This window comes from uncultured Flavobacterium sp., from assembly GCF_951805225.1.
In the GTDB taxonomy this organism is placed as follows: Bacteria; Bacteroidota; Bacteroidia; order Flavobacteriales; family Flavobacteriaceae; genus Flavobacterium.
On record NZ_OX638201.1, the window covers coordinates 57,672 to 173,014 of the forward strand.

General features: G+C 32.6%; 96 protein-coding genes (2 of these 96 cut by a window edge). 35 read left to right on the forward strand and 61 right to left on the reverse strand.

Going from position 1 to position 115,343, the window contains the following annotated elements:
- The 3 genes from WN975_RS00290 to WN975_RS00300 all read right to left on the reverse strand — a co-directional run.
- Positions 1-618, reverse strand: the 5' portion of a protein-coding gene (locus tag WN975_RS00290) for an alpha/beta hydrolase (RefSeq protein ID WP_337964677.1). Its footprint begins 207 nt before the window's first position; 618 of the gene's 825 nt are visible here — the first part of the coding sequence; the start codon lies at positions 616-618; its stop codon lies beyond the left edge, outside the window.
- Positions 619-768: 150 nt separating this feature from the next.
- Positions 769-1,137, reverse strand: a complete 369-nt coding sequence (locus tag WN975_RS00295; protein WP_055098480.1) for a PUR family DNA/RNA-binding protein — start codon at positions 1,135-1,137, stop codon at positions 769-771.
- Between the two features lie 69 nt (positions 1,138-1,206).
- Positions 1,207-2,985, reverse strand: coding sequence for an ABC transporter ATP-binding protein (locus tag WN975_RS00300; protein ID WP_337964678.1), 1,779 nt, complete (start codon positions 2,983-2,985; stop codon positions 1,207-1,209).
- Positions 2,986-3,188: 203 nt separating this feature from the next.
- Between WN975_RS00300 and WN975_RS00305 the strand changes: the two genes are divergently transcribed.
- The 3 genes from WN975_RS00305 (at position 3,189) to yajC (ending at position 5,820) form a co-directional block, all read left to right on the forward strand.
- Positions 3,189-4,298: an amino acid dehydrogenase gene (locus WN975_RS00305; protein ID WP_337964679.1), complete on the forward strand. Its 1,110-nt coding sequence runs from the start codon at positions 3,189-3,191 to the stop codon at positions 4,296-4,298.
- 228 nt (positions 4,299-4,526) lie between these two features.
- Positions 4,527-5,438 carry a transcription antitermination factor NusB gene (nusB, locus tag WN975_RS00310; protein WP_099712811.1) on the forward strand — a complete coding sequence of 304 codons (912 nt, stop codon included), beginning with the start codon at positions 4,527-4,529 and terminating at the stop codon, positions 5,436-5,438.
- A gap of 106 nt (positions 5,439-5,544) precedes the next feature.
- The gene (gene yajC, locus WN975_RS00315; protein WP_099711306.1) at positions 5,545-5,820 is read left to right on the forward strand and encodes a preprotein translocase subunit YajC; all 276 of its coding nucleotides are present in this window, start codon (positions 5,545-5,547) and stop codon (positions 5,818-5,820) included.
- 271 nt (positions 5,821-6,091) lie between these two features.
- Here yajC and WN975_RS00320 read toward each other — a convergent pair whose 3' ends face one another.
- The 8 genes from WN975_RS00320 to WN975_RS00355 all read right to left on the reverse strand — a co-directional run bounded on the left by WN975_RS00320 (position 6,092) and on the right by WN975_RS00355 (position 14,978).
- Positions 6,092-6,682 carry a YdeI/OmpD-associated family protein gene (locus tag WN975_RS00320; RefSeq protein ID WP_337964680.1) on the reverse strand — a complete coding sequence of 197 codons (591 nt, stop codon included), beginning with the start codon at positions 6,680-6,682 and terminating at the stop codon, positions 6,092-6,094.
- A gap of 1 nt (position 6,683) precedes the next feature.
- Complete coding sequence (pepT, locus tag WN975_RS00325; RefSeq protein ID WP_337964681.1) at positions 6,684-7,961, reverse strand: peptidase T; 1,278 nt, start codon at positions 7,959-7,961, stop codon at positions 6,684-6,686.
- A 226-nt stretch (positions 7,962-8,187) separates the two neighbouring features.
- Complete coding sequence (locus WN975_RS00330) at positions 8,188-9,318, reverse strand: formylglycine-generating enzyme family protein (RefSeq protein ID WP_337964682.1); 1,131 nt, start codon at positions 9,316-9,318, stop codon at positions 8,188-8,190.
- A 120-nt stretch (positions 9,319-9,438) separates the two neighbouring features.
- Positions 9,439-10,440 (reverse strand): DUF6515 family protein, encoded by a 1,002-nt coding sequence (locus WN975_RS00335; protein WP_337964683.1) that lies wholly within the window; start codon positions 10,438-10,440, stop codon positions 9,439-9,441.
- Positions 10,441-10,560: 120 nt separating this feature from the next.
- Complete coding sequence (locus WN975_RS00340) at positions 10,561-11,766, reverse strand: porin (RefSeq protein ID WP_337964684.1); 1,206 nt, start codon at positions 11,764-11,766, stop codon at positions 10,561-10,563.
- A gap of 53 nt (positions 11,767-11,819) precedes the next feature.
- On the reverse strand, positions 11,820-12,188 hold the full coding sequence (locus tag WN975_RS00345; protein ID WP_337964685.1) for a hypothetical protein: 369 nt from the start codon (positions 12,186-12,188) through the stop codon (positions 11,820-11,822).
- A complete protein-coding gene (locus WN975_RS00350; RefSeq protein ID WP_337964686.1) occupies positions 12,175-12,408 on the reverse strand; it encodes a hypothetical protein in 234 nt (77 codons plus the stop codon). Before WN975_RS00350 ends, WN975_RS00345 begins: the two co-directional genes overlap by 14 nt.
- Positions 12,409-12,536: 128 nt before the next feature.
- Positions 12,537-14,978: an arylsulfatase gene (locus WN975_RS00355; protein ID WP_337964687.1), complete on the reverse strand. Its 2,442-nt coding sequence runs from the start codon at positions 14,976-14,978 to the stop codon at positions 12,537-12,539.
- Between the two features lie 438 nt (positions 14,979-15,416).
- Between WN975_RS00355 and WN975_RS00360 the strand changes: the two genes are divergently transcribed.
- From WN975_RS00360 to guaB, 6 genes are all read left to right on the forward strand, one after another.
- Entirely contained in the window at positions 15,417-16,451 is a 1,035-nt protein-coding gene (locus WN975_RS00360; protein WP_337964688.1) for a quinone-dependent dihydroorotate dehydrogenase, read from the forward strand.
- Positions 16,452-16,564: 113 nt separating this feature from the next.
- On the forward strand, positions 16,565-17,431 hold the full coding sequence (locus WN975_RS00365; protein WP_099711314.1) for a hydroxymethylglutaryl-CoA lyase: 867 nt from the start codon (positions 16,565-16,567) through the stop codon (positions 17,429-17,431).
- 30 nt (positions 17,432-17,461) lie between these two features.
- Positions 17,462-17,791, forward strand: a complete 330-nt coding sequence (locus tag WN975_RS00370; RefSeq protein ID WP_337964689.1) for a hypothetical protein — start codon at positions 17,462-17,464, stop codon at positions 17,789-17,791.
- A gap of 111 nt (positions 17,792-17,902) precedes the next feature.
- Positions 17,903-18,454 carry a hypothetical protein gene (locus tag WN975_RS00375; RefSeq protein WP_337964690.1) on the forward strand — a complete coding sequence of 184 codons (552 nt, stop codon included), beginning with the start codon at positions 17,903-17,905 and terminating at the stop codon, positions 18,452-18,454.
- Positions 18,451-19,851, forward strand: coding sequence for a DUF5723 family protein (locus tag WN975_RS00380; RefSeq protein WP_337964691.1), 1,401 nt, complete (start codon positions 18,451-18,453; stop codon positions 19,849-19,851). Before WN975_RS00375 ends, WN975_RS00380 begins: the two co-directional genes overlap by 4 nt.
- Before the next feature lie 266 nt (positions 19,852-20,117).
- Complete coding sequence (gene guaB, locus WN975_RS00385; RefSeq protein ID WP_099711317.1) at positions 20,118-21,590, forward strand: IMP dehydrogenase; 1,473 nt, start codon at positions 20,118-20,120, stop codon at positions 21,588-21,590.
- 349 nt (positions 21,591-21,939) lie between these two features.
- Here guaB and WN975_RS00390 read toward each other — a convergent pair whose 3' ends face one another.
- The 27 genes from WN975_RS00390 to WN975_RS00520 all read right to left on the reverse strand — a co-directional run bounded on the left by WN975_RS00390 (position 21,940) and on the right by WN975_RS00520 (position 48,522).
- Positions 21,940-23,082, reverse strand: coding sequence for an NAD(P)/FAD-dependent oxidoreductase (locus WN975_RS00390; RefSeq protein ID WP_337964692.1), 1,143 nt, complete (start codon positions 23,080-23,082; stop codon positions 21,940-21,942).
- 58 nt (positions 23,083-23,140) lie between these two features.
- The gene (locus WN975_RS00395) at positions 23,141-23,731 is read right to left on the reverse strand and encodes a TetR/AcrR family transcriptional regulator (protein ID WP_337964693.1); all 591 of its coding nucleotides are present in this window, start codon (positions 23,729-23,731) and stop codon (positions 23,141-23,143) included.
- Positions 23,732-24,119: 388 nt separating this feature from the next.
- On the reverse strand, positions 24,120-25,001 hold the full coding sequence (locus WN975_RS00400; RefSeq protein ID WP_337964694.1) for a L,D-transpeptidase: 882 nt from the start codon (positions 24,999-25,001) through the stop codon (positions 24,120-24,122).
- Positions 25,002-25,088: 87 nt separating this feature from the next.
- Positions 25,089-25,664, reverse strand: a complete 576-nt coding sequence (locus WN975_RS00405; RefSeq protein ID WP_337964695.1) for a hypothetical protein — start codon at positions 25,662-25,664, stop codon at positions 25,089-25,091.
- A 24-nt stretch (positions 25,665-25,688) separates the two neighbouring features.
- Positions 25,689-26,081, reverse strand: coding sequence for a hypothetical protein (locus WN975_RS00410; protein ID WP_337964696.1), 393 nt, complete (start codon positions 26,079-26,081; stop codon positions 25,689-25,691).
- A gap of 10 nt (positions 26,082-26,091) precedes the next feature.
- Positions 26,092-27,045 carry an alpha/beta hydrolase gene (locus WN975_RS00415; RefSeq protein WP_337964697.1) on the reverse strand — a complete coding sequence of 318 codons (954 nt, stop codon included), beginning with the start codon at positions 27,043-27,045 and terminating at the stop codon, positions 26,092-26,094.
- A 159-nt stretch (positions 27,046-27,204) separates the two neighbouring features.
- Positions 27,205-27,447: a hexameric tyrosine-coordinated heme protein gene (locus tag WN975_RS00420; RefSeq protein ID WP_099711322.1), complete on the reverse strand. Its 243-nt coding sequence runs from the start codon at positions 27,445-27,447 to the stop codon at positions 27,205-27,207.
- 111 nt (positions 27,448-27,558) lie between these two features.
- Positions 27,559-28,140, reverse strand: a complete 582-nt coding sequence (locus tag WN975_RS00425) for an NUDIX domain-containing protein (RefSeq protein ID WP_121326099.1) — start codon at positions 28,138-28,140, stop codon at positions 27,559-27,561.
- 56 nt (positions 28,141-28,196) lie between these two features.
- On the reverse strand, positions 28,197-29,468 hold the full coding sequence (locus tag WN975_RS00430) for an adenylosuccinate synthase (RefSeq protein WP_099711324.1): 1,272 nt from the start codon (positions 29,466-29,468) through the stop codon (positions 28,197-28,199).
- Between the two features lie 94 nt (positions 29,469-29,562).
- Complete coding sequence (locus WN975_RS00435) at positions 29,563-30,021, reverse strand: transcriptional repressor (protein ID WP_029268726.1); 459 nt, start codon at positions 30,019-30,021, stop codon at positions 29,563-29,565.
- 183 nt (positions 30,022-30,204) lie between these two features.
- Positions 30,205-30,753, reverse strand: coding sequence for a hypothetical protein (locus WN975_RS00440; protein ID WP_337964698.1), 549 nt, complete (start codon positions 30,751-30,753; stop codon positions 30,205-30,207).
- 87 nt (positions 30,754-30,840) lie between these two features.
- The gene (locus WN975_RS00445; RefSeq protein WP_337964699.1) at positions 30,841-33,063 is read right to left on the reverse strand and encodes a RelA/SpoT family protein; all 2,223 of its coding nucleotides are present in this window, start codon (positions 33,061-33,063) and stop codon (positions 30,841-30,843) included.
- 163 nt (positions 33,064-33,226) lie between these two features.
- Positions 33,227-34,771: a serine hydrolase gene (locus tag WN975_RS00450; protein WP_337964700.1), complete on the reverse strand. Its 1,545-nt coding sequence runs from the start codon at positions 34,769-34,771 to the stop codon at positions 33,227-33,229.
- Positions 34,772-34,810: 39 nt separating this feature from the next.
- Entirely contained in the window at positions 34,811-36,151 is a 1,341-nt protein-coding gene (locus tag WN975_RS00455; RefSeq protein WP_337964701.1) for a S41 family peptidase, read from the reverse strand.
- 312 nt (positions 36,152-36,463) lie between these two features.
- Complete coding sequence (locus tag WN975_RS00460) at positions 36,464-37,255, reverse strand: RNA methyltransferase (protein WP_337964702.1); 792 nt, start codon at positions 37,253-37,255, stop codon at positions 36,464-36,466.
- A gap of 91 nt (positions 37,256-37,346) precedes the next feature.
- Positions 37,347-37,847, reverse strand: coding sequence for a hypothetical protein (locus tag WN975_RS00465; protein WP_337964703.1), 501 nt, complete (start codon positions 37,845-37,847; stop codon positions 37,347-37,349).
- A 123-nt stretch (positions 37,848-37,970) separates the two neighbouring features.
- A complete protein-coding gene (locus tag WN975_RS00470; RefSeq protein WP_337964704.1) occupies positions 37,971-38,894 on the reverse strand; it encodes a DUF2167 domain-containing protein in 924 nt (307 codons plus the stop codon).
- 165 nt (positions 38,895-39,059) lie between these two features.
- Positions 39,060-40,145: a phosphoglyceromutase gene (locus WN975_RS00475; protein ID WP_337964705.1), complete on the reverse strand. Its 1,086-nt coding sequence runs from the start codon at positions 40,143-40,145 to the stop codon at positions 39,060-39,062.
- Positions 40,146-40,208: 63 nt separating this feature from the next.
- On the reverse strand, positions 40,209-41,150 hold the full coding sequence (locus WN975_RS00480) for a hypothetical protein (protein ID WP_337964706.1): 942 nt from the start codon (positions 41,148-41,150) through the stop codon (positions 40,209-40,211).
- The gene (locus WN975_RS00485) at positions 41,151-41,453 is read right to left on the reverse strand and encodes a hypothetical protein (RefSeq protein WP_337964707.1); all 303 of its coding nucleotides are present in this window, start codon (positions 41,451-41,453) and stop codon (positions 41,151-41,153) included.
- 90 nt (positions 41,454-41,543) lie between these two features.
- Positions 41,544-42,875, reverse strand: a complete 1,332-nt coding sequence (locus WN975_RS00490) for a DUF58 domain-containing protein (protein WP_337964708.1) — start codon at positions 42,873-42,875, stop codon at positions 41,544-41,546.
- A gap of 81 nt (positions 42,876-42,956) precedes the next feature.
- Positions 42,957-43,520: a hypothetical protein gene (locus tag WN975_RS00495; RefSeq protein WP_337964709.1), complete on the reverse strand. Its 564-nt coding sequence runs from the start codon at positions 43,518-43,520 to the stop codon at positions 42,957-42,959.
- A gap of 55 nt (positions 43,521-43,575) precedes the next feature.
- The gene (locus WN975_RS00500; protein ID WP_337964710.1) at positions 43,576-44,589 is read right to left on the reverse strand and encodes a MoxR family ATPase; all 1,014 of its coding nucleotides are present in this window, start codon (positions 44,587-44,589) and stop codon (positions 43,576-43,578) included.
- 53 nt (positions 44,590-44,642) lie between these two features.
- Positions 44,643-45,851: a DUF4350 domain-containing protein gene (locus tag WN975_RS00505; RefSeq protein ID WP_337964711.1), complete on the reverse strand. Its 1,209-nt coding sequence runs from the start codon at positions 45,849-45,851 to the stop codon at positions 44,643-44,645.
- Positions 45,844-46,617 (reverse strand): DUF4129 domain-containing protein, encoded by a 774-nt coding sequence (locus WN975_RS00510; RefSeq protein WP_337964712.1) that lies wholly within the window; start codon positions 46,615-46,617, stop codon positions 45,844-45,846. Before WN975_RS00510 ends, WN975_RS00505 begins: the two co-directional genes overlap by 8 nt.
- Complete coding sequence (locus WN975_RS00515) at positions 46,610-47,557, reverse strand: hypothetical protein (RefSeq protein ID WP_337964713.1); 948 nt, start codon at positions 47,555-47,557, stop codon at positions 46,610-46,612. The genes WN975_RS00510 and WN975_RS00515 overlap by 8 nt, the downstream gene beginning before the upstream one ends.
- Positions 47,557-48,522 carry a stage II sporulation protein M gene (locus WN975_RS00520; RefSeq protein WP_337964714.1) on the reverse strand — a complete coding sequence of 322 codons (966 nt, stop codon included), beginning with the start codon at positions 48,520-48,522 and terminating at the stop codon, positions 47,557-47,559. Before WN975_RS00520 ends, WN975_RS00515 begins: the two co-directional genes overlap by 1 nt.
- Positions 48,523-48,542: 20 nt before the next feature.
- Between WN975_RS00520 and WN975_RS00525 the strand changes: the two genes are divergently transcribed.
- The 6 genes from WN975_RS00525 (at position 48,543) to WN975_RS00550 (ending at position 54,621) form a co-directional block, all read left to right on the forward strand.
- The gene (locus WN975_RS00525; RefSeq protein WP_337964715.1) at positions 48,543-49,286 is read left to right on the forward strand and encodes an RDD family protein; all 744 of its coding nucleotides are present in this window, start codon (positions 48,543-48,545) and stop codon (positions 49,284-49,286) included.
- Positions 49,287-49,402: 116 nt separating this feature from the next.
- Positions 49,403-50,251 (forward strand): hypothetical protein, encoded by an 849-nt coding sequence (locus WN975_RS00530; RefSeq protein ID WP_337964716.1) that lies wholly within the window; start codon positions 49,403-49,405, stop codon positions 50,249-50,251.
- A gap of 57 nt (positions 50,252-50,308) precedes the next feature.
- Positions 50,309-50,911, forward strand: coding sequence for a trimeric intracellular cation channel family protein (locus WN975_RS00535; RefSeq protein WP_337964717.1), 603 nt, complete (start codon positions 50,309-50,311; stop codon positions 50,909-50,911).
- A gap of 285 nt (positions 50,912-51,196) precedes the next feature.
- Positions 51,197-52,174, forward strand: coding sequence for a GNAT family N-acetyltransferase (locus tag WN975_RS00540; RefSeq protein WP_337964718.1), 978 nt, complete (start codon positions 51,197-51,199; stop codon positions 52,172-52,174).
- Positions 52,175-52,190: 16 nt separating this feature from the next.
- Positions 52,191-53,345 carry a DegT/DnrJ/EryC1/StrS family aminotransferase gene (locus tag WN975_RS00545; protein WP_337964719.1) on the forward strand — a complete coding sequence of 385 codons (1,155 nt, stop codon included), beginning with the start codon at positions 52,191-52,193 and terminating at the stop codon, positions 53,343-53,345.
- Between the two features lie 61 nt (positions 53,346-53,406).
- Positions 53,407-54,621 (forward strand): O-antigen translocase, encoded by a 1,215-nt coding sequence (locus tag WN975_RS00550; RefSeq protein WP_337964720.1) that lies wholly within the window; start codon positions 53,407-53,409, stop codon positions 54,619-54,621.
- A gap of 21 nt (positions 54,622-54,642) precedes the next feature.
- Here the strand turns inward: WN975_RS00550 and WN975_RS00555 are convergent, their stop codons facing one another.
- Complete coding sequence (locus tag WN975_RS00555) at positions 54,643-55,779, reverse strand: glycosyltransferase (RefSeq protein WP_337964721.1); 1,137 nt, start codon at positions 55,777-55,779, stop codon at positions 54,643-54,645.
- 39 nt (positions 55,780-55,818) lie between these two features.
- On the opposite strand from WN975_RS00555, the gene WN975_RS00560 reads away from it, so the two are divergent.
- Together WN975_RS00560 and WN975_RS00565 are read left to right on the forward strand one after the other, a co-directional pair.
- Positions 55,819-56,910, forward strand: a complete 1,092-nt coding sequence (locus tag WN975_RS00560) for a glycosyltransferase (protein ID WP_337964722.1) — start codon at positions 55,819-55,821, stop codon at positions 56,908-56,910.
- Between the two features lies 1 nt (position 56,911).
- A complete protein-coding gene (locus tag WN975_RS00565; RefSeq protein ID WP_337964723.1) occupies positions 56,912-57,319 on the forward strand; it encodes an FdtA/QdtA family cupin domain-containing protein in 408 nt (135 codons plus the stop codon).
- Here the strand turns inward: WN975_RS00565 and WN975_RS00570 are convergent.
- From WN975_RS00570 to WN975_RS00580, 3 genes are read right to left on the reverse strand one after another with little or no spacing between them, the layout of a single operon-like run.
- Positions 57,302-58,228: a glycosyltransferase family A protein gene (locus WN975_RS00570; protein WP_337964724.1), complete on the reverse strand. Its 927-nt coding sequence runs from the start codon at positions 58,226-58,228 to the stop codon at positions 57,302-57,304. The two genes, WN975_RS00565 and WN975_RS00570, sit on opposite strands and share 18 nt — an antisense overlap.
- The gene (locus WN975_RS00575) at positions 58,229-59,116 is read right to left on the reverse strand and encodes a glycosyltransferase (protein ID WP_337964725.1); all 888 of its coding nucleotides are present in this window, start codon (positions 59,114-59,116) and stop codon (positions 58,229-58,231) included. It abuts the gene before it with no gap.
- Positions 59,116-59,799 (reverse strand): ATP-binding cassette domain-containing protein, encoded by a 684-nt coding sequence (locus WN975_RS00580; RefSeq protein WP_337964726.1) that lies wholly within the window; start codon positions 59,797-59,799, stop codon positions 59,116-59,118. Before WN975_RS00580 ends, WN975_RS00575 begins: the two co-directional genes overlap by 1 nt.
- A gap of 355 nt (positions 59,800-60,154) precedes the next feature.
- Between WN975_RS00580 and WN975_RS00585 the strand changes: the two genes are divergently transcribed.
- The 11 genes from WN975_RS00585 to WN975_RS00635 all read left to right on the forward strand — a co-directional run bounded on the left by WN975_RS00585 (position 60,155) and on the right by WN975_RS00635 (position 81,318).
- Positions 60,155-63,169 (forward strand): tetratricopeptide repeat protein, encoded by a 3,015-nt coding sequence (locus tag WN975_RS00585; protein ID WP_337964727.1) that lies wholly within the window; start codon positions 60,155-60,157, stop codon positions 63,167-63,169.
- Between the two features lie 214 nt (positions 63,170-63,383).
- Entirely contained in the window at positions 63,384-64,247 is an 864-nt protein-coding gene (locus tag WN975_RS00590; protein WP_337964728.1) for a PhzF family phenazine biosynthesis protein, read from the forward strand.
- Positions 64,248-64,416: 169 nt separating this feature from the next.
- On the forward strand, positions 64,417-66,168 hold the full coding sequence (locus tag WN975_RS00595; RefSeq protein WP_337964729.1) for a TonB-dependent receptor: 1,752 nt from the start codon (positions 64,417-64,419) through the stop codon (positions 66,166-66,168).
- A 240-nt stretch (positions 66,169-66,408) separates the two neighbouring features.
- Positions 66,409-66,858 carry a hypothetical protein gene (locus WN975_RS00600; protein ID WP_337964730.1) on the forward strand — a complete coding sequence of 150 codons (450 nt, stop codon included), beginning with the start codon at positions 66,409-66,411 and terminating at the stop codon, positions 66,856-66,858.
- A 701-nt stretch (positions 66,859-67,559) separates the two neighbouring features.
- The gene (gene asnB / locus WN975_RS00605; protein ID WP_337964731.1) at positions 67,560-69,236 is read left to right on the forward strand and encodes an asparagine synthase B; all 1,677 of its coding nucleotides are present in this window, start codon (positions 67,560-67,562) and stop codon (positions 69,234-69,236) included.
- Between the two features lie 305 nt (positions 69,237-69,541).
- Positions 69,542-71,158, forward strand: coding sequence for an asparagine synthase B (asnB, locus tag WN975_RS00610; protein ID WP_337964732.1), 1,617 nt, complete (start codon positions 69,542-69,544; stop codon positions 71,156-71,158).
- 211 nt (positions 71,159-71,369) lie between these two features.
- Positions 71,370-74,105: a pitrilysin family protein gene (locus WN975_RS00615; protein WP_337964733.1), complete on the forward strand. Its 2,736-nt coding sequence runs from the start codon at positions 71,370-71,372 to the stop codon at positions 74,103-74,105.
- 313 nt (positions 74,106-74,418) lie between these two features.
- Complete coding sequence (gene gyrB, locus WN975_RS00620) at positions 74,419-76,359, forward strand: DNA topoisomerase (ATP-hydrolyzing) subunit B (RefSeq protein ID WP_099711362.1); 1,941 nt, start codon at positions 74,419-74,421, stop codon at positions 76,357-76,359.
- Positions 76,360-76,466: 107 nt separating this feature from the next.
- Positions 76,467-77,402, forward strand: coding sequence for a malate dehydrogenase (mdh, locus tag WN975_RS00625; protein WP_337964734.1), 936 nt, complete (start codon positions 76,467-76,469; stop codon positions 77,400-77,402).
- A 228-nt stretch (positions 77,403-77,630) separates the two neighbouring features.
- Entirely contained in the window at positions 77,631-80,603 is a 2,973-nt protein-coding gene (gene secDF / locus WN975_RS00630) for a protein translocase subunit SecDF (protein ID WP_337964735.1), read from the forward strand.
- Between the two features lie 85 nt (positions 80,604-80,688).
- Positions 80,689-81,318: an acyloxyacyl hydrolase gene (locus WN975_RS00635; RefSeq protein WP_337964736.1), complete on the forward strand. Its 630-nt coding sequence runs from the start codon at positions 80,689-80,691 to the stop codon at positions 81,316-81,318.
- A 39-nt stretch (positions 81,319-81,357) separates the two neighbouring features.
- Here WN975_RS00635 and lgt read toward each other — a convergent pair whose 3' ends face one another.
- From lgt to WN975_RS00665, 6 genes are all read right to left on the reverse strand, one after another.
- Complete coding sequence (gene lgt, locus WN975_RS00640; RefSeq protein WP_337964737.1) at positions 81,358-82,290, reverse strand: prolipoprotein diacylglyceryl transferase; 933 nt, start codon at positions 82,288-82,290, stop codon at positions 81,358-81,360.
- A gap of 65 nt (positions 82,291-82,355) precedes the next feature.
- Positions 82,356-82,595, reverse strand: coding sequence for a membrane protein insertion efficiency factor YidD (gene yidD / locus WN975_RS00645; protein ID WP_074656595.1), 240 nt, complete (start codon positions 82,593-82,595; stop codon positions 82,356-82,358).
- 22 nt (positions 82,596-82,617) lie between these two features.
- On the reverse strand, positions 82,618-84,096 hold the full coding sequence (cysS, locus tag WN975_RS00650; RefSeq protein ID WP_337964738.1) for a cysteine--tRNA ligase: 1,479 nt from the start codon (positions 84,094-84,096) through the stop codon (positions 82,618-82,620).
- An 85-nt stretch (positions 84,097-84,181) separates the two neighbouring features.
- The gene (locus WN975_RS00655; RefSeq protein ID WP_337964739.1) at positions 84,182-84,547 is read right to left on the reverse strand and encodes a four helix bundle protein; all 366 of its coding nucleotides are present in this window, start codon (positions 84,545-84,547) and stop codon (positions 84,182-84,184) included.
- Between the two features lie 87 nt (positions 84,548-84,634).
- Positions 84,635-85,306: a GTP cyclohydrolase I FolE gene (gene folE, locus WN975_RS00660; protein WP_099711369.1), complete on the reverse strand. Its 672-nt coding sequence runs from the start codon at positions 85,304-85,306 to the stop codon at positions 84,635-84,637.
- 202 nt (positions 85,307-85,508) lie between these two features.
- Positions 85,509-86,705 (reverse strand): pyridoxal phosphate-dependent aminotransferase, encoded by a 1,197-nt coding sequence (locus tag WN975_RS00665; RefSeq protein WP_337964740.1) that lies wholly within the window; start codon positions 86,703-86,705, stop codon positions 85,509-85,511.
- A 122-nt stretch (positions 86,706-86,827) separates the two neighbouring features.
- Here WN975_RS00665 and WN975_RS00670 point away from each other — a divergent pair, with 122 nt between their 5' ends.
- From WN975_RS00670 to WN975_RS00690, 5 genes are all read left to right on the forward strand, one after another.
- Positions 86,828-88,153, forward strand: a complete 1,326-nt coding sequence (locus WN975_RS00670; RefSeq protein ID WP_337964741.1) for a PDZ domain-containing protein — start codon at positions 86,828-86,830, stop codon at positions 88,151-88,153.
- Positions 88,154-88,313: 160 nt separating this feature from the next.
- Entirely contained in the window at positions 88,314-90,941 is a 2,628-nt protein-coding gene (locus WN975_RS00675) for a gliding motility-associated C-terminal domain-containing protein (RefSeq protein ID WP_337964742.1), read from the forward strand.
- Positions 90,942-90,962: 21 nt separating this feature from the next.
- Positions 90,963-91,892: a type IX secretion system membrane protein PorP/SprF gene (locus tag WN975_RS00680; protein WP_337964743.1), complete on the forward strand. Its 930-nt coding sequence runs from the start codon at positions 90,963-90,965 to the stop codon at positions 91,890-91,892.
- Between the two features lie 10 nt (positions 91,893-91,902).
- The gene (locus WN975_RS00685) at positions 91,903-94,002 is read left to right on the forward strand and encodes an OmpA family protein (RefSeq protein ID WP_337964744.1); all 2,100 of its coding nucleotides are present in this window, start codon (positions 91,903-91,905) and stop codon (positions 94,000-94,002) included.
- 114 nt (positions 94,003-94,116) lie between these two features.
- The gene (locus tag WN975_RS00690) at positions 94,117-94,608 is read left to right on the forward strand and encodes a hypothetical protein (RefSeq protein WP_337964745.1); all 492 of its coding nucleotides are present in this window, start codon (positions 94,117-94,119) and stop codon (positions 94,606-94,608) included.
- A gap of 270 nt (positions 94,609-94,878) precedes the next feature.
- On the opposite strand, the gene WN975_RS00695 is transcribed toward WN975_RS00690, so the two are convergent.
- Positions 94,879-95,259 (reverse strand): DUF1573 domain-containing protein, encoded by a 381-nt coding sequence (locus tag WN975_RS00695; protein WP_337964746.1) that lies wholly within the window; start codon positions 95,257-95,259, stop codon positions 94,879-94,881.
- A 284-nt stretch (positions 95,260-95,543) separates the two neighbouring features.
- On the opposite strand from WN975_RS00695, the gene WN975_RS00700 reads away from it, so the two are divergent.
- The gene (locus WN975_RS00700) at positions 95,544-98,174 is read left to right on the forward strand and encodes a valine--tRNA ligase (protein ID WP_337964747.1); all 2,631 of its coding nucleotides are present in this window, start codon (positions 95,544-95,546) and stop codon (positions 98,172-98,174) included.
- Positions 98,175-98,262: 88 nt separating this feature from the next.
- Here the strand turns inward: WN975_RS00700 and WN975_RS00705 are convergent, their stop codons facing one another.
- From WN975_RS00705 to WN975_RS00730, 6 genes are all read right to left on the reverse strand, one after another.
- The gene (locus WN975_RS00705) at positions 98,263-99,141 is read right to left on the reverse strand and encodes a hypothetical protein (RefSeq protein WP_337964748.1); all 879 of its coding nucleotides are present in this window, start codon (positions 99,139-99,141) and stop codon (positions 98,263-98,265) included.
- Between the two features lie 141 nt (positions 99,142-99,282).
- On the reverse strand, positions 99,283-100,596 hold the full coding sequence (locus tag WN975_RS00710; RefSeq protein ID WP_337964749.1) for an amino acid permease: 1,314 nt from the start codon (positions 100,594-100,596) through the stop codon (positions 99,283-99,285).
- A gap of 186 nt (positions 100,597-100,782) precedes the next feature.
- Positions 100,783-103,056 (reverse strand): TonB-dependent siderophore receptor, encoded by a 2,274-nt coding sequence (locus WN975_RS00715; protein ID WP_337964750.1) that lies wholly within the window; start codon positions 103,054-103,056, stop codon positions 100,783-100,785.
- Between the two features lie 267 nt (positions 103,057-103,323).
- Entirely contained in the window at positions 103,324-104,049 is a 726-nt protein-coding gene (locus WN975_RS00720) for a hypothetical protein (protein ID WP_337964751.1), read from the reverse strand.
- Between the two features lie 125 nt (positions 104,050-104,174).
- Positions 104,175-105,323 carry a PepSY-associated TM helix domain-containing protein gene (locus WN975_RS00725; protein WP_337964752.1) on the reverse strand — a complete coding sequence of 383 codons (1,149 nt, stop codon included), beginning with the start codon at positions 105,321-105,323 and terminating at the stop codon, positions 104,175-104,177.
- An 81-nt stretch (positions 105,324-105,404) separates the two neighbouring features.
- Positions 105,405-107,726 carry a TonB-dependent receptor gene (locus WN975_RS00730; protein WP_337964753.1) on the reverse strand — a complete coding sequence of 774 codons (2,322 nt, stop codon included), beginning with the start codon at positions 107,724-107,726 and terminating at the stop codon, positions 105,405-105,407.
- A gap of 258 nt (positions 107,727-107,984) precedes the next feature.
- On the opposite strand from WN975_RS00730, the gene WN975_RS00735 reads away from it, so the two are divergent.
- Positions 107,985-109,145 (forward strand): MFS transporter, encoded by a 1,161-nt coding sequence (locus WN975_RS00735; RefSeq protein ID WP_337964754.1) that lies wholly within the window; start codon positions 107,985-107,987, stop codon positions 109,143-109,145.
- Between the two features lie 182 nt (positions 109,146-109,327).
- Here the strand turns inward: WN975_RS00735 and WN975_RS00740 are convergent, their stop codons facing one another.
- The 6 genes from WN975_RS00740 to WN975_RS00765 all read right to left on the reverse strand — a co-directional run.
- Positions 109,328-109,789 carry a hypothetical protein gene (locus tag WN975_RS00740; RefSeq protein ID WP_337964755.1) on the reverse strand — a complete coding sequence of 154 codons (462 nt, stop codon included), beginning with the start codon at positions 109,787-109,789 and terminating at the stop codon, positions 109,328-109,330.
- The gene (locus tag WN975_RS00745) at positions 109,790-110,293 is read right to left on the reverse strand and encodes a hypothetical protein (RefSeq protein WP_337964756.1); all 504 of its coding nucleotides are present in this window, start codon (positions 110,291-110,293) and stop codon (positions 109,790-109,792) included.
- 4 nt (positions 110,294-110,297) lie between these two features.
- On the reverse strand, positions 110,298-110,774 hold the full coding sequence (locus WN975_RS00750) for a DUF6265 family protein (protein ID WP_337964757.1): 477 nt from the start codon (positions 110,772-110,774) through the stop codon (positions 110,298-110,300).
- A 265-nt stretch (positions 110,775-111,039) separates the two neighbouring features.
- On the reverse strand, positions 111,040-113,355 hold the full coding sequence (locus WN975_RS00755; RefSeq protein WP_337964758.1) for a DNA topoisomerase 3: 2,316 nt from the start codon (positions 113,353-113,355) through the stop codon (positions 111,040-111,042).
- Positions 113,356-113,600: 245 nt separating this feature from the next.
- Positions 113,601-114,680 (reverse strand): acyltransferase, encoded by a 1,080-nt coding sequence (locus WN975_RS00760; protein ID WP_337964759.1) that lies wholly within the window; start codon positions 114,678-114,680, stop codon positions 113,601-113,603.
- A gap of 131 nt (positions 114,681-114,811) precedes the next feature.
- Positions 114,812-115,343: the 3' portion of a hypothetical protein gene (locus WN975_RS00765; protein WP_337964760.1), read on the reverse strand. The gene runs 695 nt beyond the window's last position; 532 of the gene's 1,227 nt are visible here — the last part of the coding sequence; its start codon lies beyond the right edge, outside the window; the stop codon is at positions 114,812-114,814.

Genomic DNA, 115,343 nt, shown 5'->3' on the forward strand with positions numbered 1-115,343 from the left:
CGGAGCATCAGCGCGAACATAAAACAAAGGAGCAAAAGCATCAACAGTTGGTGTAGTATCAGGAATTCCGTTTTCTTTTCTAATTTGAAAATGCGTAATACATTGTCCGCTAAACGGAATTAATCCAGCGATTTTATTCGCATCGATTCCTTCTTTTTGAAGCCATTTTTTATCAAGACCAATCATCAAGCCCAGATATCCTCCAGCAGAATGTCCTGACACGAAAATTAAAGAAGTATCTCCGCCATAAGACGCGATATTGTTAAATGCCCAAGAAACGGCAGCAGCGGCATCTTCAATAGCTTTTGCGGCTTTTACTTTTGGCGCTAGTCTATAATTCACACCAATAATCGCAAAACCTTTATTTTTTAAAGCTTCAGGAATTTCTTTGCTTCCACCGGTTAATCCACCGCCATGAAACCAAACGATTGTAGCAAAGTTTTTGGTGTTTTTTGGATAATAAATATCAAGAACACAACGTTCATTTATATAACTATCAGACTTATTGGTTGGTGCGTTATAATATTGAATATTTGATTTTGTTTCGTATTCTAAGTTTTGAGAAAATGAAGCAATCCCAATAAAGAATAAAACAAGTAAGAGGATTGTTTTTTTCATTTTAAAAATGGAATTATTATTAACTAGTTTTAGGCAGTTTGTATAATCTAAAATCTAAACTCTGCAATCTAAAAATAATAAATTTATATATAAAAAAAGTCCAAAATGCGGGACATATTGGACTTGTACTTTTAAAAAAGTTATATTCGACTAAATATCGTCAAAATCAATATCAGTAAAACTAGTTCTTTGCGTTTCCGGCTTATCAGAACCGTATTCTTTTTTGAAATCTTTTTGGTGTCTTTCAGAAATTACTTCTTCGCCTTTGTGGTTCAAGACATATGAAGTCATTTCTTCTAGTATTTCGGCAAAAGCACTAAAATCTTCTTTGTACAAGTAAATTTTGTGTTTTTTAAAATGAAAAGAACCATCTTCTTCAGTAAATTTTTTACTTTCGGTAATCGTGATATAATAATCGTCAGCTTTAGTAGCTCTCACATCAAAGAAATAAGTTCTTCTTCCTGCTCGTAATACTTTAGAAAAAATCTCTTCTTTTTCTAACATGTCATTTTCTCTCATAATACGTTCTATCATTTTTTGGAATTAATAGTACTCAAAAATCATAAAAAATTATCTATTACGCAACATTTAAAGTAATTCTTTTTCCGAAAGTTGTTTTAAATATAACGATGAATAATAGCCTTCCTGATTTATTAATTGATTATGAGAGCCTTGTTGTATGATTCTTCCGTCTTCTAAAATGATTATTTTGTCGGCATTCTTAGCCGATGAAACTCGATGACTGACTATTATTGTAGTTTTATCTTTACAAATTCCGAACAAATTGCTTAAAATCGTTTCTTCGGTTTCAGTATCTACCGCAGACAAACAATCGTCGAAAAGTAAAATAGCCGGGTTTTTAATAATCGCACGCGCAATAGATACACGTTGCTTTTGTCCGCCCGAAAGTGTGATTCCTCTTTCTCCTAAAATAGTGTCATATTGTTTGTTAAAAGCAATGATATTATCGTGAACCACAGCGCTTTTGGCTGCTTCTTCAACTTCTTCGTTAGTGGCGTTTTGATTGCCAAATTTGATATTATTTTTAATCGTATCCGAGAATAAAAAAGCATCCTGAGGCACAATTCCAATGTTGTTTCTTAAATCATTTAAATTTAAAGTACTTATTTCGTTTTGGTCAATTATGATTCTTCCTTCCGTAACATCATATAAACGGGAAATCAATGATAATATTGTAGACTTTCCAGAACCTGTTTTGCCCAGAATTGCCAATGTTTCTCCTTTTTTTACTGTAAAAGTGACATTTTTCAGCGCTTCAATATTAGTATCTTCATAAGTATAACTCACATTTTCGAACGCAATAGAACCTTGAATATCAGAGTGATTTTCGTTATTGTTTGTGATTTCCGGTTCAATTTTCAAAAATTCATTCAAACGTTTTTGAGAAGCTTCTGCTTCCTGAACCATTGACGAAACCCATCCTAACGAAGCTACAGGCCAGGTTAGCATATTTACATATAAAATAAACTCAGCAATTGTACCAATATTTGCAATCGTTCCGTTGATGTACATTACACCTCCAAAATAAATTACCACAAGATTACTGATTCCGATTAAGGCGATCATCAAAGGCCCAAATAACGATTGAACTTTGGCTAAATCTAAGCTCTTCTTTTTGCTTTCATCGGCAAGAGCCACCATATTATTCTGATGTTGATTTTCTAAAGAATACGCTTTTATAACACGAATTCCTGAGAATATTTCTTGTGAAAAACTCGAAACTTTTGACAGGTATTGCTGAAAAGTAGTGCTTCGTTTGTTGATTTCTGAACTCAGTTTAAAAATGCAATACGAAAGAATTGGCAACGGCAGAATAGTGTATAAAGTCAGCAATGGCGAAACATTATACATATATATAATAACGATGGCAAAACGGATAAAGGTGTTTATCGTGTACATAACCGCCGGACCAACATACATACGAACTTTAGAAACATCTTCGCTGATACGATTCATTAAATCTCCTGTTCGGTTTTGCTTGTAGAAGTTTTGCGAAAGATTCTCGTATTGTTTGAAAACCTCATTTTTTAAATCAAACTCGATATGACGCGACATTACGATTAAAGTCTGGCGCATTAAAAAAGTTAGAAAACCCGCAACAATTGTAGTTGCTATGATTAGCAGTACGTTATGAATTAATCCTTCGCGATAAGTATCAATAATTGCTTGCGAAGTTTGATCTGCTTTTGGCAGTTTATCAAACTTCTCGATCGCGTTTAAGGACTTGCTAATTAGTTTTGGAGTAAATAAAGAGAATATTTGTGCGATTATGGTGATTAAAATTCCTAAAGAGAAACTATATTTATATTTAATGAAATATTTGTTTAAATAGCTTAATTCTTTCATTTTTTTAAGAGATTCAATGTTGAAATGTTTGGATTTTATAAATTATTATGAATTAAAGTTAGCGTAATTTATAATTTTATCAGAACAAATCGATTGTTTAATTGTTATTTTAAAGATAAAAAATTAGCACATATGCATTTTTTAATTATGTTTGAGATGTCTTTTTGACAAATTCATAATTTTAACTAATAAATACTATCGCTATGGATGCAACTTTCGCAACTGGAAAGGAACTTCAAAAAATGGATCCGGTTTTTGGTCAATTATCTTTTGACGATCACGAACAAATTGTTTTTTGCAATGACAAAGATACAGGTTTAAAAGCAATTATTGGTATTCATAATTCAGTTATGGGGCCAGCTTTGGGAGGTACTAGAATGTGGAATTATAATACTGAATGGGAAGCGTTAAACGATGTTTTGCGTCTTTCAAGAGGTATGACATATAAATCTGCGATTACCGGACTTAATATTGGTGGTGGTAAAGCAGTAATTATTGGTGACGCTAAAACGCAAAAAACTCCTGAGTTAATGCGTAAGTTTGGTGAGTTTGTTCACTCTCTTGGTGGAAGATATATCACTGCAGAAGATGTTGGAATGGAAACTAAAGACATGGACACTGTTAGAGATGTAACGCCTTATGTTACAGGAATCTCTGAAGAAAGAGGTGGCTCTGGAAATCCTTCTCCTGTAACGGCTTATGGTGTTTATTTAGGAATGAAAGCTGCTGCTAAAAGTCAGTTTGGTACTGATGTTTTAGACGGTAAAAAAGTTTTGGTTCAGGGAATTGGTCACGTTGGTGAAGCTTTGGTTGAGTATTTGACTAAAGAAGGAGCGATCGTTACAATTACAGATATTAACGAAGAAAAATTATATCAGGTAGCTCAAAAATACAACGCTACAATTTATACTGGTGAAGATTTATATACTGCAGATGTTGATATTTATGCGCCATGTGCAATGGGAGCAATTATCAATGATAATACTGTAGATAAAATTAAAGCTAAAGTAATTGCCGGAGCTGCGAATAATCAATTGGCTGACGAGAATGTTCACGGAGCGAGATTACAAGAAAGAGGTATTTTATATGCGCCGGATTTCTTGATCAACGCTGGTGGAATCATCAATGTTTATGCTGAATTAGAGCACTACGGTAAAGCTGAAATCATGTCTAAAACAGAAAATATCTATAATACTACTTTAGAAATTATCGATTATGCTGTAAAAAACGGAATGACAACGCATAAAGCTGCTTTAACAATTGCTCAAAATCGTATCGATTTGAGAAAAATTGAAAACGCTGCTAAAAAGTAATTAATTTCAATTTATAATATTAAGTCTCAGTTTACAGTTTGGTCTGTAAACTGAGACTTTTTTTATGTGCAAACTACAGTTGACCACTAAATTCTGAAAACTGACCACTAAAACGACGACTTTTTTACGAATTAATTTTAATATAAGGATTGAAATTCCTAATTTTGCAGACTAATTTTTAAATGTTCTTACAAGGTGGTAAATAGAAGACACATACGCGTTAAAGTAATGCAATCCATTTATGCAATGCATCAAAGCGGTTCTGATAATATGGAAAAAGAAGAGAAATTTCTTTTTTACAGCATAGACAATATTCAGGACTTATATCTTATAATGCTTTCTTCATTAATTGAAATCTGCAAAAAAGAATCTGTTTTTTTACATCTTTCAAGCAAAAAACATCTTGCAACTGCTGCAGAACGTAATCCAAACGAAAAATTCGTTAAAAACAAAATTTTTCAACTTCTTGCCGAAAGCAATTCTCTTAGCATCGCTCTAGAAAATCGTAAAATCAACAACTGGTCATTAAATGACGATTATATCATTTTACTTTTAAATGATATTAAAGCAAGCGATTTGTATGCGAAATACATGAGTACAACTACAAATACTTTTGAAGAAGACAGACAATTTGTAATTGATTTGTTTGCTGATGTAATTGTTCCTAACGAAAAATTATACGAGTATTTAGAAGATGATAAATTGACTTGGGTTGATGATATTCCTGTTGTAAACACACATATCATCAAACAATTGAAAGCAATCAAAACAGAAGATCCTGACGATTTTAGAGTGCCAAAATTGTATAAAGATGTTGAAGATAAGGATTTTGCTAAAGACTTGTTCAGAAGAACAGTTTTGAACGAATCTATTTTGGCAAAAGAATACGATGATAAAACACCAAACTGGGACAGTGAAAGAATTGCTGAAATTGATACTATTATCTTGAAAATGGCAATTTGTGAGTTCTTGAAATTCCCTTCGATTCCAGTGAAAGTAACTCTTAACGAATATTTAGAAATTGCTAAAGAGTATTCTACACCAAAAAGTAGTATTTTTATCAACGGAATTTTAGATAATCTTGTTAAAGAGCTTACCGCTAATAAAAAGATGATTAAAGTTGGACGCGGATTAATGTAAGATCTGAGAATACTCAATTTTATTAATGTCACTCTGAGCGTCCCGAAGCTTCGGGAGAAGAGCTAAAAAACATAAATATTAATAACAAAAATAAAAACTGAATACTATGCAAGATTTAATGAAATTTGCGCCTTATTTACTAATGTTTGTCGTGTTGTATTTCTTTATGATCAGACCACAACAAAAAAGAGCAAAAAACGAAAAAGAATTTGAAAGCAGCCTAAAAGTAGGTGATAAGATAATTACAAAAAGTGGTTTTCACGGTAAAGTAGTAGAGCTTGCAGAAACAAGTGCAATTATCGAAACTATGTCTGGAAAATTAAAAATCGAGCGTTCTGCTATTTCTATGGAAATGAGCGCTGCTTTGAATAAAAAAGCGTAATTTTTTAAATTAAAATATTTGAAATCCCAAATTCCAAATCGGAGTTTGGGATTTTTTTTGTTTGCAAATAAACGAATTGTATGTCTTTGCGAGGAACGAAGCAATCTCACTAAGTATGTGTTTTTGCTAGAGCGGTTGCTTCGTTCCTCGCAATGACTCAACTTTGAGTATAAAAAAAACCTTTGTCAAAGTTTTAAACTTTGACAAAGGTCTCTATCAATTAGGATTTTGCACTTCGACTTCGCTCAGTGTGACATCAATAATTTAAATTCTACCTGTATTTATCATTCAATCCCAAGTTATTTAAAATCATCGGAATCACTTTCTCGATTCTTGATAACTTCGTTTTCTCTTGTTTGGCGGTTTCAATATATTCCAGAAACTCATATTGTTTATATGGACTGAATTTTTGAAAAGCTTCTGCTAAAGCTGGATTTTGATCCATTTCTTTTTGGAGAAGTTCAGAGATTATAGCTTCTTTTTTAGAAGGTTTTATAACCTTTCCTTGCTTTTCGTTTTCAATCGCTTCAAGGATGTATTCTAAAACTTCTTTTTCGTTTACTTCTTCTTTCGATGTAAAACGCCATTGTCGCATGGATTTTGTTTTGTCTTCCTGAGCATTGATTAGTCTCTTTTTTTCGTCTTTTAGAAAAACGCCGTTCAGAAACCAGATTGCAAAATAATTTTTAAAACCGCCAATTCCAATAACATTTCTTTTGTTGTAAACATAAATTGGACCGCCCCATTTTATGGTTTCAACGAGTTCGGTTTTGTCAATAATTGATTTCAGGAAAAGAAGTTCTTCTTCCCAGTTATTGACTTTGTCCCAAATGTGTTTTTTATCAGAATTAGCTTCTTCCAAATTATCTTTTTCTTTTAGGTTTTTCAGGTGCGTCAAAAATGCCTGGAATTGCTGTTAATTCGGCAATTTTTACAATAACATCGGTTGCTTTTTGAATACTTTCTGCGGGAACATATTCGTATTTTCCGTGAAAGTTGTGACCACCAGCAAAGATATTCGGACAAGGTAATCCCATAAAGGATAATTGAGATCCATCAGTTCCGCCACGAATAGGTTTTATGATTGGTTTAATGTCCAATTCTCTCATTGCTTTTTCGGCGATATCAACAATATGTTTTACCGGAAGTACTTTTTCCTTCATATTATAATACTGATCTTTTACAACAGCAGTTACAATATCTTCACCAAATTGTTTAGCAAATTTTTTATTGATTTTCTTGGCAATTTTACCAATTAGATCTTTTCTTTTTTCGAATTTGATTTTGTTGTGATCACGAATAATCAATTCTAAGACTGTTTCTTCAATACTTCCTGTTAAGTGATGAACGTGGAAAAAACCTTCGTAACCTTTAGTTTCCTGTGGTGTTTCTCCTTTTGGTAATTCGTTGATGAAATCATTTGCAATCAACATTGAATTGATCATTTTTCCTTTGGCATAACCAGGATGAACACTTTTTCCTTTGATTGTGATTTTGGCTCCAGCCGCATTAAAATTTTCATATTCTAATTCTCCAATCTGACTTCCGTCCATGGTGTAAGCCCATTGTGCGCCAAATTTTTCTACGTCAAAATGATGCGCTCCACGACCAATTTCTTCGTCAGGCGTAAAACCAATTCTGATTTTTCCGTGTTTAATTTCAGGATGCTGAATTAGATATTCCATTGCCGAAACAATTTCTGTAATTCCTGCTTTATCATCAGCGCCTAACAAAGTTGTTCCGTCAGTTGTGATGATTGTTTGTCCTTTATATTGTAATAAATCTTTGAAGTAATTTGGAGATAAAACGATATTTTTTTCTGCGTTTAAAACAATGTCTTTTCCGTCGTAATTCTCTACTATTTGAGGTTTTACATTTGCTCCGCTAAAATCAGGTGAAGTATCAAAATGAGAAACAAAACCAATTGTTGGCACTTCATGATCTACATTACTTGGCAAAGTCGCCATGATATAAGCTTTGTCGTCTATAGTAACATCAGAAAGACCAATTGTTTTTAGTTCTTCGACTAATTTATTGGCTAGATTCCATTGTTTTTCTGTACTCGGTGTAGTTTGTGAATTTGGGTCTGATTCGGTATCAATTGTTACATAACTGATGAAACGATCTATAATATGTTGCATTTGTTTATTTTTTAGCAAATATAAGTAAATAGTTAGGCGTTGTAAAGCTGTAAATTATGAAAACTGTAAAATGAGATAAAAAAAATGCCACGTATTTCACGAATTAGCACTAATTCTTAAAACCTATAAATCCAATTTCATGAATTTAAATTCGTGAAATTGGATTTATAGGTTATCTGAAATATATTTTAATTCGTGCTAATTTGTGCAATTAGTGGTTAAAAAATTACTGAACACATCTGAAACCAATATGATTTGCAGGTGATTTATAATCTCCTTTTCCTCTTGTTCCTACCATATAACGTGTACAATATTGATCTGTACATAAAAATGATCCTCCGCGTTGTACTTTTTTCGGTAAGTTTGGTTCTCCCGGATCATAAGAAGATTCAGGACCTTGCGGATTTTTGGCAACTTGTCCGTTTTCGCTTAGAACAGAATAATAATCGGCAGTATACCAATCGTTTGTCCATTCCCAAACATTTCCTCCAATATCATAAAGTCCATAAGGATTTGGTTCAAATTGAGCGGTAGGAGCGATGCCAATATAGCCATCTTCGCCGGTATCTCCTTTTTCAATAGGAAAGTTTCCTTGATAGATATTCGCCTGAAATTTTCCTTTAGGTTTTAAAGTATTTCCCCAAGCATACAATTGCCCTGATTTTCCGCCTCGAGCAGCAAATTCCCATTCTGCTTCTGTTGGTAATCTTTTGCCTGCCCATTTCGCGTAAGCGGCTGCATCGTCGTATGAAACCTGAACTACGGGATATTTTTCTCTTCCTTTTATAGAACTTCCTGCTCCTTCCGGATGTCTCCAGTCAGCTCCTTGAACATAAGACCACCATTGCATATAATTGCCCAGATTTACTTTTGCTTGAGTAGGAGTAAAAACGGCTGATCCTGCGACTAAATTTTCTAATGGAGCATCAGGATATTCTTCGTGTGTTGGTTTTATTTCCGCCAATGTTACATAACCTGTAGCTTTTACAAAAGCTTCAAATTGTTCGTTTGTCACTTCTGTTTGATCCATATAAAAACCATCTACATAAACTCTATGAATTGGTGCGGCATCTTTGGTAACACCTTTTATACTGCATAAACTTTCATCTTCGACATTGCTTCCCATAGAATATTCTCCGCCAGGAATCCAAACCATTCCTTTTGGCGCTTTGCCAGTTGGTTTGTTTTTGTTTTCTATGGTTGGTTTAAACAAAGAAGTTTCTGAAGCATTTGGAGTTTCGGCACAATCCATTGCTGTCAATTTTTCTTTTGGAACAATAAGCTTGGTATAACCATAAGCTATTGAAATTATAGAAATTGTAAGTATGGCTAAAATCCAATAGGTTTTATTTTTCATTACAGTCATTTTATTTGTACGTAAATTATTATAAATATAGTAAAATAGGATTGTTAATAGGTTCTAAAGTTAAAAAAATAACTTAATAAACTCTATTTATTCGATATGGTTACTATGGATTTATTTATCTTCTTGAACTTCAACAACTTCGTATTTGTCTTTACCGTCTACTTGAACAGGTTGGTAGTAAGTTTCTCCAAATTTTACATATTTAGCGTCTCCTATCGTAACTTCTTCACCGCCTTCTGGTAAGTTATCTACAAGAGTTCCAGCGGTTGGCGCTACAACTTTGTACGAACTGCCATCTTTTTCATAATAGGTTCCTCCGTAATAATAATTATTGACGGTTCCGGTATTGACTGTTTCGGCTCCGCTTGGAATATTGTTTACGGTTCCTCCAACTGGTGCCGGTACTGCTGTATAACCTCCACTTGATGGTGCGTACCAAACTCCCTGATCATAATGATATTGAGTGCTTTCTACGCTTACTACAATTGCTGTTACTGCTAATGTTGCTACAAAAAATCCCCACGGATGCCAAACTGGTCCCCAATAAAATGGATGATAAGGACGTGGATAATAAGGATGATAACAATTGTATCTATAACCGCCATAACGATAAGGAGGACGAGCATATGGTCGCACGCCCGGTCTTACTATTGTGTTACGGTTGTTGCGAACATGGACACTATTGTTTACATTGATGTTTACATTGTTTCTATTTCTGTTAACAGTATTACCGCTAATATTGTTGTTTCTATTGCCGGTTCTGTTTCTGTTTACAGTGTTATTTGAGTTTCTGTTATTATTGATTGATTTATCTCCAATTTTTGAATTTGTAGAAGGTCTGTTAATTTTATTAGTTCCGGAACCATTAGCTCCAGGTCTGTTGGCTGTCGATGGTCTTTTTACTCCTGAACCAGATGAAGGTCTGTTTACTGCAGGTCTTGCTTGATTTGCCGGTCTGCTTACAGCTGGTCTTGCCTTACCTCCGCCGCCGCCTCTGTGTCCTCCGCCACCGCCACCATGACGTTGGGCAATACTATCAATTGAAATCAAAAAAAATGATCCCATTAAGCACATTAGTGCTAATTTTCTAAGAGTCTTTTTTATACTTTTCATTTTCAGTGTTTTATGTCCATTAAAATTATTAAAAATAAATAAGAATATTAGTGAAAATTAGAAAAATCATCTTACGTTTTATCTTTTCAGAAGATGATAATTCGAATCTAACTCATTTAATTAGAGAGAAATATCCCATTGTACTCTAAATCGCCATCCTGCTTCTAATGGCAATGTTTTGTCTTGAAAACTAAAATAACTAACTTCAGAAGTTAATTTGTTTTTATGTCCTTTAAAAAACCAATTGAAGGTTATTGTTGTTTCGTCTTGCAAGTTTTGCCTAAAATCATTGTTTGGGCGATATCCGGCATGTCTCGCGGCCATTTCTAAGTGTTCCGGCCACCAATGAAATGCATTATGAAAAAAATAACCAGCCTGAACATAATATCCTTTTAAAGTAGTTGTATCATTATTATTCAGTTTATCGATGATTTGTTTGTTGTGCCATTCGCTTTGCCACGAAAAACCACGATACATAAAAGCACTTTCAAAATTCCATTGATTTACGCGATATTGTCCCGGCAATCCATTTTCATAACCTTCTAAAGATCCTCCGCCTGCTTGCGAAAATCGGGTATAAGGGCTTCTGTTTGTTAATGCCGAAAAAGCAATAATAGGAGTTGGTTTTTCATGAAACTCGATATCACTTCCTTCAAAATCAAGAAATCTTCCTAAAAAGTTCCATTGTGTTCTTCCAAAATACATCAGATTATTATCATCATTAGATGTATTACCTCTTCCGGTTCCGGTTAAAGCTGCGACCCAATAATTAAAATCTGCAATTCCTTTTCCTTTAAGATGACCGTATATTTCAACACCCATTTGTCTGTCTGCTGTAAACGGACGATTTATCAGGGAGCGATCTACGGTTTGTTGTTCGCCGCTGCTGATAAAACGTTCGCGCGTATATTCGACTTTCCATTGACCGACTTTAAAACTTAACCATTCCCATTTTTCAATCATAAGTCTAAAATCAAGCAAATTAGATTGACTAAGTTCATATTCCCAATAATACTTTAGCCAAGGTTCGAATGCGTGACCGCCTACTTTTAATCTGGCGCGATTAATTTTGAAAGTGGTTTCTTTGTCCTTGCTGTAATCATCATATGTTACAGGATCCTGATCATTTGGAGTAGAAAATCGAAACTGAAATCGGCTTTGTAGTTGAAAAAGAAATTTATTATCTCTAGTTCGAAGTTCAATTCCTTTACTGCCATAACTAACATTGATTAATTTTGTGGTGTCTTTTTCCAGTTGCGCATTTGCCGAAATAATACTTAAAAACAATAACAATACAGGTAGGTTTCTTTTGATTTGGCTGTGCATATATTTGATTTTAATATATAGTTCTGTGTTTTCTTTTCTGAATATTTTAGATTTTAACCGCCAAAGTTTTTTGCAATTCCAAGTCCAATTCCCCAACTATCGTAAGCGTTCCATTTAAAATCATAACTAAAAGTTCCAAAAACTTCCCATCCTTTTGGCATTTCATAACCATATTCGGCTCCGGCACGAGTTAGAAGATAATCCTCTTCTTTAGCAAATTCTCCGCCCATTCCTATTAAAAAACTCCAGTGATCGTTGAGTTTGTAAATTCCCACAAGGGCAGGAGCAATTGGGTAACTTCTTTCGACAGTTTCCTTATCGTCGCCACTTTCGAGATTTTTTTCGACCTTAAATTTTTCGATAATAAAATCAGTATGTAAACCAATCGCCCATTTTTTACTTAAATGATTAAGTGTAATCAACTCCCCACGCAGGTAAACTCAAAACTTCTCGGTTTCCTTCATCATCTCTGCCTTCAAAAACATGAACATGATTGATAGAAATTCCAATTTGATGATGCGGTTTAAAAACTTCATTTTCTTCTTTTTCCTGAGCTGTAATTTTGTTTGGAAAGAAAAACGATAAACTAAAAATGATAGCTAAAAAGGAAGTTTTCTTTAAATAACTATTTGTATCACACATTTTGATAATTTATTAATGAAACGTTTATTTCGAAGTAAAAAAGAATAATTGCTTTTAAAGAAAAGAGGTATTTGCTGCCCATTTTACTGTACATGACAAATACCTCTTTTTAGATTATAGATTTAAAATTAATCTCTGTTTAAAGCTCTTTTTGCTTCACTGTTTAGATCAGAATATTCGATTTTCCCGACATTGATACCAACGCCATAAATTTCTCCGCCTTTGAATTCACCAGGTGTTTTGTATTCTTTACTAACTGCATCTCCGCTGTCAAATCCAACACAAAGTCCGTCTCCGGAAAGTGTGAATTTACCGGTTTGAGTTCTCATTGGTCCTGAAGCAACTTCTTTTCCATCAATATAAAGTTTCATTTTTCCAATTGATTCACCATTTGGACCTGCTTTTTCGCGGGTAAATTCCATACCAAAAACATGTTTTCCAGGTGTAATTTCAACATTCGAAGTAAATCTATGTTCAGGAGCGATTCCTAAGAAATTGTAGACATAATTCAGTTTTTTGTCTTTTAGAAATAAAGCGTGTCCGCCAAAACGAGATCCATGTGCAAAAAGAACTCCAGAAGCATTCGCATCTTTTAGATCGACATCGGCAACAATTTTATAAGAACGGCCACGAACATTTACGGCAACACCTTCCGGCACCGGAGCAGTTCCCGGATAATAAACATATTGATCGCGAGGCGCTTCAGATGAAGGTCTTTCTGTTCCTAAAACTTCAATAGCCGAACGGTCATCAAGTGGTAATACAAGATTTTTGGCAGCTTCTGAATTCCAGTCAGCAATTAATTCTTTTAATTTGTCCGGATATTTTTTTGCCAAATTGTTAGATTCAGCTCTGTCAATATCAGTATTATAAAGTTCCCATTCGTCTTTATCGAAGTTTCCTTTTCCAACAAGTGGCGCATGCAATGCTACTGCTTTCCAGCCATCTTTCCATAAAGCACGGCTTCCTAACATGGCAAAATACTGAATGTGTTTTTGAGTTTTTGTATCTGGCGTAGCATCAAAAGTATATTTCATAGATACTCCGGATAAAGGATATTGTGGAATTCCACGATATACTTTAGGCATTTCGACACCACAAACTTCTAATAATGTAGGAACAATATCTGTAGAATGGTGAAATTGATTGCGGACTTCTCCTTTTGCTTTTATTCCTTTTGGCCATGAAATAACTAACGGATCGCAAGTTCCACCGGCATATTCGCTATATCTTTTAAACATTTTAAAAGGAGTTGAAAATGCAGCTGCCCAACCTGTTGGATAATGCTCATAAGTATCTGGTCCGCCTAATTTGTCCAGATATTTTAGGTTTTCTTTTAGTTCATCAGGATATCCGTTGAAGAATTTATTTTCGTTAACAGAACCAGATGGAGATCCTTCTCCAGAAGCACCATTATCAGCAGCGTACAAAACAATTGTATTTTCTAATTGTCCTGTTTTTTCTAAATAATCAATGATACGCCCCACTTGAGCATCCGTATATTCAGAGAAACCTGCATAAACTTCAGCCAATCTTGAAAATAATTTCTTTTCGTCTGCACTTAGTTTATTCCAATCTAAAACTTCATCGCCCGGATTCGAAACTCCCGGAGGAAGCGGATTAAATTTGTCAAAGTTAGTTCCCTTTGGAATAATTCCTTTAGCGATCATTCTAGGCAAAACCCATTTGCGGTAAGCATCATAACCATCATCAAATTTACCTTTATATTTCGCTATATATTCTTCCGGCGCATGATGCGGCGCGTGATTTGCGCCCGGACAATACCACATAAACCAAGGTTTAGAAGGATTTGTAGCTTGCTGATCACGAATATATTCTAAAGCATGATCTGCTAAATCTTTAGATAAATGATAACCATCTTCCGGTCCGTATTTTGCTTCTGTAAAGTGATTGTCTTCAACTAAATCAGGATACCATTGATTGGTTTCTCCTCCAAGAAAACCATAGTAACGATCAAATCCCATTTGCAAAGGCCATGTACTTCTATCTCCTCCAGAAGCAACATCTTGTTCAGGAACGTTATGATCTTTTCCTATCCAGAAAGTGCTCCATCCGTTATCCTGCAAAACTTGTCCAATTGTCGCAACCTGTTTTGGCAATCTCCCACTTGCTCCCGGATAACCTGCTGCAGCTTCTGTAATTGCAGCCATACCGTTTAAATGATGATTTCGACCAGTTAATAAAGTAGAACGAGTAGGAGAACATAATGCCGTAGTGTGCCATTGTGTATAAATCAGTCCATTATCTGCCAGTTTTTGCAAAGTTGGCATGTTGATTCCTCCTCCAAATGGTGACCACGCTGCAAGACCAGTATCATCATATAAAATGAATAATATGTTTGGAGCGCCTTTTGGAGCTACTTTAGGAGTATAAGGAGTCCAGTCTTCTTTTGAGTCACGAATGTCCAGGCTAACTTTACCTTTAAAAGTTTCCTTTGTAATTTGTTGAGGATCTGCTTGAGCAGATGCTTTTGGTGTTATGCCGGGCAAAAGGCATAGTAGAAATAAAGCGATACTTTTTTTAAGCATCCTATTAGTACTGGTTTTCATGATTTAGTGGTATTAGTTATTATTGATTTGATTCTTGTCTTGATTATTAATGCAATTCTTGAATTTTCGATAAAATTTAACCGGTAAAAAATAATGTAACCTGATTTATGCGCTTATTAAATTTATTTTGTGAGGTTTATAACGTTTTTTGGATGATAAAGCTTCGAATAAAAATTTTCTTAAAAAACTCAAAATTAGAAAAGAAAAATCCTAACAGGCTTATTATTAGATTTCAAGTTGTTTCATTTTATAACTTGCAACAATAAAAAACTAGATTTTACCTTATTTGTGTTTAATTTTCTAAAATGGTAAAATTTTTTAAAGTCAGATTATCTGAAAAGTGATCTGGAAAATTCCAATGATTTGTTTCTGTAAAAAAGAGTCATTTTCAAGTATTATAATTAAATTTGCATCCAAAAAAACAACAACACAACTCTTATGTATAAATTGATAATTCGCCCGATACTTTTTTGGTTTGATCCGGAAGAAGTACATTATTTTACTTTTTCATTTGTTAAATTCATTTCAAAAATACCAGGAGTTTCATCAATAATCAGAGCGATTTACGAAGTAAAAGACAGTCGTTTAGAGCGTGAAGTTTTCGGCATTAAATTCAAAAATCCAGTTGGACTTGCCGCAGGATTTGATAAAGATGCTAAGTTGTACAAAGAGCTTTCTGATTTTGGTTTTGGATTCATCGAAATCGGAACCGTAACGCCGGTTGGTCAGGAAGGAAATCCTAAGAAACGTTTATTTCGTTTAAAAGAAGATCAGGCAATTATTAACCGAATGGGTTTTAATAATGGCGGAGTTCTTGAAGCCGTAGAACGTTTAAAAAAGAATTCAGGAGTTTTAATTGGAGGAAACATTGGGAAAAACAAAGTAACGCCAAACGAAAATGCTGTTGATGATTATATCATTTGCTTCGATGCTTTGTTTGATCATGTAGATTATTTTGTTGTGAATGTAAGTTCGCCAAATACTCCAAATCTAAGAGCGCTACAAGACAAAGAACCTTTGACAGCTTTATTGCAAACACTACAAAACAGAAATGTAGAAAAGCAAAAAACAAGTACTCAAAAAATAAAACCAATACTTTTAAAAATTGCTCCGGATCTTACAGACGAGCAATTATTGGATATTATTGATATTGTAAAAACCACTCAAATTGCTGGAGTAATTGCTACAAATACAACAATTTCAAGAGACGGATTACAGTCTGAAAATAAATCTGAAATGGGCGGATTATCAGGAAAACCATTAACAAAACGTTCGACTGAAGTAATTCGTTTTCTTTCGGAAAAAAGCAACAAAGCGTTTCCAATTATTGGAGTAGGAGGAATTCATTCTGCAGATGATGCCATCGAAAAGCTAAATGCCGGAGCAAGTTTAGTACAATTGTATACCGGATTTATCTACGAAGGTCCAGCTTTGATAAAAGCAATTAATAAAAAGGTTTTAAAGAATTTGTAATAAAAACGGTTAATTTAGAATAATACGTTTTTTTTATACAAATAATTAAAGAAAATTATAACTTTTATTTCTTTAAAAAAGAAACTAACTTAGCCTTTAGAAAAGAATAAGCTTTGAATAAAGAAATCAAAATTATCGAATGTCCACGTGATGCCATGCAAGGCATCAAAACCTTTATTCCCACAAAAAATAAAGTTACCTACATACAAGCTTTGCTTCGTGTGGGGTTTGATACCATTGATTTTGGGAGTTTTGTATCTCCCAAAGCTATTCCGCAAATGCAAGATACCGCTGAGGTTTTGGCGCAGCTTGATCTTTCGCAAACCACCAGTAAATTATTGGCTATAATTGCAAATACGCAAGGAGCGCAATTAGCGGCAGAACACGAACCTATTCAATATTTGGGATTTCCGTTTTCTATATCTGAGAATTTTCAGATGAGAAATACCCATAAAACCATCGCAGAATCATTGGTTACACTTGAAGAAATTCTTGAAATCGCCGATAAAAAAAATAAAGAAGTTGTAACCTATCTTTCAATGGGTTTCGGGAATCCTTACGGAGATCCGTGGAATGTTGAAATTGTAGGCGAATGGACTGAAAAACTTGCAGGAATGGGCGTAAAAATATTATCGCTTTCAGATACTGTTGGAAGTTCTACGCCGGAAGTGATTACCTATCTTTTTTCGAATTTAATTCCAAAATATCCCCAAATTGAGTTTGGCGCACATTTGCATACAACGCCAAATAGTTGGTTCGAAAAAATTGAAGCAGCTTCAAATGCTGGTTGCACACGTTTTGATGGAGCAATTCAGGGATTTGGCGGCTGTCCAATGGCAACGGACAAACTAACCGGAAATATGCCTACAGAAAAATTGATTTCTTATTTTACCGCCAATAAAAAAGTAACTGGATTAAATTCCTTAAGTTTTGAAAGTGCTTATAATGAAGCATCAAAATTGTTTGGGAAATTTCATTAAAAGAAAAATACAGAACAAATAATTAAACTAATGAAAGATTTTGAACTTTGGTTAGAATTTGAGGCAGTAGATCCTGGAAATTGGAGTATAGAAAATGAGTTTTGTAATATCCTTGTTAAGATGAAAGATGGAAGAGAGTACGGAATAAATGTCTGGACTTATGATTTTCTTAAAACGGCTATTGATTATGATAAAACCTATGGAGATAATCTTAACGGTTTGTATCAAATTCCAGCTGATTTATTTGTTAAAGAATTGACCAGAGATTGCATAGAAAAAACAATTCAGAATTTATTAGATATTGATAATAATCTTGAAAAAGTATTGAATCCCAGTATAATTTCAAAAACAGAGATTTAACATTAAAAGTACTGGATTATCTTACGATAAAAAGCTTATATTTACTTATATAACAGACAATAAGTAATCATAAATAATGTTATACATTATTTAATCAAATAAAAGCAAGCCATGAAATCAAATTTCATCAGCAGAATTTCTAAGATTTTACTTTTAGTTTTCGTGTTTTCTTCATGTTCAAGCAATTTGGATTTTGATCAGGTGAACGATTTCAAATTAACGCCAGTTTTTGTAGCAAATCTCGCTTATTTTAATGTTCCTGCGACTCAGCTTATAAATGATGGAGATGCACAAATAATTTATGATGAAAGTGAATTTAATGCTTTCAAAGACAAATTCTTTAGAGATAATCTAATGAAAGCCGAACTTGATTTTGAAGTTGAAAACACTATTGTCAGATCATTTACATTAGATATCGTTCTTCTGGATGCTAATGATCAGGTACTTGAAACAGATTCTTATAAAGTTCCGGCTTATTCAGGAACTTCAAATGTTATAAAATTCCCAACCGAAGTATTCGAAAATCAGAGATTAGATATTCTAAAAAAAACAGCAAAATTAGGTTTTATAGTCAGAATGGATGGAGGACCGCCATTAGACGCAAATAGTAAAGGAAGTTTAAAATTACGTTCCGGCGCAACTGTTTATATGGAAATAAAATGAGAAAGGCATATCTGATTTTAATGGTCGCTTTTCAGCTTGTTTGTTTCGCTCAAAACAAACAAGTGTTGTATAACTTTACGTCAATTCCCCAATCATTATTAGTAAATCCCGGTGCTGACGTTTCGTATAAATTTTATTTCGGAATCCCAATATTATCCGGAGTTTCAGCAAATTTAGGATCAAGTAGCTTTTCGGCTTATGATTTATTTGCCAATAACGGAGTAGATTTTAATGACAAAGTTCGAAGTATTATTAGTAATTCCTCCAATAAAGACAAAACTCAGGTCAATCAACAACTCGAAATTTTTTCCGGAGGTTTTAGAGTTGGCGGAAGAGAAAGTCAATCCTATATTTCGTTTGGAGCCTATCAGGAATTTGATTTCTTAATGTATTTTCCAAAAGATATTGCCATTTTAGCCGTCGACGGAAATCAAAAATACATTGGAAAAACATTCGATTTATCCGATCTGAATCTTCGAGCCGAAGTTCTTTCGGTATTTCATGTTGGATATCACAGAAAACTAAGTGAAAAACTGGTTTTAGGTGGTCGAGCCAAAATTTATTCCAGTGGAGCAAATGCTACGTCGACCCATAATTCGGGTTTCATTTTTACGGGAGAAAGCGCCAATACGCCCAATCTTTATAATCAGGTAATATCGTCAAATCTCGAATTAAAAACTTCAGGTCTTAGTAAGTTTACAAAAGACGAATACGAAGGAAGTATTCCCAGTGATATTGCTCATAATACTTTCTTCAACGGAAGTTTAGGTTTAGGAATTGATGCCGGAATTACCTATTATATTAAAGAAAACCTTCAGTTTACAGCAAGTATAATCGACCTTGGATTTATAAGACAATCAAAAGATATAGAAACGCTCAACTATAAAGGAACTTATAATTATAAAGGCGCAAACCCTAATTTTCTAGGTTCAAACAAGCCCGAAGATGTTTTTGATGAATTTGACAAAGCCATTCCGCGAGACACTTTATATAATAAATATACAACTTGGCGGCCAACAAAATTATACTCGTCAATTCAATATTCATTTGGAGAATCACGATCAGATGAAGAATGTAATTGCAAAGGCAGCGTTACCAGAAAATATGTTAACGGAATAGGAGGGCAGCTATTTGCGATGACTATGCCAAACGAACCATATGTTGCTTTGACTGCTTTTTACAGACGAAGTATTTTCGAAAAATTAGATTTCAAAGCCACATATACAATCGATCCATATTCGAATAAAAATATAGGATTAGGACTTTCAGGAACCCTCGGAAAACTAAATATGTATCTTCTCGTCGATAATGTTCTCGAGTATAGAGATGTCTCAAAAGCCAATAGTCTGGCATTTCAATTCGGATTCAACTTTGTTTTTCAGGATTCTGAAGATTGATTTTTACCATATAAGTTATATAAGTTCATTTAATTGTTGTTTGCTGCAGTTTTTTGTATTGTCAATTCGAGCGTGGTCGAGAACTATGTGCAAAGTAATATCAAATAAGCTAAGAATTAAATGAACTTACATAACTTATATGGTTTAAAATAATATAGAGCTTTTTTGTAAGCACTTTCCTGTAAAGTTAAATTTATGAATAAGTTAGTATTCAAGTTTCCAATTTATTCACTATATTTGCACGCAATTCAACTAGAAATTGCAACATGATAGCACACAACTCCAAGATTATCGGCGAAGGTTTAACTTACGACGATGTATTATTAGTACCTAACTACTCGAATGTGCTTCCTCGCGAAGTGAGTATCAAATCAAAATTTTCACGAAATATAACGCTAAACGTTCCAATAGTATCAGCTGCTATGGATACCGTTACCGAAAGTGCAATGGCAATCGCTATGGCGCAAGAAGGCGGAATTGGTGTTTTACATAAAAACATGACCATCGAGCAACAAGCTGCGAAGGTAAGAAGAGTAAAACGTGCTGAGTCAGGAATGATTATCGATCCGGTAACATTGCCAATGAACTCGACAATTGCAGATGCAAAAAATGCAATGAAAGAATTCGGAATTGGCGGAATCCCAATCGTTGACGAAAACAAAATCTTAAAAGGAATCGTTACAAATCGTGACTTACGTTTTGAGAAAAATGGTGCAAGACCAATCGCTGAGGTAATGACAAGTACAAACTTAGTAACTGTTGCCGAAGGAACTTCATTAGAACAAGCCGAAGTAGTTTTACAAGGTCACAAAATCGAAAAATTACCGGTAGTAAACGCTAATTATGAATTAGTTGGTTTAATAACCTTTAGAGATATCACAAAACTGACGCAAAAACCAATCGCTAACAAAGATATTTTTGGTCGTTTAAGAGTAGCTGCCGCAATTGGAGTTACAGGTGACGCAGTCTTAAGAGCAGAAGCATTAGTTGCTGCTGGAGTAGATGCAATCATCATCGATACCGCTCACGGACATACAGAAGGTGTTGTAAATACCTTAAAAGAAGTAAAATCAAAATTCCCTCAAATAGATGTAATTGTTGGAAACATTGCAACTCCGGAAGCAGCTAAATATTTAGTAGAAAACGGAGCAGATGGAGTAAAAGTAGGGATTGGACCAGGTTCTATCTGTACAACTCGTATCGTTGCAGGTGTTGGTTTTCCTCAATTCTCAGCAGTTCTTGAAGTAGCAGCAGCTATTAAAGGAACAGGAGTTCCGGTTATTGCAGATGGTGGAATTCGTTACACAGGAGATATTCCTAAAGCAATTGCAGCAGGAGCTGATTGTGTAATGTTAGGTTCATTATTAGCAGGAACAAAAGAATCTCCGGGAGAAACAATTATTTTCGAAGGAAGAAAATTCAAATCATACCGCGGAATGGGTTCTGTTGAAGCTATGCAAACAGGTTCAAAAGATCGTTATTTCCAAGATGTTGAAGACGACGTTAAAAAATTAGTTCCGGAAGGAATTGTTGGTCGTGTTCCTTACAAAGGAGAATTAAACGAAAGTATGCTTCAATTTATCGGAGGTCTTCGCGCCGGAATGGGATACTGTGGTTCAAAAGATATTCCAACATTACAAGAAACAGGACGTTTTGTTAGAATCACGTCAAGCGGAATCACTGAAAGTCACCCACATAATGTTACAATTACAAAAGAAGCTCCAAATTATTCAAGATAATTTTTAGTTTTCTATTATAAAACAAAAGGCGTAAGAGTTTAATTCTTACGCCTTTTTTATTTTTAATTAGTTATTCCGATTTCTATACTATTTTTTAGGAGCTAATCCCGCACCCGAGGATACCTTTGTCAAAGTTTTAAACTTTGACAAAGGTTTACGTTATCTAATATTCATAATCTTGTCATTTCGACCGGAGGGAGAAATCACACTAGAAGCTCCGTCATCAAAATCGCCAATTTTTGTCGAGTTTCGCGTGTGATTTCTCCTCCGTCAAAATGACAAAACAATAAACACAATTCATATTAACGTCATATTAAATGAACTTACATCACTTATATGGTGAAAAAAATCAAGCATCACGACTATTCAAAATATCTTCAGAAGTAACATCAGAATGTAATAATTCTTCCATTTTTTTGGTCATACGTTGCGCTTCTAAAGCGTAGCCAAACATTTTTTGTTCGTAATCATCAATTGCCGATTGTAGATCTGAAAATTCTCCATTAGTCAAATTCTCTGTCAATTGATAAGCGTCCATTAAACCCATATTAACGCCTTCGCCTGCAAATGGAGGCATTACATGCGCTGCATCGCCAACAAGTGTAATATTTGAATGCGTTTTCCAAGGTTCTTCTAATGAAAATAATCTTAATGGTAATCCTGAAAAATCTGTTGAAGCATTAAAAAATGTTTTATAATCATCGCTCCAATTTGCGAAAGTTTCATTTAAAAATACTCGTATTTCTGCGTCATTTTCAAAATCAAGACCGTTATTTAAAACCCAATTTTCATCAGCTTTAAACGAAACTCCAAAGTGAACCGAGCCATCTCGCAAAGTATGCGTGTAAAACATTTTTTGTTCTCCCATTGCCATCACATTTCCGTTGCCATATTTTGGTTTGAAAGCTGGATAATCGATATCCGGATTTACAATTTCTCCCTGAATAATATAAGTACCGGAAAGTTGAGGTTCAGTATCGGTGACAAATTTTCTAGCGTTTGATCTTCCGCCGTTAGCGACAATAACAAAATCGGTAATTGTTTTAAAACCATTTTTGAATTCTAAATGATATTCGTCTTCAACTTTTTTAATATCAGTCAAATGGCTGTCCCAGACAACAGTATTTTCTTGGAGATTTTCGAGCATAATTTTTCTTAAATCATTTCTATCAATTTCAGGACGTGAATACGCATTAGTTTCATCAGGCATTTCATCCGAAGTAATATTTCCATGCATATCTGCCATTTTCTCGCCAGTTGGTCGTGCATATTTATAGAAAACGTCCATTAAATTAGCTTTTTGTATCGCTTTTTGCCCTGAATCTGAATGAATATCAAGCGTTCCTCCAGAAGTTCTGGCTTTTGCATTGATATCTCTTTCATAAACCGTAACATCTGCGCCGTTGATTTGTAAAATGCGAGCAGTTGTTAATCCAACAGGACCTCCGCCAATAATGGCTATTTTTTTATTTTTTATAAGTGATGTATTCATTTTATAGATATTGTATTTTTAATTGAATTTGCTTTTTGATATTGAGATTGATTTTTGTTTAAGGAGTTAAAGCCTTTATAACCAAATTAAAAGCTTCATCTCTAATTTCTTCAGTAAAAACAAAAGGTTTACCTGACATCGATTTTCCTTCTCTGTGAAGTTCTAAAAGAGAATAAAGTGATCCATAAGCAATACTCCAGAAAACTTCGAAAGTAACAGGAAGAAGTTCCTTTTTTTCGATTGCTTTGGTAATAAATTTTGACATTTGATCTTTAAAATCCGAAGTGATTTCAGTTAAAATAGCATCGCCGTAACTGGAATGTTTTAAAAGTTCAAGACAAGTAGTTTGCAAGGAAAAATTGATTGCAAATTTTGAACGGTTTTCCCATTGTTGGCGTAAACCATCTACAAACGACATTTCAGAAGAAAAATCAACCAACATTTCATTGAAGAAATTTTTGCCAATATCAATTCCTATTTTGCGAATAAGATCTTCTTTGTCCGAATAATAGATATACAATGTCGCTACAGAAACGCCGCATTCTTTTGCCAAACGATTCATTCCAAATCCTTCTACGCCTTGCGCAACAAGCATTTCAATAGCTTTTTGTTTTACAATTTCTTCTTTATTTGTGTCTCTTGTTCTCATAATTTGAATTAATTATGGTACAAAGATATTAATAATAAATGAACGTTCGCTTATTTATTTAAAAAAGGTTCAAAGTTGCACAGGTTCAAAGGTACAAAGGGTCGTGCTTTGATTGTTTATTGAGAAAAAGGTTCTGAGGTTTTTTTTACCGTAGAGGCGCACAGCAGTGCGTCTTACTCAATGTAGATGGCTTGTGTTTAAATAAAAAAATGAAATGTAATTATTGAATAGGCTCAAGCTTTAGTTGGAGATAATAAAAGGGAATAGGAAAAGGCTTTAGCCAAATTTTTAAAGAATTGCAATTTGCATCATCATGTAAACATAAAAAAAGCCGCTAATACAATTCCCCAAAATTATAATAGCAGCTTTTTTTTTGATAAAAATATTTTTAAGGAGTAGCGGTTTGCTCCGCTTCTCTAACTTTTTGATTGTCTAAAATTTTCTGTATAAAAGGTTTTGCTTGAGTTTCAATTTCAGATTCGGAAATATCAAGCGCTTTTGCATCTTTAGCTAATTGTAACCAAGGTTTTGGCCCATCAAAATTATAACTTCCAAAAACGATTACCGGAGTTCCTTTTACTTTTACATTTTCTTTGTCTTTCAAGATCCATTCATCAGCCCATTTATAAAGATATTTAGCGTCTTTTTCTTGTAATCTTAAACAAGAATGCGATGCTGGATAACCTGGTAAAGCATATTCGTGGAAACCAACTCCAAGTTTATTCTCGATGTTAAAATTCCATTTTAAATCCCACTCGTCGTTAAAAGTACTGGTTGTTTTTTCGGCTTTCCAATTGGTGAAAAATAATCCGGTTGGAGTAGGATCTTTTTTTCTTCCCATATTTGTTGGTCCAGTATAAACTAATTCTCCATTTTCGTAAGCGGCAAATGTCTGAGTAGGATAGGAGAAAATTATAACTTTTGAAACTTCTGCTAAAGCTGCAACATGCAACGGAAACGGAAGATAATAAACAATATCACCACTAAAATCAGACGGAATTACCACTGAATCTAATTTTGCGAAATTGGCTTTATCTGTTCGATTTATAGCGTAAGCAATCTGAAGTTTACTGCTGTCAGATTCATTTACTTTTAGCCATTCTTTGGTCTTTTCTAAATGAAATTCAACAGATTGTGGCTTTTTATATTCAATTGCTTTTTTTGGCTTAGCTTTCTCTTTCGTTTCAGTAGATTCGCTTTTTTTGCATGAACCCAAAAGAGCTAAAACAAGTACAAGGAGGATATTTGATGTATAATATAACTTTTTCATAAACTGCTTTTTTATTTAATGTAAAGTTATTTTATTCACCTCTTAAAAGGATTACACAATTTCTTGATTTGGTTATTGGATTTTCATTTAAGTAATGGCGTTAATCTCATATAAACCATCCAGAATCAGTTTGAAAAGTTCAATCAAAGATTTTAAGATTTCAATATCCTGAATTTTTCCATCCATAAAATAAGACAATTCAAATTCGTTTTTGGGTAATTCTTTTTCCCAAATTCCCTGATGATTTGAAATTTGAATATTGACATCTGTCTGAGAACTAATGAGGTTTCTAATCTCTTTATTACGTAATAATGTTTTTATTTTAAGTTCATTATTGCTTTTAATGGTAAATGCTTTATCAAAATCCGCATAACCGATTTCGATGTCTTGGGCTCCAAAAAGTTTTTCGACTTTTCGAACAAATCCTTCGCGATAGATTTCAAATTTAAAATTATCTGTCAAAGTAATTCGAGCGATAACTCGGGTCATTTGTGTGCTATATTTCCCAGACCATAGTCTATAGTTATCAGAAATAATTGTCCATTTTTTGTAATTAATGGTATTAGAATCTGAACGCCAGGAATATCCTTCCTTAAAAGTTCCGTTAGTTTCGTTTGCGAGTTCTTGCCAGATGTTTATTTTGTTTTTTGAAGTATCAAGCATTGAATTTTGATGTTTTAAAAGATTTTACTTTATGATTTTATATTTCATAGGAAAGGTTTGATCGCGAATAGTTGCAGTTCCGTAAATAATATCATTTTTTATTTTTTCAAACTTCACATTCATGATTTCTCCTACTTTAAATGGAAAATTTGGTAAATTGATTTCTGTTATTTTAGCATTATACTCACAATCACTTAACCATTCCAGATCAGATTTAATGTAATATTTTCCACCTTCTGAATTCTCAACATGTTTATTATCTTTAATAGTAATATAATCAGTATTGTCTAGCTTGTGTGCATATTTTAATTTGACATCCTTAAGAATCTTGCAGTCAAAGTTTTGATTATTCTGAGCCATTGAAATTGTTGTTGTAAGAAATAAAATTAAAAGAGAAAGTGAATTTAATAATTTCATTTTGTAAAGATTAGATTGTTTTTTTATTTAATAGAAAATCAGAAATATTTTTAGTCCATTCGGTTTTATTTTTTATCAAATAATTTTCATGTCCAGTTTCTTTATAAATCTTCAAGTTTTTAGGGCCATTTAAATTTGTATAAATTTCATCGATTTCTTTTCTGCTTACATTTTTATCTTTTTCTCCATAAAGCAATAAAGTTGGACAAGTTATAGATTTTGCATATTCTGTTGGATTATGACTAAATCCCCAAAATCCATTTTGAATTCCGCCCCAAAATAATAAAATGCCAGCCATTGGAAAAGTAGGCGCATTCATTTTTTTGAATCTGGCGCAAACGGTTTTATACATCGAACCAAAAGGACATTCAATTATTATTCCTTTAGGTTCTATTTTATTATCACTAATGCATTTCATTATTGCAACTGCGCCCATTGAAGTACCAAATAAGTATATATTTTTTTCACCTGTTTGAGATACATAATCAAAAGCAGTTTTTACTTCTTCAGCTTCTTTATAGCCAATTGTAGTTTGATTTCCTTCTGAGTTTCCACTTCCCATAAAATCTACAAGCATAGTATTGAAACCAAGTTTTATAAATTCATCTGATTTATCAAGCATTGAAGATTTTTCACCACCATAACCGTGAAATATAATTATTGTTCCTTTTGATTTTTCGGTTTTGATTAACCAACATTCAATTTCTTTATTGCTTTTTAGTTTTATGGTTTGATATTTTTGAACAGGAAATTGTGTGTTTTTTGGCTTAGGATAATTGACTCCAAAAGCTAAAGTTTTTATTTTTTCAAAAGATGATAATTTTTCCGGGCTTTTAGTTTTTATTGATTCATTTTCTGCAAAATGCGTGAATTTATAGGCATGAACAAATGCTATGATATTAATTATTAGAAAAATAATCAGGAATACTCTAATGTATTTTCTTCGACTTTTAAATAATTTCATTAGAAGTAATTTTGTATTTGGAAGGTTATCTTTTGAACTTAAAAATAGTCAAAAAAATGCAAATCAAACTTAAAACTAATCGGATGAAATAATTCTTTTAAAGAAAGAAATCACACAACTTTCAATAAACAGAAAAGTTATGTGATTTTTTGAGAAGTCTTATTTTCTCCAGTAATTATTTGCAGCCGCAATAGTTGCAAATTCTGTAGCAACAGTTTGTCCAACCGCAATTAGCATAGCTGCATCTTCTGCATAAATTGGACGTAATTTTTCTCTAACTGCAGCGTCTGGCTGTGTAATTTTAATAATTAAACGAGCCATTTTTACGGCTAATTGACGACCTTCTTCCGGAGTATTTGTTATAAGAGAATTATTCGGGATTAATTGAACTTGATCAGACATGATTACTTTGTTTTTGATTAACTTTTTTTGAATTAAAATTAAAGAAAATTTCAATTGTAAATGAGTTAATGTGTTTGATAATCAGTGTTTAATTCGAAACAAATATTAATTCTAAATTAGTCCTTTTATCTTTGCGTGCTGTAATAATAAAATGGTTTTGGCATCTGTAATCTCTCCGGATTCTATCATTGCATACGCTTCGTCAAAAGTATATTCCAGAACTTCGATATTTTCCTGTTCAGCATCTAATCCACCGCCTTCATTCACTTTCATGGTTTCGTCATATTCTCCAACAAAAAGGTATAAAATTTCGGTTACAGATCCCGGAGACATATAAGTTTCGATAACTTTCTGAACCTTTTTTAAACGATAACCTGTTTCTTCTTCTGTCTCACGAATAACAGCTTGTTCAGCATTATCCTGATCAAGAAGTCCAGCGCAAACCTCAATCATCATTCCGGTTTTATTTCCGTTAAGGAAAGTTGGCAAACGAAATTGTCTCGTTAGAATTACCGTTTTCTTTAAAGTATTGTATAGTAAAATTGCAGCTCCATTTCCTCTGTCGTAAACTTCGCGGATGTGAGATTCTATTTTACCATCTTTCATTTCATAATCAAAAGTTACTTTGTTCAGGATATACCAATTGTCTGATAATAACTTCGTTTCGGTAACTTTAATTTTTGGATTTTTCATAACTAGAAATGTTTTGTATAAAAAAACGCTCTGGTTATCAGAGCGTTTAGTAATTATTATTTTGTTATTGTTTGCTTTCTGTCTGGTCCAACAGATACAATCTTAATTGGCACTCCAACTTCAGCTTCAATAAACTCAATATATTCTTTTAGCTCGATAGGTAATTGATCGTAAGTTGTCAATCCTGTTAAATCAGCTTGCCATCCTTTAAACTCTTTATAAACAGGAGTTACGTTTTCTGGCTCGATGTTATAAGGAAAGTGAGAAATGTTTTGTCCTTTGTAGTTGTACTCTGTACAAACTTTTAAAGTTTCGAATCCTGAAAGAACGTCACCTTTCATCATCATTAATTGAGTAACACCGTTTACCTGAACAGCATATTTTAAAGCTACAAGGTCTAACCATCCACAACGTCTTTGTCTTCCTGTTACAGATCCAAATTCGTTTCCAACTCTTGCCATTGTTGCACCAACTTCGTCAAAAAGTTCAGTTGGGAAAGGTCCGCTACCAACACGAGTAACATAAGCTTTAAAAATTCCGTAAACCTCTTTGATTTTGTTAGGAGCAATTCCTAAACCAGTACAAGCTCCGGCAGCAGTAGTATTTGATGAAGTTACGAAAGGGTAAGTTCCAAAATCAACATCTAATAATGAACCTTGAGCTCCTTCGCATAAAATAGATTTACCTGCTTTTTGAGCTTGGTAGATATATTCTTCACTGTCAATAAAGTCTAATTTTTTTAATTCTTCAATAGCTTCAAAGAACTCTTTTTCAAGTTCATCTAAGTTATATTGAATCGCTACATCATAAAAAGCAATCATTGCTTCATGTTTGTCAGCCAAAGCTCTGTAACGATCTTTAAAGTCTTCTAATTCGATATCTCCAACACGTAAACCGTTTCTACCAGTTTTGTCCATATAAGTTGGACCAATTCCTTTAAGTGTAGAACCAATTTTTGCTTTTCCTTTTGATGCCTCAGAAGCTGCATCTAACAAACGGTGTGTTGGTAAAATTAAATGTGCTTTTCTTGAAATGATCAATTTACTTTTGATGTCAAGGTTAAATTTCTCTAAACCTTCAATTTCTTTTTGAAAAACTACCGGATCTATTACAACACCGTTTCCGATGATGTTTATTGATTTTTTATGAAAAATTCCAGAAGGAATGGTTCTTAGTACATGTTTGATTCCGTCAAATTCTAATGTATGTCCTGCGTTTGGTCCTCCTTGAAAACGTGCAATAATATCATAATTAGAGGTAAGAACGTCAACAATTTTCCCTTTACCTTCATCTCCCCATTGTAATCCTAATAATAAATCTACGGTCATTCTGTTTTAATTTGCGTTGAGGCAATCTCAATTGCCCTACTGATTAATGTAGTTAATTTTCTTTTTTTTATTTTTTAAATAATTCCTTTCCGGATTATTGTTTTTGCTTTTTGTTTCCGTAGAAATACAAGGAATGATTCGTAATTTCGATATCAAATATTTCTTCGATTGTTTTTTTGATGGTCTGAATCCTTGGATCGCAAAATTCAATTACTTCGCCAGAATCAGTCATGATAATGTGATCGTGCTGTTTGTCGAAATACGATTTTTCGTAATAAGCCTGATTTTGCCCAAATTGATGTTTTCTAACCAAAGCGCAGTCTAACAATAACTCGATCGTGTTGTATAAAGTAGCCCTACTCACACGATAGTTCTTGTTTTTCATTTTGATATATAAGTTTTCTATGTCAAAATGCTCTTCGCTATCGTAAATTTCCTGAAGTATAGCATAACGCTCAGGAGTTTTGCGATGCCCTTTTTGTTCAAGATACATTGTAAAAACGTTTTTTACAATTTCTTGATTTCTAGTGTTGTCAGTTGAAATGAGTGTCATATCCGGCAAAGATAAATTTTTATTTTTAATGAATAAAAGTTTCGGGTTTAAAGTTTAACGTTCCTCTTTTAATTTGAGTAGCGATAATGCACTAATTTAAGGCTTTTACGCTAATAATGTTTAAAGAATCCAGATAAGCTTAATTAACATAATTATTTTTATTTATGATAAAACTAACAATCTTTATTTAGTTTTAGACATGTACATATACCAATTCCATTCCCAGGTTTCTCCGTTATCATCAGACATTGCCTGACTCCAAACCGGATTTTTTTCGTCTCTGGCATCCCAACGAAATACTTGCAAAACATTTTTATCTTCAAATATATCTTTCGAAAAAAAATGTCCAATCTTGTTTTCAAACGAACCAACTACTGGTTTGTCCAAAGTTCCGGTAGTAGAATCCGCCCAATAAATACTCCATAATTTTGTTTTTGGATTAAAAAGGCGAACTGTCATTCCTTCAAATGGTTCATTGTCAAAAGTGGCGAGAAAATTATCAATATTTCCAATTCCGTTCAGGATTTTGTACATTTCCTGAGTCGAAGAAAATTCAATCCATTCTGTACAATTTGCAAATCTCTTCTTTAGTTTTTTATTCCGAATAATTGATTTCCCCTGAAAAAAATCAAAGTCATCTTTTGAAGAAGATTCAGAAGCAACAATTAAAAGCGCTCCGTTTTCGTCAAAATTTACTTTTGGAATTTCTATTTCTAAGGAATTATTTATCATGAAAAAAAATATAAGAATAATTGAAGTAAAATAGTCACGATATAGGATTCTTCTTTTGACTTTAAGACTTTAAACTTTCGACTAATTTTAGGTTCTGTATTCTCTCGTTACTTTATCAACGCCATCAATCTTTTTAATCGCATTAATCATTTTCTTCAAAATGGTATTATTTTTTACAATAACAGCAATTTGTCCGTGAAAAATTCCAGCATCAGTACTTAACGAAATACTTTGGATATTCACGCTCATATTGTTCGAAATTACTCTTGTTAATTGATTTGTAAGTCCCAAAACATCCATTCCGGTAATGTTGATAATGGCTTTGAATTCTTCTTGCGAAGAGTCGATCCATTTGGCGCTCATGATACGATATGCATAATTGGATTGCATTCCAATTGCGTTCGGGCAATCTTTTTTGTGTACTTTGATTCCTTCGTTTATAGTTACAAAACCAAAAACATCGTCTCCGGGAATTGGGTTACAACATTGCGAAAGTTTGTAATCGAGTTTGTCGTGCTCCGTTCCAAAAACCAACATATCATAATTACTGCTGATAACAGGTTTATGAATGTCATCTGCAGCCGTAGTATCTTTATTTCGTTTAATTTTATTTTTAAAGAAATTGATAAAAGTGTTGCTTTTTTGGGCAGCATAATCTTTTAATTGCTGATTTTCGATTGCACCAATACCAACTCTGTAAAACAAATCTAAACTTGTTTTAAGTTTAAAAAAGTTAACCAATTCATTGATTACTTGTTCGTTGATGGTTATTTTAAGATGCTTAAGTTTTCTGGTAAGTAATTCTTTTCCTTCTTCGGCAATTTTTTTAGTGTTCTCGTTAAGAACGTTTTTAATCTTGTTTTTGGCTCTTGAAGTTGTTACGTATTCTAACCAGTTTACGGTTGGTTTTTGATTAACCGAAGTAATAACTTCAACCTGATCACCGCTTTTTAGTTCGTGATTTAATGGAACCAAGCGCCCATTAACACGAGTTCCTCTGGTTTTAATTCCAATTTCAGAGTGAATACTAAACGCAAAATCAAGAGAAGTAGCACCTTTTGGCAATGATTTAATTTCACCTTTTGGCGTAAAGACGAAGATTTCTTTCGAATATAAATTCATTTTAAAATCTTCAACAAAATCTACCGCATTGGTTTCCTGATTTTCTAATGCTTCGCGAAGTAAATTCAACCAAACGTCAAGACCACTTTCTTCTGTGGCACCGTTTTTATATTTGTAATGCGCTGCATAACCTTTTTCGGCAATTTCATCCATACGTTCGCTTCGAACCTGCACTTCGACCCAACGACCTTTTGGTCCCATAACGGTAATGTGCAAAGCTTCGTAACCGGTAGATTTTGGAGACGAAATCCAGTCACGCAAACGACTTGGGCTCGGTCTGTAATGATCTGTTACGATGGAATATATTTTCCATGCCACAAATTTTTCGTCGTGCTGATCCGATTTATAGACAATTCTTAAAGCAAATTTGTCATAAACTTCGTCAAAACTCACATTCTGAGCACGCATTTTTCGACGAATCGAATAAATAGATTTCGGACGCCCTTTTATGATATAATCAATATTTTCTAAGTCTAAGGATTTTTTCAAAACATCCGAAATGTCTTTGATATAAGCATCCTGTTCCTCTTTTGTTTCTCTGATTTTACTAACAATGTCGTTGTAAACAGCAGGTTCTGTATATTTTAAACCTAAATCTTCCAGTTTAGTTTTAATATTATAAAGTCCTAAACGGTGGGCGAGTGGCGCATAAATATAAAGCGTTTCAGAGGCGATTTTGGTTTGTTTGTATTCCGCCATCGAATCCATAGTTTGCATATTGTGCAAACGATCTGCCAGTTTTATCAAAATTACACGAACGTCATCGTTCAGCGTAAGGATCATTTTTCTAAAATTCTCTGCTTGCATTGAAGCATTCAGGTCTTTTTGAACCAATGAGATTTTGGTTAAACCTTCAACTAACTGCGCTACTTTTGGGTTGAATAATCGTTCAATATCTTCAACAGTTATTGGAGTATCTTCAACAACATCGTGCAATAAAGCCGCAGCAATAGAGGTCGCTCCCAAACCAATTTCTGAGGCAACAATTTTTGCAACTGCAATAGGATGAAAGATATACGCTTCGCCAGATTTGCGTCTTTGTTCTTTGTGTGCGTCAACGGCAACATCAAATGCTTTACGAATAAGTTTTTTGTCGGTTGGGCTTAAAGTCTGATAACTGATTCGAAGTAATTCTTTGTACTCTTGGGCAATTGCTTTATTTTCTTTTTCAATATCTATTTCTATCATAACGGCATAGTTCAAGTACTAAAAATAGCAATAAGTTTGAACATACGCAAGGGAATGGAAGGTTGATTTTAGAATGAGTTTATTTTGTTTAAAGTTTCAGGTTTCAAGTTTTTGAACAGTGTTTTTACGTTCAGTTTTAAACCTGAAACCTGAAACTTTGAAATTATTCCTTCGAAAAATCCAAATCCTGAAAATCATAACTAAAGTCAGTTAATTCAGAGATTGGAAGCATTTTTAGGTTAATTACTTTTCCGGTTTCATCATATTTGAAAAGCAAATGAGCATCAGCATGGAAAAAAGCGTTATTCCATTTTACGACATAATTTCCATCTTTATAGAAAAAGACTTCGCCAACGAGTTGAGAAGAACGTTTTGAAGCAAAATATACTTTTCCTTTTTTCTCTGTTATAGTCACTTCTCCAAACCAATTGTCTTTGTAAGTTCCAGTAATTTTCGAAAAATCAGTTTTTAGTTTATCTTTTTTGTTTTTGGCAACAGTTGCCCAAACTTCATCTGTTACTTTATCAGCAGATTCTTCGCTGGCTTTCACGCGATTGCTATAAGTTGTTACGTAATCATCTGGTTTAATGCCTAAATAGCTGTCTTTTATGGTGTTTGTAATAGCGCTAAAAGCTGCTCCGGATTGCTGATTGGTCAAAACAATAATTCCTAAACCTATTTCAGGAATTAAAGTCGTCTGTGTAACATTTCCTTCTAAACCGCCTGTGTGAGAAACTTGTTTATATCCTTTTACATCACTTAAAAACCAACCTAAACCATAACCTGAAAAATGAGTATTGTACGGAGGTCTTGTTTTCGCCGGAATAATGGTTTGCAATTGCCACATTTCGTCGTGTTCTTTTTCAGAAAACAATTGTTTATTATCGCCGTATTTTCCGTTATTTATTTGAAGAATAGCCCATTTGCTCAAATCATTTACATTTGAATAAATTCCGGCTGCACCATCAAAAAGTGGATTTTCATAGCGTTTTATCGTTTTCAGTTTTCCGTCAATCGGAACGTGTGGCGTAATTACGTTACTAGTATCTTTTAGGCGTTTGGTAGAAGCAACGCTATTATTCATTTCTAAAGGTTTCATGATACGATCTTCGACAAAATCTGCCCAGGTTTGACCCGTTACAACATGCACGATTTCGCCTGCGATAATATACATCAAATTGTCATAATCATACTTCGTTCTAAAACTTGAAACAGGTTTTAAATACCTTAGATTATGAATAATATCCTGCGCTTTAAAGTCACTTCCGTCAGGCCAAATCATTAAATCTCCAGCGCCAAGTCCAAGTCCGCTTCTGTGTGTTAATAGATCACGAATCGTAAATTCACGAGTTACATAATCATCATACATTTTAAAATCAGGAAGATATTTTGTCACCTTATCATCCCATTTTATTTTTCCTTCATCAACCAACATTGCAAGTGCAGCACTTGTAAAAGCTTTACTATTTGAGGCAATTCCAAAAAGCGTATTTGCATCGACTTTTTGCTGCGTAATTATAGATTTTACGCCATAACCTTTTGCCAGAACTACTTTTCCATCTTTTACAATTGCAACAGCAATTCCGGGAACGTCAAATGCTTTTATGGTACAATTTACCAATTCATCGACTTCCTGATTGGTTATCTGTGCAAAAGATTGAATGCTAAATGCAAGGAAAAATAAAATGCAAGTGTTGATTTTTTTCATGTATTCCGATTAATTTGTTTCTATTTTATTAGATATAGATTAACTTTTGTTCTTCTCAAAATTTTCTGTACTTCCGTTTACATTAACTATTGAAATACCCGAAATTTTATTGTTTACTTTTTTAAACTCTACTCGTAACATTCGGTCTTCTAAGTCAAAAATATCTTTGCTTAAAGGTAACATTTTTACTTTTCGAACCGCATTTACCTGACAAAATAAATTTCCGTTTTCATAAGTGATAATTCTTGGGCCAAATGCACCAGTATAACTTTCAGATTCCTTTTTTTCTAATGTCAAAGGATGTTGTTTTGCTTTTAGAGAAGTCAATAACCATGAATATTTTTTAATTGGATTCTGAGATTCGTTTGCAGCCAATTTTTCCAAAGCTTTTATTTGTGCGGTATAAAGAGCATTTTCTGCAGGAACTTCTATATCAGGCTGAACTCCAGTTCCTTCCCAATTTGTTTTAGTTATCGGGCTAATTGCTCTTCCGGTTGGTATCCAAACAGTAAAGCGATCCGTTGCGATATTATCGCCACCCGGATTTGCGCCGCCACCGGTAACTTCGCCAATAATAGTGGCACGATGTAAGTTTTTTAGATTATACGTAAATTCTTCAGCGGCAGAAAATGTGCCTTTGCTGGTTAATACATAAAGATCTATTTTCGGCATACGTTTCCCATTTACATAAGGCAGCGTCCATGTTTGAGTATTGGAATCATTTGGTCTGAAATAGAAATTATTCAAATGAACAGGTTCTGCATCGTAAAAGTAACTGGTAATTAGCTGAATCATTTGTGGTGAACCGCCTCCGTTTTTTCTTAAATCAATAATTAATGCATTCGCATTAGCGAAAAAATTCATTGCAGCAACCGCAGTTTCTCCTCCAACCGAAGGATCCATAAAGTTACGCAAATCAAGATATCCAATATTTCCATCTAATATTCTAGCTTCTTTAAATCCGTAATTGCTTGTTTTCCATTGTTCAAGCATAGATTGCGGAATTTGTTCCTGTTCCGGATTTTTATCTGTTTCTCTTAATTCTTTTATAAAAGCAGGATTAAAGCCAACACGTATATGTTTGTCCTTGCTTATCGATAAAAGATCTGAAGTTAGTCTTTCAGAGAACAAAACTGGATCTGTGATTGAAGCGTATGATCCGTTTTTTAAATTTGACGAAATGAGATCGCTCATTTTTTTTGCTACATCCGGAAAGACATAATTTTTGTTTAATAATACATTAATTGAATCAATAACTTGTTGCTGTTCTGTTTTTGTTACAGGATCAGGATTGGTTTGATTCACGATAGATTGCGCGATTGATTTTGCCGGAATAAAGAGCAAAAAGCAAAAAATAAGTAAAGCAGTTTTTGTTTTCATTTTCTTGAGATTTAATTGATTGATTGTGATTTAATTGATGTTTGATACTATATAAATAAAGATTTATGATTGATTTGTTTAAATAGTTGAAACAAATATAATTGATATATCAATTAAAATCAAATAAAGGAATATTTTTTTTATATAATTGTTTGAATCTCAATACAGGGTAGGGTTTATTGCTCCTAATCCAACTTTGTCGATTTAGATTTTAGGGCGCTATTTTACTGAAGTTGTATTAAAATAGCTTGAATTTATTAAAGGATTTTGTTTCCGTTTTATGGAATAGAAACTATTTAAAGGAATAATGATTTATTTAAAACCTCTTTGTCTTTTGGCTTCAAAAATTAAAATAGCCGCAGCAACAGATACGTTCATGCTGTCGATTTCGCCTTGCATTGGAATAATAATATTTTGTGTTGCCGCATCACGCCAGTCTTGCGTTAAACCTGTGGCTTCTGTACCAACAACCAAAGCAGTTGGAGTAGTAAAATCCTGTGTATGATATGAAGTTGAATTTTGTAAAGTAGCGCAATAAAAATCAATCTTTTTTTCTTTCAAAAAAGCAATGATTTCGGCAGTAGTTCCAGTTGCAATTTGATTCGTAAATAAACAACCAACACTAGAACGCACAATATTTGGATTGTATAAATCGCTTTTAGGATTTGCGATCAAAACTGCGTCAAGATTTGCAGCATCGGCAGTACGTAAAAGCGCTCCGATATTTCCTGGTTTTTCAGGAGCTTCGGCCACAATAATTAACGGATTATCAGATAATTTTAAATCAGATAAAAGCATCGATTTTGTTTTGGCTATAGCCAAAATACCTTCGGTGGTATCGCGATATGCTAGTTTTTGGTAAACTTCCTTGTTGATTTCAATTAATTGAATCGGAGTATTAACCAATTTATTAATCTCATTTTCAGTAACCAATTCAGGTAAAAATAAAACAGTTTCGATTTCGTAACCGCCTTTTATAGCAAGAGAAATTTCACGTAAGCCTTCAATTAAAAATGTTCCCGTTTGTTTGCGGTTTTTTGCCTTTTCCTGTAATAAAACAAGAGATTTTATAAACGGATTTTGTATCGAAGTAATTTGTTTCATTCTTAAAGGTACTTAGGTTCTGAGGCGCTAAGGTACTGAGATTTTTTTAAAATAGGAGCAAAGGTTCAGAGTTGCAAAGGAGCAAAGTTTTTTATTGACATAATCTGACAGCTTCCTTTTTTGTTAGTGCATTCATTATTTTTTTAGAGAAATCTACATTTATTAGCGGAAACTCAATTTGATTTTCACCAGTCAAGATCAATGGTTTATTTAAAATTTGGCTAACTTCAGACATGAAACCCAGTAACTTTTTATAATTATCAAAAGAATATATTTCCTTTGGATCTACATCAAACTCAATTTCATCTATTGAGAAAAAATGAAGATTTATTACTATATCATCAATTATGATAGATACAATTTTCACTTCCAATTCTCCTGTTTCATCATTCAAATAGTGAATTAAATATTCCAGATCAATTTTATTTATCTCTTTGTTTTCTCCTAATGTACCGTATCTAACGATGTAATTTATATTGAGATAATTAATTAGAATTTTCCAATCTTCAGTTTTAACGTTTCGAACGTAAATATCTCTCAACGCGCCATCTGGTTCAAAAATCCACTTTATTTCATCCCAATTATTTGTCATTTTATTAGTTTATGATTTTAGATAAAAAAGTTTGCCACGAATTGCTAGAATTTGCACTAATTTTTATTCGCGATTAAGCGAAATCTGATTCGTGGAAATTAGTGCAATTCGTGGCAAAAAATATTATTCTGGTGTAGAATTATTTTCTTCTAAAAGTACAGTTTCTTCTTCCTCTGGTCTTGTAGTAACCTGATCTTTTTTACCGAATAAAAATTTCTTGAAAGCAGCAAAACCTGCTGCAATTGCTAAAAATATGATTTTACCAAACTTCGCAATAATAGCAAAGAAACCAACTTTTGCAAGAACTTTTCCGGCAACTAATCCACCAATAGTCCACGCAGCAACAGTATCTGTATCTGCATCAAAGTCTAAATATTTGTGTCCGTCATTGAATTCAACACTTTTCAAGATTCCCGGAATACTAGCTTTTACTTCTGCAAGTTCACTCATTCCCGCAACTGCCGAAATATTATACATTCCTTTTCGTCCCAAAACTCTTAAATCATAGTTTAAAGTATTAGCTTGATCCTGACCAAATTTTAATTCTTTTGCCCAATGCAATACTTTCAAATTATTATCATAATAAGGTTTTGATGCCCAGCCAACTAATTGCACTTCAGGATAACCACCTTTTTTACGTTCTTCATTTGCTGTCTGAACATCTTCTTTCATGGTTTTTAGCAAATCGTCATAGTCAATATCTCCGGCATCATCGTCTTTTACAAAACCATCTCCTTGATAACTAATCACAAACATCCAACTATTGCTATGTGTAACCCCTTTTCCGTCAGGTACAAGAGATCCTAAAACGCTTTTGTCTTCTGGATTTCCCCATAAATTTGTCAAAACTCCCTGCGTTTGTTCCGCATTAAGGAATTTAAATCCTGCAGGAACATTTAATGTTCCGTCTCCTTCTGGTAAAGTAATTTTTCCTGATTGGTAATTTAAAGTTTTTTCAAAGAGCTCATCATTGTTTTTAGGTTCCTGAGCGGCAATTTTTGGAATAAAAAAGGCAATTAAAAAAAGAAATGGTAGAAATTTTTTCATTGAAATAAATTGGTTTTGGTTGATTATTTTAAAGGTTCTAAGGTTTTTTTAAGTTGTAAAGGTTCATAGAAAAGTTTGCTACTAATTACACGAATTTGCACTAATTTTTATTCACGCTTAAGCGAAATCTTATTCGTGAAAATTCGTGTAATTTGTGGCAAAAAACTATTTTTTAGTCACTTCAGTAATCTCATCAGCAACGGGATGTGATGTTGTAAAAGTATATCCCATGATTTTGGCAATCGTTTGTGCAATTTGCTTTTGATACAATTGAGAATCTGTTTTTACTTCGCCTTTTGGAGTGATTTCAGGTCCCATTGCGGCAAACCAAATTTGTGATGCGCCCGGAACATCAGCACCATGATCTGTCCATTGTTCTTTTTTTTCGTCACCGCGACCGTGATCTACCGTGATTATCAAAGTTGTTTTGTTTTTATATTGCGGATCATTTTGAACAAAATCCCAGATTTCTTTAATCCATTTGTCTACTTGATTTGCAGCGTCAAGATACGATCTGTAATGTCCAGCGTGCGCCCATTCGTCAGTTTCTCCATAAGCGATATAAAGCACTTTTGGCTTTTTGGTTTTCAACTCATTTAAAGCTTGATAATGTGTAAAAACATCCAGACATTCATCTTCATGAAAAGGCTTAAACGAATTATTGCGCATTTCATTTAGTAGTTTTTCTGTTTCTGTAGGGTTTTTTCCTCCAACATTATCAAAGGCAGAAATTACAGGAAAACCACTTCTTTCCTCGTTTAAAATTCGGTCAAAAGCATCCCACGCACCAAAAGCGGCAACTTTTCCTTTTAGTTTTGATTGTTGGTTTAAAAACTCCAAAACATTCACATTCGGATTCGCTTTATAATGATTTGAATTTACGGCAGTATCAACATTTCCGGTCATAATCTCGCTATATCCGGGATAACTAAACCAATACGGATTCGAAACATCGACTTTATTTCCTAAATCGCGATTGCCATAAATTTGTCCTTTTGTAGCAATTTCTGACCATAAAAAAGGCATGATTTTTTTGCGTGATTCTTCAGGGTTTGAGCTGGAATATTTTTTCTTGATATAAGAACTATCGTCCTGATTAAATTTTTTATCATTGGCAATAGCCGAATCCATTCCTTTAAAAATTTCCTGCCATCTAAAACCGTCAGTGGTAATAATGATGATGTTTTCTGTTTTTTGTGCATGAGACAAAAAGCTTGTAAAAGCGAATAGTAGTAAAATCAGTTTTTTCATTTTATTAGTTTCAAAAGTTGAGACAAAAGAGCTTAAGTTTTATTAATAAATATTGAGATTTTTTTATTCTACGTCATTAACCGAATTTACTTTAAAAAGTAATCGAATTTTAATAGGATCTTTTTTTGAATTTGGATAAATCTCACTGTTAACTCTTTGTTCAAAGACTTTCATAATGTCTAAATCCAAATCATCTTTAACAGCATAATTTATTTCGTTTTTCTTCTTTTTCAGCTCAAATTCAACCATTATTTTTCCTGATTTCTTTGAGTCTTTAAATAATTCTTCAAATATTTGAGTTGTTTTTTTTAGGATTAATTCGATATCTTCAAACGAAGTGTTTGCTTTTAATTCTTCGTCAGAACTTAAAAAGGCGATTCTTTCCAAAGCGGTATCTTTTTCTCCTTTAGAAACAGAGTCAGTTTCTGTTCCGTTTTGATTTTGTTTATAAGCAACTTGATTTGTCTTATTTTGTTTTGGAGCTTCATCTAGCCACAATAATTTTAAATCTTTTTTTAGCAGATTTAAAATATAATTATGCTCGTTAGTTTCGATAATCAATAAAGGCTCTTCAATGTCAAATGATATTACAGACCAATAATATTCTAACTCTTTTTCGTTGGCTTTTCTAATAATGTAGTCCTTTGAAACTTCATTTTTAAATTCATCCCATATTATTTTAGAATCAGCCATATCCTGACTCATTTTGCCATCTAATATTGCATTATCTACATGAAATTCAACTTTTCTTCCGTCTAAATTTTGTATTTTGGTATTGTCTTTAAATCTTTTCCAGAGTTCAGGACCAATGATAAGATTGTTTTGTACTATTTTGTAATCGTTGTTAGAAGATAAATTGTCACTTATTAGTTTTTTAGCCTTTTCAATTACCTTAGCATCAGCATATTTATAAACTACTCCTTTAGGAATTGTTATAGTCTCACTTTTTTGAGAATGAGATAAAAAGCTTGTAAAAACGAATAGAAGTAGCGCTAGTTTTTTCATTTAATGATTTGATGTCTTAATAATATTAATACTGAATTGGCCAGATTTAGTTCTTAAACTTAAAAACCAAATATTTTTTAATCCTTTTAATGGGATAGGAGAATTATCATTAATATTAATTTGTTGCTTTAAATCTTCAAGTGTTTTTAAACCTAAATATTTAATTTCTTCTTTTTCATTATTTATTCTTTCAAACCATTTTAGAATTGAAGTTTCAATATTAATAGCACTAACTTGTGTACAGTAAGTTCCTCCTCTGAATTCTGCGATATATGTAAAAATATAAGTTTCCGACAAATTCATAAGTTTGAATTTTGTTTCAAAACTACTTAATTTAATCAATCAATCTTTACGTGATAACGTAATGTAACTATAAGTTAATAGAAGATAAAATTACAAAATCCCTCTGGCCTTAATCTCCAGATATTTATTAATAGTATCCAAAGTCAGGTTTTCAGGTTGAGTAAGAACCGAGTAAATTCCGTATTTCTTGAGTTCGTTGGCAATAAGTTTTTTCTCAAACATGAATTTTTCAGCAATTACCTTATCGTATATTTCCTGAATCGTATTTGTTTTTTTGTTAATCAGTTCATTCAATTCCGTATTACTAAAGAAAACAACAACTAATAAATGGTTTTTTGCAATTCCTTTTAAATAAGGTAATTGTCTGTTTAAACCGTCCATTGTTTCAAAATTAGTATATAAAATAATCAAACTTCGCTGATTGATGTTTTTCTTAATATCAACATATAATCGACTATAATCACTTTCGAAAAAGTCAGTTTTGATGTTGTATAAAGTTTCCAGAATTTTCTGCATTTGCGAAGATCTTTTCTCTGCAAAAACTCTGTTTTCTACTTTTTTAGAGAAAGCAAAAATTCCCGCTTTGTCTTGTTTTTTCAGAATAACATTTGACAAAACCAAAGTTGAATTTATAGCATAATCCAATAAACTCAATCCGTCAAAAGGCATTTGCATCACGCGGCCTTTGTCAATTGCCATGTAAACCGATTGAGATTTTTCGTCCTGAAATTGGTTTACCATCAACGAATTTTTCTTCGCCGTAGCTTTCCAGTTTAGCGTTCTAAGATCGTCGCCCTGAACATATTCTTTAATTTGTTCAAATTCCATGGTATGACCAATTCGGCGTATTTTTTTGATTCCGTATTGATGCAAATTATTCGAAAAAGCCAATAAATCATATTTCCTTAATTGAATAAAAGAAGGATATGTTGGCACCATTTGATCTTTATCGAAAATAAATCTTCTAGAAATCAGTTTTAAAGGCGAAGAAACGTAAAGGTTCAAATTTCCAAAATAATATTCGCCACGTTCTGTTGGACGCAAATCATAACCGATTTCTTTTTCGGCAGAAGCTTTAATTTTCTTTATAATTTTAAAATCACGAACTTGAAACTGAAATGGGATTTCGTCAATAATCTTTACTGAAATAGTAAACGTATAATGGTTTTTGATACTAACACTTATCGGATTCAAATCGCCATTTGAAAGTTTTTCGGGCGTATTTCGAGTTGCCTCAATTCCTGTTTTTGCAAAATATAAAAGCAAAATATCAAGTCCCAGAAATGTGATTAAAATTAGAACCACAAACCAAACGGCATTATATAAATTCGGAAAAATAAAAGCACAAACAAACATTCCAATAATGCTCAAAAGCACATAGAAAAAGAAGTTGTTTAGGTATAGACTTTTTATAAATTTCAATTTAGAGTATATTTTAAAGTTTTATAATACTTATATTTTAGTCAGACTATTGTAATCAAAGCCTTCTAAATAAGCTATTTTCTAGATTCCATTTTCTTTAACTGCTTTTACTTTATAAACAGGACTTTCTTTCCATGCAGTCCATATCCAGTTGAAGCTTGCTTTATTATTGGTGATTTTTAAGTTGTTTAGCTTCATTGTTTTCCAATATTCTTCCGGATTATCCTGACAATTACACCACATGTCTGCGTCATTTCCGTAAGGTGGTAGATCACCAACAAGCCATTCCATCTTTTTAGTTTTAAGATTATCACCAATCTTTAGCCCAATTTTATTATAATTATCGATAAATTCCGGAGTAAAAAAGTTTGACTTTTTAAGTTCCTCCAGTTTTTTATTATGTGCTTTTAAATTTAAGCCGATATATTTATCTCCTTTTTTATTTTCTACAACATCAAAGTCATTTTTAACAGTTTTAGTTTCAATCCATTCATACGTTTTTCTTATTAATGTTTCAAGCTGTTGTTTATCACTTAAAAAATAAATTGACGTATTTCTGTTATGCGATGGTTTGACATCTTCTGATTTAAAACTTACCAGAGAGACGAACACAAGAAAAAGAAAAATTAATTTAGAAAATTTCATTTATAAAAGGTTTAATAAAGCTTTAAAACTAAAAACTGAGATTAAAAACAGTAAACTATCTAGGAATCTCTACTGTTTCAATAATTTGTTTAATGATTTCCGGGCTTGTAATTCCTTCCATTTCACGTTCAGGAGTTACAATAACACGGTGTTGTAAAACCGGAATTGCAGCTTCTTTAATATCTTCCGGCGTAACAAAATCACGTCCGCGAATGGCAGCGAAACCTTTTGCCGCATTCAAAATTGCAATCGAAGCACGAGGCGAAGCACCTAAATACAAAAAGGCATTTTCGCGCGTGTTTACTACAATTCTTGCAATGTATTCTAGTAAGTTTTGTTCAACTCTAATTTGTTTTACTAAAGCTTGATATTCTTTTATTTCTGTTGCAGAAAGTACAGCTTTTATAGCTTCTAATTTTCCGTGATCTTGCAATAAATGCTCTCTTTGGATAATCAGAATCTCCTCGTTTAATTTTGGATAATCAATCGTGATTTTGAATAAAAAACGGTCTAATTGTGCTTCCGGCAAACGATACGTTCCTTCTTGCTCAATTGGATTTTGAGTTGCAATAACCAAAAAAGGAGTTTCAAGCTGATAAGCCGAACCGTCAATTGTAATCTGACGTTCTTCCATAACTTCAAAAAGTGCCGCTTGAGTTTTGGCAGGAGCACGGTTGATCTCGTCAATCAAAATTAAATTCGAAAAAATTGGTCCTTGTTTAAACTGAAATTCAGAAGTTTTAAGATTAAAAATAGAAGTTCCTAAAATATCTGACGGCATCAAATCCGGCGTAAACTGAATTCGGCTAAAGCCAATATTCAACGTTTTAGACAATAGTTTAGCCGTAATCGTTTTGGCAACTCCAGGAACACCTTCAAGTAAAACGTGTCCGTTTGAAAGTATCGCAACCAAAAGCTGATCGATCATTTTATGTTGTCCAACAATTACAGTTTCAAGCTCTTTTTTGATGCTGTTAACGTGATCTAAAAGCGGGCTTAAATTTATTCTGGTTTCAAAATTCACATTTTCATTCGTGATTTCGGTTTCTGGTGTATTGATATCGTCCATATTGGTATGTTTTCTTTAGTTGCTTATTTTAATCTGTGGAAAATGTTTTTATATTAATTTAAAACCTTTTCTATTGCGTTATTAATTCTGATTAAATCTTCTTCGAGACTTCCGTGATAACTCTTTCTGTGTTCGTTGATTAAGAATACAAGTTCCCGAATATCAGCTTCATCTTTGCCTGTTTTTAAATGCAATTTTTTGATAAAATCGTCATCTAGTTTTGTTGTGTCCAGTAAATATTCATTTCGGATTCGTTCCAGAAAATAAATGATTTTTTTATCAATAATATTCTCGTGATCGCCTTCCTGATAATATAAATTACCGATGGTTTTTGTAAAATCAATCGTTAAATTCGGCAAAGGTTTCAGAATTGGAACGATGCGTTGTTTTCGTTTTGCATTAAAAATTATAAAAATCAATATTCCGATTAAGGATAAATACCAAGCCCATTTTAAAGCTGGCTGACTAAAAATATAACGCAAAGGCGATTGCGAAATTTTCTCATCGTTTATTCCTTTTGTATACCAGAAAACGTCACCTTTTGGTAAATAAGAAAGTACATTTTCTGCATATTGATAATGATCTTTTTTCAATAAATGAAAATTACTAAATGCCGCTGGCTGCGTATGTAAATAAAAATAGCCGCTTTTGTACGCTACTTTTATAAAATTAATATGCTTCTGCTTTGGTATATAACTTTGATAACCTAAAACAGTAGTATTTAAAGTATCAATTTTTGAAAAATAATCATCACCAACTCCTTCTTTTAAATGATAGGTTTTGGAACTTACTTTTTTATTGGCAAGCCAAGTCGAGTTACTATCCGGAAGTCCGAAATTTACATTGGTTCTTAGTTTTAAACTGTCTAAAATTGCACTTGGAAACTCTCTCATACTCAAAAAAGCATTGTTTCCGTGAGATACAAAATAGAAAATTTCGGTCATAGACTGATTATCAATATTGTTTGCTTCTGATATGTTTAAAAATGTACCTTTTATAGAATAATTTTCGACCAAAGTATCTTCAACATATTTAGAATCCAAAAACTCATATGGAGTTTGGGTTACTATTTTTTCTAATTTCTGAGGCTTTAAAAAGCCATGGATTTCTTTGTCAAAAACATATAATCCAAGCGGAATTTTGTCATTGACAGAATAGGTTGGACTCCAATTGATAGGTTTTGGCTGATCGCGATCTGCTACTAAAATTAATGCTAAAACAAAAACCAGAATAGCGATGTAAATTTTGATATTTTTATCCATTGCTAAAGGTTTTTAAAGCTTTCTTAAATCTGTTTTCTGCTTTATCGAATGAAATTTCGTCAATTTGAAATTCTCCGTACCAAATATAATTATACAAGTAAGACAAATAAGTAAATTCTTCTTTGTGCACAGGCCTTTGAAGCTCGTATAAATAATCGGAATTTGTTTTTTCGATATCCCATTCTATATAATGATTCTGCGCCATAACTTTTAAAAGCCATAGATAATAATACCGAATTGCGATTCTTTTTTCGCCGGAATTAATGCTTTCTTTTATCAATTTTTCAAAATCTAAAAGATGTATGTTTTTTTCGATATCAGTATAATAGATCGTCTTTTTTTGTGCGTTTTTACCAAAAATCCATTGTCCTTCTTTATTAATCAAAGCTTTTGCAATAAGATAAATCACAGTTATAATTACTAAAACTGCAATGATTCTCAATAGAATTGAAACAAATTTGATAGAACTTGCTGTGTTTTCAAAACTAAATATTCTTCTAAAAACGCTTGCAAGCCAATCTTTAAAACGATCCCAGGCATTTTTTTCGGGCGTTTTATATTCATAGACAAAATCTGAATCTTTGTATTTCTTTTTGAAGTTTTTATTAAAAGTTTTGGCTTCAATTGTACTCGAATCAACTTGAATGTCTTTTTCTGTATATTTTATTGAAGCAATTTTTGGAGGTTCGGCTGTAGCCAAAGAATCCTGAGCATGCGAGATACCAGAGAAAAAAAGAAAAGATAAAAGGATTAAAAGTCTATTCATTATCGGTTCCAATTAATTCAATTTCCTGAGTAAACGTTTTATCTTTTGCTCCTAAACTATAATAGATAATTCCCTGATTTATCATAATCACGTTGTTAAAAATATTACCCAATGTAAGTAATAAAACAAAGATTAATGAAATGAAAACAAACAGAATTGGAGAACCTTCAAATGGTTGTACATCGAAGTTCGAATTTCCAATTGCTGTTGCAAAAAAGAAAAATATTCCAATAAAATAGAAGAACATTGTGATAGATCCTTGTATCATTTGAATCATTATCAATACTAAAAATGTTGCACCGATTGTTGACCAAAAATCTTCTTTCATTAAAAAATAAGCATGATTTAGAGACTGAAAAAAGCTTTTTTCTTCTGATAAATAAGTATAAAAACTAATATTCAACCACGTAAATAATGTAGGTATTGCAATTAACAAAAGCGGAAAACCAATTAAAACAAAACAAAGTAGGAATAGTAAAATTATAACCACAATCAAAACAGGAACAACAAGTAAAATGAGTCCAATTGAGAATTTTATTATTTTCCAAAGACTTTTTCTGAAGGTTTTTAAAACATCATCAGTTGTGAAATCGTTAGTGTTTTTTTGCGCGATTAATTTTAGATACAAAATTGGATAAGAAGAATTGAATAGCGATAAAAGTAATATTACAACAAAAAAGAGCACTATAAAACCAATAAAAACGGTATAATTATCATTGAAATAATGCAGAAAATTTGATTCAAATTGTCCTGAATTATTTTCTAATACAACTGAAAAATTAATTTTCAAAAACCAATAAACCAATGCTGCTACTATAATTAAGAAAGCTCCATTCATGATGAAGAAAATCTTAAAAAAGTGTTTTCCAAAGTTTTTAAAAAATGTAAAAGTGTCTATTATATAGTCGCCTAATTGTCTTTTTTTGAAAAGTTCAAACATTATAATGAAGTTGTTTTTTTGTGAACAATAAAGGGATAAACCAGATAATAAAATGAAATGATTCCCAGCGTAAATAAAATGATAAATGAGCTTAACCAGTTTGGCATATCAATCGAATAACGCGTGATAAAACCTTCGAGAAAACCTGCGCTAATCGTAAAAGGAAAAGTACTCAGGAATATTTTGAAACTGTTTTTGAAACCAATTTTAAAAGAATTCATTCTCGAAAAAGTTTTAGGAAACAATATCGAAGCGCCAAGAATAAATCCTGCCGTAGTTTCGATTACAATCGCAAAAATTTCCATAGAACCGTGAATCCAGATTCCGCGAACGCTTTTCCAGAAAACTCCTTGTTCATAAAAAAAGTACTGAAAAGATCCCAGCATAATTGAGTTTTGCAGAAATATCCAAAAAGTTCCTATTCCGCCCATAATGCCATAAAAATAACATTGAGCACCAACTTTTAGATTATTGAAAGTGATACCAATAAAACTTCCCCAATTGGTTCCGGAACCGTAAACAGCCATTGGATTACCTTTTTTGATGTTTTCCAAAGTCATATTTACATATGAATCTCCCAAAATCAAGCGAACAAAATTAGGATCGTATTTTGCCGAAACAACACCGATTGCTACAGTCGCAAAAAACAATATAAAAGCATACATCAAATATCTTTTGTATTCGTAAACGAGCAAAGGAACTTCTGTTTTAAAGAATTCCAGGAATCTGTTTTTTTCTGTTCGTTTCGTTTTGTATATCTTCTGATAAATCTGCGATGCCAAGTGATTTAAGTAAATAACCGTTTTACTTTTGGGATAATAAGTTTGGGCATACGACAAATCATTCATCAATTGAATGTACAAATTAGCTAACTCATCAGGATTTTTTTTAGCTTTACCAAAAATAGCTAGTTCAAATTCCAGCCATTTTTCTTTATTTTGTTTTATGAAGGCGACTTCTCTCATTGTAGGCTAAAATATAAAATATGTCAGAATTATCTATTAACACGACACAAAATGTTAAAATAAATTTTATAGCGGCATCGGTTGGTGAACGCTTAGGTTCCTATTTCATTGACTTGCTTATCAAAATCTCCTATGGAATAGTTGTTTTTTTAGTGTTTTTTTACGGTTTACATTTCGATAAAATGTTCGATAAACTAGATTCATGGTCTGTTATGTCGATACTTTTGTTCTTTTATTTGCCAATTATGCTTTATTCCATCATTCAGGAAAGTGTTTTTGAAGGACAAACGATTGGAAAAAAGTTAGTAAAAATAAAAGTGGTCAAAATCGACGGTTATCAGGCGGGTTTTGGCGATTATTTAATTCGATGGTTTTTTAGACTAATTGATTTTACATTGCTTTATGGACTTGTTGGATTAATTGCTGTTGTTACAAGCAAAAAAGCACAGCGATTAGGAGACATGGCGGCAGGAACGGCAGTGATTACTTTGAAAAATAAAATTGATATAAGCCACACGATTTTAGAAGAAATTGGAAACGCTTATGTGCCAACATATCCTTTGGTAATTAAATTATCTGATAATGATATGCGAATTATTAAAGAAACGTTTCAAAAAGCAGATGCCAAAAACGACCACGAAATGCTCTATAAACTAGTTGCTAAGATTGAAAGTGTAACCGGAATTAAAAATCAATCAGGGAACAATAGTGACTTTCTTAGAGTTATTCTTAAGGATTATAATTTTTACACACAAAATATGTAATTAATTTTGTTTTTTAGGGGTGTTGGTTTAGGATTTCGTAACTTTGTATATGCTTTCAATATTTATAAAAGGCGTAACCGAAAAGCCTAAGAGTAGGGAAATTTAATCTAAATACCATGAAAATTAATAAAGTAATTGCCGTATTAGTATTATTGCTTGTTTCAGTTTTTTCTTTTGCACAAGGAGGAAAAAAATTAGATAAAATAATAAAAAGAGATTACCAGATAATTGAATGTACGATTGCAAAAATGTCTGATAAAACCGTTGAATATTCTTTGCCGGGAGAAACATTGCAAATTTCGCTTGACGTTTCTCAAATTGCCAGAATAGATTTTGCCAGCGGACGTTCACAAACTTTTGATGTGTCTACAAGCAATACTTCTTCAAATAATTCAGTTCAGAATGTTGCTTCTGCCGATATGAAACCTAATACAATTGCTGTATTGCCAATTCCTTACGTAAATGCTGATACTCAGGAAAGTTCTGAGGATATGGCGAAGTTTGCTCAAAATGATATTTATAATAAACTGATCGATAAATCGGCAAATATTTTTCCTTTAACTGTTCAGGATTTAAGAACAACAAATAGTTTATTGCACAAAGCCGGAATTGATCACACTAATATAGATGAAACTCCTATTGAAGATCTCGAAAAAATTCTTGGAGTTGATAATGTTGTAGCCGCCAAAGTTTCGTATACAATTGGATCGGGAACAACTGCAACAACTTACAACAGCGGAAATGCAAAAGTAAGCGACAATAACAAGAAAGTTAAAACCAATGATATTTCGACTACAACAGCAAATACACAAGTTTATTATTACTACACCGTGTACTTTGATATGTACAAAAATGCCACAAAAATATACTCTCAAACACGCAAACCGTTCCTTGCTGTAAAAGACAGTTGGATGGATTCGATTACTTATTTATTGAAAAGAAGCCCGATTTACGTAAAAAAATAAACCAAAGCTAAAACCTTAGCAACTTAGAATCTCAGAACCTTAGAACCTCAAAAAGAAATGTTTCATTTATTAGATCTTATCGGTACAATGGCTTTTGCCATGTCCGGCGCTTTGACGGCAATGCACAAAAAACTCGATCCTTTTGGGGTTTTTATCATTGCATTTGTAACCGCCGTTGGAGGAGGAACATTGCGAGATGTTTTAATTGGCAGAACTCCTGTGGGTTGGATGCGTGATTTACAATATGTTTACGTAATTATTTTAGGTTTTGGATTGGCAATTCTCTTCAGAAAAAAGTTTGATAAATTAAGAACATCTTTGTTTTTGTTTGATACAATTGGGTTGGGAGTTTTTACATTAATAGGTCTTGAAAAAGGTATTATGATTGGTTTGCATCCCGTAATTTGTATTGCTTTAGGAACCATGACAGCTTGTTTTGGAGGTGTAACGCGTGATATTTTATGTACCGAAATTCCAACCATTTTCAGAAGAGAAATTTATGCTACGATCTGTATTTTGGGCGGAATCGTGTTTTTTGCTCTAAGAAAATTGAATCTAAATGACGATGTTTTATATTTAGTAACATCACTTGTAATTATCACAGTTCGATTAATGGCCGTAAAATACAAATGGTATTTACGTGCATTTGACCACAAATAAAAATTTTAAACGATATTAGCCATAGATTCAAGAAAGTGTTTTAGGATTTTGACACCCGAGCGATAGCGAACGGATGAAGTAAAGAGTTGCTAACTCAAAAAGGATCTAGTTTAAAAAGAGATAAATAAAATTATTAAGATTAAAATGATTTTGTTTCACGTAGATTTTGCAGATTAATGCAAATTTAATTTTAGATTTTTATTGAATTAATCTGCGCTTATCAGCTTAAATATTTTTAAATCTGCGTGAAAAATAATTCATGCAATTTGTGGCAAAAGAAAAAAAATGACAAAGTTTACCGTAAAACAATACGACAGAAACGATTATCAAATCTGGAATGACTTTATAAGTCAGGCTAAAAATGCTACGTTTTTATTTTGTCGAGATTTTATGGAATATCATAAAGATCGTTTTGAAGATTTTTCGCTTTTAGTTTTCGAAGACGAGAAATTAATAAGCGTTTTGCCTGCTAATAAAGTTGGAAATTCAATTTACTCACATCAAGGACTTACTTACGGCGGATTAGTTTACAAAGAGCAAACAAAATTAGCGACAGTTATTGAAGTTTTTCGATCAGTTTTGTTTTTTTTGAATGAAAACAACTTTCAAAAATTACATTTAAAAACACTTCCTTCAATTTATCATCAAAAACCTGCTGAAGAAGTTTTGTATGCTTTGTTTTTATCCGAAGCAAAATTAGTACGACGAGATTCACTTTCGGTAATAGACTTATCCCAAGAAAACAAGACTTCTAAAATCAGAAAAAGAGGTTTTCAAAAAGGCGTTTCAAACCAATTAATTATAAAAGAAGAAACTGATTTTGAATCGTTTTGGAATAATGTTTTGATTCCGAATTTAAATGAAAAACATAGCGCAAATCCTGTTCATTCTGTAGAAGAAATGAATTATTTAAAAGGGCATTTTCCTAAAAATATTCATCAGTTTAATGTTTATTTAGAAGATAAAATTGTGGCGGGAACAACAGTTTTCGAAACAGAAACAGTAGCACATTGTCAATATATTTCGAAAAATGAAAATCAGGAAAATCTGGGAAGTTTGGATTATTTATTTCATTATTTGATTCAGGAAAGATTTGCTAAAAAGAGATTTTTTGATTTTGGAATTTCAAACGAAAATCAAGGAAGAAATCTAAACGAAGGATTAACATATTGGAAAGAAAGTTTTGGCGCAAGTACAATAGTTCATGATTTTTACGAATTAGAAACCGCAAATTATAATAAGTTAAATGGTATTTTTGTTTAAAAATTAAAGAAATAAAATGATATCATTTCTGGATCTAAAAAAAATTAACGAGCCTTATGAAACTGCTTTTCAGGAAAAACTGAAATTGGTTTTGGAAAATGGCTGGTATATTTTAGGGAAAGAAGTTGAAACATTTGAAAAAGCTTTCGCCGAATATTGCCAAATCCAATATTGCATTGGAGTAGGGAATGGTTTAGATGCTTTGGTTTTGATTTTTAAAGGATATATAGCTTTAGGAAAACTCCAAAAAGGCGACGAAGTTATTGTTCCGGCCAATACTTATATTGCCAGTATTCTGGCGATTTTAGAAGCCGATTTAATTCCGATTTTGGTCGAGCCAAAATTAGAAACCTACAATATAAATCCAGATTTAATTCAGGAGAAAATTACCTCTATAACAAAAGCAATTTTAGCCGTTCATCTTTACGGACAATTGGCTGAAATGGATAAAATCAACGAAATTGCAAGAAATAATGATCTAATAGTTGTAGAGGATGCAGCGCAATCTCACGGTGCAAAAGTAAATTCCAATGATTTAAAATTCCAAATTCCAAATGCTGAGAACGGCTCGCAAAGTAATCAACAATTAACAATTAACAATCAACAATCAGCGCAAGCGTATAGTTTTTATCCAGCAAAAAATCTAGGATGTTTGGGTGATGGCGGCGCGATAACTACAAATGATTCAGAATTAGCAAAAGTGATTTTTTCGCTTCGAAATTATGGCTCCGATAAAAAATATTATAACGATTATATTGGTGTAAATTCTAGATTAGACGAAATTCAGGCTTCGTTTTTAAATCTGAAATTGCCGAATTTAGATGCTGATAATGCTAAACGCAGAGTTATTGCAAAACGTTATTTATCAGAAATTAAAAATGACAAAATAATACTTCCGGTTTGGGATTTTTCTAATAATCATGTTTTTCATTTGTTTGTCATTCGCACGAAAAACAGAGAAGAATTTCAGGATTATTTGGTTCAGAATAACATTCAAACTGTTATTCATTATCCCGTTCCGCCACATAAACAAAAAGCATTTCCGCAATGGAATACGTTATCATTCTCAATAACGGAACAAATCCATAATGAGGTTTTAAGTTTGCCTATAAGTCCTGTTTTGACAGAAGAAGAGGTTAGTTTTATTATCGAAATTATTAATAAATACTAACTTGAATTTCCTTAAAAAATATACTCAAAATAACCTGTTTAGAATCTCTTCTTTAAACAGTTTGAGTGTAATCTTAAAAATTGGAATTGGATTAATTACATCAAAATTATTGGCGATTTTTGTTGGTCCAAGCGGAATGGCTTTGGTTGGGAATCTTCGTAATTTTTTGACTTCGCTTGAAAGTGTTTCGACACTAGGTTTTCAAAGTGGAATTGTAAAATATGTTGCCGAAAACGAAAAGAATAAAACCGAACTTCAAAAGATAATTGCCACAGTTTTTATAACATTATTATTACTCGTAATAGTCTTAAGCGGACTTTTATTTTTTCTGGCTTCTTTCTGGAATAACAGAATCTTTGGTGCTAATTTTGAGTTTTCTTTAGTATTTAAAATATTGGCTTTGGCTTTGCCTTGGTATGCAATTTCAATTTTTTTGCTTGCCGTAATTAATGGTTTAGGGAAGTTCAAAAAAGTAATCTGGATTAACTGTATTGGTAATACGATCGGATTATTGGTTTCAGTTTTATTAATCTTAAAATTTAAAACTTTAGGAGCATTATTGGCGGTTGTTATTTCGCCTGCATTATTGTTTTTCGTAACGTTTTATTTCATCAATAAAGAAATTGCTTTTTTTGATACAATCAAATTTCGATTTTTCGATTTTAGAATCATCAAAGATTTATCGTCTTATTCTTTAATGGCGTTGGTTTCGGCTGTTTTTGGACCTTTGGTTTTTCTGGCAATCAGGAATAATGTCATACAAACTTTAGGAATAGATCAGGCAGGATATTGGGAAACAATGACAAGGATTTCGTCTTATTATTTACTATTTGTTTCGACTCTTTTAAGCGTTTATTTTTTGCCGAAATTATCAAATTCTAAAACAGATCAAGAAACGAAATCTATATTTTGGAGTTATTATAAAACCATTTTACCCGTTTTTATTATTGGAGTTACGATAATCTATTTTTTACGTTTTTTTATCATAAAACTGCTTTTTACAGCCGAATTTCTTCCTGTTGAAAGTTTGTTTTTAGGACAATTATTGGGTGATGTTTTTAAAGTATGTTCTTTGATTTTGGGCTTTCAGTTTTTGGCTAAAAAAATGACCGTTGCCTTTATAATTTCAGAACTGTTATCACTTGCCGTTTTATATTTTTCAAGCCTTTATTTTATCCGCATTTTTGGGATTGAAGGAGTTGTTTTGGCACAAGCTTTTGATAATTTTCTTTATTTGATGGTACTTTGTGTTTATTTTAGAAAGAGCTTATTTTAGTTAGAACATAAAACTTATAAACTAATTATTTTCCCATGTCTCTAAATACTTTTGAGCAATTTTTACATAATAATGCTCATTCTCGATAAATAATCTGGCTCGTTTACTAATGGCTATTAGTTCTGTTGGATTTTCTATTAAAAACGAGAGTTCATTTACCAGATAATAAACATCAGGTTTGGCGTTGATACAAACTCTTTCTGTTAAATTATAATATTGCATAAATTCAGTTTCGGCGCCGGTAAAAACGACCTTACCTTTTGCCATTGCTTCAAGAGCATTGTATCCCTGATCGTACGAATATACCTGATCTAGCAAGATGTGAGCTTTGTTATATAAATCTATATATTTATTGTACGGAAAATCTTTTGTAGTTATAATGTCGATTTTATCTGAATATTTTTGCTGAATAATTTTAAGTGCTTCTTCAAAAATATTGTTTCCTTTTTTTAAATAATTTGATGTATTAATTCCATGGAAAATAATGATTTTATCGTCAATTTTTATTGGATTAAACTCAATTTTTGATACATTAATCGGATTTGGAATTAAACCTAAATATTTAGAATTTCCTGTCAATGGAAGATGATAATCTAAATCCGAAGCTATAATTCCGTTGCAGTTTTTGTAGATAAACTGATGTAGTTTTTTAAATGAGTTTTTTTGAAATTTTAAAACATTTCCAAAAGATTTTGCATCTATTTTATGATTTATGTATAATGGAATTACGGATTTAAAACTTGGGTTTTCAAAACAGTACTTTACATTTAAATAATCGTATCCTGAACTTAATAAACATAATTTCTGATTGTTTTTTAAGAGATGTGAAATTATCTTTTTTTCAAATTTATACGTGCAATAAAAGCTGTTTTCATTAATAAGTTGAACGACATCAAAACCGGAACATTCTTTTTTGTGTTTTAAAAACTGACGATAAGTTAAGTAAGAACTAATATCAAAACCTGTGATCTTATAAATAGCGATTTTTATTTTTTTTAAAATTCCTGTATCCCATTTCTTTTGAATTAGAATATCGACAGGAAATTGTTTAAAACCATCATTATGACCAATAATTAGAACTTGGTGCCCCAAATTTTCCAGACCTTCTTTTAAAGAATTATGCAAACGGCTAAATTCGCCTACCAGTAAAATTTTCATTTGATGTATATTTAACAAATATATTATATTTTAGCCAATATGATAAATTCAAAACTCAAGGTAGCAATTGTTTCGACTTCTCTGGCAACTGGTGGTGCAGAACGTTTTGCTTCTTTATTGAGCAAGATGCTTGAAGATGATATCGTTGAGGTTCATAATATAATCATTAATGATGTTGTTGATTATAATTATCAAGGCAAATTATATAATATAGGAAAGCTTTCAGACAGTAGATTTTCGTTTTATAAAAAAATAAAAAAAGGTTTTCTATTGCATCAATATCTAAAACAGAATAAAATTCAGTTGATTATTGATAATCGTCCGCGGAATCATTTTTTAAGGGAAATTATTTCGAGTTTAATTTATGGTAATAGAAAAAAATGGTTTGTAATTCACAGTTTTAATCTGAAAAATTATTTTCCGAGACCTTATTTTTTATCAAAAAGGATATATCAAAAAGCCGATAAATTAATTTGTGTCTCAAAAGAAATAGAAGATTTAGTTATAGAAAAATTTAATTTTTCGAATACAGTGACAATCTACAATCCTTTTGAAATTTCTGAATTCGAAAGCGATAATGAAGTTTCTCAATCAGATAAATACATTTTGTTTTTTGGAAGGTTTAATGAGAAGGTTAAAAATTTCAGTTTGATGCTGGAGGCTTTTTTAAAATCTGAAATTTATAATTCAGGATATTCATTATATTTATTGGGAGAAGGTCCAGATTTAAAATTTATTCAAAAAAAAATAAAGGATTTAGGTTTGGAGAAATTTGTGAGAATAATTCCATCAAGGCAAAATCCTTACGAATACATTTCAAAATCAAAATATACTGTTTTAACGAGCCATTTTGAAGGTTTTCCAATGTCTGTAATAGAATCATTAGCGATTGGAATACCGGTAATTTCTGTAGATTGTAAATCTGGACCAAAGGAAATTATTCAATCGGAGTTTAATGGTTTACTGGTAGAAAATTATAATTCGACTTTGCTTGCAGAAGCTTTTAAAAGAATGATTTATGATGAAGAATTGTTTCGTTTTTGTAAAAATAACGCCGCCCGAAGCGTAGCGCATTTATCTCTTGAAACTATCGCCAAACAATGGAAAAATTTAATACTACAAATAAAATAGGATGAACAATATAAAGAATGTTCGTTTAATCGAAATTCCAAAAATTCAAGATAGGCGCGGTAATCTTTCAGTTATTGAAGGCGAAGCGATACCATTTACATTCAAAAGAGTGTATTATTTGTACGATGTGCCTAGCGGAAGTAAACGTGGCGGTCATGCTCATAAACAGCAACAAGAGTTTTTAATTGCTTTGAGCGGAAGTTTTGATGTAATTCTGAAAGACGGAAAATCAATTGAGACTATAACGCTTAACAAACCAAATTTTGGGTTGTTAATTGAAGATGGAATCTGGAGAGAATTAAAAAATTTTTCTTCAGGATCCGTTTGTCTTGTACTGGCTTCTGATGAATTTGATGAAGAAGATTATATCAGAGAATTTAAAGAATTTAAGTTATTTAAAAACCGATGAGCCAATTCCAAGGTTTGCCATTTTGAGTTTTATCTGAATTAAAAATTGTAGAAAAAAGGGAGGAAGCTGCAATAGAAATCTTTTTTTGAAACTAATTTTTTTTAAATCAATTCCTTTATAATAATAGTCAAACATGGCTTTGTCCGAAACTAATTTGCTTTTGATTGCGAGTGAAAATCGATTTAAATCTAAAAAAAGTTTAAGATCGGCATTTGTTTTTTCAAGTTCGGAAAATTTTGAAAAGTCCATTTTAGAATTTAAAAAGTTATTGTTTTTAGATAAACTATTTTCATCATAAACATAACGGGCAAGAATTTTCCAAGAGAATACAACAGGATATATCAAACCTATTCTAATCCAGAGATCAGTATCCTGGCCACTTTTTATTTTTGGGTCAAATAAACCAATTTCGTTAAAAAGATCTTTATCAAATACAGCACAAGAAGTGCAAATTGCTGTTGTTTTTAAACTTCCATGAAAGTAATTGACTAATTCAAAATCGCCTTTTTTTTGTATGGAATATGTGGCTGGAAATGTTTTCTTTGAAGTTTCAATTTCAATTGCTCCTGAAAAAACTTTTTGCTCCGGAAAAAGCTGTGTAGCTTCATGCATTACTTTCAAAAAATTTGGATACCAGTAATCATCGGCGTCAAGGAAAGTTATGAAATTAGATTTTGCTTTTTCGACACCATAATTCCGAGCTATAGAAACACCTTCGTTGTCTTTGGAGAAATATTGAATTCTAAGATCTTTAAATTGTAATAGTTTCTCTTCGCTTTTATCTGTTGATCCGTCATTAATCACAATAATTTCGAAATCCTGAAAAGTTTGATTCAAGACACTTTTTATCGTGTTTTCGATAAAATTTTCTTTGTTGTATAATGGGATTATAACAGAAAAAAAAGCCATTTATTTTGATTTTAAAGTGCAATAATAGCCCAATCGATACAAATCGAAAAGAAATAATGATGGTTTTTTGCTAAACAATTGTCTCAGAAAAAGAGATTTTGAAGTTTTAAAACCAAAAGCAATAATATGTTGAAAACCGTATTTTTTTATAAGTAAAAAGTAATGAGAGAGTTTTACATAATTAGAGGAAATTAAATTAGAATCTACGAGATTTTTTAATCCAATTACAGCTTCTTCAGATTTTCTTAAGAATGTCTCATTATCTTCTAATCCCAGATGATAAACGGTATTTTCTATATGAATAACTTCAATTTTTTGTTGCATTAATTCATACGAAAACAAAGTATCTTCATGCCTTAGATTTGGAATACTTTCATTGAAATTGACTTTTGAGAAAATACTTTTTTTAATTAAAAAGTTTAAAGTCAAAAATGAAATGTAAGGATTTTTATTTCGATCTGAAGTTGTTAATGCCTCACGTTTTGTCCCGTAAACCCAACGTAAAAGCTTGTTTTTTGATGGTTGTGCGCTTTCGTACAAAATACCTCCGTAGACTATTCTTTCATCATTATTTATTTGTAAAATATATTTAGATAGAAAGTCTTTGTGGACTGGAATTGTATCAGCATCAAGAAAAAGCAAGTTTTCGTAAATTGCTTTTTGCGCCAGTAAATTCCGAATTGCACTTCGTCCGATATTTTCCTGTAAAACTAAAAAAGAGCAATTCTGAAATTGATTAATTTGCTGGTTTTCATTTGTAAAAAAAGCGGAAGCATCATCTAAGCAAATAATTTCAAAAGCAATACTTAATTCCAAAGCTTGATTATGCAGTTTTTCAACTAATGAAACAACATTATAATTATAAGTAGGAATTAATATAGAAAGCATTACACATTGCGTTGCACGACTTCAAAAATTCTTTCGTCTTCACATTTTAAGGTTTTAGACGGGAATTTCATCAATAGCGCATAATCATGAGTTGCCATGATAATCGTTTTACCGTTTGCATTGATTTTTTTCAATACTTCAAGAACTTCAGAACTTGTTTGTGGATCAAGGTTTCCGGTTGGTTCATCGGCAAGAATAAATTCAGGATCGTTTAGCAATGCTCTTGCAATCGCAACACGTTGTTGTTCTCCTCCAGAAAGTTGGTGTGGCATTTTATTCAGGAAATCTTTCATTCCTACTTTGTCCAGAACTTCATCAATTTTATGTTCCATTGCTTCTTTTTCTGTCCAGCCAGTTGCTTTCAATACAAAAAGCATATTGTCTTTTACAGAACGATCCGGAAGCAATTTGAAATCCTGAAATACAATTCCAATTTTACGTCTCAAATACGGAATTTCACTTTCTTTTAATGCCGCCAAATCAAACTCAACGATATGACCTTCACCTTCAGTTAAAGGCAAATCACCGTACAATGTTTTCATAAAGCTACTTTTTCCAGAACCTGTTTTTCCAATTATATAGATAAATTCACCATGTTGAACATCTAAATTAATATGAGATAAAATTTTTCTTCCTTCCTGATATATAGTTACTTCTTTAAGAGACAGTACGATTTGTGACATAATAAATTGATTTGATTGGTAAAAGTAATAAGATAACGGTTGGATTCAAAATAAATTTCAATCATTTCTTGTAAAATATTAAAATGAAAATTGAAACCATATAAGTGATTTAAGTTCATTTTAGTAAATGGTGCAACGAAGTTTTTTTATTTAATAAAGCTTATATGAGTTTAGAGTAATAACTAAATGTGAAAAACACCTAGCTTATAATTACTTATATCACTTATATGGTTGAAAAATGGCATTTCAGGAGTTGTAGAATATGCGTTGTTATATTTTTGTTCATAATAAATGCTTGAATCGTTTCGTTATAAACGTTATAAAATGATACATTTGAATACTAAATATAATTAAAATGCGTAGACTTTCCTGGTTCTTTTTACTCCATATAATCCTTATTTCGACCATAGTTTCGGCACAAAAATCAGCTATATATACTTACGATTTAAAGACTTTTGACAAAGCACTGGCTTTATACAATGACAAACAATATGCGTCGGCTCAACTTATTTTTGAATATGTAAAAAACAACGCAACGACCGAAGAAGTTCAGTCAGATTGTGCTTATTACATCGCCAATTGCGCCATTAGAACCAACAAAGCAAATGCTGATGCTTTGATGGAAAAATTTGTTGAAGATTATCCAACAAGTACAAAACAAAATCAGGCTTATGTAGAAGTTGCTCAGTTTTTCTTTGAACAGGGAAATTATCCAAAAGCGTTGCAATGGTTTGACAAAGTGGATGAAAGTTATATGAGTAAATCTGATTCGGATAAGTTTAATTTTCAAAAAGGATACAGTTATTTCAATGCCAAAAAGAAAAAAGAAGCTACTACATATTTTAATAAAGTGGTAAATTCTCCTGAATTTGGTTCTCAAGCCAAATATTATCTTGGATTTATGGCTTATGAAGGCGACGATTATAAAGAAGCGACTAAATATTTTGATGAAGTTTCGGGCGAAGAAAAATACAAAGAAAAGCTGTCGTATTATCAGGCCGATATGAATTTCAAATTAGGAAATTTCCAAAAAGCAATCGATTTGGGACAAACTGCAATGTCTAAATCAAATGCTATTGAAAAATCTGAATTGAATAAAATTATTGGAGAAAGTTATTTTAATTTAAAACAATACGGCAAAGCGATTCCGTTTTTAGAGCAATATGCTGGTAAAAAAGGAAAGTGGAACAATACGGATTTTTACCAATTAGGATATGCTTATTATGAGCAAAAAGACTATGAAAAAGCAATTTCTCAATTCAATAAAATCATTGAAGGGAAAGATTTCGTAGCTCAAAATGCGTATTATCATTTAGGTTTAAGTTATCTAAATACGGGTAAAAAACAAGAAGCTTTGAATGCTTTTAAAAATGCTTCGGAAATGGATTTTAATGCACAAATTCAGGAAGATGCGGCTTTAAATTATGCTAAAGTGAGTTATGATATTGGGAATGCATATCAAACTGTTCCTGGAATTTTACTTGATTTCTTAAAAAAATATCCAAATAATTCAAGCAGATCTGAGGTAGAAAAATTATTGGTCGATTCTTATATTTCGACTAAAAACTATAAAGAAGCTTTGGTTTTATTAGAGAAAAACAGATCGGCAGAAAATAAAGCGGCATATCAAAAAGTACTTTTTTACAGAGGTTTAGAATTGTATAATGAATCAAATTATCAAGAAGCCGGAAAGATGTTCAAAAGCGCTATAAGCGAACAAAAAACACCTGAATTTACAGCTCGTGCGACTTTCTGGAAAGCTGAAACTGAATATCTTTCAGATGATTTTCAGAATGCTTTATTAAGCTACAAACAGTTTGCTGGTTTGGCTGCAGCCAAAACTACTGACGAGTATAAAAACATCAATTACAATATTGGTTACACTTATTTTAAACTGAAAGAATACGATTCAGCAGGAAATTCTTTTCAGGCACAAATTGATAATGCAAAAGAAGATAAAGTTCGTTTGAATGATTCGTATTTACGTTTGGGAGATTGCCGTTTTGTGAGTGCAAAATATAGTGCTGCAAATGAAGCTTACGCAAAAGCGATCGAAGCAAAAGGTGTTGATGCGGATTATGCTCAATTTCAAAAAGCAATTTCATATGGTTTTATGTCTAAAAATGATAAGAAAATTGATGAATTGAATAATTTCATTCAGATGTATAAAAAATCAGAATATCGTGATGATGCTTTATTCGAATTGGGAAATACTTATGTGGCTGAAAAGAAAAATGATCAGGCGCTTAAAACTTACGATCAGTTAATCTCTGAATATAAAAACGGTTCATTTACGTCGAAATCTATTTTGAGACAAGGTTTGATTTATTACAACTCAGATCGTGATGATCAGGCTTTGGTTAAATTCAAAAAAGTCGCAGCAGAATTTCCAAAAACTCCGGAAGCTTTAGAGGCAGTTTCTACAGCGAGATTGATTTATGTTGATTCCGGAAAAGTCGATGAATATGCAACTTGGGTTCGTACGCTGGATTTTGTTTCGGTTACAGATGCTGAATTGGATAATGATACTTATGATGCAGCTTTCAAACAATACAGTCAAAATAACAGCAAACAGGCAATTACAGGTTTTGCAGGTTATATCGCTAAATTTTCGTCAGGACTTCATGCGCTTGAAGCTAATTTTTATTTGGCACAATTGTATTTTGCAGAAGGTTCAGAAACGAAATCAACTTCAAATTATCAATATGTAATCGATCAGCCAAGAAGTGAATTTACAGAACAAGCGTTAACGCGTTTGGGGCAAATTTTCTTAAAAGCAAAAGATTGCGACAAATCGATTCCGGTTTTGGTACGTTTAGAAAACGAAGCCGATTTTCCTCAGAATAAAAGTTTTGCACAAGCTAATTTGATGAAATGTTATTATGACAAAAAAAATTACGATAATTCGGTTGTGTATGCAGACAAAGTGTTGCAAAACGCAAAAGCCGATGCAAATGTAAAATCTGATGCACAAATTATCGTAGCGCGTGCGGCAATGCAAACTGGTGATGAAGCTAAAGCTAAAGCTGCTTACGCGAAATTATCGGCAACTTCAAAAGGAGAATTAGCAGCAGAAGCGTTGTATTATGATGCTTATTTTAAAACTAAAGAAGGCAAGTTTGATGCTTCGAATGTTTCAGTTCAGAAGTTGGCCAAAAACTATTCGGCTTATAAATATTATGGAGCGAAGAGTTTGGTTTTGATGGCGAAAAACTTCTACGGATTAAAAGACAGTTATCAGGCAACTTACATTTTGGATAACGTAATCAACAATTTTACAGATTATCCGGATGTTGTCGAAGAAGCTAAAACGGAATTAAGTGCAATTAAGTTAGAGGAATCAAAAACGAATTCGTCTATTAATAAGTAAGAAGTAAAGAGTATAGAAAATAGAATATAGAAGATAGAGACAAGAAGCAAGATGAAAGATTGCTGAGAAGTCTTTTCTTTTTGTTCTTTCATCTGTTTTCTGAAAAAACAATAAGAATAAAAGATTACAGAGTAAAGAATATAGATTGAAAAGCAAAGATTGAAAGTCTATTCTCTTTATTCTATACTCTATTTTCTCAAAAAAAAAGAAAAAAATGAATTTACCTTTTTATATAATCGATGTTTTTGCTGATAAAAAATATGCCGGAAATCAATTGGCGGTTTTTTTAGATGCGGAAAATTTGAATAAAGAACAAATGCAGCAGATTGCTCGCGAAATTAATTTTGCTGAAAGCACTTTTATTACCAAGCTGGATTTAGAAAATAATAAAGCAGAGATTAAAATTTTTACGCCAGCGCATGAAATGCAATTTGCGGGTCATCCGATAATTGGAACTTCGTGGGTTTTGATGAATAAAATATTTGAGAATTCGCCTGAAAACTTAAAGTTGAATGTTCCGATTGGACCAATTGCAATTCATAAAACAGAAGATTTGATTTGGCTTAAAGCCGCACAACCAAAATTCTGGGATATTTTTTCGAAAGAAGATTTTGGTGTTTTCAGTAATTTAAAAAATCACGATTTCGAAAATCAATTTCCAATTCAGGAAGTAACAACCGGAAGCGCCTTTGTAATGGTTGGATTAAGTAGTAAAAGAGCCTTAGAAAATCTGGTTTTAGACAAAGATAAAACGGATGATTGGCTGAAAAAGAACTGCAAAACAGATCATAGAGGTTTATACTTTTATTATTTAGAAGGTTCAAAATTGTTTAGCCGAATGTTGTGCATAGAACACAATCAATTGGTTGAAGATGCTGCAACAGGAAGCGCAAGTACGTGTTTACAAGCTTTTCTTTTAAAATATCATAAACCTGAAATTGATCTGATTAATTATCAGGGAGATTATATCGATCGTCCATCTCAGATTTATTTCAAAGGAAGTTTAAACGAAAATGACTTTGATATAAAAATAGGAGGAAAAGCTCAGTTTGTTGCAAAAGGGGAGTGGGAAGCTTAGTTTTAGAAGAAAGAAGTTAGAATAAAGAGAATAGAATATAGAAAATAGAGTCAAGAAGCTAGAGCAAAGACTAAAATATAATAGAATAAAAAAATAGAGAAAATCCAGAAATAAGAGAGAAGTCTTTCTTCTTTGCTCTTTTTTCTATTCTCTAAAAAAAAGAAAATATATGAAGATTAATTGCCAGAATAAAATCATTGTTTTACTACTATTGTTTGTTGTCCAGCTTTCGTTTTCACAGAAGAAAAATGAAAGCATTGGTACAGAAACCGTGAATGTGGTAAAACCGTATTCGCCAACAATTTCAGATGCATTTAAAGTGAAAGAAACACCTTCGCTTGACGATTCAGGAAATCAGCCTAAAGAAACTATAAAATACAGTATTTTGTCGGTTCCGGTGGCTTCAACTTTCACGCCTTCAAAAGGAAATGCACAAGGTGTGGATAAAGCTAAAAAAGAAAAATTGTTTAATAATTACGCGACTTTGGGAGTTGGAAATTATGGTACTTTAAATGCTGAATTATTCGTAAATCAGGATTTAGGAAATAATGATTATGTGGCGGGAATGTTTCGCCATCATTCTTCTCAGGGCGGAATTAGCGGCGTAGATTTAAATGATGAATTTTATGATACAGCGTTAAATGTTGGTTATGGTGTAAATAACCGTGATATGTCTTGGAATGTTGATTTGGGATATCAAAATCAATTGTATAATTGGTACGGTTTGCCTGCTGATTTTGGTATGACTTTGCCGCCGGCGCAACAAGAAGATTTGATTAGAGGAATTAATGCAAATCACTCTTATAATACAATTGCTTTAGGCGGAAATATCGAATTTAATGAAGGTATTTTTAGCAAAATAGCAACAAAATTCACGCATTTTTCGGATAGTTTTTCTTCTTCAGAAAATCGTTTTTATCTAAAACCTACTTTCAAAGTAGATGTTATGGATCAATCGATAAATACGAATGTAATTATTGATCACGTAAGTGGATCTTTCGAAAATAATTATGCTCGTAATAATACTGAACCGTTAAAATACAGTTTGACTAATTTTGGAATTGAGCCTAGTTTTGTGATTCATGAAAACGATTGGACTTTAGAATTGGGAGCTGGATTGTATTATGGTTTGGATTCTGAAAACAGCGGAAACAAGTTTTATATTTATCCAAAAGTAAATGCTTCTTATAAATTAGTGGGCGATTTGATGATTTTCTATACGGGAGTTTATGGTGCTTTAAATCAAAACTCTTATGCTGATTTTGTAACGGAAAATCCATTTTTATCACCAACTTTAAACATGAGACCAACAAGTAATCAATATACTGTTTTTGCAGGTTTAAAAGGGAAATTAGCAAACAATGTAAGCTATAATTTGACTGGTTCTTATTTGAATGAAAAAGATAAGGCTTTGTTTAAAAGCAATGATTATACAGAAGATCTTGCAAATGAAAACTACGCTTACGGAAACTCTTTTGGAGTTGTTTATGATGATGTGAGAACGTTTCGTTTTTATGGAGAATTAAAAGCTGATTTTTCAGAAAATGTTTCTTTTGGAATTAACGGAACTTTTAATAGTTACAAATTCGACGGTTTGGAAGCGTGGAATTTGCCTTCGATGAAATTGAGTTCAAATCTTGATGTAAATATTACAAAACAATGGTACGCTGGTTTGAATGTTTTCTTTGTTGGAGAACGTAAGGATATGCAATCGAATTTGAATTCTGGAGTTGATCCGGTTGTTACAACGCTAAAAAGCTATTTTGATGCCAATGCGCACGTAGGATATAAATATAATGAGCGCTTAACGTTTTTCCTGAAGCTTAATAATATTGGAAATCAGGCTTACGAAAAATGGTTGAATTATCCTGTACAAGGATTTCAGGTTTTAGTGGGAGGAAATTATAAATTTGATTTTTAAGGGAGATTTAACCGCAAAGTACGCAAAAGATTTTTTTCTTGCGTTATGTATATAAAACACAGAGTTCGCAAAGCTAGTTCAATACAAAGCTTTGCGAACTTTGCGTTTATTAAGCGCGATCCAGGATAAAAACTTTTGCGTGCTTTGCGGTTAATTTTGTGTAATTCGTGTTGAAAAAGATTGCAGAAGTAAAAAACCTTTGCACCTTTGTAACTTAGAACCTCAGTACTTTAAAAAAAAATGGAATTCAAACAAAAAATACATTCTCATTACTTGCAAATGGTTCAGGATCGAATAGATGTTTTTAGAGACATGATTTCGGCTTTGACCGAAGATTCTAAAAATGATGCTAAAGGTTCGGCTGGCGATAAGCACGAAACGGCTTTGTCGATGATGCATATCGAGCAGGAAAAACTAACGAATAAATTAAAAGAAGCAATTACTCAAAAAGCGATTTTAGATAAAATTGACGCTTCAAAAACAACTGAAAATATTATTTCTGGCAGCTTGGTAAAAGCAAACGGAATTTATTTATATGTAAGTGTGGCACTTCCTAAAATTGCTGTAGACGGTATAAATGTTATTGCCCTTTCGCCACAATCTCCGCTTGGTTCTCATTTAATGGGAAATAATGTTGGGTTTAAATTTGAAATTAATAAGACGCATTATACTATTGAGAGTGTTTTGTAGTTTGCTTTTTGTGTAATCCCTCCGGGACAATTTTTACCAAGCACTTTTTATTTTTTACCAACATTTAATCTCTACGAGATATATTTCTTCATTAGTTTTTTTTAAAACTTCGTTAGGAGTTAAATATTGGTAGAAAAAATAATAATTCCATGACGGAATTGTCCCGTAGGGACTACACTAGTAAGTTACGACCTTTGTCAAAGTTTAAAACTTTGACAAAGGTTTGCGAGCTAAACACACAATCTTGTCAGACTGACCGAAGTCAAAGCCACGTAGAAATTTTCTATAGCAAACCCGACAGGTTTTTAAAACCTGTCGGGTTTATTACGTTTAGAAAAATCGCCAATCTTTGACGAGTTTCTTGTGTGATTTCTCCTTAGGTCGGAATGACAAGATTGACATAAACAATAATTCTTCGGCTGCTTTCTTTCTTCTTGTTGGGAATCTTTCAATGATTTTAAAATATCATGAGATTTAATTTAAAGATCTGTTTAAAACCTTGCGTTTTGTGCTTTGTTTAAGCTTGAAATTGAAATTTTCAAGTTTGAGGCTTTTTTTAGTGTTAAAATTTTACATTTTATATGTAAAAATAAATTTATGGTTTTAAATTATAACTGAAATAGTATTTTATGTTTTTCAATTATAACCATTAATGCATCTTTGCCCTATCAAAATAAAATTTAAATAAAAAATATATAGTTATGTGTGGAATCGTATGTGCCTTTGATCTAAAACAAAAAGCCGAAACATTAAGACCTCAAGTATTAGAAATGTCTAAAATCATTCGTCACCGTGGACCAGACTGGAGCGGAATCTATAGCAATGATAAAGCAATTCTTTCGCATGAGCGTTTGGCAATTGTGGATCCAGCTTCAGGAAAACAACCTTTATTTACAGAAGATAAAAAATTGGTTTTGGCTGCAAATGGTGAAATTTACAACCACAGAGAATTGCGTAAACAATTTGCTGGAAAATATAACTTTCAGACTGAAAGTGACTGCGAAGTTATCTTGGCACTTTATAAAGAAAAAGGACCTCATTTTGTAGATGAAATGAACGGAATCTTTGGATTTGCAATCTATGATGTAGAGAAAGATGAGTATTTTATTGCTCGTGATCATATGGGAATTATTCCATTATATATTGGTTGGGATCAACACGGAACTTTTTATGTAGCTTCTGAATTGAAAGCTTTAGAAGGATATTGTACAAAAATCCAATTGTTTCCTCCGGGACATTATATGACTAGTAAAGACGGTGAATTTGTACAATGGTACAAAAGAGACTGGACTGAATATGATGCAGTAAAAGACAACGAAACTAGTATTCCTGCGATTAAAGAAGCTTTAGAAGCGGCGGTTCACAGACAATTAATGAGTGATGTTCCTTATGGAGTTTTACTTTCCGGAGGTTTAGATTCTTCTATTACTTCGGCTGTAGCCAAAAAATTTGCACAAAAACGTATTGAGTCAGATGATACAACAGATGCTTGGTATCCGCAATTACACTCTTTTTCGGTTGGATTAGATGGTTCTCCGGATTTAGCAGCTGCTCAAATTGTAGCAAAACATATTGGAACGATTCACCACGAAATCAAATTCACAATTCAGGAAGGTTTAGATGCAGTTCGTGATGTAATTTACAACTTAGAAACTTATGATGTAACTACAGTTAGAGCTTCGACTCCAATGTGGTTAATGGCGAGAGTTATTAAATCAATGGGAATTAAGATGGTTCTTTCTGGTGAAGGTGCTGATGAGTTATTTGGAGGATATTTATATTTCCATAAAGCACCAAACGCAAGAGAATTTCACGAAGAAAACGTTCGTAAATTAGGTAAATTACACATGTACGATTGTTTACGTGCAAACAAAAGTTTGGCTGCGTGGGGAATTGAAGGTCGTGTTCCGTTCTTGGATAAAGAATTTATGGATGTGGCAATGAGAATCAACCCGCAAGATAAAATGATCAACAAAGAACATCCAATGGAAAAATGGGTTGTTCGTAAAGCATTCGAAGATATGTTGCCGGAAAGTGTAGCATGGAGACAAAAAGAACAATTCTCTGACGGAGTAGGATATAGCTGGATTGATACTTTGAAAGAAGTGGTAGCCAAAGAAGTTTCGGATGAACAATTGGCAAATGCGAAATATAAATTTCCATTGCAAACGCCAACTTCTAAAGAAGAATATTACTATCGTTCGATCTTTGCAGAACATTTCCCAAGTGATGCAGCAGCATTATGTGTACCTCAGGAAGCAAGTGTGGCTTGTAGTACAAAAATTGCTTTGGAGTGGGATGAGGCTTTCAAAAACATGAACGACCCATCTGGAAGAGCTGTAGCAAGTGTTCACGATGATGCTTACGCGAAAGCATAAAAATTGAATTATTAGAATTAGTTATATATTGTAGAAGAACGTTCTCTTATGAGGACGTTTTTCTTGTCTTAAATTGTTAAATTATATAATTTCAGTCACTTAAAAATATTTTTTGGTAATTATTTAACTTAACTTTTTTATATTTGACATTCGTCGAAATAGAAAAAATCTAGTTTGATTATAAGGAAGTTATCAAAATAAAGTAGGATTTAATTTTCAGAAAACTGAAAATTACAGTGATTTATACCCGGTACATGTCATTTGGGGCATGACCTGAAAACAGAATAAATAAAAAATAGAATAGTATGTCTGGATTATTAGCCGTTATTGGTAAAGGAAAAGACCCGCAACTCGTAAAAGAGCTTTCTAAAAGAATGTCGCATCGTGGTCCTGATGAAAGTGATTTGCAAATTATGGAAAATGGCAGCATAATTAGTCATGAAAGTTTGTCAATTATTGATTTGAAGTCTGGAAAACAACCTATTCAGGGAACTAAAAAAGCCTGGATGGTTCATGATGGAGAAATCTATAATTATCAGGAATTAAAAGATACGGTTCTTAAGAATCATACCTTTAGAACAAAATCAGATTCAGAAGTAATTGTGCATTTGTACGAAGAATTTGGAAATGATTTTTGTAATATGCTTGATGGCGATTTTGCTTTTGTGGTAGTAGATGGCGACAACTATATTGCTGGACGTGATCCTATTGGGGTGAAACCTTTATATTATGGTTTGGATGAAAGAGGAAGAATTTATTTTTCGTCTGAAATGAAGCCAATCGCTGATCAGTGTAAAACATTCTCGACTTTTCCTCCGGGACATTATTATACACCAAAAAAAGGGTTTGTAAAGTATTATCAACCTGCATATGAGGATTATGAAAATGCTGTTGAAGAACTTGATTTAGATTTAATCAGAGATACTTTTACTGAAGCTGTTCGTAAACGTTTAATGAGCGAAGTTCCAGTTGGTGTATTGCTTTCGGGAGGATTAGATTCTTCTTTGATTGCTGCAATTGCTTCTCGTTCATTTGCTGATAGTGGTAAAAAACTACAGACTTTTTCAATTGGTTTGGATGTTGATGCGCCAGATGCGAAAGCGGCAAGAAAAGCAGCTGAATTTTTAGGTACTGAACATCATGAAATTCATTATTCTGTTGAAGACGGAATTGGGCTTTTGGAAAAAATAATTTACTATATCGAAACTTATGATATAATTTCGGTGAGGGCGAGTGTTCCAATGTATTTATTGTCTAAAGCTATTGCTGAAAAAGGAATTAAAGCAATTCTTTCGGGAGAAGGAGCCGATGAAATTTTTGGAGGACATTTGTATTTTAGAAATGCACCTTCGACAGAAGAATTTCAGAAGGAAACTATCGAAAGGGTTCAAAAATTATTTACAGCAGATTTATTGCGTGCCGATAAGTCAACAATGGCAAATGGAATAGAAACAAGAGTTCCGTTTTTGGATACTGCATTTCTGGATGCTACTATTCGCATTAGACCCGAAGAAAAGCAACCAAAAAAATATGACGGTGTCGAAAAATACATTTTAAGAAAAGCATTTGATACGCCTGAAAATCCATATTTGCCAGCTGATATTTTGTGGCGTCAAAAAGAACAATTTTCGGATGGAGTTGGATATAATTGGATTGATGAATTAATCGAGCATTGTTCATGTCAGGTTACTGATGAGCAATTGGCGGGAGCAAGTGTTGAATTTGCTTATAATTCTCCAACAACAAAAGAAGCTTATTTATACAGATCAATTTTTCATAAATATTATCCGCAAATTAGTGCTGCGCAAACGGTTCGAAAATGGATTCCGAAATGGCAGGAAAATCAAGATCCGAGTGGAAGAGCAAATGCGGCTCACTTAGAAGGGAATTTTGAAACTGCAAAATCTGGAGTAGCGGTTTAGTATTTTTAAAATCTAAATTCCAATTTGAATTAAATAATATAAGATCCGAAAGAAACATTCTAAATGTTCTTTTCGGATTTTTTTTGTGCGTTTAATTTTAGACTTGAGGTTTCCCGTAAATTACTAAAAGTAAGTTAATATTTATATATCGTGTTTAGGAAAAATATTATATTTGGTTACCAGAAATTAACTAATCCTTTAACTAAAATCTATGAGAAACTTATTATTAAGTGGAATTCTTTGCTGCTCATTAGCTTCAGTGAGTTCAGTTTATGCACAAAAACCTGTTGCGCCCAAGTACATTAAAAATGTTGAAGGTGTTAAGGAATATTCTTTAAATAATGGACTTAAAGTCCTTTTGATTCCGGATGCTTCTCAAAGCAATATGGTTGTAAATATTGTTTACAATGTAGGATCGAGAAATGAAGGTTACGGCGAGAAAGGTATGGCGCACTTGCTGGAACATATGCTTTTTAAAAGTACCAAAAATTTAGGTGATATTAAAAAAATGCTTTCTGATAAAGGTGGAAATGCAAACGGAACAACTTGGCTTGACCGAACTAACTATTACGAAGTTTTTCCATCAAGTGATGAAAATCTAAAATGGAGTATCGAAATGGAAGCGGATCGTATGATAAACGCGACTATTTTGCAAGAGGATTTATCGAAAGAGTTTTCTGTGGTAAGAAACGAATTTGAGATTGGAGAAAATAATCCTGATCGTGTTTTACAGGAAAGAATACTTTCATCGGCTTATTTGTGGCACAATTACGGGAAAAGTACTATTGGAAGTAAAGAAGATATAGAAAGAGTAAAAGCAAATACACTTAGAGTTTTTTATGAAAAATATTATCAGCCGGACAATTCAACTTTGATAATTGCGGGTAAGTTTGATGAACAAAAAGCTTTGCAATATGTTGGGCAATATTTTGGAGCTATTCCTAAACCAAAAAGAGTTTTGGATAAAACTTATACAGTTGAACCTGCACAAGATGGTGAAAAATACGTTGAGTTAAACAGAGCTGGAGACAGTAAAAATATTGGTGCTTTGTATCATACAGCAGCTTATGTAGATAAGGATTATGCTGCAATTGATGCTTTGGGCGAAATTTTAACTTCGGATCCATCCGGATATTTATACAAGTCATTAATTGAGACTCAAAAAGTGTCTAGTATTTATTATTGGCAGCCAACAACAAGAGATGCAAGTTATATTTATTTTGGAGTTGCAGTTCCTAACGATAAAGATATTAAAGCTACTAAAGACTTAGTTAGAACAGAGTTGGATAAAATAGGAACGACTAAATATACTGACGAAGATGTAACGAGAGCTAAGGCAAAAATCATAAAACAACTTGATGGTATAAAAAATAATACTATTTCATTTGCAATAAATCTTACTGAGATTGTTGGAGCCGGAGATTACAGATTAGGTTTTCTGTACAGAGATGCAGTTGAAAATTTGACTAAAGAAGATATTCAAAGAGTTGCAGATAAATATTTCAGAAGTAACAATAGAACGGTTGGGATTTTTATTCCGTCTAAAGATGAGCAACGTGTGAAACCTGTTGAATATACAGATGATCAAATTGTGGCTTTGACGAAAGATTACAAAGGAAAAGCTTTAGAAAAAGAAGTTGCTGCATTTGAGGCTTCTATCAAGAATTTGAAACAAAATTTTGTAGAAGGTAAATTGAGCAATGGAGCAAAATATGGCTTAATCAAAAAAGAAATAAAAGGCGGAAAGGTTCAGGCTAGTTTTCAATTTCCTGTAAGTAACGAAAAGGATTTAACCGGAAAATCAGATATCGGAGGAATTTTGGCTCAGTTGTTAAAAACGGGAACGAAAACCAGAACTAAAGAACAAATTAGCGATCGTTTAGATCAATTAAAATCAAGCATTTATTTTAATTTTTCAAGACAAACTTTATCGGTAAATGTAAATACTTATAAAGAAAATTTTAAAGAAGTAATGGAGATTTTGGGTGATTTGCTTGCTAATTCTACTTTTCCGGAAAATGAATTAACAAAAACAATCAGCGAATACAACACTTATTTAGAAGGAAATCTTAATGATCCGCAATCAGTTGCTTTTACGGAACTTTCAAGACAAACGACAAATTATCCTAAAGGGAGTATTTTTTATACACCAACACTTCAGGAACAAATAGATGCGTTTAAAAAAATCAAACAAACTGAAATTGTAGATTTTTATAAAAACATTCTTGGAGGAAATAATGGTGTTGGAAGTGTTGTAGGAGATTTAGAAGGAAAATCTACAGTTGAGATTTTAGAAAACACTTTTGGAAAATGGAATTCAAAATCAAAATATGAATTAGCTAAACCTACTTATTTTGAAACAAAAGTATCGGATAAGGATTTTATAACTCCAGATAAAGAAAATGCGGTAGCGCTTGGTAGAATTGGTTTTAAAATGACAAGAAGCAGTGCAGATTATCCTGCATTTGTAATGGCTAATGAAATATTAGGAAGCGGAGGATTTTTAAGTGCAAGAATTCCGATGAGATTGAGAGAAAAAGAAGGGATAAGTTACGGAGCTGGTTCATTTATTGATGTGCCTGTTACAAGTGATGTTGCTTCATGGTCGTATTATGCTTTTTTAAATCCGACAAAAAAGAATGCTGTTGAAACTGCTACAAAAGAGGAAATTGCAAAAGCATTAAAAGATGGTTTTACAGCTGATGAATTAAAATCAAACCTTGTTAGTTGGCAAAATGAAAGAAAAACAAGATTGGGTAGTGATGATACTTTAATGAGTCTTGTAAACACTTATTTGCAATACGGAATTCCTTTGGAAGATTATGATGACTTGGAAAACAAAGTTAAAGCATTAAAAGTTGAAGAAGTAAATGCTGTTTTGAAGAAGTATTTGAGCTTAGAAAAAATGACTTCTGTTTATGCAGGAGATTTTAATAAGAAATCATAAAGAGTGAAAATCCAAATATTATAAATTCCAAATTGTAATTTGGGGTGAATTATAAAATCCGAAATGACATTAAAATTGTTATTTCGGATTTTTTTTGCTTCATCTTAAGTTTTTAAAATTGGAAAAAATTGAAGATTTTTTTGGTTTTATTTTTAAAAGAGGCTAATTTTTGGAATTTGGAATTTATTTTTTGCTTTTTCAGACAATTGTGTTGATAACTTAAGTGCTTTAAATTGTATTTTAACTGATATATAATTTGCGTTTTTATATATTTGCGTGTTAGACAATAATTACATTTTTTAGAATAAATTATATGAGCGAAGAAATCAAGAAGAACAATTATTCAGCAGATAGTATTCAGGCATTAGAAGGAATGGAGCACGTAAGAATGCGTCCATCGATGTATATTGGAGATGTGGGGGTTCGAGGGCTACATCATTTGGTTTACGAGGTTGTTGATAACTCTATTGATGAGGCGATGGGAGGACATTGTGATACCATTGGTGTTGCAATAAATGAAGACGGTTCGGTAACAGTTGAAGATAACGGTCGTGGTATTCCAGTTGATTTACATAAAAAAGAGGGTGTTTCGGCACTTGAGGTAGTAATGACTAAAATTGGTGCCGGAGGTAAATTTGATAAAGATTCTTATAAAGTTTCCGGAGGTTTACACGGTGTTGGGGTTTCTGTTGTAAATGCGCTTTCTGTGCATATGAAATCTACTGTTTTTAGAGACGGTAAAATCTACGAACAAGAATACGAAAGAGGAAAATCATTATATCCGGTTAAACAAATTGGAGAAACAGATAAAAGAGGTACACGTCAGACTTTTTATCCTGATGATACTATTTTTACTCAAACTATAGAATTCTCTTATGATACTTTATCAGCTCGTATGCGTGAGCTTTCTTTCTTAAACAAAGGAATCACAATCACGTTTACAGACAAAAGAGAAGTTGATGAAAAAGGTGAATTTAAAAGCGAAGTATTTCATTCTGACGAAGGTCTTAAAGAATACATTCGTTATTTAGATGGTAACCGTGAGCCAATTATCTCTCACGTAATCAGCATGGATCACGAAAAAGGTGAAATCCCGGTTGAGGTTGCCTTGATTTATAATACAAGTTATACAGAGAATATTTTCTCTTATGTAAATAACATTAATACACACGAAGGAGGAACGCATTTACAAGGTTTTAGAAGTGGTTTGACAAGAACCCTTAAAAAATACGCAGATGCATCCGGAATGTTGGATAAACTGAAATTCGAAATTGCGGGAGATGACTTCCGTGAAGGATTAACAGCTATTATTTCGGTAAAAGTTGCAGAACCACAATTCGAAGGACAAACTAAAACAAAATTAGGAAACAGAGAAGTAGTTTCTCCGGTTTCTCAGGCTGTTGGAGAAATGTTAGAGAATTATTTGGAAGAAAATCCAAATGATGCGAGAATCATTATCCAGAAAGTAATTTTGGCTGCACAAGCCCGTCACGCTGCTAAGAAAGCACGTGAAATGGTACAACGTAAAACCGTTATGGGTGGCGGTGGATTGCCAGGAAAACTTTCAGATTGTTCTGAGCAGGATCCTGCAAGATGTGAGGTTTACCTTGTCGAGGGAGATTCGGCTGGTGGAACAGCAAAACAAGGTCGTGATCGTAACTTTCAAGCGATTTTACCATTACGTGGTAAGATTTTGAACGTTGAGAAAGCGATGCATCATAAAGTATTCGAAAACGAAGAGATTCGTAACATCTTTACTGCATTAGGAGTTACCGTTGGTACTGCAGAAGATAGTAAAGCCTTAAATCTTGAAAAACTAAGATATCATAAAGTAATCATCATGTGTGATGCCGATGTCGATGGTAGTCACATTTCTACCTTAATATTAACGTTCTTCTTCCGTTTCATGAAAGAATTGATCGAAGAAGGTCACGTTTATATTGCAGCGCCACCTTTATACTTAGTTAAAAAAGGAAACAAGAAAGAATATGCATGGAATGATGTTCAACGTGATCAGGCAAACGAGAGAATGGGAGGAAGTGCTGCTATTCAACGTTATAAAGGTCTTGGAGAGATGAACGCGGAGCAATTATGGGAAACTACAATGGATCCAAGTTTTAGAACTTTACGTCAGGTAACAATCGATAGTTTGGCTGAAGCTGATAGAGTTTTCTCAATGTTAATGGGAGATGAGGTACCGCCACGTCGAGAATTTATCGAGAAAAATGCAGTTTACGCAAATATCGATGCATAATAAATTTTAACACTACAATTCGTTTAATTGTTTAAATTTACTAAAACAATTAAACGAATTGTTTATTTTATAAAATAAGCAAATTAATAACCGATAAAGTATAAAATATGAAAGTTACCATTGTAGGAGCAGGAAATGTTGGAGCTACATGTGCAGATGCTATTTCTTATAGAGGAATTGCAAGCGAAGTAGTGTTGTTGGATATTAAAGAAGGTTTTGCCGAAGGTAAAGCATTGGATATTATGCAATGTGCTACAAATACTGGTTTTAATACCAAAGTATCTGGAGTAACCAACGATTATTCTAAAACCGCCGGAAGTGATGTAGTGGTTATTACATCTGGAATTCCAAGAAAACCAGGAATGACTCGTGAAGAATTAATTGGTATAAATGCAGGAATTGTAAAAACAGTTGCTGAAAACGTATTGAAACATTCTCCGAATACTATAATAGTTGTAGTTTCTAATCCAATGGATACTATGACATATTTAGCTTTAAAAGCTACAGGATTACCAAAAAACAGAATTATTGGTATGGGTGGAGCGTTAGATAGTTCACGTTTTAGAACTTATCTTTCATTAGCTCTTGATAAACCTGCAAATGATATCTCTGCAATGGTTATTGGTGGACATGGTGATACAACTATGATTCCTTTGACACGTTTGGCATCTTATAACGGAATTCCGGTAACAGAATTCTTGTCTGAAGAAGCTTTGCAAAAGGTAGCTGCTGATACAATGGTTGGAGGAGCAACTCTTACAGGTCTTTTAGGAACATCTGCGTGGTATGCGCCAGGAGCTTCTGTTGCTTATTTAGTTGACAGTATCTTAAACGATCAAAAGAAAATGATTGCTTGTTCTGTTTTCGTAGAAGGCGAATATGGGCAAAATGATATATGTATAGGAGTACCTTGTATAATAGGTAAAAACGGAGTAGAAGAAATTTTAGATATCAAATTAAACGATCAGGAAAAGGCTTTATTTGCTAAAAGTGCAGATGCAGTTCGTGGAATGAATGATGCCCTAAAGTCGATTTTAGTATAACGATTTTCGAAAAAAAAGGAGAAGACTGCACTTTTGCAGTCTTTTTTTTAAGATTAATTAATAAATAAATTGGTTAATGTTTTCGTTAATTATATATTTGCTCGGTTTAAAAAAAATGTTGTAATTCGTGATCTCGATTTTTTAGTTTTAAAAACTCATGTCAGGGCTTATTTTATGGGACTTTAAAACAAAAAACAAACAATAAAACATAATTAATTTTTAGTAATAATGCAGAATAAAGGACTTATTAAATTTTTCGCAATTCTATTTGCATTGGTAAGTATTTACCAACTTTCGTTCACTTTTGTGGCAAACAGTGTCAAAAGTGAGGCTAAAGCTTTTGCAGGAGACAATCCTGATAAAGAGCTAAAATATTTAGATTCTATCGGTAAAGTAAAAGTTTACAATCTTGGTTTCACGGATTTTACTTATAATGAAGTAAAAAACAAACAACTAAACAAAGGTCTTGACTTAGAAGGAGGAATCAACGTGATTCTTCAAATTTCTATTAAAGACGTTTTAAAAGGATTAGCAAACAATTCTAAAAATCCGGTATTTAATAAATCATTAGCTGATGCAAGTGCAAATTTAGAAGGAAACAAAACCTATTTAAATAAGTTTTTTGAAGCTTTTGAAGCAAATTCAAATGGAACTACAAAATTAGCTTCACCAGATATTTTTGCAAACAGAGGTTTACAAGGAGAAGGCGGAATTGACTTTCAAATGTCAGATTCACAAGTTCAAAAAGTAATCAAAAGAAAAGTTGATGAGTCTGTTGAGAGTGCTTACAAAGTATTGAGAGAGCGTATCGACAAATTTGGTGTTACACAACCAAACATCCAAAAATTAGGAGAAACAGGAAGAATCTTAGTGGAACTTCCAGGTGCTAAGGATGTTGATAGAATTAAAAAATTATTAGGTGGAAAAGCTCAATTAGAGTTTTGGGAAACTTATAAAATTGAAGAAGTTGGAAACTTTTTAGTTGCTGCTAACGAAGCGCTTAAAAAGACTGAAATCAAAAAAACTGAAACTAAAAGTGTTGCTAAAGATTCATTGAATGCTTTATTAACTGACGCTAAAGATTCTGTTGATACTAAAAAAGGAAACAATCCATTATTTGACAAAATGCTTGGTCAAGGTGGTGGACCAGTTTTAGGTTACTTCGCTCCAAAAGATACTGCAGTTATCAATGGATACTTAAAAAGACAAGATATTAGAATTTTATTAGCAGCTGACCAACACAATGCAAAATTTGTTTGGAGTAAACCAACTACTATTAAAGATGCTAAACAAAAAGATATTGAAGCAGTAGAATTATACGCTTTAAAAGGAAACAGAGATAATACTCCTGCAATGGCTGGTGGTGTTGTAACTGATGCAAAAGATACTTTTGACCAATTAGGAAAACCAGCTGTTTCTATGCAAATGAACAGCCAGGGAGCTAAAATCTGGGAAGAATTAACAGGAAGAGCATTTTCTCAAAAAAGTTATATTGCTATTGTTCTTGATAACGTAGTTTACTCTGCTCCTGGAGTAACTAGTGGACCAATTGCTGGAGGAAGATCTGAAATTACAGGATCTTTTGATGTTGCTGAAACTAAAGATTTAGCTAACATTTTGAATGCAGGTAAATTACCGGCTTCTGCAGATATTATTCAATCAACAGTTGTAGGACCATCTTTAGGTCAGGCTGCAATTGATGCTGGAACAATCTCATCTGTATTAGGATTTTTATTAGTTTGTTTATGGATGGTATTCTATTATGGTAAAGCTGGTTGGTATGCTAACCTTGCGTTATTATTGAACTTACTTTTCTTGTTTGGAATTATGGCAAGTTTTGGTTTTGTATTAACATTACCAGGTATCGCAGGTATCGTATTAACATTAGGTACGGCGGTAGATGCGAACATCATTATATTTGAAAGGGCAAAAGAGGAATTACGTGAAGGTAAATCTTTATCTGAAGCAGTTGTAGCATCTTACGGATGGCACGGTGCAATGCGTTCTATTATTGATGCAAACGTTACTCACGTTTTAACTGGAGCTATCTTGTTTATTTTTGGAACAGGACCAATTAAAGGTTTCGCTTTAACATTACTTATTGGTATCGTAACTTCATTGTTTACATCAATCTTTATTGCTAGAATTTTCATCGATAGAAATATTGCTGGAAAAGGAGATTTAACTTTCTCTACAAACATTACTAAAAACTGGTTTACTAATTTCCACTTTGACTTTATTAAAATCAAAAAATTCACTTATATCTTCTCTTCTATTGTAGTTGTAGTAAGTTTAGTTTCTATCTTCTTCGTTAACGGATTAGATGAAGGTGTTGATTTTGTTGGAGGAAGAACATTCCAGGTTAAATTTGAAAAACCAATCGATGCTACTGTAGTGTCAGATGAATTGTCTGCTGCTTTTGGAACTCCGGTTGAAGCAAAAATTTTAGGTGATGATGATCAATTGAAAATCACAACTAAATATAAAATTAAAGAAGACGGTGTTGCTGTTGACGAAGAAGTGAACAAAAAATTATATGATGCATTGGCGAAATATTTCCCTAATGTTACTTATGAAAAATTCACTAACACTTTTGACGGTAAAAAAGTTGGAGTTTTACAATCTTCTAAAGTTGGAGCTTCTATCTCTGAAGATATTAAAACTAACTCATACTGGGCGGTTCTTGGAGCGATGGCAGTTATTTTCTTATACTTAATGATCTCTTTCCGTAAATGGCAATATTCATTAGGTGCGATTGCAGCTGTTGCGCACGACGTAATCTTTGTATTAGGAATCTACTCTTTATGTTATAAATTCATGCCTTTCCATATGGAAATGGATCAGCACTTTATCGCTGCAATCCTTACTGTAATTGGTTACTCTATGAATGATACTGTAATTGTATTTGACAGAATTAGAGAGTTTATCATTGGAAACCGTAAAGGTAGTTTTGAAGATATCGTAAACGCTTCTATTAATACTACATTATCTAGAACATTGAATACGTCATTAATGATGATCATTGTATTATTGACAATGTTTATTTTTGGTGGAGAATCTATCAGAGGATTTATCTTTGCAATGTTAATTGGTATTGTTGTAGGTACTTATTCTTCATTATTTATCGCTACACCGGTATTGGTTGATACGATTTCTAAAGATGATAAACATACAATCGAAGACAAACATAATGCAGCATAATTAACTGCTTAAATTATATTAAAAAGATCCAGTGAAAGCTGGATCTTTTTTTTGTGCTATATTTAAAGTGTTTTAAAGCTTATTTATGATTAGAAAATTACTATTTGTTATAATGTTTGTTCTTTGTGTATTCGAGGTTTCTGCGCAGGCTAAAAAAGGCAATTTTGCGATTGGTTTTAATTATGGCATTGGTAGTGAATTCACTAATAGAAATTACACTTTCACAAACCAATTTTATAAGCTTCAGTTATACTATCGATTAAAAGAAACGAAACATTTTCAGTTTGAAATATTAGTGCAGCCCGAAGTTTATTTTGCAACACACCAATTGCTTAATCTTTATTTTGTAAAACCTGAAACACCAGATTATATTCATAAAAGAGAAGAATATACAAAGTTGAAAGATATTCATGAATATGTTTTAAATCTGGGTTTTTTAATTAGAAAGCCAATTGGCAAAATATTTTCGGTTTATGCTTTAGGAAGTATTGGGCCAATGATTACGGATACTGAAACAGAACGTATGACTAATGGTTTTGCTTTTGCCGATGTTTTTGCACTTGGAGTTTCGGCGCAGGTAAATCAATTTAGGTTTGATCTCCGTCCAAGTGTACGGCATGTTTCTAATGCGGGATTAAATAGTGAAAATGCAGGTTATAATACCAAAAATATTGAAGTTGGTTTCGTATTGTCTATAAATAAAAACGCCCAATAGAGTAAAGTATTGGGCGTTTTTTATATTATAAAAAATCTTTTAAGATTCTGCTAAAGGATTTCTTTGTGCTCTGATAATGAAGAAAAGTCCGATAATGATAAACGGAATACTTAACCATTGTCCTGTTGAGAAAATGCCTAATTCTTCTTCGATTCCGCCTTGACTTTCTTTTACAAATTCCACAACGAAACGTACTGCGAATAATAGAACTAAAAACAATCCAAATAAATATCCTGATTTAAGTCTTGCATTTGTTTTCCAGTATAAGAAGTACAAGGTTGCAAATACAAATATGTAGCAAATTCCTTCGTACAATTGTGTTGGATGTTTTGCAGGAACCTGAGCTAATAAATCAGCAAATTTAGGATCTGTTGCAATTGCAGTATAAGCATCTTTTGGATTAGCGATTTGAGTTTTTTCTACAGCTTCGGCTTTGCTAAATGTATCGTGCAAAAAACGAATTCCGAATGCAGATTTAGTTTCGTGTCCAATGATTTCTGAATTGAAAAAATTCCCTAAACGAACAAAAATAGCGCCACTCGCTACCGGAATAACAACACGGTCTAAAATCCATAATAATGGACGTTTTAAGATTTTTTTGCTATAATAATACATTGCAATAATAATCGCAATTGCAGCACCATGACTTGCTAAACCTTGAAAACCTGTGAATTCAAATTTAGGTTCGAATTTTACCGGTAAAAAGATCTCTAATAAATGATTTCTGAAATATTCCCAATCATAAAAGAAAACATGTCCTAAACGAGCGCCAATTAAAGTTGCTAAAACAGTCCAAACAAATAGAGAATCTAATTTTTCTATTGATTCGTTCTCGCGTTCAAAGATTTTTTTCATTATGAACCATCCTAAACCAAAAGCAATTACGAACATTAAGCTGTAATAACGAATCATAAAAAATCCTAAATCGATTCCTTCTGAAGGATTCCAAACGATGTTTAAGGCGTGTTTCATATAGTATTGTGTTTTTATTGGTTGCAAAAATAAATGTTTAAAATAGAGATCATCTTTATGAAAAGTTAATGTTTGTGTGAACATTTCTTTTCAGGAACAGGATCATAACCGGTTCTTCCCCAAGGATGACAACTCAAAATGCGTTTCGTTCCCAAATAACCTCCATAAAATAATCCATGTTTTTGCAAGGCTTCAATCATATAGCTCGAACATGTTGGTTCGAATCTGCATGACGCCGGTGTAAATGGCGAAATTGCAGTTTGATAGAAACGCACTAATAAAACAAATGGAGTAATTACTTTCATGATTTATTAGAAAATAAATGGATTATATAGAAAAGCTTGTGCCTTCTTTTCCGTCTTTTAACTGAATACCTAAGGCAATTAACTGATCGCGAATTTGGTCAGAAAGTGCAAAGTTTTTATCTGCTCTGGCTTGATTTCTCATTCCGATAAGCATGTTTACTACACCTTCTAATTTGTCATTATTGCTATCAGCGGCTTTCTCATCGCTTAAACCTAAAACATCAAAAACAAAAGCATTGATTGCTTCTGTGAAAGTTTTTAGATCTTCTGCAGAGATAGTTTCTTTTCCTTCTTTTAATAAATTGACATAACGAACAGCCTCGAATAATTGCGCGATTAAAATTGGTGTATTAAAATCGTCATTCATGGCATCGTAGCACAATTGTTTCCAAGATGCAATATCTAAAGAACTGGTTGCGCTTGCTGAAATACTTGGTAAAGCATCAACAGCTTCCATTAATCTTTTATAACCTTTTTCGGCAGCAACAATTGCATCATCAGAAAAATCTAAAATACTTCGGTAATGCGCTTGTAGCATAAAGAAACGTGTTACTGAAGCCGAAAATGCTTTGCTTAATATATTGTTGTCTCCGCTTAAAATCTCACCTGGTAAAATATTATTTCCAGTAGATTTTGCCATTTTTTTACCGTTTAAAGTAAGCATATTAGCATGCATCCAATAATTTACCGGAGATTGACCTGTACAAGCTTCGTTTTGAGCAATTTCACATTCGTGGTGAGGGAATTTTAAATCCATTCCGCCTCCGTGAATATCAAAATGATTTCCAAGATATTTGGTGCTCATAGCAGTACATTCAAGATGCCAACCCGGAAAACCATCGCTCCAAGGCGAAGGCCATCTCATGATGTGTTGTGGTTCTGCTTTTTTCCAAAGTGCAAAATCCTGAGGATTTCTTTTGTCAGATTGTCCATCAAGATCACGAGTATTGGCTAACATATCATCTATGTTTCGACCGCTTAAAATCCCGTAATTATTGGTTTCGTTATATTTTACAACATCAAAATAAACAGATCCGTTGGCTACATAACCAATTCCTTTGTCGATAATTTTTTTGATGATTTCGATTTGCTCAATAATATGTCCTGTAGCAGTTGGCTCAATACTTGGCGGTAAAAAATTAAATGATTTCAAAATGTCATGAAAATCTACCGTATAGCGTTGCACAACTTCCATAGGTTCAAGTTGTTCCAAACGTGCTTTTTTGGCAATTTTATCTTCGCCTTCATCAACGTCGTCTACAATATGACCAACATCGGTAATATTTCGAACATAACGAACTTTATAATCAAGGTGTAAAAAATACCTGAATATCACATCAAAGGACATAAATGTTCTCACATTTCCCAAGTGCACATTGCTATAAACTGTAGGTCCACAAACATACATTCCAACATTTCCCTCATGAATAGGATTGAAATTTTCTTTTTCACCCGAAAGTGAATTGTATATTTTTAGCGGCTGTGTTGTATATAAAGGCATATTCTTTTTAACTGTTTAATCGTTTATTTGTTTAACCGTTTATTTGTGATTGTTAAACTACGTAATCGTTTTAAAAAATCTATTTTTATTCTTTTGAAAGATAGTATTTTTTTAGACTATTTATCTGATTACAAATTTTTTCAATTTTCTCACGAGATTGAGTATAATCAACATCAGATATATAATTTAAATCTTTTGAAATAATCAAATGATTTAAAGTTTCCATTGCTGATGAATACGAAATCGTTAAAAAATGAGCTTTATCTTTATTCGTATTTCTCGAAGTTCCCTCTGCAATATTTGTAGCAATTGAAGCAGAACTTCTTTTTATTTGAGAAGTTAGTCCGAACAATTCATTTGTTGGAAATTTACTAGTTAATTTATAAATATCCAAAATAAACATTCTTGAGTTTTGCCAAACCTCTAGCTTTTCAAACGAAAAAGTATACATGTATTTTGGTTTAATTGTTAATTTGTTTAATCGTAAATTGAGATTTGCAATGAAGCGATTAAACAAATTAACGATTTACCGATTAAACTAAAATTGCGTATCTAATTTAATGTAATCTAAAAGCTCTCTTTTAGTTTGAGGATCTTTAAATTTACCACCAAATTCAGATGTTACAGTACTGCTTTCGATATCTTTGATTCCTCTTGAATTTACGCAAAGGTGTTTTGCATCAATAATACAAGCAACATCTTCAGTACCTAAAGCTTTTTGTAATTCCTGAACAATCTGCATTGTTAAACGCTCTTGAACCTGAGGTCTTTTAGCATAATATTCTACAATTCGGTTCATTTTAGATAAACCAATAACTCTTCCGCTAGAAATATAAGCAACGTGAGCTCTACCAATAATTGGCAGTAAATGGTGTTCGCAAGTAGAATAAACAGTAATGTTTTTCTCTACCAACATTTCACCATATTTGTAGTTATTATCAAAAGTTGAAGCTTTTGGTTGTTTTGAAGGGTTTAAACCACCAAAAATCTCCTTTACAAACATTTTGGCTACTCGGTTTGGAGTGCCTTTTATGCTATCATCTGTCAAATCCATTCCAAGTGTTTGGAGAATGTTTTCAACATCTTTTTTTATTTTTTCTATTTTTTCGTCATCACTTAAGTCAAAAGCATCCTGTCTTACAGGGTTTTTTGCGTTGCTGCTGAAATGATTGTCTCCTATTTCGTCTAAAAAATCTTCGTTATTTATCATTAAAAACTACTATTAGTATGGGTATTTCTTTTTAAGGCGGTAAAGATAATTAATAAAAAGCAAACCTTTTCTATCGTTTTTACTATTTAATTACTCCTTTTTGGATATAATTTAAATTAAAACCAAATTGTGATTATTTTAAAATACAAAAGACAATAACATAGCCTGTTATTGTCTTTTGAAGTACTCTATTTTTTTGTTCTTATTTTTTGTTGTAGACCAAAAGTGCTTCTTTTAGAATATTTACAGCGGTAATTAAATCTTTCTTATTCAAAACATAAGCAATTCTTACCTGATTAAGTCCCATTCCCGGCGTAGAATAAAAACCTGCAGCAGGAGCAACCATTACAGTTTCTCCGTTAAGATCATAACTTTCTAAAAGCCATTGTGCAAAATCTTCTGAATTGTCAATTGGTAATTGAGCAATACAATAAAAAGCACCTTTTGGTTTGGTTACTATAACGCCTTCAATTTTGTTTAATTCGGTAATTAAAGTATCGCGACGTTCTTTGTATTCTGAAATTACTTCGTCAAAATAACTCTGTGGCGTATCGATTGCAGCTTCACAAGCGATTTGCTCAATTGTTGGAGGACTTAAACGTGCTTGGGCAAATTTCATTACAGTTGCCAAAACATCTTTATTTTTAGTTACCAAACAACCAATTCTTGCTCCGCACATACTGTAACGTTTTGAAACAGAATCGACCATGATTACATTTTGCTGTACATCTTCAAGATTCATTACAGAATAATGAACATCATCTCCATCGTACAAAAACTCACGGTAAACTTCGTCAGCAATTAAATATAAGTCGTGCTTTTTAATTAAGCCGGCAAGTTGTTTTATTTCTGCTTCTGAATATAAATAACCTGTTGGATTACCAGGATTGCAAATTAAAATAGCTTTAGTTTTAGGCGTAATCAGTTTTTCGACAGTTTCAATACTCGGCAAAGCAAAAGCACTTTCGATCGTCGAAATCACAGGAATTACTGTTGCGCTGGTTGATGACGCAAATGCATGATAATTAGCATAAAAAGGCTCAGGAATAATAATTTCATCTCCCGGATCTGTAATTGTGGCCAGTGCAAACAATAAGGCTTCAGAGCCACCAGTCGTAATAATGATGTCTTCTGAGTTTACATTTACATTTTGGCGTTGGTAAAATTTAGCTAATTTTTTTCTATAACTTTCATATCCGGCAGACGGACTGTATTCTATAAGAGTTAAATCAATATTTTTTACCGCCTCGATGGCCACTTCGGGTGTCTTGATATCCGGTTGACCAATGTTTAAGTGATACACTTTATGTCCTTTTTGTTTTGCAAGATCTGCATAAGGAGCAAGTTTACGTATCGGTGATTCGGGCATGTTTCTGCCTTTGAGTGAAATTGTTGGCATGAGCTTTATTATTGAAGTGCAAATTTGCATTTTTTTTTCGAATTTAACGTAAACATTAAAGGGACTTATAAAAATGTAACAATTATCAATATATTTACTAATTTTATAATAAATAATTATCAATGAGAAAATATTTTATGTTGTTTTTTGGGCTTTTGGCATCTTTCTTAGGAAATGCTCAAGGTGATTTTTTGATTCAAAACAATAGTAAGAAGGTTACTATTCCTTTTCAGTTGATTAATAATCTCATTTTTATTCCGATAAAAGTAAATGGAGTTGAGTTGAACTTCTTACTGGATTCCGGCGTAGAAGAAACAATCTTGTTTAGTATGGAAGAAAAACAAGAAGTACGTTTTAATAATGTAGAAAAAATAAAACTGAGAGGATTAGGAAGCGAACAAGAAATCGAAGGGCTAAAATCAACAAATAATACTTTTGAAACACATGGTTTAAGATCTAATAATCATATGGTTTTTATTATTTTAGATCAGAGTTTTAATTTGTCATCACATATTGGGATTCCCGTAAATGGAATTATAGGATATAAATTTTTTAAAAATAATTTAATAGAAATCAACTATCAAAAGAAGAAAATTATCGTTCATTTAAACAATGAAGAAGTAAAGAAAAAATTCGAGAAAAAATTTAAAGTAATACCAATAACCATAGAGAAGTCTAAACCTTATATCTATACAACAGCAACGGTTAATGATGTCGAAATTCCTGCAAAACTTCTAATCGATATTGGAAACAGTGATGCTTTTTGGGTTTTCGAAAACAAAAAAATTAAATTGCCTAAAAAGAACTTTCCTGATTTTTTAGGAAAAGGATTTAGTGGAGATATTGAAGGACATCGCGCTAAAATTGATGAGTTTTCTATCGATGAGTTTAAATTTAAAAAACCAATTGTTTCCTTTCCGGATTCCTTATCTATTCGTAATGTTAAAATGGTTCCGGATCGAATTGGTTCAGTAGGAGGAGAAGTTTTAAAACGTTTCAGAATTGTTTTAGACTACGCCGACAGAAAAATATATCTTAAGAAAAATGGTAAATTTTCGGAACCATTTACGTATAATAAAAGTGGTATTGTGCTTCAGCATAACGGTTTGCAGTGGGTTCAGGAGACAGTTCATATGGAAACGATACAAGTTGTTACATCGACAAATGATTTGGATTCAGGCCAAAAGAAAAACGGAGATTTCATCTATAAATTTTTATTAAAACCTGTTTACGAAATAGTAAATATTAGGAAAGAATCTCCTGCCGAAAAATGCGGGTTGCAAAGAGGAGATATTGTTGTTAGCATTAATGGTGTCAAACCTTATAAATACACCTTACAACAGATAAATAATCTATTAAAATCTGAAGATGATACCTGGATAAATCTGGAGGTTGAAAGGAATAGTTTATTGCTAAAATTCAGATTTAGATTAGAAGATGAATTGTAGAAAATTCAATTAGAAAATCATCACTTTTTTTAATTAAAATGATGATTTTCAATAGTATTTTTGTAATATGTCTGAGTTTTGTGAAAAATTAACTGTTAAAGTATTTTTTTTGATTAAGGAGCGTTAATATTTTATTAAGTTTATGCAAAAATAATAGTTTATGATCAAAAACTACAATAATTTCTTACAAATATTTTTGTTATTAGTTTTTATATCAATTTTTCCTTCTACGATTTATTCACAATGTGCAGGCGATGATAGTGCATTTTCAGTTTGTGATTTGCCAAATAACGCCAATAAAACAATAAATTTATTTGCAAAATTAAATGGAACACCGGTTTCTGGCGGAGTGTGGAAAGATGTTAATGGTTCAGGTGGTTTAAATCCAGCCACAGGTATTTTAGATGCACAAACTATTCGCAGAAGCGGCGTTTATCATTATACTTATACCGTTACAGGAGTTGCTGGTTGCACAGATAATTCAGCTGAAATTGAAGTTACTATCGGAGGATATTCAGGCGTTACTTCTCCAAATGTAACCGTTTGTAGCGCAATGAAAAGTTATAATCTTTTTAATGCCTTTAGCGGACTTACGCTAGGACCACAATCTAACGGTCAATGGCGCAACGATGGTACAGGTGAATTGGTAGGATCTACATTTGATGTTGAAGATTTAGAAGGCAATTTTCAATTTACCTATACTATGGCTGCTGTTGGTACTTGTCCGGAAATGTCTTCAACCGCAGTGGTTTCTGTAAAAAAAGCTCCAAAATCAGGAAAGCCAGATGTTTTGTTTTTGTGTGCAAGTGATGGTTTATCGGGTTACACAAACTATGATTTGAATGATTTATTAACAGAAGAAGACAATGATGGTACTTGGACTGATCTGGGTAATACAGGAGAGTTAACTTCTGCTCTGGATCATTTTGTTGATTTACAGGCTATATATAATAAATTTGGCGAAGGAGATTATTATTTTACCTACAGAGTTCTTTCTAAAAACACAATTTGTGCGAACGCAGAAACGACTGTGCGAATTCGTCTTGAAAAGAAGTTGGATTTTACCGGAGCAGTAGTTCAGGTTAATTCAGATATTTGTGAAACTGAAATTGCAACTGCAAAATATTCCGTGACTATTACAAGAGGAAACGAAGTAATTCCAAATGGAAGTTATTATGTAATATTTGATGTTTCCGGACTAGATGGCAAGAGAGAATTGATAAAATCAAACTTTGTAAATGGAGTATTGATATTTCCTATAAGTTCAGATTATTTTAGACGAGTTGGGCGTTATACGGTCAGTATTGTAGATATATTTGCAGAACTTAGTGTGAAAGCCTGTAGGAATATTATAGGTAATTTATCTGATGAATTGGTTATTTATCAAAATCCTGATTTAACAGATTCTAATATAACTCCCACAACTGTTTGTCAGAATGATGATGCGACGCTTCAAATCACAGACGCTATTAAACTTGATAATGGTGAGTATGATATTGTTTATAATATTTCAGGAGCAAATAATGTATCATCACAAATTGCAAGAGTAACTTTTACCGGAGGTATCGCAAATGATTTTGTTATTCCCAGTATATTCAATCAAAAAAGCGGAACTTCAATAGTTACTATTACTGCTATTACCAATGTAATTTCGCAATGTGTTAGTAGTGCGAATTTAAAAGGAAATATTTTAATAAATCCGTTACCCGATGCTTCAAATTTGAAACTGAAAGTTGATGATGTTTGCTTTGGCGCCGATGTTTTAACTACAGTTTCTGGTTTAGGAACTTTAACTGATGTTACATTATCATATACACTTTCAGGAGCTAACACCGCTACTGTACAAACCGTAGTATTGACCACCACAAATGGGAATGCAAGTTTTGTGATTCCTGCCAATTTGCTCGTAAATACTGGAGCGACAACAATTTCTGCCGTAAAATTGACTAATAATATAACGACTTGTAGTATTGATGTAAGCGGTGTAGCAGATCCTTTTTCTCTAAAACCTATTCCGGTTGCACCAACAGCTACAAATCAGGAATTTTGTAAAGTTGATAACGCCACAATTGCCAGTTTAGAACCAAAAGGAGCGCAATATTCCTGGTATAATTCAGCAACAGCAACAACTCCTCTTGCAAGTACTTATTTATTAAAAGATGAAAATTATTATATCAGAGAAACTACATTAAACTGTATCTCTGAACCTACAATGATAACCGTTACAATAAATGATCCTGCTGCGCCTGTATTAATCGGTACTCCGGAATTTTGCGGATTAGACAATCCTATGATTTCAGATTTATCTAATAAAACAGATTCACCTTCGACAGTGGTTTGGTACGATGCGCCAAATAATGGAAACTTATTGCCTCCATCAACACCTTTAGTTGATAAACGTACCTATTATGGATTTGATTTAACTGCAGATACAAAATGCTTATCTGTACAAAATATTCCCGTAACAGTATCATTAATTGATTGTGATTCTCCTCAATATCCGTTTTTTATTCCAGATGGATTTTCTCCAAACGGAGACGGAGTTAACGACACTTTTACCATTCCGGATATCGACTTTTTATATCCAAATTATAGACTAGAAATTTTTAATAGATATGGAAATGGAATGTATAAAGGCTTTAAAAATAAGCCGGCGTGGGACGGAATAAACTATGAACAAAGTGGAATTGGCGGCGGAATAGCACCAAACGGAGTATATTTTTACATTCTCTATTTTAATAAAGACAATAAACCTCCTCAACAAGGGCGTCTTTATTTAAATCGATAATTTTTTTAATATAAATTTCACATGAAAAAAATAATACTCTATATAACTTTCTTTCTCTCAATAACATCCGTTTCTGCACAGCAAGATCCGGAATACACACATTACATGTATAATATGAGTGTGGTGAATCCTGCTTATGCAACAGGAATTCCTTCTATGATGAATTTTGGAGCCTTGTACAGAACACAATGGGTTGGTGCAGTTGGAGCGCCAAAAACATTTACCTTTTTTGGTCACACCGCAATTTCAGAGAAAGTCGAAGCCGGAATCTCATTTATATCAGATGATATTGGAGATGGCGCTAAAAAAGAAAACAATGTTTACGCTGATTTTGCATATGTTCTGGATTTAGGCGGAAAAAACAAACTTTCACTAGGATTAAAAGCAGGAATATCATCAATGCAAACCAATTTTAACGGTTTTCGCTTTAATGATCCAGCAGTAGATATGGCTTTCGCCGAAAATATAAATACAACTAAACCTAATATTGGAGTTGGAGCTTATTATTTTAGAGATAACCTGTATGTTGGTCTTTCTGTACCTAATTTATTGAAATCAAAATATATCGAAAAAAAATCCGGAGTAAATGCTTTTGGATCTGATAACATTCATACTTTCTTAACCGCAGGATATGTTTTTCAGCTTGATGATATGTGGAAATTGAAACCCGCATTCATGACAAAAATTGTAAAAGGAGCGCCACTTTCAATAGATCTGACAGCCAATGTTTTATACAATAATAAATTTGAATTTGGTGCAGCTTATAGAATTGACGATTCAGTAAGTGCTTTGTTTAATTTTAATGTAACACCTACTTTAAGAGTGGGTTATGCGTATGATTATACACTTACAAATTTTGGACAGTTTAATTCGGGGACACATGAAATCATGCTGCTTTTTGATTTAGACCTATTAGGAAAAGGATTTGACAAATCACCTAGATTCTTTTAAAATGAAAAATATGAAAAAACTACTCGTTATTATATTCGTATTTTCAATACAGTTTATAAATGCCCAGGATCAGGAATTGGTTAGAGCAAAGAAATTTTTTGATAGAACGTATTACGCCGAAGCCATTATATTATATGAAAAATTAGCCGAAGAAAAACCTTCTCAGGAAGTCATTAAAAATCTGGCAGACTCTTATTATTATACTAATGATCTGGTAAAAGCGCAACGTTACTATAGACTTCTAGTTAAAAACTATAGTAATGATTTAAACAAAGATTATTATTATAGATACGCACAGACACTAAAAGCGACAAATAGTTATGATGATGCAAATACTGTTCTAAGAGAATATTATACGAAATCAGGCAAACCTGAAGATCTTGCTAATTTTGAAAATGAAGTAAAAATATTAGAAAATGTATCTGCAATTGGTAAACGATTTGAGATTAATAATCTGGCTATAAACACGCCAAATTCCGAGTTTGGAGCCGTAAAATATAAAGACAATTTAGTTTTTGCCGGAGTAAAACTAAAACCGGGATTTTTTGATAAAAAGTACAAATGGGATAATGAAACTTATCTTAATATTGTAAAAGTTCCACTTCAGAGTATTAATTCTGCTGAAGCTCCAATTACTTATTTTGCCGATGAATTAAAAACCGGAATGCACGAATCAAATGCTGTTTTTACAAAAGATGGAAAAACAATTTATTTTACACGTAATAATTCTAAAAACGGAAGAAAGAAAAAGAACGATCAGAAAATCTCAAATCTTCAGATTTTTAAAGTCGAATTAGTCGAAGGAAAATGGACAAACATAGTTTCATTACCATTTAATAGCCCAAATTATTCTGTAGAACATCCTGCGCTAAGTCCAGACGAAAAAGTATTATACTTTGCATCTGATATGCCGGGAACATTAGGTTCATTTGATATTTATTCCGTAAATATTAATAAAGGAGCATTTGACACTCCGCGAAATTTAGGTCCAAATGTTAATACAGATAAAAGAGAACAATTTCCTTTTGTTTCTGAAGATAATAAACTTTATTTCTCTTCAGATGGACATTTAGGTTATGGATCGCTTGACGTTTTTGTTTCTGAAATAAATGGAAATGAATACACGAAAGCAATTAATATCGGTTTACCATTAAACTCAAATTCAGATGATTTTTCGTTTAATGTTGATTCAAATACCAAAGAAGGATATTTTGCGTCAAATAGAGAAGGAGGAAAAGGGAGCGATGACATTTATACATTCAAAGAAACAAAAGAGTTAATTGTAGAAGATTGCAAACAATATATCGCAGGAACAATTACGGATATAAATACCAATTTGGTTCTTGAAAATGCGACCGTAATAGTGCAGGATTCGGATAAAAAGACATTAAATACAATTACGACAGGTTCAGATGGGAAATTCAGTTTTACAGTTGCCTGCGAAAGCTCTTATACAATTGTTGCTTTTAAAGAAAAATACACCAACGAATCTAGAAATCTGGTAATTGGAAATGTGAGATATGCGACTAACGATGGTTCATTGGCACTAAAATCATTAGATGCAATTAAACTGGAAGAGAAGCAAAACGCCGAAAACAAGAGAAAGCAAGAGATTATCATAGAAGAAGAAAACAAGAAAAAAGAAGCATTAAAACTTGTTGCCTTAAAAGAAGCGACCGAAGCCAAGAAAAAGGAAAAAGTAGCTGAGATTTTAAAACAGGAAAAAGATGTTGTAAAAGACAATAAAGACCGATTAATTATCAAAACAGATCCTATTTATTTTGATTACAATATGTGGTATATCCGAAAAGAATCTAAAGTAGTTTTAGGACGAGTTGTAGCTTTGATGAATAAATATCCGGGAATGGTTATCGAAATTGGTTCGCATACAGATTCACGCGGAAACGCTAAATTTAATGAACAACTGTCTCAAAAAAGGGCAAATTCGACCAGAGATTTTATCATTCAGTCTGGTATAAATGCAAGTCGTGTTACTGCTAAAGGTTATGGAGAATCTGTGCCAATTATAAAATGTAAAACAGATGATTCCTGCTCAGAAGAAGAACACGAATTAAACAGACGAAGCGAATTTGTAATTAATAAGTTGTAAATATTGATTTTATGACATTAGATTAAATAAAAAATATAATTTTAAAAAGAAGCCTTTTTTTTGGCTTCTTTTTTATTTAATTTTATAAAATAACCTTGAACAAAATATTAAAATATGAAAAATCTAGTTTTGCCTTGTCTATTGGTAATCTGTATAGGATTCCAAAGTTGTAAAAATGAAGAAAAACAAAAAGAGGCCGAAGCAGCAAAAGCAGAAGGTGAAAAAGTTGTAAGCACAGAATGCTATAAAGCGATTTACGAAAAAGATACAATAGATTTAAAATTAAATACTTTAAAAAACGGAAAATTAGCTGGAGATATGGTAATGAAAGTTGCTCCTTCGACAGTAAGAACGGGTGAAGTGGCAGGTGAATTTCACGGAGATACCTTATTTATTGACTACACATTTGTAGATGCAGCAAATAAAAACACGAAATTCAAAAACCCAATGGCTCTTTTAAAACGTGATAAACAACTTATTTTAGGAAACGGAACCATGCAAACGACAATGGGAGTTACTTACTTGGTAAAAGATAAACCAATCGATTTTGAAAAGGTAAAGTATAAGTTTTCGACTACTGAATGTGTTGAGAAAACTGAAAAGTAGCCACAATCTTGTCATTTCGATGAAGGAAACCCGAGCGATAGCGAACAGGCGAAGCAAATCTTCGTAAGTAACTCCGCAACGAAAGTTCAATCTTTGTCAAAGTTTTAAACTTTGACAAAGATTTGAGAATCTAAATTTCATCACATTCTACGACAAACCCGACAGGTTTTTAAAACCTGTCGGGTTTAATCAAGAAGAATCATATTCACAAAAAAAAGCCGTTCCTTAATTTTAAGAAACGGCTTTACTATTTTTAGATTTTTGTTTTTTTTATAAAACTTCGCCTTTAATTTTTAAGGCAACTCTACCATCAGGGTAGTTAACGGCGTTGGTCTCAACGGTAATTGTTTTACGAATAGGACCGGAAACCATATTGTATTTTACATCAATTTTTCCTTTTTTACCAGGCAAAATAGCTGCTGCTGGTTTTGTAACGACAATTGAGCTTACTGTAGATTCTGCTCCGGTAATTAATAGAGGCGCATCTCCAGTGTTTGTAAATTCAAAAGAGCGAACTCCATTATCACCCTTAGAAATTTTTCCATAATCAATTGTGTTGTCTGAGGCAGCAAATTCAATTTTTGGGCCGTTTTGAGCATAACCAATTGTACAAAACAATGCGATTACAATAAAAGTGGCAACATTTTTCATTTGAAATTATTTTAAGTTGTAAGTAAATATACTTTGTTTTAATTAATACACAAATTTTTATTTCGCTTTTTATAGTGTCTTTAATTATTTACTTTTGCTGTCAGTTATAATTACAAAAATTGAACCAAAGTTTGTTTTGGTTTAATTGTTTAACTGTTAAGTCGTTTAGTTGATTTTTTTAATATTGGTTTAAAAGAACTATAAAAAACAACTTAGCGATTAAACAATTTTACGAATTACCGATTAAACAAATAAACGAATCAACGAATAAACAATCCTAATAAATGAGTATTCCAGCACAATTTGACGCTAAAACGATCGAGAATAAATGGTATGATTACTGGATGAAAAACAACTATTTTCATTCAGAACCAGATCATAGAACACCTTATACAATTGTAATTCCGCCGCCAAACGTCACAGGAGTTTTGCACATGGGACATATGTTGAATAACACAATTCAGGATGTTTTGATTCGTAGAGCGCGTCTTAAAGGTTTCAATGCTTGTTGGGTTCCGGGAACGGATCACGCATCAATTGCAACCGAAGCAAAAGTTGTAGCAAAATTAAAAGCGGAAGGAATCAATAAAAATGATTTAACCCGCGAAGAATTTTTAGCGCACGCTTGGGAATGGACAGATAAATATGGCGGAGTAATTCTTGATCAGCTTAAAAAGCTTGGAGCTTCTTGCGATTGGGAAAGAACCAAATTTACAATGGATCCTGATATGTCAGCTTCTGTAATTAAATCGTTTGTTGATTTATATAACAAAGGATTGATTTATAGAGGTTACAGAATGGTAAACTGGGATCCTGAAGCAAAAACGACTCTTTCTGATGAAGAAGTTATTTATGAAGAACAACAAGGAAAATTATTTTTCTTAAAATATAAAATTGAAGGAACTGAGGAATTTTTGACTATTGCTACAACTCGTCCTGAAACTATTTTTGGAGATACGGCAATTTGTATCAATCCAAATGATGAGCGTTTTACACATTTAAAAGGTAAAAAAGCAATCGTTCCTATTTGTGGCCGAGTAATTCCGATTATCGAAGACGAATATGTAGATGTAGAATTCGGAACTGGATGTTTAAAAGTGACTCCGGCGCACGATATGAACGATAAAACATTAGGAGAAAAACACAATCTAGAAATCGTTGATATCTTTAATGAAGATGCTACATTAAATAGCTTCGGATTGCATTATCAAGGAAAAGATCGTTTTGTGGTTCGTACCGAAGTTGCAAAAGAATTAGAAGAAATTGGAGCTTTGGCGAAGACCGAAATCCATTTAAATAAAGTTGGAACATCTGAAAGAACTAAAGCTGTAATCGAACCAAGATTATCAGATCAATGGTTCTTGAAAATGGAAGATTTAGTAAAACCGGCAATCCAATCTGTTTTGGTTGATGGCGATATTAAATTACACCCAAAACGTTTTGAGAATACTTACGCACATTGGTTAAACAATATCCGCGATTGGAATATCTCTCGCCAATTATGGTGGGGACAACAAATTCCTGCGTATTATTATGGAGACGGAAAAGAAGATTTCGTAGTTGCTAATGATAAATACGAAGCAGTTGCAATATTAGAAGAGACAAAAGGAATTATCATTAGTTTTGAAGAATTACGTCAAGACGAAGATGCATTAGATACTTGGTTTTCATCTTGGCTTTGGCCAATGTCAGTTTTTGGTGGAATAATGGATCCGGAAAGTGCAGATTATAAATATTATTATCCAACAAATGACTTGGTTACAGGTCCGGATATTTTGTTTTTCTGGGTTGCCAGAATGATTATCGCCGGTTACGAATATGCAGGAGAAAAACCATTTACAAATGTATATTTAACAGGTTTAGTACGTGATAAACAACGTCGTAAAATGTCTAAATCATTAGGAAATTCTCCTGATCCGTTAGACTTGATCGAAAAGTTTAGTGCAGATGGAGTTCGTGTAGGATTGCTTTTGAGTGCTTCTGCAGGAAACGATATTATGTTTGATGAAGAATTATGTAATCAAGGAAAAGCGTTCTCTAATAAAATATGGAATGCCTTTAAACTGATTAAAGGTTGGGAAGTTTCTGAAACTATTGCGCAACCGGAATCATCAAAAGTAGCAATCGAATGGTACGAAGCTAAATTGCAGCAAACATTAGTTGATATTGAAGGTAATTTTGAGAAATACAGAATTTCAGATTCATTAATGGCAATTTATAAATTGGTTTGGGATGATTTCTGTAATTGGTTTTTAGAAATGATCAAACCAGCTTATCAACAACCAATCGATAAAGCAACGTTTGATAAAGCAATCGAAATGTTAGAAAGTAACTTGAAATTGTTACATCCTTTCATGCCTTTCTTAACAGAAGAAATTTGGCATTTAATTGCTGACAGAACTCCAGAAGAAGCTTTAATTGTTTCGACTTGGCCAGAATTAAAACCATTTAATGCAAGTTTAATTTCTGATTTCGAAAGTACAATCGAAGTAATTTCTGGAATTAGAACGATCAGAAAAGATAAAAATATTCCATTTAAAGATGCAATCGAATTAAAAGCAATCAATAGCGAGAATATCACAACTTATTTCGATACAATCGTAACGAAATTGGGTAATATCTCAGCTTTCGAATATGTTTCTTCTAAAGTTGACGGTGCGTTATCTTTCCGTGTAAAATCAAATGAATATTTCATTCCGATTTCTGGAAACATCAACGTTGAAGAAGAAATTGCAAAATTAACTGCAGAGTTAGTTTATACGCAAGGTTTTTTAAAATCAGTTCAGGCAAAATTATCAAACGAAAAATTTGTTGCCGGAGCACCAGAAAAAGTTTTGGCTAACGAAAAACAAAAAGAAGCTGATGCTTTAGCAAAAATTGCTACAATCGAGCAAAGTATTTCTGGTTTGAAATAAGAATCAGATTTATTTATTAAATATAAAATCCCAATACTGAAATTCTTCAGGATTGGGATTTTTTAATTTTTATGGCATCTAAAAAAAATTAATAATAAGTAAAAGTTTTTTCTATAAGGTATCGATCGACGTTGTTATTATCATAGTGATGACGTTTTTCTTTAGGGTAGCCATCTGTATTAAGATCGTAGCTATAGCGCTTAGTTTCAGTATAAATTGAATTCATTTGTTCAGTAAAAAACGTTACATTGTTAGAATTATTGATGTCTTTAATATCAAAATGTCTATTAAAAACATTTTCAAATGAATCTGTAAAGTACAATTTGTCAAACCCTGTGATGTTTTTGTATATATTAGGTTTGTCGTCATATTCGTAATTAAGTGTAGATGTAATTAGGCCTTTTGAACTGAATCTTTCTCTTTTTATAATGTTGCTGTTATTGAAATATATTTTTACTTGAGGAAGAGAACCGGTTGGTACCCAATCATTATTAGAATAGGTATAAACATAAATCTCTACAAGATTTTCGGAGACATAATTATAGACATACTTAGTTTGATTCATCGCGGGGAAAATAGTTCCGCTATTTGTGTGTTTAAAAATAGCAGTCTTTAATCTGTTATTCTCATAAGTGTAGTCGGTGCTAAAATATAGTTGGTCCTCTACGTAACCATTTTGTTGAGTTATTAAATCTTCAGTATAGCTATAGGTTATTTTTAAAAGACCAACATTAGTACCAATTGTTGTAGCTTCTTTGATTTTAAAAGCATTATAAGTAAAAGTTGTTACTGAGCCACTTGAAGGGTTTATCTCCGTTATAGATTTGATTAGAGGCTTAGTATTTTCTTTTACCGGTTCATTAGGATCTATTGTTTCTATTGTTTCTTTTGTTTCTTTTGTTTCATTTTCTGAACAAGAGGTGATGATTAGCAGTAATAATACAATTAGAGGTTTTAATTTATTCATTTAGAATTTGTTTAAGAAAAGTAGATACTTTGTAATTTATTTTAATTATAATAACTATAAAATTGGCAAATGTAATTTAAAAAAAGGCTTTTTTATTTGATTAAACTTATGTTATAAGTTTGATTTCAAGTTTTTAATTTATTACTTCCTTCTTTTCAAAATCAAAAACAAAGGATAAGAAATCAACGTTATACCAACAATAATTATAAAGCTTTTAGGATCGCTAAATACAAAACCAATTAATAATGCCAATGAAGCTGCAATTGCAATAATAGTTGTCCAAGGATACCAAGCAGAGCGATAAGGTCTTGGTAAATCCGGTTCTGATTTTCTGAGTTTTATAAGGGAACAATAGGCTAATCCCCAAACGATAATCGAAGTGAAGGCTGCAAATGAAAATAAGACTTCAAACGAACCAATACAAATCAGAAATAAGCTAAATAATGATGAAACCAAAAGTGCCACAATTGGAGTTCCGCCTTTGTTTACAGTTGTTCCTTTTTCGATAAAAAAACCATCGCGGCTTAATCCGTATAGAATTCTTGGAGGAATCATCATAAAAGCATTCAGAATACTAATCAAAGAGAAAATAGAAATTACGGTAACGATAATTGCTCCGTTTTTTCCGAAAATTATATTGGCAACATCGGCTGCAGCCAAATTTGATTTCGCAACATTTTCAACAGGCAAAACATAAAAGAAGGCAACGTTTATTAAAATATAAATTGCGATTACCAGTAAAACGCCGCTATACAATGACTTTGGAATATTCTTGCCCGGATTATCATTTTCTTCTGCAAAAAAGCAAACGCTATTCCAACCGTTATAAGTTCCGATAATAAGTTGAAGTGATTTGAAAAATCCAAATAATAAACCAATTTGAACCGCAGTATTGTCTTTTGGAATTGGAGCCAATTTCACTCCCGAATACATAAAACAAGCAACAACCAAAGCAAAAAAACAAATCACTTTTAAGAAACTGGTAATTTGCTGAATTGTGCTTCCGTTTTTTACGCCGCTTACGTGTAATAAAACAAAGGCAATTAAGAGAGAAATCGCCATTTCGGTCGAATAATTTTTAAGATCGGGAAATAAAATTATAATATATTCACTTATTACAATGCAGTAAAAAGCAGGCGGAATAGCATTGGTAATATAATCAAACCAACCTGAAAGAAATCCGGCATAATTGCCAAAAGCTCTTTTGATATAATTGTAAGATCCTCCGGCTTTAGGAAGCATTGTAGCCAGTTCTGCATAAGAATTTGCACCAATTAAGACAAACAATCCGCCAAAAAGCCAAGATGCAACAATAAGCCAATAATTATCTAACATTGATGCAATTGTTCCGGGAGTTCTTAAAATTCCAACGCCAATTGTTCCTCCAATCAAAACAGCGATATTAAAACTTAATCCGAGACTTTTTTGTAATTGGTTTTTCCTGGAATCTGACATGTTTAGAATTTTTATTTTAGCGTTATTGAGACAACAAAAGTAACATAATTAAAGTGTTTTCTTTTTTGAAAACAAAAAACCTCATTTATTGCTAAATGAGGTTTTCTGAAAGCCAAAACTTCTTCTGATTTTTAAGAATGAAAGTTGCAGAAAAAGCTTTGGTGATCTAAACTAATTCAAATATTTTTAGAATTTGTATCTTAAGCTTGTCAAGATTTGACGAGGCGCGATTGGATTCACACTGTAATTTTCGTGAACGGTGTAATTCAACTCATTTGTAATGTTTGATAATTTACATAAGATTGAAATTTTTCTCCAAGTATAACCAGCCGATACATCTATTGTTGTATATCCTTCAAGTGGAATTTCTCTGTCCCAGATTCCGTTTGGTTTAGTAGAATCGTATTGACTGTTCCAACCTCCAGTTCTTTTTCCAATATAGTTTCCAATAGCTCCAACAGAAACTCCTTTAAAGAAACCATCTTGCAAGGTATAGAAGAAACTTAAATTTGCTGTATTTGCAGGAGTTCTTGCTAAACGATCACCTTCGATAAAACTTCCGTTTAAACCTGAAGTTTTGGTATAACGCATATCATTATAACTGTAACCTGCAATAATACTTAAACCTTCAACTGGTCTTGCTGTAAGGTCAATTTCGATACCTTTACTTTTAGTTTCTCCACTTAAAACTTTTACGTTAGTGTCAATGTTTGGAGTTGTTCCGTCAGCTTTAAATTCAGCTGTTTGTGCTAAATTACTGTTCGTAATTTGATAAACTGTAACATTTGCACCAAAAAGTCCGTTTAAGAAATCTGTTTTGATTCCTGCTTCATATTGATCAATAATTGATGGAGCAATTGGTTTTAAATCTGCAGTTGTTCCTGTATTTGGAGTAAATGAACTTGAATAGCTACCAAACAAAGAGATTTCTTTAATTGGTTGGTAAATCAATCCAAATTTTGGAGAAAAAGCATTATCCAGTTTTTTGCTACCAACAACAGGCGTTGCTTTTTCCGGACTCACGGTTTGAACTCCGCTAACAAGTGTTTCTTTGTAAGTTGTTACTTCAGCTTCTTGCCAAGACCAACGAACACCAGCTAAAACTTTGAATTTATCTGTAATAGAAATCAAGTCTTGAAAATAGGCACCAAAACGATTCGTTTCTGTTTTTGCGATTTGAGTAGCTCTTGCATTCGGAATATCGTTTCTTTGTGTCGAAGGATCGAAATCAAAAAGATTGATAGTATCATAAAGACTCGGATCATATTTACCATTTACTTTAACTGCTTTTTCGCTAAAAGCGTAAGTGTAAGCGGTTGCAAATGAATTTTCCCAATCTGCACCTGTAAAGATTTGATGTTTTACAGATCCTGTATTAAAGTTTCCTTGAAGGCTTAATTGGTCTCCAAGAATTTGCTCTAAGTTTTTTGTCTGAGTTAATCCTCTATTCCAGTAACCAGGAACTGGATATATTTTAGTATCATCTAGATTAGACAATTGAGCTGTAGATTTTTGACCTCTATTATAAGTCTGGAATGAACTATTAAAATTAAGTTTCCAGTTTTTATTGAAATCATGATTTAATAATACCGATGCGCTGGCAGATTTTGTGTTACCATTAGACCAAAGAGAACCGTAAAAAGCATTACGCGGTAAATCAAGAATTTGTTTTCCTATAATTCCCGTACCAAAATCCGGAGTCCAATCTGCAGTTAGATAATCTCCCTGAACTGTAATTTGTGTTTTAGGATTGACAATGAAAAGCAAAGATGGATTTACATATAAACGCTCATTTTTTACAACATCTCTAAAACTTTCTGAGTTTTCATAAGAACCATTGATTCTAAAAGCAATAGACTTATTAAGAGGTCCGTAAAAATCAAAAGAAGGTTTATAAAAAGAGAAACTTCCCATTTGCATCGAAATTTCGCCACCACTTTTGAATGATGGTGTTTTAGTTACCAAATTTAATACACCACCCGGAGCAACATTTCCAAATAATAAAGCAGAACCACCTTTTAGGAATTCAACTTTTTCTAAGCCTGAAACATCGGGAATAGAACCTGAATTATAACGAAATCCATTTTTAAACATATTGTTGGTACTCATATCGTATCCTCTTGAGAAGAAAGATTCCTGAGCTCCACCACGAGCAGAACTTACATAAACTCCATTAGCGTTTTTTATGACTTCGCTTAAACGAATAGCTTGTTGTTGCTCTATAACTTCAGAGCCAATAACTTGTATACTTTGAGGATTATCCATTGGTTTCAAACCAGAACGAACAGCTGTAACAGGTTTTGGTTCTTTATTTTTAGTAACAATTACCTCATTAAGAATTTCTCCTTTTTTATTTTTTACAGTATCATTTACCGCAGAACCGCTTTCTGCGTTCGTATAGTTTTGACTGTAAGACGCAAAACTTATAAAAGATAAAGCAAGTAGTAAATTATATTTCATGATGCTTATTTAGATTTAATAAAAATAATTTTTTGCAAATATAAGTTCACATTAATGCTTTAACAAAATTTTTAGAGATATTTAAGCACTTAAACCTTGCTTAGTTCTTTCTTAAGATTGTCTTAATTGTTTGGTTTTCTAAATTAAAGGTTAGCCGAAATTCTATAACGAGTTTTATGATTTTTACTTTTTCGGCATAAAAAAACCTTGCTCAAAAGAACAAGGTTTCAATAGATTTATTTCTATTAAGAAATAAAAGTGGGTATATTATTTTACTGAAATTAAGTAAGTTGCCATTTTCCAGATTTCGTCATATTTTTTGCCGTTATGATCTCCGGCAGCTTTTTCAGTATAAGCAAATTCTACCATGTAATTCCCTGACCAGATTGGTGTAAAAGAAAAATGTCCTTTATCATCTGTCCATAATTCTTTTTCCCATCCGTTTGGAGCAATAACTTTTATTTTTTGTTTTTTTGCCGATACTCCTTCGTATAAAGCAAAACCATCAATTTTTAAATTCTTTTTTGCGATATCAGCATTTTCACTAAACAAACCGATAATATTATTATTCGCAGTTGCATAATTTCCCGCCGTTTTATTTCCCACAACTACAGTTGCGCTTGAGTTGTAATCTAATTTCATAGTTCCGTAAACATCTTTTACCGTATGATGCATTACAATAGTATAAACTCCATCTTCATCTGGAGTAAAAAAGGCCTGATATTTATTATCTAAAGCTTTTGCAGTAAGTTTTGTTTCTTTTTTTGAAGGAGAAACCAATACTAAAGTAAAGTCTTTTAAATCAGAAAACCATTTGTCTGCTTTTGTAATATCGTTATCTGAAAATTCTCCAAAGAAAACGGAAATTTCTTGTGCTTTTCCTTTAGTTCCCGTTGCTTTAGTTTCGATCCAAAGTGCGTGTGCGAATATTGCAGGACTTGCAACCAACATTAAAAATAAAAACGTTATTGATTTTAAAGTTTTAGATTTCATAAGATGAAGTTTAAATTTTTGTAAATATTATTATTTCTACAAACTTAAGTCTTATTTAGATTAATTAAAAATAAAATTCAAAAACAACGATAAATTTGATGTTAAAAATGATTTTTCAGGCATTTTTATTTCGTTTTTTTCTTCTTATTATTTCTTCCCCACCAAATATAAAATCCGGTTACAGGAAGACTTGCACAAATAAAACTAGCGAAAAAAGCCAATATTTTTCCCGGTAATCCCAATATGCCACCAGCGTGAATATCATAGTTTAGCGAGCGTATTTTGTCGCCGTTATTTCGGTCATCATAGGTTTTCTTATCTAATAATTTTCCGGTATATTGATCAAATTGAAGTAGGATTTTGTCAAAACTTCCGCCATTATCCACAAATACAAATTGCGATTGTAGAGAATCTTCGGGAATTGAAATGTTGTAGCTTTCTGCATTTGGAAAATCATTTTTTAGCGTAGCATAGATTTTATCCAGCGGATTTTGATTGCTTTTTTTCGAAACATCTGATTTTATTTCCTTCTGCGTATTTTCGATAGTCTGACCACCATTTGCAATCCATTTTACGCCATTATTAACCCATTCAAACGACCAAACCAAACCTGTAAGCGCAATAAGCAAGGCAAGAATGGTTACATAAAATCCGAGAATATTATGCAAGTCATAATTTTTGCGTTTCCATTGTGTTGTGTTTTTCCAGCGAAACCAATAACGTTGTTTTGCAGCAGCTTTATTTTTGGGCCACCAAAGTATAAGTCCCGTAATTAGGGAGATAATAAATATGATTACTGCAATTCCAACAATTGGCTGACCAATGTCATTTGTCAGTAATAAACTCCAATGCAGAGAGAAAACAACCTCAAAAAACTCCGTTGTAGCATCTTCTATCTTCTGAATTTTTCCTGTAAAAGGATTAATATAAATATGATAATTATATTCTGTAGTGTCCCAATACCAAATCGCATTTTTGTTTTCGATCGTTTTATTGGTATATAATGTTACGGTTGCATTTTTTTCATTTTGGATATTTAGCGCATTTATAGGTTTGTCTTTTCCAATAGAATCTTGCGTAATTTTCAGTAATTCAGATAGCGGTTTTTGCTCGTTTTTAGTTTCATCGGCATAATAACTATCGTGATAAACTATAGGTCTTAATTCTTCGTCAAAAACATAAATACAGCCTGTAATACCCAGAATAACTATAATTAGACCCGAGCCTAAACCCAGCCATAAATGAATTTTAAGTATGATTTTTTTAAAGGTCATTAAACGTTTTTTTATAAAAAAATAGATGATTTATTAAAAAAACACCTCTGGAATTGAGGTGTTTTTGATAAAATACTTTGCTTAAAATTTCAAGGTCAAGTTTACTAATACGTTTGACGGAGTCTGAGCCATTCCATAAGAATCCCAGTATTTTTTGTTGTTTATGTTGTTGAATTTAACACCAAGTCTCCAAGTTGGCTGATCATAAAATACAGTTGCATTATAAACAGAATACGATGGAGCGTAGAAACTTTCGTCTTCAAATTTGTATTGTTTGTCTACATAATTTCCTCCAAAACCAAGTCCGAAATCTTTTAACACGTTTTGAAATTTATAAGAAAGCCAAAAGTTAACTACATTTTCCGGCGCTCCGCTGGCTTTGTTTCCTTCGATACTAGCATCTGATGATTTTACGATGCGATTATCATTATAAGCATAACCAACCACAGCATTAAAGCCTTCGATAGGATTTGCAATAAGTTCAAAATCAAAACCTTTACTTACTTGTTTACCATCCTGAACACTAAATCCGTCAGGAGTTGTTCTAGTCGCATTATCAATAGTAATGTTGTAGTAACTTAATGTAGTGCTTAATTTTTTATTGAAAGCTTCAACTTTTACACCACCTTCGTATTGGTTTGCATAAACTGGTTTTAAGACTAATAAGCTTCCGTCAGGCTGATTTACAGGACCTGAATTTTGAAAACCATTCATATAATTTCCAAATAAAGAAACCTGATTTTTAACCACTTCATAAACCAAACCTAATTTTGGAGATAAAGCCGTTTGGTTATATCCAGGAACATCTACAAGATCTTTCTGAACGAAGTTGTCTAGACGAAGACTCAACATTGCAGATAAACGATCTGTAAAACTGATTACATCCGAAGCATAAACACTAAAGATTTGTTCGTCCGGAGCCGGATATGTAAGTTGAGATAAAGCTGCATCAACCTGTTTTTTTCGAATAGGTTCAAAAGGCTTTGTTACATCAATAGTGTCCAAAACTGGTGTTGCTCCATAATTAAAAGTACCTTTTGAAAATCTGTAATTTACACCTACTAATAGTTTGTGTTTGATACTTCCGGTAGAAAATTCACCATTAATATTTTCTTGGATATTCGTAAATTGATTAGAAATTGGTCCAAAACGAGATACACTTCTTAGAACTTCAGTTGGTGAAGTCCATTTCGTGTAATATTGATAACTGCGATCTACATTTTCGTCTATAAAAGAGTAAAGCGTCGTAGATTTCCAATTATCTGCCAATTGATATTCTGCCTGAACAAAAACTTTTGTAGATGAAGTTTTGGCATCAAGATCATCATGAAATAAACTCTTTCTGTAGTCTATTTGTAGATCCGTTGGGTTTGTAATTCCCGCAGCATACGAACGTCCGTAAGTAGGGCGCGTGTTATTCACGCTGAAGATTTCAGTATCAACACTTAATGTTAATTTATCCGTTGCTTTATAAACAAGACTTGGCGCAATCAGGAATGTTTTATTAAAACCATAGTCTAAGAAGCTTTTTTCAGTATTTAGAGAAGTGTTTAATCGAAACAGTACTTTATTATCTTGCGTTAACGGAGTATTGATATCAAGAGCAAGTCGGTTTAAACCGAAGCTTCCTCCAGTATAAGAAACCTCCGTTTTTTTACCTTCAAAAGGTTTTTTGGTAACAAGATTTACGACACCTCCAAAAGACGATACAGACGATCCGAATAATGTTCCCGAAGGTCCTTTAAGAACCTCAATACGTTCTGCATTATCGATAGAAATAGAGCTTCGACCTGTCATATTTTCCATTCCGTTTCGGGCATTAACTCCGGTACTAAATCCTCTGAAAGAAATTTCAAGTCCTCCCGAAGGATAAATTTTGGTAGTTACACCAGGTGCATTTACAACTGCACTTCTAATGTCTACAGAAATTTGTTCCTGCAAAAGTTCTTTTTGAATCACACTGTAAACCTGAGGATTTTCAAGGTTTTTTAGTGGCATTCTGGCAACGTAATCTGTTTTTTTAGATAAGATGCTTTTTTTGCCATTCACCACAACTTCGTGTAATTCTTTGTTTGAAACCTTCAATTGTAAGTTAACAGTTGAAGTTTCTGTTTCTGCAACAACAACTACTTGTTCTGTAGTTTCGTAACCTGTTAAAGATATTTGTAAAGTATAAGTATTCGCTCGTACTCTGTTCAATTCAAAACTACCATCGTCATTGGTAGTCGTACCATATTTTGAAGATTTAAGAATCACATTTACACCAGCAGCAGCGTCGCCATCTGAAGTTGTGATTGTTCCTTTTATTTTTCCAAAGTTTTGTTGCGCAAAAGAGCTGAAAACAGTGAATAGAAAACTGATTGTAAATAGAAAACGATAGGTTTTCGCAGTAGAATATTTCATTTTTATTAAAGTTGGTTAAAATTTTGTTTTTATTTAGAATGAATAAAAACAATGCAAATGTAAAAATTAATATTTCCTTAACAAATATTAATTGACTTGATTTGATGTATTTTTTGTTATATTTTGGTAAACTTTTTTCTAAAAGTTGCGAAAAATAAAGAAATTGACTTAAATTTCTGACTTTTGTTAAAAATTCCGAAAAGGGTAGACGTTACACTTCAAAAGGCTTAATTTTGCATTTTAAATGAAATTCTCCTCATGATTTTACCTTTTTTGAAGAAACTACAGAATTCGCCAAAAGGATTCCGTTTAGCAAATACTGTGTTTTTTTTCCTTTCCGGATTTGGATATTCTTCTTGGGTTTCCCGAATTCCTCATATAAAAGCGCAGTTGCATTTATCAGAAGCTCAATTTGGAACTGTTTTATTTGCTTTTCCAATTGGATTAATGCTAACAATGCCTTTTACAGGAAAATTATTGAATAAATACAGCAGCCGTTATATCATGCTTTTGGGCGCAATTATGTTTAATATTGTGCTTTCTTTGCCAGGTTTGGCGGCCTTTGTATGGCAGTTGGTTATTATACTTTTGATTTTTGGAGCTTCTCGTAATATTTTTAATTTATCGATTAATGCACAATCTCTGGAAGTTCAAAAATTATATCCACAATCGATCATAACCCGTTTTCATGCCGTTTGGAGTATAGCTGTTTTTGCGGGAGCAGGTTTAGGTTATGTAATGGTATCAAAACATATTGCGCCGTCGCATCATTTATTGGGTGTAAGTATTTTTATGATGGGACTTACAGCTTGTTTTTATCCGCTGAGTATTCATAATGAGCCCGTACCGGTTAAAAAGAAATTCTTTTCGATGCCGGAAAAAAATCTGATTAAGTTCGCTATAATTTGCTTTGTCTCAATGGCGTGCGAAAATACGATGTACGATTGGAGCGGTATTTATTTTGAAAATATATTACATGCTTCGCCAAAGTTAACCAGTGCAGCATTTGTGTTTTTTGCAACAGCAGTAACTTTAGGACGTTTGTTTGGAGATTATGGAGTTATGAAATTTGGAACAAAACGAATCCTGCTTTACAGCGGAATTTTGATCACGGTAGGATTTTTAATTTGCTTTTTATTCCCTTTTATTTATCCAACTTTTTTCGGCTATATCTTAATCGGAGTTGGGGTTTCTTGTGTCGTTCCGTTAGTATTTAGCATCGCCGGAAGATCTTCAAAATTAAGCAGCGGTTCTGCATTAACTTCTATATCTACAATTGGTTATCTTGGTTTTTTATTGGTTCCGCCAATGGTTGGTTTTATCTCTGAATATTTAAGTATGAAATTTGCGTTTCTAGTAATGGCGCTTTTAGGGATATTGATGATTTTGATGGTGAATAAGATCGGGGAGAAGGAATAGATCTTTGAAGTTTCTAAGATTCTAAGTTGCTGAGGTTCTAGGGTTTTTTCTTTTTTAACGCTGGTGCGAGCGTCTCGCTCGTGAACATTTTTTTGTTTTAAACTGGACTAAAGTCCAGCTCTACAATATTTTCCGAACCTTTGGTTCTTTTTTGATTCTTCTGGAATTGCGGTGAAATTAGATTATTTATTTTCTAATTCATTAAGATAATCTTTCCAATTTTGTTTATCAATAATATAGGAAAATTGATAACTCGTTTCGCAGATTCTTACTTTGTTTTTAAATTCAATAGTGTCTACATAGAAACAGTCTAGTTCTTCTTTTTTGTTTAAAAAATGAATAGAATAAGAGCTTCTTGGACAACAACAATAATCTGTTTTTTCAGTATTTACAAATATTTTGTCAAAGTCTTCAAGTTGTTTTTTCGTACTGGTTTTATAAGTTTTCGTTGGAATATAAGCTTCAACATTAATTCTTTTATTAGTCAATGTTGAATCGTAAGCTTTTATAACTATTTGGGTACTATTTGAGACCGTTCTATTAAATGAGAAATCTTCCCAAATGTTCTGGAATGTATCTTGAGTTTTGCTGCTGCAACCGAAAATGGAAAACAAAACTAAAAACAAAACAAAGTGTTTTCTCATTTAGTTTGTTTTTTGATACTGATTCTGGATAATTCTATTTGTCCATTTTGAAAAGAAAATTATAAGTCCAATAATCAATAATAATGAACCATTGATAATAAAAATCGATTGATAATCATCTATAAATCGACCAACTGATAAAAATTTCCGAATATAATCCCAGCCTAAAAGATGAAATCGGTATAAAAGATAAGTTATTATAAGAACGATAAAGCTATTTAAAATAGACCATTTTTTAATTTTTGAAATCACAATTGATGTTATAAATCCAAAAACAATTCCCACTAAACAAGCTACACTTGGCCAAAAACTAATCAAAGCAATGTCTACTGGAGTTATTCCATATTTTTCCTGATTGTCAAAAACATTTCTAGCGCCATGAATTTCTGTAAGTTCTATTATTTTTAAATCCTTAAGCCATGAAAACGACTGAAAAGAAAATATAATAAAATAGGTTCCAATGAAATGAAAAATTATCTGAACATAATTTATTTTCTTTGTCATTGATCTATTTCTTAGTCATTACAAACTTCTCAGAACTTACTTTTCCTTGCAAATTCCCTGAAATTTCAGCTGTCAAAGTATTATCAGCACCTTTTGTATAAGTAATTTTTTGAGGATAATCGTGTTTCGGATTTTCGAAAACCAATTGTTTATCAGATTCCGCAGTTGATTGAAATGGAACAGGTTTCTCATCATTTTGACCTTTTACAGTCGCAAAATAAGTTAAAGTTTCACCTTTTTGAGCCAAAACAATATTTTCTAAATGCAAAGTATCTTTTCCTTTTATGAAGTATGATGCAGCGCTAAAAGTACTGTCGTTTAGTTTGATCCAGTTTTCAGTTAGAACGCCGTCCGGAGATTTGTTTTCCCAGTTTCCGATAAGCCAATCTGCAATTTTGATTTTATCTTTTTCAACAGATTCCTTTTTTTGACAAGAAACAACAGCTACTAAAAGCACTAAAAGAGTAATTTTTTGAAACATATATTTTGATTTTTCGGTGTTAGATTGAAAGGCTAATTTATAAAATAGTTTGCCACGAATTTCACAAATTTACGCGAATTAATTTTTGAAATTTGCCACAGATTAAAAGGATTAAAATGATTTTGTTTCACGCAGATTCTGCAAATTTTGGCAGATTTAATTTTGATTTAGAATTATACAAGTCTGAGAAGATCAGCTCAAATCTTTTTAAATCTGCGTGAAACAAAAATTCGCGAAAATCTGCAGAATCTGCGTGAAACAAAAATTAAATGCTTTCTTGTAAAATCGAATAAACCAGTTCTTTAGTTGGTTTTTGATCTTTTAGTTTGGCTCTTACATCGTCAAAAGTAACTTTAAAATCACAACCCAATTTATAATCGCCACAACCATAAGCGGTTTTCCCTTTCATGATTGTTCCTTTTTTACATTTCGGACATGTTAATGCTTCAGAATCAGTTGTTGCAGTAGGTTTTGCTTTTGCCTTTGGAGCCGTTTTCTTCGTTTCTAATTTAAGTTTGTAATTTTCTTCAAAACGAATCAAACCTTCCACAGTTCCTTCATCGGTTTTAAAACCTTTTATATTTACTGTCGATCCTTTTTGAACCAATCTTAAATACTGACTTTCGGTTATTTTTTTCTCTGCAAAAGTATAAGGCAATACAAAATCGCAGCCAGCTTTGTAATTACCACATCCGTAAGCTGATTTTCCTTTTATTAAGGTTGCTTTTTGACATTTCGGACAAGTTTCTGCCAAAATTCCTGCAGCTTTCTTTTTCTCGACTTTTACAACTTCTTTTTGAGTTGCTGTTGTATGCGAAATATTAGCGTGTCTGGTTTCGCTTCGTACTTCGGTAACCAAAGCTTCAACCATTCGCTTCATGTTTTTAATAAAAGCTCCAGCAGTAAAAGTTCCTTTTTCGATATCTTTCAATTGCTTCTCCCAAGAACCTGTAAGTTCAGCCGATTTAATCAATTCATTTTGAATCGTATCTATAAGCTGAATTCCTGTAGGAGTTGGTAAAACCTGCTTTTTATTTCGAACAATATATTGACGCTTAAAAAGAGTTTCGATAATATTCGCTCGTGTTGACGGACGACCAATACCGTTTTCTTTCATTAATTCTCGTAAATCTTCGTCATCGACTTGTTTTCCAGCGGTTTCCATCGCACGCAGTAAAGTTGCCTCTGTAAACTGATTGGGCGGTTTAGTTTCTTTTTCTAAAAACAAAGGTTCATGCGGACCTTTTTCTCCCACAACAAAATTCGGTAATAAATCAGCTTCTTTTTCTTTGGCATTCGGATCTTCAAAAACAACACGGAAACCTTTTTTTAAGATCACTTTTCCGGTAGTTTTGAACATTACATCGGCTGCTTTTCCTATTACAGTTGTATTGGCAACCAAACAATCATCATAGAATACGGCAATAAAACGTCTCGTAATAATGTCATATACTTGCTGCTGATTGTATTGCAGATTACTTTCTATTCCCGTTGGAATAATCGCGTGGTGATCCGTTACTTTTTTATCGTTAAAAACCTTAGGCGATTTTTTTATTTTTTTTCCTAAAAGCGGTTGCGTTAATTCGGCATATTTGGATAATTTCTGCAGAATTCCAGGTACTTTTGGGTAAATATCATTTGGTAAGAAAGTAGTATCAACTCTGGGATATGTTACGACTTTTTGCTCGTACAAAGTTTGTACAATTTTAAGCGTTTCATCTGCCGAAAATCCAAATTTGGTATTGCAATAAACCTGTAAACCCGTTAAATCAAATAGTTTAGGCGCATATTCGTTTCCGTTCTTTTTATCTACAGAAACAATTTCGAACTCACTTTCTTTGACTTTATTGGCGAGAAGTTCTCCGTCTTCTTTTTTTAGAAAACGACCTTCTTCATAACTAAAAAGAGTTTCTCTATATAAAGTCTGTAATTCCCAATAAGGTTGAGGTTTAAAGTTTTCGATCTCTTTCCAGCGATCAACAACCATTGCCAATGTTGGAGTTTGCACGCGTCCAATAGACAATACTTGCTTGTAACCACCATGTTTTACGGTGTACAAACGTGTAGCATTCATACCCAATAACCAGTCGCCAATCGCTCTTGAAAATCCGGCGTAGAATAAATTATCGTAGTTTTCAGAAGGTTTTAAGTTTTCGAAACCTTCTTTTATAGCTTCAGTTGTTAGGGACGAAATCCACAAACGCTGTACTTCGCCTTTGTAATGCGCTTCGTTCATAACCCAACGCTGAATCAATTCTCCTTCTTGTCCGGCATCCCCGCAGTTTATGACAACTTCGGCTTTGTCGAATAAGCTTTTTACAATTTTAAATTGCTTTTGGATTCCTGAATTCTCAACGACTTTGGTTTCGAATTTCTCCGGAAGCATGGGTAAATTGTTCAAATCCCAACTTTTCCAGTGTGGTTTATAATCGTTAGGTTCTTTTAAAGTACATAAATGCCCAAAAGTATAGGTCACAGCATAACCATTGCCTTCGTAATATCCGTCGTGTTTGGTATTAGCACCCAAAACGGATGCGATTTCACGTGCTACACTTGGTTTCTCAGCAATACATACCTTCATTTTTCTCCTTCTAATTTAAAGGCGAAATTAAGGATTTTTTATAAGAAAGGAGCAAAGGTTCTTAGGAACAAAGGGACAAAGGTTCTTTTTTAATGTTGTATACGCGTAAAGTTTTTTGTTTCACGCAGATTTTTAAAAGATTACAACAGATATACGCAGAACATAACATGAAATCTGCTCAATCTGCCAAATCTGCGAGAAAAAATTTAGCGTCTTTGCTCCCGATAGCTATCGGGATTGCGAGATTAAATTTTCTTTCTCTTATCCGTTAAATACTTTCGAACAGGAGTGTCATAAAAAATCATGGTTAAATAGGCGATTCCCACAAGAAGAATTGTTCCAATAATAACAATAAAAGTCAATTGAGAAGTATCCGGTTTATACTTGGCGTAATAGTTGGCAAATATCCACATTACAGCATAATGCGTCATGTATAAAGGATAAGAAATTTGCCCAAAGAAGACGCATATTTTTTTGAATCCTGGTGCCAAAGTTGCTCCGGCTCCTAATACAATCAATAACGGAAAATAGAGTAGAACGACTACAGGTTCTGTTAACCAATTCCAGTCAGAAAAAGGCATGAAAAACGTTGCAAGAAGTAATATCGATAATCCTATAAAACCTAGTTTTGATTTGATAATCCAATTGGAACGATAAATTAACATTCCTGCCAAAAACGAATACGAAATACGCGCACAACCATCCCAAAAAGTTTCTCCGCTCCATCCGCCCATTAAGGAACCTCCCGCGCGATGACTGACAAAACAAAGACCGATAGCAGCAAAAACGGTTAATAAAAAGAGCAAACGTCGACTTAATTTATAAAGGAAAAGTGCGTAAAAAATATTCGCAATATATTCCCAAAACAAAGACCAACCCGGCGCATTCAAACCAAAGATGTTGAAATATCGATCTGCCATTACCGGAAACGGAATCAGAAAAATCGAAGCCAGAAAAATCAAAATTACTTTACCAATTTGATAACTTTCAGGATTACCGCCAAAAGGATCAAAAAGAAAAGCCAACAAACCTAAAATAGAACCAAAAACAACCAAAGGATGCAACCTTATCAATCTTAATTTGAAAAAATCAGTAAGTTTCATTTTACCAATTCGGTCATGATAAGCGTAGGCAATCACAAATCCGGAAAGGCAAAAGAAAAAGTCAACCGCCAGAAAACCATGCGAGATAAAATTTTCGTTTGGAGGATGAACTATTTCCATAAAATGAAAAATTACAATTGCCACGGCGGCTATTCCTCTTAATCCGTCAAGGATTTCAAAATGTTGTTTTGGTTTTAGGGTTTCGGTTTGGGGTTTTGTCATGGTTTATTTAATAATGTCGCATTTCAATAGCGCTACGGCTTATACTTGTCAATATTGTTTATTTATAAAATCGATATTTCAAATTTACAAAAGACTTTGATTTAATACGTTTATTAAGATTGCTATTATCTTCATTTATTTAGATTCAATATTTCTGGGAAAAAATGATAAAGAGATGTCAAAATCCATAAAAGAAAAAATAAAACCGAAAGGAATTCAAAGATTCTAAATGTTTTCTCTCTTTTTGTTTTTTCTTTCTTTTGGAAACCGAAATTCTGTGACAAAAAATCAGAGTTTTGCTGATGGTTTGTGGTTAAATTTGTCTTTGATTGAATGTTATTAAGGCTGTTCAAATATTGAGGTTGCGTATTTTGATTCACAAAATTTATAAATTCACGTTTATTTTCATTGTGAAACAGTTTTACTTCTTCAATTTTTCTGTCGGAATTAATATAATTTATAGCCTCTTTTATCTTTTTTGAAAACTCAGAATATTTATTTTCAAGAACATGAATCTGTTTTTTAGAATCCTCGATTTTTCTGCCATTTTCATGGTGTATTCTTGAATTTTGTTCGATACTTTCTTTAAGATTTTTAACCGTTATTTTTTTGTTTTCTTCAAGCTCAGTTATTTCTCTTTCGAAATCATTTAATAATAATTGT

Excerpts from the sequence above, each read along its gene's own strand:
- WN975_RS00295 (WP_055098480.1), bottom strand. The coding sequence starts at position 1,137 with ATGAGAGAAAATGACATGTTAGAAAAAGAAGAGATTTTTTCTAAAGTA.
- WN975_RS00300 (WP_337964678.1), bottom strand. The coding sequence starts at position 2,985 with ATGAAAGAATTAAGCTATTTAAACAAATATTTCATTAAATATAAATAT.
- WN975_RS00305 (WP_337964679.1), top strand. The coding sequence starts at position 3,189 with ATGGATGCAACTTTCGCAACTGGAAAGGAACTTCAAAAAATGGATCCG.
- nusB (WP_099712811.1), top strand. The coding sequence starts at position 4,527 with ATGCAATCCATTTATGCAATGCATCAAAGCGGTTCTGATAATATGGAA.
- yajC (WP_099711306.1), top strand. The coding sequence starts at position 5,545 with ATGCAAGATTTAATGAAATTTGCGCCTTATTTACTAATGTTTGTCGTG.
- pepT (WP_337964681.1), bottom strand. The coding sequence starts at position 7,961 with ATGCAACATATTATAGATCGTTTCATCAGTTATGTAACAATTGATACC.
- WN975_RS00330 (WP_337964682.1), bottom strand. The coding sequence starts at position 9,318 with ATGAAAAATAAAACCTATTGGATTTTAGCCATACTTACAATTTCTATA.
- WN975_RS00335 (WP_337964683.1), bottom strand. The coding sequence starts at position 10,440 with ATGAAAAGTATAAAAAAGACTCTTAGAAAATTAGCACTAATGTGCTTA.
- WN975_RS00340 (WP_337964684.1), bottom strand. The coding sequence starts at position 11,766 with ATGCACAGCCAAATCAAAAGAAACCTACCTGTATTGTTATTGTTTTTA.
- WN975_RS00350 (WP_337964686.1), bottom strand. The coding sequence starts at position 12,408 with ATGTGTGATACAAATAGTTATTTAAAGAAAACTTCCTTTTTAGCTATC.
- WN975_RS00355 (WP_337964687.1), bottom strand. The coding sequence starts at position 14,978 with ATGAAAACCAGTACTAATAGGATGCTTAAAAAAAGTATCGCTTTATTT.
- WN975_RS00360 (WP_337964688.1), top strand. The coding sequence starts at position 15,417 with ATGTATAAATTGATAATTCGCCCGATACTTTTTTGGTTTGATCCGGAA.
- WN975_RS00370 (WP_337964689.1), top strand. The coding sequence starts at position 17,462 with ATGAAAGATTTTGAACTTTGGTTAGAATTTGAGGCAGTAGATCCTGGA.
- WN975_RS00375 (WP_337964690.1), top strand. The coding sequence starts at position 17,903 with ATGAAATCAAATTTCATCAGCAGAATTTCTAAGATTTTACTTTTAGTT.
- WN975_RS00380 (WP_337964691.1), top strand. The coding sequence starts at position 18,451 with ATGAGAAAGGCATATCTGATTTTAATGGTCGCTTTTCAGCTTGTTTGT.
- guaB (WP_099711317.1), top strand. The coding sequence starts at position 20,118 with ATGATAGCACACAACTCCAAGATTATCGGCGAAGGTTTAACTTACGAC.
- WN975_RS00390 (WP_337964692.1), bottom strand. The coding sequence starts at position 23,082 with ATGAATACATCACTTATAAAAAATAAAAAAATAGCCATTATTGGCGGA.
- WN975_RS00395 (WP_337964693.1), bottom strand. The coding sequence starts at position 23,731 with ATGAGAACAAGAGACACAAATAAAGAAGAAATTGTAAAACAAAAAGCT.
- WN975_RS00400 (WP_337964694.1), bottom strand. The coding sequence starts at position 25,001 with ATGAAAAAGTTATATTATACATCAAATATCCTCCTTGTACTTGTTTTA.
- WN975_RS00405 (WP_337964695.1), bottom strand. The coding sequence starts at position 25,664 with ATGCTTGATACTTCAAAAAACAAAATAAACATCTGGCAAGAACTCGCA.
- WN975_RS00410 (WP_337964696.1), bottom strand. The coding sequence starts at position 26,081 with ATGAAATTATTAAATTCACTTTCTCTTTTAATTTTATTTCTTACAACA.
- WN975_RS00415 (WP_337964697.1), bottom strand. The coding sequence starts at position 27,045 with ATGAAATTATTTAAAAGTCGAAGAAAATACATTAGAGTATTCCTGATT.
- WN975_RS00420 (WP_099711322.1), bottom strand. The coding sequence starts at position 27,447 with ATGTCTGATCAAGTTCAATTAATCCCGAATAATTCTCTTATAACAAAT.
- WN975_RS00425 (WP_121326099.1), bottom strand. The coding sequence starts at position 28,140 with ATGAAAAATCCAAAAATTAAAGTTACCGAAACGAAGTTATTATCAGAC.
- WN975_RS00430 (WP_099711324.1), bottom strand. The coding sequence starts at position 29,468 with ATGACCGTAGATTTATTATTAGGATTACAATGGGGAGATGAAGGTAAA.
- WN975_RS00435 (WP_029268726.1), bottom strand. The coding sequence starts at position 30,021 with ATGACACTCATTTCAACTGACAACACTAGAAATCAAGAAATTGTAAAA.
- WN975_RS00440 (WP_337964698.1), bottom strand. The coding sequence starts at position 30,753 with ATGATAAATAATTCCTTAGAAATAGAAATTCCAAAAGTAAATTTTGAC.
- WN975_RS00445 (WP_337964699.1), bottom strand. The coding sequence starts at position 33,063 with ATGATAGAAATAGATATTGAAAAAGAAAATAAAGCAATTGCCCAAGAG.
- WN975_RS00450 (WP_337964700.1), bottom strand. The coding sequence starts at position 34,771 with ATGAAAAAAATCAACACTTGCATTTTATTTTTCCTTGCATTTAGCATT.
- WN975_RS00455 (WP_337964701.1), bottom strand. The coding sequence starts at position 36,151 with ATGAAAACAAAAACTGCTTTACTTATTTTTTGCTTTTTGCTCTTTATT.
- WN975_RS00460 (WP_337964702.1), bottom strand. The coding sequence starts at position 37,255 with ATGAAACAAATTACTTCGATACAAAATCCGTTTATAAAATCTCTTGTT.
- WN975_RS00465 (WP_337964703.1), bottom strand. The coding sequence starts at position 37,847 with ATGACAAATAATTGGGATGAAATAAAGTGGATTTTTGAACCAGATGGC.
- WN975_RS00470 (WP_337964704.1), bottom strand. The coding sequence starts at position 38,894 with ATGAAAAAATTTCTACCATTTCTTTTTTTAATTGCCTTTTTTATTCCA.
- WN975_RS00475 (WP_337964705.1), bottom strand. The coding sequence starts at position 40,145 with ATGAAAAAACTGATTTTACTACTATTCGCTTTTACAAGCTTTTTGTCT.
- WN975_RS00480 (WP_337964706.1), bottom strand. The coding sequence starts at position 41,150 with ATGAAAAAACTAGCGCTACTTCTATTCGTTTTTACAAGCTTTTTATCT.
- WN975_RS00485 (WP_337964707.1), bottom strand. The coding sequence starts at position 41,453 with ATGAATTTGTCGGAAACTTATATTTTTACATATATCGCAGAATTCAGA.
- WN975_RS00495 (WP_337964709.1), bottom strand. The coding sequence starts at position 43,520 with ATGAAATTTTCTAAATTAATTTTTCTTTTTCTTGTGTTCGTCTCTCTG.
- WN975_RS00500 (WP_337964710.1), bottom strand. The coding sequence starts at position 44,589 with ATGGACGATATCAATACACCAGAAACCGAAATCACGAATGAAAATGTG.
- WN975_RS00505 (WP_337964711.1), bottom strand. The coding sequence starts at position 45,851 with ATGGATAAAAATATCAAAATTTACATCGCTATTCTGGTTTTTGTTTTA.
- WN975_RS00510 (WP_337964712.1), bottom strand. The coding sequence starts at position 46,617 with ATGAATAGACTTTTAATCCTTTTATCTTTTCTTTTTTTCTCTGGTATC.
- WN975_RS00515 (WP_337964713.1), bottom strand. The coding sequence starts at position 47,557 with ATGTTTGAACTTTTCAAAAAAAGACAATTAGGCGACTATATAATAGAC.
- WN975_RS00520 (WP_337964714.1), bottom strand. The coding sequence starts at position 48,522 with ATGAGAGAAGTCGCCTTCATAAAACAAAATAAAGAAAAATGGCTGGAA.
- WN975_RS00525 (WP_337964715.1), top strand. The coding sequence starts at position 48,543 with ATGTCAGAATTATCTATTAACACGACACAAAATGTTAAAATAAATTTT.
- WN975_RS00530 (WP_337964716.1), top strand. The coding sequence starts at position 49,403 with ATGAAAATTAATAAAGTAATTGCCGTATTAGTATTATTGCTTGTTTCA.
- WN975_RS00535 (WP_337964717.1), top strand. The coding sequence starts at position 50,309 with ATGTTTCATTTATTAGATCTTATCGGTACAATGGCTTTTGCCATGTCC.
- WN975_RS00540 (WP_337964718.1), top strand. The coding sequence starts at position 51,197 with ATGACAAAGTTTACCGTAAAACAATACGACAGAAACGATTATCAAATC.
- WN975_RS00545 (WP_337964719.1), top strand. The coding sequence starts at position 52,191 with ATGATATCATTTCTGGATCTAAAAAAAATTAACGAGCCTTATGAAACT.
- WN975_RS00555 (WP_337964721.1), bottom strand. The coding sequence starts at position 55,779 with ATGAAAATTTTACTGGTAGGCGAATTTAGCCGTTTGCATAATTCTTTA.
- WN975_RS00560 (WP_337964722.1), top strand. The coding sequence starts at position 55,819 with ATGATAAATTCAAAACTCAAGGTAGCAATTGTTTCGACTTCTCTGGCA.
- WN975_RS00565 (WP_337964723.1), top strand. The coding sequence starts at position 56,912 with ATGAACAATATAAAGAATGTTCGTTTAATCGAAATTCCAAAAATTCAA.
- WN975_RS00570 (WP_337964724.1), bottom strand. The coding sequence starts at position 58,228 with ATGGCTTTTTTTTCTGTTATAATCCCATTATACAACAAAGAAAATTTT.
- WN975_RS00575 (WP_337964725.1), bottom strand. The coding sequence starts at position 59,116 with ATGCTTTCTATATTAATTCCTACTTATAATTATAATGTTGTTTCATTA.
- WN975_RS00580 (WP_337964726.1), bottom strand. The coding sequence starts at position 59,799 with ATGTCACAAATCGTACTGTCTCTTAAAGAAGTAACTATATATCAGGAA.
- WN975_RS00585 (WP_337964727.1), top strand. The coding sequence starts at position 60,155 with ATGCGTAGACTTTCCTGGTTCTTTTTACTCCATATAATCCTTATTTCG.
- WN975_RS00590 (WP_337964728.1), top strand. The coding sequence starts at position 63,384 with ATGAATTTACCTTTTTATATAATCGATGTTTTTGCTGATAAAAAATAT.
- WN975_RS00595 (WP_337964729.1), top strand. The coding sequence starts at position 64,417 with ATGAAGATTAATTGCCAGAATAAAATCATTGTTTTACTACTATTGTTT.
- WN975_RS00600 (WP_337964730.1), top strand. The coding sequence starts at position 66,409 with ATGGAATTCAAACAAAAAATACATTCTCATTACTTGCAAATGGTTCAG.
- asnB (WP_337964731.1), top strand. The coding sequence starts at position 67,560 with ATGTGTGGAATCGTATGTGCCTTTGATCTAAAACAAAAAGCCGAAACA.
- asnB (WP_337964732.1), top strand. The coding sequence starts at position 69,542 with ATGTCTGGATTATTAGCCGTTATTGGTAAAGGAAAAGACCCGCAACTC.
- WN975_RS00615 (WP_337964733.1), top strand. The coding sequence starts at position 71,370 with ATGAGAAACTTATTATTAAGTGGAATTCTTTGCTGCTCATTAGCTTCA.
- gyrB (WP_099711362.1), top strand. The coding sequence starts at position 74,419 with ATGAGCGAAGAAATCAAGAAGAACAATTATTCAGCAGATAGTATTCAG.
- mdh (WP_337964734.1), top strand. The coding sequence starts at position 76,467 with ATGAAAGTTACCATTGTAGGAGCAGGAAATGTTGGAGCTACATGTGCA.
- secDF (WP_337964735.1), top strand. The coding sequence starts at position 77,631 with ATGCAGAATAAAGGACTTATTAAATTTTTCGCAATTCTATTTGCATTG.
- WN975_RS00635 (WP_337964736.1), top strand. The coding sequence starts at position 80,689 with ATGATTAGAAAATTACTATTTGTTATAATGTTTGTTCTTTGTGTATTC.
- lgt (WP_337964737.1), bottom strand. The coding sequence starts at position 82,290 with ATGAAACACGCCTTAAACATCGTTTGGAATCCTTCAGAAGGAATCGAT.
- yidD (WP_074656595.1), bottom strand. The coding sequence starts at position 82,595 with ATGAAAGTAATTACTCCATTTGTTTTATTAGTGCGTTTCTATCAAACT.
- cysS (WP_337964738.1), bottom strand. The coding sequence starts at position 84,096 with ATGCCTTTATATACAACACAGCCGCTAAAAATATACAATTCACTTTCG.
- WN975_RS00655 (WP_337964739.1), bottom strand. The coding sequence starts at position 84,547 with ATGTATACTTTTTCGTTTGAAAAGCTAGAGGTTTGGCAAAACTCAAGA.
- folE (WP_099711369.1), bottom strand. The coding sequence starts at position 85,306 with ATGATAAATAACGAAGATTTTTTAGACGAAATAGGAGACAATCATTTC.
- WN975_RS00665 (WP_337964740.1), bottom strand. The coding sequence starts at position 86,705 with ATGCCAACAATTTCACTCAAAGGCAGAAACATGCCCGAATCACCGATA.
- WN975_RS00670 (WP_337964741.1), top strand. The coding sequence starts at position 86,828 with ATGAGAAAATATTTTATGTTGTTTTTTGGGCTTTTGGCATCTTTCTTA.
- WN975_RS00675 (WP_337964742.1), top strand. The coding sequence starts at position 88,314 with ATGATCAAAAACTACAATAATTTCTTACAAATATTTTTGTTATTAGTT.
- WN975_RS00680 (WP_337964743.1), top strand. The coding sequence starts at position 90,963 with ATGAAAAAAATAATACTCTATATAACTTTCTTTCTCTCAATAACATCC.
- WN975_RS00685 (WP_337964744.1), top strand. The coding sequence starts at position 91,903 with ATGAAAAAACTACTCGTTATTATATTCGTATTTTCAATACAGTTTATA.
- WN975_RS00690 (WP_337964745.1), top strand. The coding sequence starts at position 94,117 with ATGAAAAATCTAGTTTTGCCTTGTCTATTGGTAATCTGTATAGGATTC.
- WN975_RS00695 (WP_337964746.1), bottom strand. The coding sequence starts at position 95,259 with ATGAAAAATGTTGCCACTTTTATTGTAATCGCATTGTTTTGTACAATT.
- WN975_RS00700 (WP_337964747.1), top strand. The coding sequence starts at position 95,544 with ATGAGTATTCCAGCACAATTTGACGCTAAAACGATCGAGAATAAATGG.
- WN975_RS00705 (WP_337964748.1), bottom strand. The coding sequence starts at position 99,141 with ATGAATAAATTAAAACCTCTAATTGTATTATTACTGCTAATCATCACC.
- WN975_RS00710 (WP_337964749.1), bottom strand. The coding sequence starts at position 100,596 with ATGTCAGATTCCAGGAAAAACCAATTACAAAAAAGTCTCGGATTAAGT.
- WN975_RS00715 (WP_337964750.1), bottom strand. The coding sequence starts at position 103,056 with ATGAAATATAATTTACTACTTGCTTTATCTTTTATAAGTTTTGCGTCT.
- WN975_RS00720 (WP_337964751.1), bottom strand. The coding sequence starts at position 104,049 with ATGAAATCTAAAACTTTAAAATCAATAACGTTTTTATTTTTAATGTTG.
- WN975_RS00725 (WP_337964752.1), bottom strand. The coding sequence starts at position 105,323 with ATGACCTTTAAAAAAATCATACTTAAAATTCATTTATGGCTGGGTTTA.
- WN975_RS00730 (WP_337964753.1), bottom strand. The coding sequence starts at position 107,726 with ATGAAATATTCTACTGCGAAAACCTATCGTTTTCTATTTACAATCAGT.
- WN975_RS00735 (WP_337964754.1), top strand. The coding sequence starts at position 107,985 with ATGATTTTACCTTTTTTGAAGAAACTACAGAATTCGCCAAAAGGATTC.
- WN975_RS00740 (WP_337964755.1), bottom strand. The coding sequence starts at position 109,789 with ATGAGAAAACACTTTGTTTTGTTTTTAGTTTTGTTTTCCATTTTCGGT.
- WN975_RS00745 (WP_337964756.1), bottom strand. The coding sequence starts at position 110,293 with ATGACAAAGAAAATAAATTATGTTCAGATAATTTTTCATTTCATTGGA.
- WN975_RS00750 (WP_337964757.1), bottom strand. The coding sequence starts at position 110,774 with ATGTTTCAAAAAATTACTCTTTTAGTGCTTTTAGTAGCTGTTGTTTCT.
- WN975_RS00755 (WP_337964758.1), bottom strand. The coding sequence starts at position 113,355 with ATGAAGGTATGTATTGCTGAGAAACCAAGTGTAGCACGTGAAATCGCA.
- WN975_RS00760 (WP_337964759.1), bottom strand. The coding sequence starts at position 114,680 with ATGACAAAACCCCAAACCGAAACCCTAAAACCAAAACAACATTTTGAA.